Raw genomic sequence first — 115,343 nt, 5'->3', positions numbered from 1 at the left:
AGTACCCGCTAGCGAGCAAACTTCATGTGATAAACCTTCCATTAAACAACCATCGCCGACAAAGACATAAGTAAAATGGTTAACAATTTCTAGGTTTGGTAAATTAAATTGATGGGCTAAAGTCTTCTCAGCAATTGCCATACCTACTGCATTGGCTAAACCCTGGGCAAGAGGGCCGGTGGTTGTTTCAACACCAGGCGTATCTGCATGTTCAGGATGGCCAGGTGTTTTCGAGTGCAGTTGTCTGAAGTTTTTTAAATCATCAATAGATAAATTATATCCGGTTAAATGCAATAAAGAATAAAGCAGCATAGAGCCATGACCATTTGATAGAACAAATCGATCGCGGTCAAACCAATGAGGATTACTTGGGCTATGCTTTAAAAATTTTTGCCACAAAACGGTAGCAATATCTGCCATACCTAAAGGCATACCCGGATGACCTGATTGGGCTTGTTCAACAGCATCAATACTTAAAACGCGAATTGCGTTCGCTAATTCGTTTGTAGAACTCATTTACTCTCTTAGCTTAACATCGAGATGGCTATTGTCGCTCAGAAGTTGTGATTCAGCAAGATAATACAACAGTAAATATTATAGTCTAACTGATCGTAAAAAGCTCGGGATTGAATTTTATTTAACTATTAAGATCGCTGGTATTTATTAAAAATGATCAAGATTGTTTAAATAAGTGTCTATTGTTGATTTTGTTGACAAAGTTGGTAACAATTTAGCATTAAAATAAATAAGAGCAACTTTTAGGATAAAATATGACTGCTGTAATGCGCCGCCTACAAGAGACAATAAAAATTATACCTTTGAAAGATAAGCGATTATGGCAATTCAGTGAACAGCTAAACAATAAAAAAATTGAATTTTTTCTTCCTTTAATTAAACAGCATAACTTACTTAATCTTGAATATAATGTACTCTGTACGCAACTGGTGCATAATTATACGCGTAAAAATTATGATTCTGAACAGTTAAAAATAGAGCTCATAACAGCGCTTATGATGGCTGAGTTATTAGCTCATTTATATCAAAATTATCTCGTAGTACCGCGTGAAGTTATTCGCTTGCAGAAAGAACAAGAGATATATAGGCAATTACTAATCCACACAGACGTCAAATTTCCATCAGCTAATATTTTTAATATCGAACCTTCTAATAATTTTACGCAAAAAATTCGAACTAATATTGCCCAAATTAATTGGCTGCGTCTTTTCTTAATTCGTAGCAAGCGCGTGTTAAATACCTGCGTGCCCTTGGCTAAAGATTTAGAAAAGTTTTGCCTTTTTGTTGCCGCATTGGATAAATATGCTAATCCTGTTGTTTCTTATTTGGGATGGTTATTTTTTATCCCGCGCTTATCTACTAACCTGTTTTTATTGTTCAAGCACTTAATTCCTGGCTTTTGGATGGGAAAAGATGAGAGAAATATAGGTTTGACTACCCGTTTAAATGCTCAGTTACAGCGCCGATGGCCTGAGATTGGTAATGATGTTGCTTGGATGACCGGCGGCATTTTAAATTGTTTTATTTTGCTTGGGCCGTTAGCGCCCTTTAGTGTTTACGTTAATGTTGCTCTTTTTGGTTACGATGTTCTTTTAGCAAGCATAAGAGCAATGATTGAAATTAAGCGTCTACACGCTTTAAAAGAAGAATATAATCAGTTAGCAGATAGTATGAAAGGCCAAGGCGATACGCAGGAGCTAATTGAAATTTATGAGTATCAACAACATCTAAATACGCAATTAAATTATGAATATAAAAGACTACTATTCGGTGTATGTAATACAACAGCGTTATTGCTTGCTGCTTCAATAACAATACCTATTTTTGTTGCCTCGCCCCTGGTTCCCTTCATTAGTGCTTTGCTTATCGTATCGATAACAGTTGCTGGTTATCTAGCTTGGCAAAATATTGAGAAGAAAAGGCCAGTCGAGAAAGTTGAGAAGTTATTAAATTTACCGTCGCCTTTAACCTCGAATAGCTTTTTTGCAACTAAGCAAGGCTTACAAAAATCTAGCGGAGATTTAGAGCCATTAAATTCATCAGTAGAATTGAATCAATGGTAAGCATAGAGTGATTCTTAACTTAATGCTACAATTTTTCTTTTTGCCGAGAAAATTATGTCACAGACTGCGTTGCCTAAATTTAGTCAAGTTAAGCCAGATACTTTTGTTGAGCAACTTGATACTTTATTGCAAGAAAATTTACAAAAGATTGCTGAATTGCTTAAACAAAGACAGCCTTTCACCTGGCATAGTTTAATGCAGCCGCTTGAAGAGATGGAAGATTTTCTAGAACGTTTTTGGTCACCTATGTCGCACTTGCATGCAGTAGTTAATTCTAAAGCGCTGCGCGATTGTTACCAAGCATGTTTACCAAAATTATCAGCCTATGAAGCTGCCATCGGTCATAATGACGCTTTATATAAAGCTATCGAATCTATTGATGCAGAAGATTTAAATGTCATTGAGCAAAAAATAGTAGCAGATACACTGAAAGATTTTGAACTTTCCGGGGTAGCATTATCGAAAGAAAATAAAGTTCGTTTTGAAGCTATCCAAACAAGGCTTTCCGAATTATCAAATCAGTTCGAAAATCATGTTCTTGATGCAACTCAAGCATTTAGCCTTCATCTTACTGATGAGAGTAGGCTAAAAGGTTTGCCTCAGCATGCTTTGCAGACGGCTAAAGAGCTAGCGGCTGAAAAAGGCTTAGAAGGTTGGATTCTAAATTTGGAATTTCCAAGCTATTTAGCAGTAATCACTTATGCTGATGATCGAGCTTTGCGGGAAATGTTTTATCAAGCGTATGTTACACGAGCTTCCGAGCAAGGCCCTTATGCTGGCCAATTTGATAATGGTCCCATTATTGATGAAATACTTGCCCTACGCCATGAGAAAGCTAAATTATTAGGTTTTGCTAATTATGCTGAATTATCTTTAGCAACTAAAATGGCTTCATCAACCAGTGAAGTTAGCCATTTTCTCCTTGATTTAGCAGAGCGAGCTCACTCCCAGGCTAAAAAAGATATAGAAAGTCTAAAGCAATTTGCCCAATCAGAATATCAATTAGAAAAAGTAGAGCCATGGGATATTGCGTATTTATCTGAGAAAATGCGTCATAAGTATTATGATTTATCCCAGGAGGATTTACGGCCCTATTTTCCATTAAATAAGGTCATGGCAGGGCTATTTACAATTATTGAACGTTTATATGGCATTCGATTAGAAATAGTACCTAACGTTGATACATGGCATCAAGATGTTACCTGTTATCGTTTAATTGATGAACATAATATCGAACGCGGTTTTATTTATATGGATTTATTCGCTAGGCAAAATAAGCGGGGCGGCGCTTGGATGGATTCATTACAAAGCAGACGACGTGTTAATGGTAGACACATCCAGCCACCCATAGCAACTTTAACTTGTAATTTTGCTAAGCCAGGTGCTAATAAAATGGCAACTTTATCCCATGATGAGCTTTCTACCTTGTTTCATGAGCTTGGTCATTGTCTACATCATGTTTTAACGCAAGTTGACTACTTGGATGTTTCAGGAATTCATGGTGTAGAATGGGACGCTGTTGAACTTCCCAGTCAGTTTTTTGAGAATTGGTGCTGGGAAAAAAGCGCCCTTGAATTATTGGCTGAGCATGTTGAAACAGGCGAACCCTTACCTGATAGCTTATATCAAAAATTGATTGCTGCTAAAAATTTTCAGTCTGCTATGGCTATGATGCGTCAATTAGAATTTTCTTTATTCGATTTTCGTATTCATCAAGAATTTAATGCAGAGCAGAAGCAATTTGTACAAACAATTTTAAATCAAGTTCGCAGCCAAACAACAGTCGTTCCAATCGCTAAATATAATCGTTTTCAGCATAGTTTTTCTCATATTTTTGCTGGCGGTTATGCAGCGGGTTATTACAGTTATAAATGGGCTGAAGTCCTCTCAAGTGATGCATTTGCACGCTTTGAGGAAGAAGGAATTTTCAATCCTAAGACTGGCCGAGATTTTCTCCATTCAATTTTAGAAGTAGGTGGTTCAAAAAAAGCGAAAGATGCCTTTATAAGTTTTAGGGGCCGACCTGCCGCAATTGATGCTCTATTGCGTCATAATGGAATAAATTAGTCTAAGTTGTAAAAAATTTAGTGAGTAGGTTAAAAATAAGTGACTGTAGTCAGGCTAAATGATCATTTAAAGCCTGCAATATTTAAAAAATATGATATACTTAAAGTGTTCCTAAAAGGGGGGCGACTTGGCTTCGACGCGGGTTGCGAAACCTAAGGTGCATGCCGAGAACTTGAGAGAACTCTCGTAAATCAATCTCACTTAAATATAAATGCAAACGATGAAAACTTTGCAGGTGAAGCTATCGCTGCGTAAGCATTGATAGTGTAACCGCACCGTGCGCTGCCATAAAACCAGCGCCCCGTTGACCGAGCTCGCTTATCGGTATCGAATCAACGGTCATAGAAGATAAGCTAGCTTCTATAGTTGTCTCGGCTATAAAGGTGAAATTAAGAGACTAGCTGTGTTAAATCCTGCCTGTCGGAGAGGACACAGCGAATACTAAAAGACAAGGCTAAGCATGTAGATCTAAGGGCAGAGGATTTGCGGACGCGGGTTCAATTCCCGCCGCCTCCACCAATTAAAGATTCAGTAACATCCAGTGAAGTCCTAAAATTCCTTGTAAATAAAGGATTTTCCACTAAATCATATCTCATATCATCCTAACAAATCTATTGACAGCCTTGGGCAACTGTGGGCAAGATCACGGACAACGGATGTCTTGTAGTAGTAATGAATTGCCCACATGCCCTTAACTGATGTATCCATTCATAGTGCCAAGATTGCAGAAAAAATCTATAAAATGGTGGATGAGCGAGGCTTATATTTAGAAGTTGCCCCTTCTGGCGGTAAGTGGCGGCGTTTCAGGTATCGCTTCGAAGGTAAAGATAAACGAATTTTTAGGTACTTATCCTGATATTAGTTTAAAAGAGGCGCGCGATAGAAGGGATGAATGCCGTAAGATGGTTGCAAATGATATTGATCCTAGTGAGCATCGCAAAGCCAAGAAGGCAGCAAGAATTGAAAATGCTGCAAACAGTTTTGAAGTGGTAACTAGAGAATGGTTTTTAAAATATTCCTCCCAATGGACAGAAAGTCACGGAAGTAAAATTATTAGGAGGTTGGAGCGAGACGTTTTTCCATGGATCGGTAATAATCCAGTTGCAGACATTAATGCACCTACGCTTTTAACGGTGGTTCGCCGAATAGAAAGTCGAGGAGCAATAGAAACGGCTCACCGTGCATTAAGCAATTGTGGGCAAGTATTCCATTATGCTATTGCAACAGGTCAGGCTGTGCGTGATCCTTCCCAAGATTTGCGAGGCGCATTAACACCAGTGAAAGAAACACATTTTGCAGCTGTTTACTGAACCCAAAGATGTGGCTAGGCTACTAAGAGCTTTGGATGATTACGAGGGGACATTAATAGTAAAATGTGCCTTACGCTTAGCACCATTAGTATTTGCTCGCCCAGGAGAACTTCGTAAGGCAGAGTGGGATCATATCGATCTTGACACTGCAGAATGGCGTTATATTGTTACAAAAACTGATACTGCTCATATTGTCCCCTCTCTCAGCAAGCCTTATACATACTAAAAGAGCTTTACAGACTGGCCGTGATAAATATGTTTTCCCAAGTGCTCGGGATAAAATCGTCCCATGAGTGATAATGCGATTCTAGCAGCTATGCGTCGTATGGGCATTCATAAAGAAGAAATGACAACCCATGGTTTTCGAGCAATGGCTAGGACTATTCTTGATGAAGTGCTTGGGTTTCGACCAAATATTATTGAACATCAATTAGCCCATGCAGTACGTGATCCTAATGGGCGAGCTTATAATCGTACAGCACATTTAAGTGACCGTAAGAAAATGATGCAGGCTTGGCCGAACTATTTGGATGAAATAAAAACAGACAAAATATCCTCCTGAAAATTTAAATTACTAGTGTATTACTTGTAGGTTTTGGCAAATGCTGTTAAATATCGAAGTCTAAACAAATTATTTAAAGCTATATTGCATAATAAATGAAACAGCATGAATAATTAACGAATACAGGTCTTGCCAGCTTTGATGTATTAATTTTCGAATTCTTGTTTTAATAAGGGATAAAAATTAGAATCAATATTGTCTGTTAGTATGTCTTTTTTGTTTAATCCATGCATAAAGCACACTTTGTTCATAAAAATTATGAATGACTATATCTTGTAGTATGGGAAGTAAATTAATCCAAAAATCTAAGTATAGAATATTTATGAATAGAACATTAGAAGATCTCGAAAGCAAAGCATTAAAATTTTGGCCTATTAAACTTTCCGAAAAAGAGAAAAGCTCGAGTATTATACCTGCCCTTATTGAAACTCAGGACAAATTTATTAGCTTATTAAATCTTGCTGATAAAGATCCCTTTGCATGGAAGCAAGCGATAACTTTGTCAAAAATTATGCATGCTAATTTATTTCTGAAACATTTAATGGTCTTGGCTGATCTTGGTGGAGAAAAGCTAATGCGGTTAAAAAAAGAGCTGCTCTTCTACCTCCCTGGGCAAATAATGAAATTTACTTGGAATGGTACGAATTATGAATACCTATTTAAATCCCTAAATAGCTCAAAGACTTGGAGTAATACAGCATTAAAGGTAGATGGTGTAGGTTTATTACTTGAACATGCTGTTACACCTGCAGTTGAAGATGTAATCAATCTTATACTTTTTGGAGGCTTAACAATAAATGCTAATTTACCTCAAGAAGTATTAGATAAGTGTATTATTGGAACTCTAATAGGAGAAAATGAAAAATTAGAGGACTTTGTTAAGCAACGATATATATGGGTAAGTAGAATTACGGGAGGGGCCACAGCAAATGCTTTAGGTAATCTTGCTCAGGCCTATGTAATTGAATACCTTCAAAATAAACTTCCTAATTGGAATTTTGGGAAAAAAACAATTCCTGGAATTTCTCAAAATGCTCGTACTTTAATGGCTTGTGATATTGTTGCAGAATCTCCGAAAAAAAATTATTGTGCAATTGAAGTTAGTTTTCAGGTAACTACCAATAGTGTGATTGAAAGAAAAGCAGGGCAAGCAAGGGCTCGGCAGATAAATCTTCATAATGCAGGTCATAAAATAGCATATATAATAGATGGCGCTGGAAACTTTGAAAGAGCATCTGCCCTAAAATCGATTATCGAATTTAGCGATTTTACAGGGACGCTTAGAGATGATGAGTTAGATGGTCTTTGTGATTTTCTTTTATCAATTGACGAGGTAATCTAAAATGGCACATTTAAGTGAGCATAGCTCACCTTTGCAAATCATAAAGAAGGGAGATGGCTTAGAGTATCCTTCCCATGAAGGGCCTAATGTCGAATTTATATATCTACCTTATTATAATAACCTTAACGAAATTTCCAATAAAGAATCTCTTTATATGGCTTTAAATGATTTGCTTGCCCATACGAATGAGCAATCAATTATTGCTGTATTAACTTCTTCGTTTTTTGCCGTTGATTTTTTATCACAATTACCAGAAAAAATTCATTTGAAACTTTGGATTTCAATAAAACTTTCTAATGCTGAAAGAGTATTAACGAGCTTTGATCAATCTAATGCTGCCTTAATTATACTATCAAAACATGACAAAGCTTTAATTCATACCAAAACAAGAATTAGTTATACTTATTGCCCTGCCTGCGATAAAACCACAAAAGACTATGGCGGAAAGAAACATCTATACCACCAGTATGGAACACTTATGTCAGATGTTTGGCGTGATATCTCTATAGATTTTGAGAAGGAGCCTGAACAGATTATTAATCGTTTGTCTGATTTATTTGGCTTAGAAGAATTTAATGCTATAAATTATTTTGATTGGAGATTAAATTATCCCAAAAATAATGCGAAGCCCAAATATAAACAATATAAGAATTTGAAGGTAGAAACATTAGAATTTGATTCTCTTTTGTTAAATATGGATTGTCTTGAGTCGCTACAAAGTTTACCTTCAAATAGTATAGATTTTTGCTTTGCAGACCCTCCCTATAACATTCAGAAAAAATATGAAAATTGGAATGATGGAATAGATATAATAGATTATTTTGAATGGTGCGATAAATGGTTATGTGAGCTTGCAAGAGTTTTAAAGCCTGGTTGTACATTAGCAATTCTTAATATTCCACAATGGTGTGTCCGTCATTATAAATATTTATCAAGCATTCTAGATTTTCAAGATTGGATTGTTTGGGAAGGCTTAAGTTTACCAGTAAGAATGATAATGCCTGCTCACTATTCTATTTTATGTTTCTCGAAGGGAGCACCAAGAAATCAGCCGGGTTTTCTTCGTAAAAATCACTCTCCAATAGAATTAGATGCTCTTACTACAGTTAAAGAAAATTACTGTAATCGTCCCAGTTGTATTAAAAGAAGAAGACAAGAAATAGACGATACTCAAACTGCTACAAATATTTGGTGGGATATTCATAGATTAAAACATAATAGTAGACGAGTGGATCATCCTTGCCAATTACCTCCAGCTTTAATGCGCCGACTTATATCTTTCTTCACAAATGAAAATGAAATTGTTTTAGATCCATTTAATGGAGCAGGAACAACTACTTTAACATCAGCCCAATTGCATAGGCGTTTTATTGGTATAGAGCTTTCTGAGTATTATCACCAAATTGCTCTAAACCGTCATCAAGAGTTAGTACAAGGCATAGATCCTTTCAGGAAAAACGATGGAACACCTAAAGCGAAAAACAGTAGAGTAGAAAGATTAGAAAAACAAGCTTATAAGGTGAGTAAAAAAGTACTACAATTAGAAATTAAGCAAATTTGTGAGAAAATTGGACATATTCCATCTCGAGAAGAGGTGCTAGAGTATAGTAGTTACCCAATAGAATATTTTGATAATTATTTTATTAATTGGGGTGAGGTGACTGCTGCAGCAAGAACAACGGGCATGAAAGAAGATAAGTTTGAAAATAAATACTTGAATATCGAATTGTCTGAAACTTAATTACTACTTTTCTTTCAATATTTGTAATACTAGTGCAAGAGTTAATCAGGAATATGATCATATTCTTGATTAGCATCCATCATAAGAATTAAATAAATTTTGATTATTATTAAAAAGACCTTAGAACTTCCAAAGTATCAGTAATTTAATTTAAAGGTTTCATTTGTTTAATATAAAAATTTTATCGGATAAGTCTTTATATTTCGCGTAAAATTTTATTAATTTAGAAAAATATAAGTTTTCCAAGCGATTTCGGTAAAATCAGGATCATAGCTTGGCTGGAAAGCAGTCGTTGGCGCACCAACTTAAAAGATATAATTTAAGGAAAGCGAAAAATTGATATTAAAACTTGGCGCAGAAAAAGGGCTCTCGACATTGCCTCTTTTATTGGTAATTTTCTTGAAATAATTAAAGCTCATCTTCTTTGGAAATTTTTAGGAATTTTATTTGCTACCATTGTCAAAGGTACCACTATATCCTTATCGTCATTGAGCCTTATAAAACTTTTTTTTGCATTGTGTATATCAGTTTGCCCTTTGCGAATTGCAAACTACAAACTATTTATTTCAAAATAAAAATGTCTATGAGAGGATAAAATGCGTTTCTGTGTTAAATCATAATTTAGATACTAGATATAAGGGCAACTTTGAGGATAACTTAAAAAAGCTAAATAAAAAGTATAATAATAAACAATAAGTTATAATCTAAATTAAGTAGTCGCCGCCCCACCATATTGACTTCCATAGAATTTAAACGACTCATTCCGCTGATTGTTTCTTCCTTGATATAGACATTTATGCATAATTTTTTTTTTATATTCAATAACATTGCGAAATTTAGTTTTGTAAAATTATCTGTCTTCTTCTTGATAATTAATTTTAAAATTGACCAATTTACACTTAAATGATCTTTTGTTTAGTTTATTTTCCAATATTAGTGTTGAAAATGGGAAGTTGAGGTCTCAATTGTCCTCTCTATAATACTTTTTCATTTTACTTGTTCGGTAATTTAGTTTTATTATTTTATTTTGTATCTATGATATTGCTCTATTTAACTTAATCCATTTCTCACGGTGATAAGGTCATTTTCTCAACATATTATAAAAAATTAGTTCATTATACGTTGTATAATATTAAGAAATCTATATAATGCGCAAATTGTTTATATTTTGTTAAAATTTGTCATGCCCACTTCTATCCTCGCTGGACGATATATTTATTATTATGATTTTCCAAACCAAGTTAATTCAGATTTCATTTCACTTCCACCTGAAGAGAAATATCTTACAGTTACCTCAGAGGATGATAATTATACCCTTGAAGGCAATCGTTTCTCAAAGTATGTAAAAGAAATAAAATTTCAATGTGACGATAAGATGGCATGGATGATGAGTGCAGTTCCCTCTTCATTAGAATCATTAGAGGAAGTGATTTCTCTGAAACAATTATGTGATTATTTTAATACCAGTGACTATTGGAAAAAGAATGGCGATTGGCCTCAAAAAGTAAATGAAGAGCAATTAAGAGCATTTAACATCGAAGTTCTAAGAAATTGGCTTTTTCAGAAAACAGCACGCTATTTTTATGCTCAGAATCAAGATACCCTTCCAAGTTTGAGTGAATATAAAATGCAGCTGGCCATTAATCTGGAGCAATTTAAGCAAGAATTATTGGCTTTAGATGCTCTCTATTTAATGAAGTCAAACTTAGATACTTTTCTTGTTAGCCTTTTGGACAGCTTCAACTTAAGTAATAACCCCAATAACTGCAATGTTATTAACATTTCTGCTGTTAAAAAGATGATAAGGGAAAACGGGCTATTTCCAGATGATATGCAACTTGTTATTAACCCTAATAGTTTTGAATATTGGCAACAAATACACCAAAGAGCAATTAATGAGTTAACAATAATAATAAATAGTTCCATCCTTGATGAGCTGAAAAAAGAATGTGCAGAACGTTGCTCTGGCATACCGTTTGAACATTTGTATACAATTCACTGGCCTACCTCCAAATGCCTTGAGGACAACGCCCCACCATTACGCTTAATGTCTGAGATAAATGAATTTATGGAAAAAATATCTCTTTTTTGGCAACAGCGAAGCAGAATGATTGAAGAAAAAAAGAAAGATTGGAAAGGTTCATCAACAGGTTTTGAAGTTGCAATGCAGCGAACCCATTCGATATTAACCCCCAAACTAGCTAATAATGAAGAATTTATTCAAATTCTATCGGAGGAATTGAAAAAAGTTGCAGCCGAAGACAACGTTATCGAGTCTCTCTCATTGGTTAATACAAACCCCTTACAGATAGTAACCCAAATGCTTAATGACGAACGAGTTAACAATGTAGCCACGTTAGCTCCTGTAATAGTTCGTGATATTCAACATGTTATTGAGCATATGCCAGATAAGTCCACATTAGTGGATCACTCTAAGAATATTCAGGCACTGGCTCAATTTATGGTGAGTGTTCGTTCAGCCTGTAATCGTGCAGCGCTTATAGACCTTTATGATCGTTTGGAACGTAGTACCAGTAAAGAAATAGCTGAAAAAATGATTAGCGATTGGAGTGTGATCGGAACTGACATTCGCGATAGTGCTCGGATGATGACCGAATCTGATAAGCTTCGAATCATCGCCTATGCTCAGGGGAAAATGACAACACAAGAATACTATATGGAAATGGCTAAATTAAGTGTGAAGCTTGAACGAGGGGAGATTACAGTTCAAGAGGACGTGGTAACTAAAATGTTCCCTAAACTTAAGCAGGCGTTAACTCGGTTACCTAAAGAATATTTTGAAGATTTTTCTCTCGTGTTAAAGCGAGCATTTGTACATCAGCAAATTACACATCCTGAAAAATTCCTCCAAAATCCTCACGAAGGGGCTGTTTTTTCCTCATTTGCCTTAGACTCTAGCAAAATTAAGGCGAATAAAGAGCTTGTGCAGCAAAAAATCAAGCATGTGATACAAAATGCAGTTCTGAATGGTCAGGCAGAAAATGAGATTCCTACATTGAAAGAGCTGCAACATCAGATTGAACTCATGGCATTGAGAGAAAAGATTATTGTGGCCGGTGGTGAGTCTTCTTTAACCCCTGTGATTCATATAATAACTAAAGCAAGACAAGAAATCATCGCAACAGCAACTAATTTGTTAGAACAAGTATATGAGAAATGTAAAAAGGAACTGAATGAGTCGTATGAAAGTATTCCTCAGCACATTGATATCTCTTTGAAAAGATCAAAAAGTAAAGCGCTGCGTTCTCTCCATCGCTCTATAGATCAAAAAATTAAAGACAATAAAGATAGTCTGAGCGGGTTAATCAACCAGTATGACAAAATAAAAGAGATTATCTCCCCTCTCAATGATCGGTCTTCCAATAAAATTGAAGCAATGCTGTTAAATGATGTGAAAAAAGATATAGAGTTTTTTAATAAGTGGGGAGATCCAATTCAGTATGAAAGTATTCAAGGATTTGGCGGGGATAGTGAGATATTAGGAGACGGGGTTTGCCAAGCAAATACCTATCGATTAATTACTCGAGAAATGGTTAGCTTACGTAGGAATCAAGCACTCTCCAATTCTCAATGGAAAGCGGAGGTGAAGATATCACAACAAGATCGCTTCAATCAAGCTTTATATCAATTAGGTGTAAGGGAGAAAACTAACGATGATTTATCACAAGCAGTCTCGAAACGTCTTCATCTTAAGAAAATTCAAGTACTATATAAAGAATTGCATTTTGCAGATGAACCCGCATTTAGCTCTGACTCCCTCTATCAGGTACTTTCTCAAGCTGTTAATCTGCAACAAAAGTCCAAATTAAAAAATTATGGCATTGTAAAAATATCTATTGAGCATCACCCACTTAAAAAAGATGGAACTCAATACTCAGATCAAGAATCGTGGGGACATGCTATCTATTTACGTTATGATCCAAAGAGAAAAACCGCTTATTTTTATGATCCAAATCATGGACGTAGTATTAATTTTTATACTTGGAAAAAGTTAGAAAATGATCTTGATTTTAAAAAGATGAATCAAAGGGAACAGGATGAGACTGTTTTAAATTACATGCTTTTTTGTTTTTCTCAAATGATTGTTAAAGACTTTAATGATATTAACATTCTAAAATGTTTTGAAATGGAAATGGATTTTAGTTTTATCGATAAGTTATTTTCTGCCAGTAATACAATCATTGGTGGGTTAAACAATTTCTTTAAAAAGCAAAAAGAAGAGGAACCTGATAGTAAAATAGGGAGTCTTAGTGAAAAAAACTTACAGTCTTTCTTAAAAGAAATAGCATCTTCATCTTAATGAGGGTAAATATGGCAGCTCGTAATCAAAAAACACTCGGCCAGCAATTAGTATAAATTGGGCCAATAATTGCTAATGAAAATGAGGTATTGTCCAGATGAATTGGTAACTTATATGCCCAGCTCAACATTGCCAGAGATGCGTTGCAATTTATTCTGAAAGTATCTATGCTTGTCGCCACTGTCATCATTTAGCATACACCAGTCAGCGAGAGGCTGATTATGATAGAGGTATTAAGCAGGCAAAGAAAATCAAGAAAAAAATTAGGTTGGAATCCTTGTGTATTTGAAATGGAGGGAGATAAACCCAAGGGAATGCACTGGCAGACTTTCCAACAATTACCCATCGACAGCATATTCAAATAGTTAAGTCATTAATAAAGGCAGACATGAAATTTGGAAATAACTTTTATCAGGAATATATTTGTGAGTGATTTTTTTAAGTTAAATCCACAATAGATTGTTAAGATCTGATATTGCTTTTATATGAATTGTTAATTCTTTAATAATGCAAATGTTAAATGTTAAGTAAAAAAAATTTCATTTATTTATTTAATTTATAAGGTTTTTTCTATTATATTTGTTAATTCTTAGTGTGCTATAATGTTAATTATTAAAAAAAGGTTTTTGAAATTCTGCGGCAAAATTCAAGCACTATGACTTAGAACTTGTACTTCCTACTTTTGAATCACCTTTAACTGATTTAATTATAGAATTAGATCATTTGAGAAGGTTGCGATTGAGTGGAACTACTCACAATCCAGTAATGACACTTCTAGATAATACGCTTTATTATTCGTTACTGTTAAACATACGCTGTTAATCGTTCAAGTACGTGACTTGATAACATCATGAAAGGAGTATAATTGAGCATATTTAAACAACCATAACCCTATGGTAGAATCAAATCTTAATCAATGAAGGACTTGCTGTATGAGTATCGTAAAGATTTTTGAGCAATTGGCTAGGACAGTTCACCATAGAGTAAATTTTAATGAGCTATTAAAAGAAGAATCTATTGAGCTACAGCAAATATTTGAAAATAATGATGCTTCATCTCTAAAAGCTCTTTTCAATGAAAAGGGGAAGCCCGCTGATCGAACCACAATTTTTGAGCTCTAGATTTTCATAATGTTGTTGTGATCGACATGAAAATAAACTCAGATAAATTTTCACTAATTGTTGTTGGATGTGGAATTAAGTTTTTTGCTCATTTAACTACAGAGGCAATTGCTTATATACAACAGTCTGATATTGTTCTTTATTTGGTAAATGATCCAGTTCTGAAGTCGTGGATACAAAAACAAAATTAAAATATAAAATCATTGGATTTTCTATATAGTTCCTGTTCTCTTCGCATAGAAGCCTATAAGCATATTACTAATTATATTTTAGAGCATCTCTATCAAAAAAAGCATGTATGTTTTGCCTTATATGGTCATCCAAGTGTTTTTTCTAAGCCCGGTCTGGAGGCCGTTAAACAAGAACAAAAAAAGGGTTATTTCGCAAAAATTTTACCTGCCATATCTGCTGAAGCTTGTCTTTTTGCTGACCTATTAATAGATCCTGGTTCTTTGGGGTGTCAATCATTTGAGGCAACAGACTTTTTAGTTCATCGGCGGCAGTTTGATGCTTCATCTCATTCAATTTTGTGGCAAATTAATGCAGTAGTTATTATTGATCACGAATCAACAAATAATAAAAAAACAGGTATTTTGCTTTTATTAGATTATTTAAAGCATTTTTATCAACTTGAAGATAAAATTATTATCTATGAAGCAGCACAGCATCCTGGCTTTGAGTTTAAAATAATTCGGTCACAGTTACAGTATTTACCTGATATTCAACTATCAGCTCTTTCAACTTTATATGTTCCGCCTGTAAAAAAAGCTTCTTGCAATCAGACAATATTAAGCACATTAGGATTAAAATAAAAATGACGGATTATTTAATAATCTTTGCTAGAAAATATACAGCAAACTATAAAGGATTACCTAAGCTTTGCTGGCAAGGTATTATGTTACTTTTTATCAATATGTTTACGATAGGTATTTGTTTTTTTCTATCGCTTTACTTTGTTACTATTCGGCATTTTACACCATCTATAGCAGGATTATTGCTTTCTTGTTACGGTTTAGGTACCGTGTTTGGTGGACTTATTGCTGGTAAATTATCAGATAAGTTTCTCCCTAAGTCTATTTCAATCCTTAGTCTTTTAATCCAATCTGCTGCATTTTTTCTCTTAACTTATCTGGAATCGGTCCCTGTGTTAATGGCTAATTTATTTTTACTTGGATTTGCAGCCTATGGATTTAAAACATCTAATAATGTTTGGATGCTTAGCATGTGTAAGCATGATACAAATTTACGTTATAAAACAATTAGCATTTCCCATGTTGCAGCTAATTTTGGATTAGGGTTATCCGGTGTCCTCATAGCTAGCATGACGACTTATGGATTTTAGTCAATTTTTTATTTATCAGGTTTACTGCTTTTGTGCTCTGCGCTTTATCTTTTATTCCAAAACAATACAGGCATTCATATACCATTACCAATCAAAGAAAAGCACTATGATATATATACCAATGCATCTCAACTAATCTTATTGTTGGTTATTTCATGTGTTTTCTTTGTTGGACTAATTATTGCGCAGCTAAGCGTTACTTACCCTCTATAAATTCAGGAGTCATTTCCAGATTTAGGAGTAAATGCTGTAAGCATTTTATTTATTTTAGATACACTCTTGATTGTCTTTTTTCAAGCTCCATTAACCACGATAGCAGGTAAGCAGAATAAATTATTAGTAATAGGATTTGGAGCTTTATTGATGGGCTTGGGAATGCTGGTTTTAAGTTATTCTTTACTATTTTTTATGGCTATTTTTTCTTGCATTATTTGGACAACTGGCGAAATGCTCTTTATTCCTACAGCTCAACTTCTCTGTTATGAGCAAAGTAGCAATCAAAAAAAGGGACAAAGCTTGGGTGTATTTCAAACTATATTTGCAGCGAGCAATGTGATAGGGCTGACATTAGGTGGCATTATTTATCAGAATTGGGGTGGCAATTTACTCTGGTATTGCAGCATGCTCATTGGAGCAATGTGTTTTTCTCTGTGCTGGCATTTCAGTAGAGCTTATACTAACACAGCCTCTTAAGAAAGAAGCATCTGCTGCAAATAAGGCTTCTGGCGCATGCATGAATAAAGTGTCATTAAACCTACTGTCACGATTTAATAACTCAAGAGAGTTTCTAAGTATATTATGGGTATCAGTAGCGTTATGAAAATAGCTGAATTTAACAAATTTTGCTATCTGGCCTATAACCGTATCAGAAGATAGCGCCCCATCTTTTGATAATTCTTCAATAAAAATATTCATGATGTGTTCCAATTCACGCATTTCATTTATGGTACTGGAAGCTAGCCGGGATCTTGGTGAGAATACACGTGTAGCAGGATGCTGTAATGAATAGTAGATTGGGAAATAATCTGTTTCAAAGTTAAAATGTTTAGGCTGCATGATGGTTGGTTTATATTTTTTTAAGCCATAAGACTCCACAAAAGCTTGCTGCAAAACATCAACAGGTAACGTATTATTATCGGTTGCAGGGGCATAACCGGGAACTGCTCCTAAAGCCGTAGCAAATAAATGTTTCGCTGTATCAACAAGGTAAGGATTAGGTTTTAAATTGCGTTTTTTTTGGATGATTGAAAAATTGCTATCATAATAAATTCTATTTCGTTCATACTCATATCGATACCACGCCAATTCATGCAAATATTGCTTTAAAGTTTTCCAGCCCACATCATTATGCAAACTGCTTAACCAATTTTCCGAGAAATAAACAATACAGCAACGCCAATCTACATCAACTACCTTACTATGGACTATTTCTCTAAAAACCTGCCAATGTTCATATAGTGATTTTGCCGGTCGACTTTTAATATTAAAATCTCGCTGTAAATTTGAATGATTTGTTGTTGCACCTATATTAGGTAGCATAAATGTCGAGCGTGCTCCAGCTGTTGAAGACAGCAATCCATTGGGTGTATAAACATGACTTTTTCTTTTATTTAGAATGGTTGAAAGAGAAAAAATATCTCCAGGTTTATAAACGAGCCAAGGAATCGTAATTTGTTCATTTTTCAAATCGATAAAACACTCAAGCTCTTTCTCAAGAATCATGCCTAATGGTGTTCCATTTGCACTATATCCGAGATGCTTAAGAATATCTTGTGGAATATTAGGATCTGTAATTCTGTAGTAGTTACCACTTATATTTGGAAATAAGGAGCTGCATGTGTCAGCATCCGTATCACCATAAGGATAATAAGCAATATAAAGAGGGTAAGATTGGCTTGGCGATAGTTGATCTACAATATTAGTAAACATTGGCTCTATTTCTGCAAAACGTTGCCGAATATCCGACCAAAAACATTTGACTAATCCATTTCCTTCATCAACCTCTAAACATCAATGCAACAGCCTGTACTTTAGGTAACATTTAATAAAAAGCATGTGATTCTAGTTCTTCAAAAATGACGCTGTCAATGAATAGGAATTACTTTTGATTAAATTGGTCATTATTAGGTTCTTAAATTTATATGAAAATAAAATAATTTTTTTCTTTTATATCCAATGTTCTAATATATTGAGTCCAATAAAGAAGAGGCTCGGACGTCTTTAATTGAGTATATCCTATTTCAAGGTAATGTTGATTTGAAACATTAGCTGAAATTTTGGAAGTAAATCCACTTTTTTTAATCAAGCTATTAGGGAAAAGTTGTATTAAAAAGTAGCCTATATCACTAAACAATGGTTAGGACGGATAAACGTCTAATCAAGTTAATTTTTACATTATTGGAGTAATATCATGGCTTTAGGAAAAGCTTCTCGTAATTTAGAATTAATAAATAAACCTTCTATAAACACTATAAATGATTTAAATCAGGACAATTTAGAGAGAAGGGGCTCTGATTTATATTGTGAGGAACAATTAGACTTACTAGAATATCTACCAGAATTTTTTATCTGGCTTAATGAACAAATTAAATTAGGTAATCATCAGTTTATTTTAGGGCAAATCCAGAATGATTCAGATGAGCCAAAAAACAATCCACACAAGAGACTTATTTTTCTATTAGTGGAATTATTAGAGCAGTATTCAGACTATTCTGGTGTTTCAGTTTTTACTATTCATGCAGCGCTTAAACAAACGCTTTCAATTAGTTATTGTTATACGATAGAAAGAGATAATCAAATTATTGAAGTCACGCCGTGCTTATATCCACTGTATTATAATCTTTGTTACGATGTGTATTAGAAGTTTGCCCATAAGTTAGATCTTTTAGTACTGCAGATAAACAGCGGCTGGAATGAATTATCAACACATATGTTCGTGATAGTGATACTGTGTTTATCCATAGCGTGGATAGGCCTGCTAGAAATCTTACTGATTTAAGAAATTTAGCAAGGCCGGGGTTACTAAGGCATAACTTGGTGTTGAACTTTCTCTTTAGATTCTACTGGAATCTCTAGTAAGTTTTTTTGGTGTTTAGGTTTAGGTATTTGCTCTTCAATAAAATTAATACATCTGGTTAATTTTTTATCACCTACTTTATCAGACATTTGCCGTAAAGCATTTAAATCACGTAATACTTCATCAAGTTTATCGTCATTTTTTGAATTCTTTTCGTTTTGTTTTATTGTATTAATTAATTCTCGTATTTTTTTAGTGATAGGAGGTGGAAAAAATTGGCTCCGAGCTTTTCCATAGGTGTTTGTATAATTTTCTAGTATTATGCTAATAATTTTAAGAGGATTAGTTACCTGATAGATAAGATTTTGGTTGGTTAAATATTGAACTAATTGTTCAATATTGTCTTTTACCTTCTCCTCTTCGGCTACCCGCATTAAATACTTGCCTTCCTGGATTATTTTATTTAATTGAAATTGAGTTGGCCGATTGGAAATATCAAGCTTAAAAAGTTGTTTAATAATGCCAAATTGGCCATTTCGAGCTGCTAAGGACAGCAATTGATTAGCAGTACGATAATTGGGTTGCTGTTGTGAATTAAGAAGGGTTGCAACTGTTTTCCACTCTTGGTTTTCAGCCGCTGTAGTTAATTTTTTATTTAATTCTATCTGCGTAGTCATTCGTGCTATTTCAGACGCTTTTGGTAAACGCTGAAAATAAATCTCAGAACGAGATGTATCTTTCCTTGGATCTCCTTTCTCTGCTGGTTGAGCTGCAATAAGTGGCCCTCTAACTTTTTCTACAATAAAGTTCCTATATCGACTAAAATCCGAGTTTTTCTCAAGCTCTTTTAAATTGCTAAGCTTCTCAATTAAAGCCTGAGGATCATTTTCTGTTGCAACAATATCTCTGAGGCTCTGAATTTCATTATTATAATCTTGCCCAAAATTTCTATTCTCATTGAAATTCAAATAAGTTTTCAGTACACGCTTTATTCCTCCTAATAAATCTGCTGGGCCATCAGCAAAAATCAGTTGTAAAGTCAGGAACTTAACCATTAACTCAGCCTTTAACTTATCCTCTGGAGAAATTCTAGTAGATATTGCTCTTTTAGTTACTACGTCTTTGGCTTCTAAAATTGTTGCTCTCGAAGGTTGAGCTGCAGGATTAAGGAACAACAGTTTCTTAATAAACTCAAAATCACCTTCCTGAACGCCCTGATAAAACAAGGCATTGGCTATATTTTTATTGGGAATGATTGATTTTGATTGACTATCAGCTAAAATTACAAGTTGCTTGATTACTGCAAATAACTTCTCTTTAGAATCTACTTTTTTAGATTGTATTTCTTGAAAAGCTAATTTAAACACAATTTTTATAGCTTCTGCGCCAGGCTTATGGCTCTTTAATAGTTGGCTAACACTGTCCCAATCTTGTAAACGTGCTAAGCAATTTAAGGCTCGATCGCATTCGTCGGAAGACGCAATCTGGAGATGAGGTTTAACCTTCTTTCTACTTCTAGACTCCTCTCCTTCTTGGACAGCTCTAACAAACTCTGTTTGTCTTTTTTCATCGGTTGCTACCTTCAATGCCTGCTCATAAGAAATGGAAGCAGGATCAACTTTTGAGAAAATCTTTTTAACTATTGCAAACTCGTTTCCTCTAATCGCGTCTTCCAGGATTCTCTCTATTAGGACTTTACTAAAGGTATCATGTTCAAGGTCCCCAATACTTAAAAGTAATTCAATGGTATCCCATTCATTTCGTGCATATACGATATGTAAAACGTCACTAAGGACTTTTGGTGAGGGACTAGGTGCTCGTGTAAAATAAAGGGTAATCGCTTTATACCATTCTCTCTCGGTAACAAGATTTTTAAATTCTTGGTCAACTTGATCTTGGCTTGGTGGATTATCCCAAGTGGACTCTTCCAGCAATTTTGCTAATTCGTCTCTAGCATCAGCCTTAATAGCTATATCTATAACTCTTTCTCTACCAAATAACTTAATAAATATGCTAAGTGCTTTGCTTTGTTGATTTATAGCTAGCCTTTCTATGACTTCATTAATAGCTTTAGTACTAGGGCTGTAGCTTTCTAACTTTAGAGAGCATAAAACTGCTAAAGCTTGCCAACATTGCTCTGCATTTCCCTCATTTCCTTTTTCTGCTTCATCTATTCCGAGCTTAGTAATTTCTACTAACAGTGTATCAATACTTTTTGCTGGAAGATTAAGGGTTCTTATTTCGGAAAAGGAGTCAGCAATAAATTTAATTTTACTTAGTCGGAGTGCAGTTAACACTTGTAAAATAGATGCGTAATCCTCAATAAATCCATAGTGCTTTTCTTTGCCATCAAGCTTTGGTGGTCTAGGCTTTGCTACCAACCCAGCGTTAATTGCTTCCTCTATTGCCTTATCAATTGTATCTATATTTAGAAGTTGCTGGTCTTTTCTTTTCCGGCAGATTTCGGCTACAGTTTTTGGTAATCCTTTTCCTGCTGCATAAAGTAATCTTTGTTCAGGGACATTAGATATAGGCATAAAAATCTACAACACAAGACAACATAGACACATTTTAGCATAAAATTACTCTAATTGAGTTAACTTTAATCATAAATAATGTAAATTCCATGTAATTACTAGACTAGAAATAGGATTTTTTCCTAATTAGTTGCTAAATAATATTACTAGATAATTTTAGTAAGCCTAAAGTTATTTAGGCTTTAATTAAAATAAAGCAAGATTTAAAGCTAACAGTTCTTAATTTGCTGTATAATCTCCTTCATAAAGGATAAATAATCAATAAGGTATTCTTATATCGAATCTTGCTAAGGTATGTAGCGCTTTGGGAAAATATTCCGGATACCAATGATAATAATCCTGCTCTTCCTCGCCTTTAGGTGTATCTATCAAATGCGAGTACCCAGACTGATATTCTCCCACATGTCCCGTTTCTTCAGAGTAAACAAAGGGCCAAGTTATAAGTTTACTTGCTGCAGGCTTACTATCTAGGTGCACACTATTAGAAGTAAACGCTTTGAGGTTTGACAGTGCTTGCTGACGCCTTTGCTGTGCATATAATTCAGGATGAATGACACTTTGCGGATAAATTTTAACAAAATCTTCTCCCAGAGTTACTCGGTAGTTATGAGTACGTTGGGCAATAACTTGTTCTTGGCATGCTGCTTCATAGCCTGCTTCAGGTCGATTGATAACAGCGATTTCACTATCTCCGCCTTTGCCTCGCATACTACGCTCATTTGCATTAGCACTACCACAAATCATTAAATGGTTATCAACCGTTAAAAATTTAGAATGAACATAAACTGGGCTACGTTGGGCTGCATCGATGAGTTCATTTCTAGATACATCTACTTTTGATGCCAGTTTGGTATATTCTTCTGTTGGGCTATACCATTGAGCCAGGAAATTGAAAGAGATAAAATGCCACCAAGGCTTATTTGTCCGTTTTTCAATTTCATTCATTATCCATTTTATAGTTAACCACTGAAGCGTCCTAATAGAATCCATTTCTAATTTACCCGGAGCGCTATTGACATTGGGTAACATGGGTAAAGTGACAAAAACATGAAAAGGGACCTTTGCCCTAAATCGTTCTACAATCTTATCTACTAAGGCTTGAGGAATAGGGTTAAAAGCTGCATGTTCTGGCTTAGCGTGAATTCCTGGACCGCCTATTAAATATTGTGTTTCTAGCTCAATAGAGTGTTTAGCCTCAGCAATCGCATTTTTATAACCTAAAGCAATACTTCTTTCATAAGGTTTTAGAGCCGCCCAGAAATTACCATGGGAAGCAGCCATGGTAGAGCGTAAAAGCTGTGATTGCCATAACGCTTTAGGTCGGCGAAGTTCTGTATAATTAAGAAGTTGAGTATGCCCTAAATTGCGGCAGAAACGCTCTAAACTATAATAATGATGTTTATCTTTTGTTCTTTTATTCCAGTATTTTAATCTTCCATTATTGGCGTTTTGCCATGCAGAAACGAAATCGTTAAATATATCTGCAACCACAGGGCCAATGACTTGTTGATGGACATCTCGCCAGCCATAAGCATTAGGTGCTCTCTGAGTTGAATGACTTGCATCATCCATACGCTCATGAGCGAGATCTAACCCACCATAAAATGCTGTTAGTTTTCTTTTTTTACTACCATCCTTCAGAGTAAATTCCGCATCTGTAATGACCGCTTTTGCATGATGAGTATTAAAATTATAAGTATGATTAACTGCGCGGAATTGTAAATTAGGAAGATCGGCTAGGCCATTTTTAAGTCCTTTTGCTCGTGCAATCGAATCTAAATAGGCAATAGAATCGTGATGATAAGTTAACTTATTGTCCCAAAATTGTGCCCATACTTTAATAGCAATCACTAAGTTGGGGTTATCTATTGCTTTCTGAACTAAAATTTTTCCTAAAGTAAAGGGTGAGGCTTCATGTTCTTTTATTGTTTTAAGTTTTGGTCGTAAATAATCAAGATGTAAATTAATTTCCCAGCCTTCTATACAAATGACATATTTTGCATTTTGAATACTTCTGATAATGGAAGGGAAAGCACCCTTAAGTTGCTCTTTAGGCACTGACATATCTTCATAGGCATTTAGAAAATGAATAACTTCATTTTCTGAGCGGGCTGGTGCATGAGCACGTCTAATTTCAGGCGCGGTAAAGCGATTATGTTTTATATCATTAAATTGTTTATAACTAATATAATAGTTATTATTTTTTTGTATTTTTTGAAATTTTTTAAGAAATTGTCTATATTGCTCCTCAACAAATTTTCGAGTTTCTAGTGTGGGTGCATTCTCCATATGCTCTTTTAAATCTTCCATAAAAGCTTTTATTAATAAATAAAATTGACAACCGTCTACTGGATTGCTAGAAGAAATAATGAATAATTGTTTATGGTTTTTCACCAAATCGACAAATAATTTATTATCCTGATGAATATTAATAGTATCTTTAATTTTAGTTAATAGCCGCATACAATCTGACTGTAATTTATCTTCTAGAATAAATATTAATTTGCCAAGTGCTGAATTAATGGTTTTCTCTTTCTCTGGTAGAGAGTGTGTTACTTTTTCTCGAGTAAAGGCAATAAAATGTTCTATAACTAGCTTTACTTTATTTAGATAGATTCGAAGGTGTACAAAACGTGGATTAAAAAGCTTCTGTATTTGACGTACCTGCTTGCGGAAATCCTTAACTTCTTCATCGGAAAAACGATCTTTATTGGCTAAAAATATAACTTCCAAATTGGCTAAGGTATGAAATAACTCTTTTTTCTTAAGACTCATTAAAGTATTTAAATCGCCTAAAATGGTAAGAAGAACGTTGCATTTATCGGCGTGCATCTTACTTTTTTTGTTACCTATTTTTTGTAAGTGCTTTCTTATTCTCTGTTGATAGGCTAATACTTCATAGATGGTTAATTTAGTCTCTTCTTTCTCAAGTTCAGTTAAAATAGTTCTTGTTTGACTAAACCACCCTTTATAAGCATTTTTAGCTAATAAGGTATCTTCATTAGCAGTAAGGCTTAAGTTTGCATTTAATCTGATTTTAGCAATCCTAGCTTGAATAGGACGTATTTTTACTGAAAAAAAATTATGTGTGTACATCAAATAATTTTGCTACCAATAAAGAAAGAAATAAAACTTAATTAAGATCTTGTTCTTTTTATAACTTTTCCTATCTAAATATGGCGTTAATTTCGCTATTATAACGGCTTATACTTTGGTTGCAAATTTCTTATTAAGCAATACATAACGTTGGTCTGCTCAAATTAGTTTGCAAGAAAAGTTAATTGTATCAACAAACCTTTAATAAATTAGATAAAAATATAAATAAACTAGTTAAAGAAAGACTAAAAACATCATCTTGTTAATAAAACCTTAAGTTTTCTTCGCTAATGTAACGTTCAGCAAAAATTAGCCTCTCTTAATCCAACCTCAAATGCAAGGGATTCAAGTAGTTCAATTAACAATAAAATTGGGAGCAGCTATGAGAAGAAAACCAAGCATTTTAGCTATGATGTCGTTAGTAAGCATATTACCCGTTACAGCAAGTGCTTTTGATGAAACTAGTACAGCCTATAAATTTGAAGGCTTATCATTAAATGCTGCGCTAGGCCATCTATCTGGGGAATCGCATGAGTATGTATATCAGGAAGATACGAATAAAAAACTAAGTCAATTAGACTGGAGGATAGATAACGCATTAATAGCTAAAGCTGAGTTAAACTATGATTTAAGGCCTTGGCTTAGTATCAATGGCAAGGGCTGGGCAACATTGGCCAAAGGTAATGGGTTTATGGACGATTATGATTGGTTAAATAATAACCAATTGCATTGGACACATTGGTCTTATCATGAGAATACCCATCTTAATAACGCTAACGGAATTGATGTAAATCTACAGACTTGGCTGCTTAACAAGTCAAACTACAAATTAGGCCTCCTCGGTGGTTATGAAAAAAACTCATTTAGTTTTAGAGCAAAAGGCGGATGCTTCATATATGAAAATGGCCGCCAGGTTGGCTGTTTTGAAGATAATGAGCCTGGAATAGGATACCGACAAATATTTAAAACACCTTACGTGGGCTTTGCTGGAAAATATGCAATAAACAATTTTGAACTGAACTTATTACTAAAGTTAAGTAATTGGGTAAAAGCAGCAGATAATGATGAGCATTACTCACGTAATTTAACTTTTAAAGAATGGGGAAATAAAGCAAAATATCACTCGCTTACAATTAATGCTGGATACTACTTTACTAAGAATACTAAGGTTTTTGCTGAAGCTTCTTATGCGAATTATGGCCATACTAGGGCAAATACTGAAGTTAGGGATAACGAGTCAGGAATACGCTCATATATTCCTAATTCAGCTGGCTTAGATAACAAAAATTATATATTGGCGCTTGGTGTGCAATACACTATGTAATTAGGTATAAAATTTTCTTCTACTACCGCGGCTTGACCGCGGTGCCTAGAAGCTTCTGGTATTTTCATAAAATTCATCATTCAGATCAATCAATAAATATTACTACAGCAGGTTTTGAACTCTAGATAACAGCGCAAATTAAGTTAAGACCACTAGCAAAGGCAAAGTTAGAAATCAAAAAATATCATTTAAAAGAAGGTTAGCATTGTCTAAGTGATTAATAGGCTATCAATCTAATGTGTTACCTTGCAAATGTGATGGTATCTAATTTATTAAATTTTAGGATTAATAGCTAATGTTATGTCATAAATATCTATCTTCTTCTTTTAGCAAAATCTTATTTTCTGTGCAAATTGTGATTTTAATGTTTATTAGATATAAGTTTTGTGATAAGTTCGGCTAAAAATTTTTTCTAAGAATAACTTATGCCAAAAATTATTTCCCATCCTAAAAAATACGATCCATCACAAGCTGAAAATGTCTTCTATCAGGATAACGAGCAGCCATTTGGTTATTTTGAAATTCAAAATGCAAGATATCGCAGGAAACAAGAGGATGCTCTGGCTTGGGAAACCGTAGATAACGCTTTAAATTCATTAACCCCCGAAGATATTGGTAAACGGTTATGGACAACCTATCGTGCTTTAGACGAACAAGTTTTACAGAGTGACTATGATGATGGTACAACTGCAGCTACAACTATTTATGACGGAAAAGGTAATTTAATTACAGCACTCTTAGCAGATGCGGCATCCTTTGCAGCGGTTTATGATAATGATAATCAGCTTCTAGGTGTAGTTAGGTTAAACTCAGTAACGCATAAACCAGATGATGCCAAGGAAAATATACGTATCGCTGATGCAGGTGGTTTTGTTGTCTTTGGCCGAGTCGATGGTAGCCTTAATATTTCAAGGGCGATTGGCGATAAAAATCTTAAGGGAAGTGGGGTATGTTCCGAAGCAACTATTGATATTACCAGCATTGATGATCTTGCTAAAACATTTCATGTTAGTCCAGAAGCAATAAAAAAAGTACAAATTATTAATACCTGTGATGGTTTTACTGATGGTGCTAGTGATCAAACAAAAAAAGGACATGAAGAGTTTCTACAAGAAGCTTTAAAAGAGATTCTAAAGGAAAATAATAATTTATCTGAAGCAGAGATAGCCAAAGCTTTAGTTAAGAAAGCAAAAGAAAGTTTATCCACTGATAATATCACTGTTGCTATCCAAACCCTTACATCTGAAACGCCTGCTTTTCTACTTGGTGTATATGATGGTCACGGCGGTCATCTAGCCTCAACTTATGTTGCAGAGAACATAGGCACTGAATTTAGAAAACAATGCGCCTTAACTCCAGAGGCCTACTGTGAGCAACCACTTAGTACAGATAGAAATGCCATTGCTTATAACCGAGATAATGCAAATAAGGTAAGTAAGCAAAGTCTAGAACCCAAAAAGAAAGATATTCTTACTACAGAGCTAAAACTAGAAGTACAGAATTATGATAACTTAACCTCTAAGGAAGGAAAACAAAAAGAAAAAAATATATCTTCTCCTCAAATAGAAATTGAGGCTCCTAATCTTAATGACGACATTAACATCAACGCAGAGCAAGACACAGGTGACGTTAATGTAGGCGTGATAGATTCTGATAATCAAGAAGAGTTTAAATTAATAATTCAACTTATAGAAGCTACAAAAAAATATCAAGAGAGTCTTTCGCCAAAAAACCGAGAAATACATGAAGTTATTGCAAAACTTCTTATTCTATTATATAGCCAAGAAAAAGATCAAAATAAGATAAGAGAGTATTTTGCGATTCTTAATAAGAAAGAGCCAGGAAAGCAATTTACTAATATAGAGATGATTCAAAACAATAAAGATATATCCACAAAACGCTTTATGGCCGGGGTGGCAATTATTGCGGCTACCTTAGCTACAGGGATTATCCCCGGACTGGCTTTAATAGGTATAGTTTACGCTTTAACTGGTAAATCACCGCTTAATTTGTTTAAAACCAATGGTGAGCTCTTTAAAGCAGATTTAACGAAGATTAAAGAAGAACATCATTTGCAAGATGAGGAAAGCCAGCAAAGTGCACTGCAACTTTAAAATTTCCGTATTGGGCCTAACTATAAACAAAAATGATAAACTTGAGTCTTCCTGTACTGGAAGGCTCTTAACCTATTAAATTAATGGTTGTCGATAGAGTAATAATTAGTAGGATTTAAATTACAGTTATTATCCAGCTCGATTTCAAGCAAAACCATTTTATGAAAAGTTAGGATACAGTACCATCGCAACGCTGCCGAGAAATTTTAAAGGCTATACAACTTATATAATGAGGAAGTATTTAAAAATTTCTTAACTTACAATGAATTGAATCAATAAGTATTGAAGAATCTAAAGAAAAGATAAGTAGGCCATGGAATCTAAATTTAGATGGCAATAAGCTAAACTTATAGAATAAGTTTGATAGAGGCTAACTTTATGGCGTCAGTAACTGATGTACTTATTGTAGGTGCCGGCCCGACTGGTTTGATGCTAGCCTTAGAATTAGCACGTCAAAAAATTAATTTTCGGATTATTGATAAAAAATCACAAACATCTCAAATCATTAAGGCAACGGCGCTTTCTTCAATAGCTCTGGAAGGATTTGATGATTTTGGTTATGCCTCTCCTTTTACCCATGTTGGTAATGCAACGCAAGCTCTTGTTATTTATGCTGAGGGTAAAATGATTGCTCATGCTCCTTGGACAGGCATTGAATCAAAGTATCCAAACTACTTTTTAATAGGCCAAAACTATATTGAAAGATTTCAAGAGCAGCTATTAAATCAATTAGGTAGTCAAGTTGAATGGCAAGTAGAATTAAAGAACTTTATAGATGCAGGTGAATATGTTCAAGCAAATCTAAGAGGTAAGCAAGAAGAAGTTATCAATTGCCGTTATCTTATTGGCTGTGATGGTGCGCATAGCTTAGTACAAAAACAAGCTAGGTTTACTGTCAATAAAAGTAAAAAATATCCTTCACATTATATTGTAGCTGATGTGATAGTACAGGGTGACTTTAATCCTAAGCATTGGTATATTTTTTTGGCAAACGAGGGTTTTGCGTCGCTAGGGTGTTTACCTGATAATCGGTGGGGAGTCCTTATTTCACTTCCTAAAGCAGGCAATTATGAGGAAGGTCAACAGCCCACACTTAATGAACTACAAAATTATTTTGATGCGCTATCTCCTATCCCTGGTAAGTTATCAGATCCGCGTTGGATATCACATTTCCATACCTATTTAAAATTAGTTAATAATCGAAGGAAAGGGCGGATTATTTTGTGTGGCGATGCTGCTCATCAAGTTAGCCCTTTAACGTCTTTAGGTATGAATTCAGGTTTATTGGATGCTCGGAACCTAGGTTGGAAGTTAGCCTTGCAATGTCAAGGTGTTGCAGCTGATGGGTTGCTTAATAGCTATGAGGAGGAGCAGAAACAAACCATAAAATCAGCCAGGTTGCTGTCTGACTTAAACGAAAAGTCATTTGCGATGACAGGACCTCTTTCGAGAGAGTATCGTGATCATGTCACAGGATTGATGATGCAAATGGGACCTGTAAGACGCTATTTTGGGAGTTTATTATCGCAATCTAATGTACGTATAACTAAAAGCTCAATCATTGATGAATATATAAGAACCCCTATTCATTGGCCATTCACTCGACACCGAGGTCAAGATAAATCCTGTTTACGAGAGTGGGTTAAGTTTGCTAAGGGCCTCCATGTAGGTGAAAGAGCGCCAGATGTCTATGCAGCCGTGCTTAATAAGGGAGGACCAGTACAATGGCTGTTTGCAGACCGACTAGCCGGAAGACATGGTTTATTTATATTTTTATCTAAAAGTACTCTTCCGGCTGATATAACGGAAGAAATTGATACCATTCTAGAAAATATACATCAGTATAATCTATGGATAAACCTGTATCTAGTTATCGATAAAGAGTGTGAGTTCAAGGTTCAATGGGATACGAGAGTCATTTTTGATGAGGAAAATAAAATTCATAAGCGTTATGGCGCAATTAGTGAGTGTCTCTATTTAATTCGCCCAGATCGTATTATTGGCTTTAGGAGTATGCCACCTCGTTGGGATAAGCTTGAGTTGTATTTAAAAAAGATTTTCAAGCTCAATAGTCATTAAACTTTCTTTATACTCTTAAGTAATCATTACTTTCTTGCTCTTTTTAACTTAATAAAAATAATTTTAACTAATCTAAATTAGGCGCTTTTCTTGTGTTTTTTAAAAAAAACGTTATTTTATAACTATGGAGATAAACACTTAGGAAGAGTATGCCCATTAATAAGTCTTCAAAGTCGAATCCAATTGTGATCATTGGAAGCCTTTTTTTAGCAATTATTATTGATCAAATGGGTATTACATTTGTATTTCCTATTCTAACTCCTTTATTTATGGAGCCTACCAGCAACCTTATCTCTACAGGAATGGACAAGGGTACACGCGATGTTCTTTTTGGCTTATGCCTTGCTTTATACCCTCTTTTTATGTTTTTTGGAGCTCCTTTATTAGGTGCGCTTTCAGATCAATTAGGTAGGAAAGCAACTCTTCTTCTTTGTTTACTAGGTTCAGCAGCAAGTTTTGTCTTATCAGCTATTGCCATTAACCTTGGAAGTCTTATTTTACTTTTATTTAGCAGAGCAAGTGCTGGTTTTTTTAGTGGTAGTCAATACATTGCGCAAGCAGCTATTGCTGATATTAGTCCTGAGGATAAAAAAGCTGTTAATTTAAGTTATATTATTGTTGCAATAAGTATTGGCATGATCTTTGGACCCTTAGTGGGCGGTTATCTTTCTGATCCGAATTTCTTTAAAGGTTTAACTTATGCTACTCCTTTTGAAGCAGCAGCCTTACTCGCATTTATTAATGCTTTAATTCTTTGGTTAATTTTTCCTGAGACCTTTATAAGAACAAATCCAGTCAAATTAAATTTATTTGAGGGATTTACACTGTTAAAGGAAGCTTTTACTAACCTTAAAATCCGCCTGCTTTCCTTCTTACTTTTCTTTTTTATGTTTGGATGGACATTATATTTTCAATCTATTTCTTGGTTCCTTTTTCAGCAGTTTAAATTCACTCCGAATAAAATTGGCCTATTTATAGCTTACTTAGGTATAGCTTTTGCCCTTGCCTTAATGATTGTTTTAAAGTTGTTATTAAAATACCTTAAAAAACCCTCATACATAATATTGCTCTGCCTCAGCATGAACACTATTGCTTTGTTACTTGCACTTTCAATTCCTTTTGAGGCGATTCAGTGGATTTCAGGCCCCTTTATAATTGGCTCTATGGCTATTACTTATACCTTAGTACTTACACTTTTTTCAGATGCCGTTGGTGAGGATAAACAAGGCTGGATTATGGGGGTTTCTGGTGCGTTTGTTGCTATTGCGTGGACTCTTGCAGGTTTACTAGCAGGTCCTTTTGGTTATTTTAATATTCATTTGCCTTTTTTAATTAGTACTCTATTGGTAATAGTTGCGCTGATTCTTACTTTCCGGCTGCAAATTCACAGCGCTAAGTAAGTTAATTAATCCTTTTATTTAGTTAGTGAATACTTATCGAGAGACTGATTTATATTATTTGCTTGGTATAAAGCTAAGTTCTAATAGTTAAACTGTTCCATAAGAGGAATGACGGATAAATTCATCCTATTAAACTATTTATATAAATCAATACGATTAATGTTTTAATCTCTATTGCAAAAATTATAATTAGATTTTAACAGGTTCAAAAAATTCAGTTTATTTCAGCTACTGAAAGCTCATTATTAAACTGTTTATATTATCTCTAAATTATTTTTACTGCTTTATCATTTTATTTTATCTCATTGATAATGAAATTATTTAAATAAGTTATTCAAGTAGAAATAATTGGATTAGATATAAAAACAAAAAAATATCTTGAACTTTTATTTGTCATGGTGTTATCTATATTGGCCTTATGGCTAAAATAGAATGCAATTACTTTAGCAATGGAAGAAAATTATGCTCAAAACATTAACTTCGATACTGATTGAACCTACTTATAGACGAGCTCCTAATTTCTTTAGTCGGGCTCTATCAACAAGCAAATTTGGAAAACCGCATAGCTCATCCTACTTAGCCCAGCAACTTGCAGAATTGAAAAAGAGGAATGTAAATGCTGAAATCACAACACTTAAAAAAGGTACTACACTCACCGGTTTAGATATGCATTTTGATGAACATCTCCTTCTTGATGCCTATCCACTTTATAAGAAAGAAACGCTTAACAAACTATCTTCAAAGGAAAAAGACTTTTTTCAGACCATGGCTAAAGATTTTTATTCTAGATTTGCTCACTTCACTTTAAAAGAAGATATTCAATGCTTGAAAACAGCGACTCCTGATACAAATTCGCCATTTTTCTATATCCATCGAGATGTTACTAAGCTTGGTAAGGTAGAAAAAATAGAAAAAGTTCTGCCTTCAGAAAATAATACTTCTACTTTTAAGCCAAATTTTTAAGCTTTTTCTTCAATAAAAATTTTTATATTAATAAATATGGGTAAAATTACCCATATTAATTTTGGCCAAGATTAATTAAAATCGCAACTTGATTGAAAACTAAACAACTGAGAGGCCTTAAAGGTATTAGTGATGAAGTTTTACAATAATCTTGAGTCATTCTTATTTGCTTATGAGCTTGGTTCATTCTCTAAAGCTGGTAAGAAATTAAATATTACACAAGCAGCTGTGTCAACTCAAATAAAGAATCTTGAAATTTATTTAGGTAAGACACTTTTTACGCGTGAAGGTAAATATATTAAGCCTACTTTTGCTGCTAAAAAATTAGCTGTTTTAGTTTCTGAGCCTTTTTATAAATTAAGAGGTGCTATTGATAGTTTTTCAAAATATACCAACACTCGAGAAGGTATAATAAAAATAGGTTGCATCAATGAGTTTGCACAAAAGATATTAACTCCTAAAATAGGTATTTGTCTTGAGCATGAAATTAAGCTTAGAGTCGGTTATATAAATAACAATCAAGAAGTAATTGACGCATTGCAAGATAATTTAATAGATTTTGGAATTACTTCCGTAAAATTTGATTATCCGAACCTGAAGTTTATTAGATTATTTGACGATGACTTAGTCTTTATTGGTACTGAGCGCTGGAAGAATTATTTAGATCAAACGAATGCCGCTACGTTTGTCTCCAGCCTGCATTCTTTGCGTTGGCTTGCTTACAATAATGATTTGCCATTTATCAAAAAATACATTGATTCAATACTAGATACAGTACAATTTATTGAGCCTTATCTTACTTTTACAGATTTTAATGTGTTAATTGATTTAGTTGCGCGCGGTTATGGGGTGGCATGTTTGCCCAAAACGTATGTCCAGCCTTATATCGAAAATCAATCAGTTATTCAAATGCATTTTCCTAAGAATCCGCCTAGATATACAGTTTATCTAGTATACAAAGCGGGTAGCTTGCTAAACAAGCGGATGAAGTTTTTTAAAGAGCTTTCGGATAAAATGTCTATTAATAATTTAATAGGTGTTTACTAAACAACTGTATCATTAAGTAAATGAATTTTTAAGTAACTGTTATTAATTTTAATAACTAGAAGCTAATTTAAAAATAAGCTGGCTTTTGGATTTGCAATTATATTTTTCACGTAGATTTTCAAAATGTCTCTCTACAGTGCGTCTTGAAATACCAAGGAGGTAAGCTGTTTCATCCGATGTTTTACCTCGTATATGCCACCATAGTACTTCTTTTTCTCTTAGCGTTAAATGTGTGTGCTGAAAGCTTTTTTGATTAAAAGGAATATCAAGGGAAATCGGTTCCTTAATAAATGCGGTACTCATTCGCTGCATGAATTCAAGACGATTGGAGATTGAAAGTTTAGTTAAAAGTGGTCGGATTGTAGCTAATTGGCTATCAAAATAGTTATTAAATTTAGATAAGGCTTCAAGATTATTTAAATAAATATGATTTATATCGGTGTTCTCTAAGGGTGCGTCGAAGCAATAAAGTTTTAATACTTTATCTTTACTATTGAGGATTTCTAACACTCGAAATGAGTGACCGAAATTAAAACCCTCCAAGAGCTTATAGATGGCCTCACAATTTTTTAGATACTTCTGAGGATAAGTATCTAAAAGATAGAAACCTTGTTTAGGATAAGTCTTTAAAATATTTATAGGTACATTTTTAAGGAGTCCTTGCGCAATACACTGCTGCAAGTATTCAGCATGACTGTCTAACCAAAAATAATTACCTTCTTCATCTGCTTCAATATAGCTAAAATGATTAATATCTATCGCTTTAAATAATATAGTACAGGTGTTTTTTACAAAGGTAGTAAAATTAAGCAAGCTCAAGTGCTTACTCTCTAAGTCGACATGCATTTTAAGTAAAATTTTTAAAATAAATTAATCATATTGGTCAAACATTTTACATTAAATTAGTAGAACATTCAATATCTTTATCCTACCTACTCTGTAGTTCTTGAATTACGTTATCTATTAACAATTCTTTTAAAGATATAAATAAATTTAGGGGTAAAGAAATTTTACGTTAATGTCAAATTGTTACTCTTCCTGTTAACAACAAAAACAATAGTTTTAAAAAGTCAATAAGAATTAAAGCAGGAAAGAACAATGAAAATAATTCAGACCCTAATAAGTAAAAGTAAAGAAAGGGCGACACCCACAGAAAGTAGATTGGAAAGAATTAGAGAGTATTTGGGCTTAAATTCAATCTATCTTAGAGGCCGAATTAGTACAGGTAGAAGTCAGATCAGTAATAGTAATAGTAGCAGTAATAGTAACACTAGCCTGTCTAAACGGCTGTTTACAGTAAAAGAGCCAATTGGTAGAGGCTCCAGGCTTACATCTGTAGCAGAACAACGGCAAACGTTAACTATTAAAAAAGATTATGTAAAAGGTTCATTTGAGATGATGCTGCAACAGTTTAAATCTAATTTATCTATATCAGCATCACTTAGTTTTTATACTCCACTGAAAAAGGTGGAAGTTGAAAGCAAAATTGAAAGCAAGGTAGAGCAACCGCAGCCACAAGTAAAAGCACTATGTCTTTTTGGTGGAGTAGCAACATTAGCAGCAATTTGGGAAAATTTAATGGTACAGCCATATAAATTAAAAGGTACACAAGTTGTCATAATCAGCTCACCGATGTGGATTGAAAATATTAATGAGCAACTTTGGGCGAATCGACCTTGGGGCCAATCAAAGCGTTACTTACCAAGGGCGATGCGTTGTGTTGCTGATGACCTTTTTCCTGATTACCCAGATGATGAACTGCTAAATTTTAGAATGATTAAGGATATCATTACTAAATTACGTGAACTACTTAAAGAAGCGGGTGTTCAAATTATTGAAGATGAAGTAGAAGCGGTTAAAGAAAGTAAAGATGGTTTAAGTATAGTAGTCAATGGTGAAGAAAAGTTAATTATTCCACATCATGATTATCATGTTATCCATTCTGGAAAAAAATTAATTGAAATTCCAGGAATTAAGTTAAATCATTTTGGCAATGCTTATAAAAAATCGGAAAAGGAGTTAGCTGAGAGCCCAATGGCTATAGTGGCTTCTGGCTTAAGTGCAATTTGGGCAATTCAAGATTTTAAAGGTAAGACAAACCTTATTCATATTATCCCTAAAGGTGATCGTGAGCTCCCAATGGAAAATTTTGATTGCGTTTTACGATTAGAAGATGCAGAGTTTTTTGCGGCAGATGATGAAGACAGATTAATAATCCGCGGCTTATGTATAAAAAATAATAAAATAATGACGTGGGATGTTCGTAAAGATGTCATTTACTCAGCTAGAGGGTTTGAGCTTTCTGATGTAATTCAAGTTAGTCAAACAAAAACTACAATAGTGAATACTGCAGCAAAATCAAAAGACCTGTGTAACTTATATGATTTAAGGGGCGAGAAACGTTTTTATGCAAATGATATGAGGGGTACTTTAATTCCACCTGGAAACCTTGCAAGTACTTGTCGAGGCATCTTATGTGCTGTAAGTAAGGTGATGAATGATAATAGCGATCTTATTCTTGGAGATGGCCAAGCCGTTACCTCCTTTGAAGCTTGGAAGGAGGCAACTTTAAATAAAGCAAAAAAACATGGGGTGATGATTCATGACGATTTTTATAAAGTAGTGTTTGACCAGATAAAATCAATTACGACATACTTTCTTCCTCATGATGATCAGCTATGGGAAGTGATAAAGCGACTCTTTAATAAAGGAATATTAATTGACGGATTATTAGGACCTATAAAACAACCTGTGGCAGTTAATTGTCATGGAAAACCAATTTCTTTGACTCAATTTGAAATAATATTTAGAAAGCCTGTACAGCTTGTGGTAGTAAATGAAGCACAGAAGCCAAAAGAAGAAGCTAAATGTGAAGGTATAAAATTTCAAATGTAATAATAAAAAAGGACGTAATGAACTTACTTAACTAGCTCATAAAAATAATTAAAAGCTTAGTAAAATTCAAAGGGAAATAGTTAATAAAAATAAAACAATAAAAATAAGTAATAAGAATAAACTAATTAAGAAGAAGAAAGATAGGGATGTTATTTACTTAAGTACGACTTTCAAGCTGTTAAGTATGCTTATTTAACCGATAATAAAAATAACTAAGAGTTAAGTAAAACTGGAAAAAAAAATAAAGCAAGGATGTTTTTAAATAGGTTAAATTTATATGCCTATTTATAGACTCTTTCACTTAGAAGAAAGAAAAAAAACTAATAAAAATAATAGAGTCTAAACAGTTAACGATAAGAATAAAACAAGGATGTTATCTCCTTTTTTAATTCAAATGGTTCAGAGCGATTATTTAGCCAAAACCTATAACTTGAATACATAATTTAAGCTTGGTACTATTCTTTTAATCTGTAATAAAATCCTTACTAATGTCCCTAAAAATCGATTTAAACCATCCAATCTTTCTACTAAAGAATAAAGTTTTTGAAGTAAGTAAAAAATTTTTAAATACATTTGGCTTTAACTACTTTCAGTATTTACGATGCTTTGCTGATGGTTCTATAAATTGCCTAAGCACTGATACAGGTTTATTTGAATATTTTCAACATATTGAAAATGAGCCCGTTGTCTTTTCTTCCTTTTCTAATGAACATGAAAAAGCCCATTCATATTGGTTTTTTTGGGATGAAGAGTTACCTAGTATGCCGGTGCAAATTGCTCGAGAAAAATATAATTTTCATAATGGGCTTACATTGGTTAGGCGTAACAAAAATTATTACGATATGATTGCTGTCGCACTCCCTTACGAGCACTCAAATCCTGGCGCATTCTATCTCAATAAATTTAAAGTCATAGAGCAATTTATTTTTGACTTTGAATTACAAAATAAAGAGTTAATAATGTTACTAAACAAAAATCCTTTAAGACTTCCTATAGCTTATCGTGATGTGAATTATAAAGATATCTGCTTGCCTCAGGGTCGAATTATTGTGGAGGGGAAAACTAAATCAACTTATATTACAACTCAAGAGTTAACTTGTTTAAGATTATTGCTACAAGGAGCGACACATAAACAAATTGCAAAATGTCTCGATCTTTCCCACCGAACAGTTGAGACTTATTTAATGCGTGCTAAACAAAGGACAGAATTTTCTTCCTGGTACGAGATAGAACGTATGCTGTATTCTTGTTCTGCTATCTAGAAGATTTACTAGTTGTAAGTATTTATAACGGACAGACAAAAAAAATTTACCTATTAAACTCAGCCAGGAATAAAATTAATCTTGGAGAGTTTGATGAAGATATTAGCTAATAAACCTGCACGACATTTATTTGAACAATTTTGCGATGGTTATGAAAAGCGTGATTTATCTTTGACACTTAGCCTTTTTACAAAGGGAGCTAATGTTTGGGGTTCAGGCCTTGATGAATATCGAGTAGGGTTAAAGGAAATCGAAGAACAATTAAGGAGAGATTGGAGCCAGTCAGAGTACTCTAAAATAGAAATTGTACGTTTTGTGCCAACGCCTGATAATGCTTTGTGGGCTGCTGCAGTTTGTAATGCGCGCATTAAAGTTGCCAATGAGAATTATTTATTTGAGCACTTGCGGGGTACTTTGATCGTTGAACAAGAAGATGGCGCTTGGAAAATAACGCATATGCATGCTTCTTTTCCTGATTATAGAAATGCAGAGAATAATTCTTTTCCAATTAATTAGGAGTAATGAGTTAATTGGCGGGCCATACCCATAGCCGTCAGGCTAAGGAATTTTGCCATTGTTTTTTCATAAAGCCCCTCAATCTTGGCTACGTTTCGCTTTAATAGGCGCCTACGTTCTGCGACTTGTTCGCGGAATCCAGAATCTCACTATATCGCTGGATCTCGCGGACGAGTCGCGGGAAGTAGACAAGGTGAGCGGACAAGCTGCGGAACGTAGATGATATAAAAGAAAAATGTTTAGTTTGACGGCTATAGGCTCATACCCGACACCGATCTTGAATCTAATTGAGAATTTAAATTAAAGTATCTTTTTATTCATTGTTTTGTCTAAACTAATAGTCGAAATTAAGTTTACGTATCAATTATTTTATGAAAAATTCAGGTTCTACTAGCGGCTGTTTCTTTATTTTTGGTTTCGGTTATACTGCCCAGTTTTTAGCAAATGCTTTAATTAATCGCAACTTTAAAGTCATTGGCACTACCCGGAATAAGCAAAAAATTTCAATTCATACACAGTCAGTTTATTCTCTTATTAATTATCATTTTGATGAAATTTCAGCCTATCTAAAAGAAGCAACTCATCTTCTAATAAGTATTCCGCCAGTAACACCGTTAGGTGATCCTGTATTGTCTGATTTTAGCGATTTAATTAAAGATAATAGTCACCATTTAAAATGGCTAGGCTATTTATCCTCTACAAGTGTTTATGGTGATCATCAAGGTAGTTGGGTAAATGAAGAGTCAGCTTGTTTAGCACAAGATGCCCAAAGCACTTTAAGATTAAATGCTGAGGAAGCCTGGATGGCATTTGCAAGGCAATATCAACTGCCATTGCATATTTTTAGATTGGCAGGCATTTATGGTCCAGGAAGAAATGCTATAAGTCGTATTAAAGCTGGAAAAAAATTAAGTATTTATAAAAGTGGGCAATTTTTTTCTAGAATCCATGTCTCTGACATTGTATCTATTTTACTTGCTTCATTAGAATATCCTAAATCCTATTCTATTTATAATGTTGCTGATGATAGGCCAATTGCTTCTCATGTTATTGATGAGTATGCGTGTACTTTACTAAATCAAGCTCCTTTGCCCCTTATCGATTATGGGGACGCAATTCTCTCACCTCAAGAAACACATTTTTACAACAATAATCGTCGAGTATCTAACACTAAAGTTAAAAGTGAATTAAAAGTTAAGCTTAAGTATCCAACCTATCAAGAGGGATTAAATCAATTATTTAAAGAAGAATGTTAAAAATAAAGAGAGGTAGTTTTTTATTTTAATTTTATGGCTCAGATTAGCGCTAAACCTAACAAGCACACTGTAAAAAAATGATTTTTAGGATTATTTTTATATTTTAAATCGATGTAAGGACAAGAATTATGGCAAGTCAAATCTCAGTCTAAATTTCATTGTGCTAATTTACTTGCCAATTGAACTCTAATCTAAGATAGCTGAGATTATTTTGATAACGGCGAACTATAGTAGACTATAGCTCATCGTTATGAATAATTAAGTATGACATTATTTCTTTTATTAAGAAGGCATACCTATAACCTCAGTCCTTAACTGAGCGCTTTTCTCTTCTTCTTTTTCAGGCCAAACACGCTTAAAGAAATTAAACGAATATTGCCGACTATCAGGTTGTACCGACTCACATGCATTAGGGCATGTTGGCACTAATAAATGCGAAAGAACGATATGACCATTCGCTGTACGCGCGTTTTTATATTTCTCTTCAGAGACATAAAATTTATGAGATTTAGGATTATCTTGCAGCCATTCCTCTTCAATAGCAGAAAGCGTCTGGCCTTGCTGCTTTTTAGCCGTTAATGCTTTCGTTTTTTCTTTTACTAACGCATAAATTGATGCTTTGTTATAGGGAACCAATTTATCATCTGCAAAACGTTTTCCCTGATTATCTTTTTTAGAGCGAACGACAACAAAGTCCCGATCGTGTGGAGGAATCGCTGAAAATTGTTTTTCTACATTTAAAGACCAGCCGCTTACAATGATAAGAGGATTTAAAATAAATTTTACAGAACCATGAATAAACCAATTTAACCAAGTTTTAGGATGCAGAGGATTTGCTCCTTGAGGAGCGCGACTACGTTGTTCAACAATTGCGGTTATTGAGCGAAATGAACGAGCATCATACAGTTTAACGGGTAAATTATCTTCTGTATGTAATATACCAGCTGTATGTGCAGCGACATTTCCACCTAAACATTCGCCCATGAAAGCAATATTCTGTGGATTTGCACCTAATTTAATTAAGCGCTGGGCCTGAGCAAGCGCATCATCATAAAGATCCTGTTCACTTTTTATAATTCCTTTACTTAACCCTATACCGCGATAATTAAAAGCAATGACGGTGACATTTAGCTCTCTAGCATATATTTGATGCAGTTTAAGCCAATCTACAAAATTATTACTTCTAGGCATCGCTGTTATAATAAACCGGCGTTTGGCTATGTCTTGACTCGCTGATTTTGGATTGCGAACTTCTACTGAATCAAGGACAGCATTATCTGGTGTTTGTAATTTATAGAAATAAAGGTGGTTTCTATTTTGGCGAAAGTCATATCCTAGACGCTGCTCTAATTTTTGATAAAATCGCTCTTGTTGTTCTTCATTGAGTTGCTCAAGGCCACGAAAATGAATCTGATCAGGTTTGAATTTCGGATTATCACCTTTAATCTTAGCTTCAACGTTGTTAACTACTTTATCTAAATAATTATCAATATACTTTTCAGCACGTGGTTTAGGAAATAAGTGAGTTACCCAGCTCAGTAGAACATCGAGAACTTTTACTGTAATCGTATGATTTACTAAAAAATTTCGCCAGTTTAATAATTCTCTAATTAAAATATTTTTTTTAGGTAAAATGTTAATAATATCCATTTCTTCTGAAGACATAAATAATGGATCAGGGTATTTAGGATTTTGTAAGATAAATGCATCATCTTTTTCTTCTTTACGAAAAAGTGGATTAATGACGAGATAGCTAAGTAGACGACCAACGAGTATTTGCCATAGGGTATAAGGTAATTTGATTAAATGTTTTAAAAATTGGCCAAATTGCTCTAAAGGTTTTTTTGGGGGCCTTTCTAAACGGTAGAACCCACCATATTTGCTTTCTGATTTTTTAAGAGCTACGTTTAAATTAGACATAAATCATACACTTACATATAAAAATGCACAGTTTATACTATTTTGTAACTCTTGTACAAGAATTATAAAAAAAGACAGCTATTATGAGGGTTACAGTCTTAAGACTAATGTGAGTTTTTATAATAAGGATCTTGCTGTTAAATGCTATCTTAGCTTATGAAAATTATTTTAAGGAAGAAACATTGCTCTTTAAGGTAAAGGGACCTTACCAGTGTCTAAAGTTTCTATTTTTATTAACCTAAGTGCATGTTCAATTCGATCTAGGGCATCTTGTAATAGCTTACCTGTTTTACCTGCTGATGCAGGTCCAACAGCCTGCTTAACCAGCTTTAAATTATCTTCTATTGCTTCTTGTAGCACCTCTCTACAATTAAGCAGTTTTTCAGGAATTAAGCTATCTTTTAATTTTTCCTGCAGGAGCGCAATTTCGCTATATTTTGATTCAATTTCCTTTTCAATGCTCTCGCTTTCAGCAGAAGTATTGTCCCTAATGCGAATTTGGTACTTAAGCTTTTCTATTTCTTGTTGTAATTGATTAATTTTTGGAAATATCTCGTCAATCTCTGCCATTGCCTTTTCAATGACTACTTCTGCTTTCTTAATACAACCTATTTTTTTACTGTTTTCTACGGTGTCAAATATACGACGGACTGATGAGTGAGTGTTTTTCTCTAAATAGATTTTAAGCATCCTATCAATAACTTTTATTTCATGTACTGCAATGAGATGATTAAAATAAGTATTATTTTGAATGCCATCAATAGAACGTATTGGTCTTACTGCAAAGAAATGTTTACCTTCTTCTTCATGGTAGTCAGTATATTGCAATTGTGTTCCAGGGGCATACAATATTTCTAATTCCTCTTGCTTAAGTGATAGTGACGTCACATTTCTACCCATTGTATTAGATGCACTATTTTCCCGAAAAACTACAAAAATATTAGAATTTGTCTGGAAAAAACTATTATTTCTGCTGGTACTTAGGAAACCTCGTTCAACTAAAGCATTATTTACTTTTAGTGCTTCTAATCTTTCTTTTAAATAACTTGCATTAACAGGGGAGCGTTCCTTCCTATATGTTTTCCTTACGTAATCGGTTTGCTCTTCAATAATCTCTGATTCTCTAGAAAGGCCGTGGGCTGCTATGGCCGTGCTTAATAGTATTTTAGGGATAATTGTATTTTGTTGCTTTGCAGAGAGATTTTTTAATAGGTCTACTTGACCTTGCTTACGTAAAAATTGTTGAATAATATAATGAAATTCAGAAGAATAGGCTGTAATGGCAAGCCTTTCTCCATAGTGCAAGTGTGTCCACTCTCTTTTTTTATCCCACCTTTCATAATCTTCGCTAGTGGGTACTTTATCTAAATCCTCTAAATCGGTTGCAGTTTTGTTCCAGGGGTGCTTGCAAATGAAGCCTTCATAGGCTTTTAAATGCTCCGCCGAAAATGAAATATGTTCAAAATCAGGATTATGTAGTAAGATTTGAGTCACATTAAATAGCTTGCCATCAATAGTAATTTCTAATTCTTCTAAGGCATTATAAGAGCAGTTCATTGTTTTATAATCACCCAGTAAAGCATGTAATAATTCTTCAAGCATTAAAGTTGCGTTAGTTTTAACTCGTGGCCCTTGTGTTGGTGGTTGTGTTAGCTCAGTGTTTAAAATAGCAAAAAGAAAGTCGCCACTTGTTCTATTTATAAGCAGCTTATAGCCTTGCGGATGATCTTTTTTAGCAGTTAAAAAACAATCTTTTAACGATTTTTGGCCACTTGATTCTTCATATAAGGTTATTATTTCTTTTAAAAAGTCTCTTTGTGCCTCATCATCTTTGGGATCTTTACAAGCCCAGAGGGCTCTATTACTAGTAATATTTGCTTCAATCTGAGAAAGTAATTGCTTAAGTTCATAATATTCCCAAGGAAAATCAGCGTCTCTTTGTTGAGCACTAGACTGAACATCCTCTTTCGTATAATAAGAAGGAAAATCTTTTTTAAGATGGGCATCACATAATTTTAATCTTACACTAAATTGTTCTCTAGCAGTTTGACTAACTAAAGGACTTCTTTCGCAGAAGTCTACCATCTCTTTGAGAATCTCTCTTAAGGAATAAGCCTTATTTTTAAAAATAATTCTTGTATCTTGTTCAATGCAAGCTTCCAAATGAACTCTATCATAGAAAAGGTGAATAACTCTTCCATTAAGTAGAGCTTCTTCTGAAGTGAGAAATTTTTTTATGACATCCTCTAATGTTATAGCATTAATAGTAATATCATTAGGTGGTTTAATAGTATAAGGAATATTAAGAACATGACAGATAGCCTGAAAGCCTAAAAGAGCCTGTTCCCTTATTGCCTCAGATGTATACTCTGGAACAAAGAGTAATTTTTCACTTTTATGCTCTTTTTTGAGAAGTGCTATAGCATCGGCAATTGAGTTAAATAATTGCGATAGGGGGATTGTTCTACTTCTGCTAGGGTTTTTTTATTATCAATATTTATATTAAGGCTTGCTGCAGCCTGCTCAATATTTTTAATGATTTTAGCTGTGTTTTTTGTAAATTTTTTCTTTTGTTCTTGATAGTGCTGAATTCCATAATTTGGCTCATTGTTGGGCATTAACTTAATGGTTTCTAATCCTTCACTGAATCCATAAAATAAAACTGCAGCTAAACTTAAATAACCGGTGCTATTTCTAAGAATCCCGATAGAACTGGTTTGATCGAGTTTAGTTGTTTTGGCATGAATCGCAAATAGGGCTATAATGGTTTCCGGTGTTAATAAATCAGCTATCCTCTTATCAAGTAAGATCATGCGATTTAGTGCCGCGCTGCCATAAAAGTGCTGATCAAAATACTCATTATTACAAATCTTTTGAATTTTCTTTATATTTATTCTCGCTTGTGGCGTAACTGTAAAATCTTTCTCGCCTGAGGAAAATTTAAGCAGTATTTCCGTTAATAGTGAAGGTATGGTAGCTGGCATGACATTTCCTAAATCTTTAAAAACAAAGACTGTAAATAGTCAATGATAAGTATATTAATTATACATCATGTATATTATTTAAGACTTAAGTTTGCAATAAATTAAGCCTACGCGAATATGAAGCAAAGTAAAACGCTAATCCTATTATTTTAGTTTAAAATCCATACACTCTTTTACATCTAAGCTTAGATTGGTTTCTAAATTCTTTGCTAAACTAAAATTAAATGAATAAGTTTGGAGATAGCAATGAGGTTGCGTTTAAGCCAGATCCAAACACTTTTAGCTATTATGTTAGAAGTTGCTACTGAGAAAGGTAGAAAAAAGTTAAGTGCCTTACAATCTAAGTCAATAAGGGCGGTATATACTGTTGTTTTTAATCACCAAGATAAGCCCTTATTAAGAGATCTGCCGCAAGTAACTGTTAATGATTTTCAACATGAATTTCCTGAAAAAAAACAGGCAGAATATGCTTTACGCTTTCTAGTTATTACCGCGTTAATGGATGGTGAAATTAATCCTGAAAAAATAAAAATTGTTTTTGAGTATGCGAAAGCAGTAAATCTAAACCCACATTATCTCTTACAGCTTAAAAAAACATTAGATAATGATTTGCCTTGGCTAATTAAAGATATTAACCAAAAGAATTTAGAAAGCTTTGACATTTTTCCTAATCTAAAGGATGAAAAAGATATTGATAACTGGCTTTTTCCTTATCGAGGTGATAAACAAGATCCTGCATTAGTCAAGCGATATGAAGCGCTTTCCCAACTACCACCAAATAGTTTTGGTTATCATATTTGGCAGCAATTTAAGAGAAATAACTATAAATTTCCTGGTGAAGAAGAAGGCGCTAACTATGCATTTATAATGCCACACGATTCAATTCATGTGTTGAGTGGATACAATACTAGTCCTTATGGTGAGCTATTAGTTTCTGTATTTACCTCAACGATGTTAGATAAAAATCCTATTTCAGGACATGTGATTCCGGTTATTTATTCTTTTTATTTAGGTATTAAACTAAATGATCTTGCTGGCGCTGCACGAGTAACAATTGATCCTTATGAATTTTGGGAAGCTTGGTATCGCGGCTCACAAATGCAAGTTAATTTATTTGCCCATGGCTGGAGTCTTTGGGATGTTGCTGAGGTTCCCTTAGTAAAATTAAGGCAATTATATTGTGTTTTACCGACACGATATCGTGGCTTAGCCAATGCTAAAATATAATACGCTTTTATAAATAAGAATATCTTTCATTAAAGTAATATTCCCCCATGTTTTCAGTAAAAAAATCAGGCGTTTCATAATCCTGCATTATTGCTTTAGCTTTTTCTAGTAAAGCGTAATCTTTAAATTCCTTTAGTAACTTTATGTCCTTGTTGATATATTTTGGCCTATCAGCACCAACGATGACGGCACTAATATGAGAATCCTGGTAAAGGAAGGCAAGTGCTAAACTGGTTAGTTGATCATAATCCTGCTGGGTTAAGTCCAATAGGGCACGTACTTTTGGGCCATAAGGTAGATTAGGATCATTGATGTGTTGTTTAACATAGGGTGTTAATAAACCTGTACCTAGCCCGCCCCTTATAATTACGCCCATCCCTTTAGCATAAGCAGCATCAATATAAGGTTTATTGCGCTGATTAATTAAACTGTATTCCATTTCTATGACATCAAAAATATTCATATCAATCGCATATTGAGCAGGTTCTCCATTAACAGAGACACCGATAAAGCTTAACTTTCCCATATTTCTTAGATCTTGTAATGCTTTAACAGCTTCGCCTTTTTCTAAGACATCAATTGCTGTTTTATTATCTAGATGGAGTAGTACCACATCCAGTTTATCTATCTTTAATTTTTGTAAGCTCTCATGCACGTCATTAAAAATAGCTTCTCGGCTGAAATCATAATCAGCAGCAGGCTTGGCACAATAAATTTCGTCATAAGCTTTCTGTTCACAACGAGGATCATTGGCTTTAATATTATGCTCACCTGGTTTAGTGATTAAGAGGTAATCAAAAGTCTTACGTGGAATATAACGTCCAATTCGTTCTTCACTTAACCCATAAGAAGAAGCCGTATCTATGACATTCATACCCTTTTTTAGTGCCTGTTGTAAGACAGCTTCTGCTACCGATTCTGATGGATGTAAGCTTTCCTTGCCTGCAATGCCCCAGGCACGTCCTAGCTCAACGGTTCCTAATCCTATAAAAGAAACCGATCTATTTAATTTTTTAATATAGCGCTTGGGTAGCTCAGAAGGTCTGTTAGGTTCAGTCTTTTTCGAAAAAGAATAATTGCCTATAACAAGAAGTAGCAGGCCTAAGAGAGCGATTAAAAACTTCATTGTAATTTCCTATCCTAAATTAGTGCTTAAGCTAGGTAGTCGCTTTAAATTAAAGAAAAAGCAAAAACCCTCAGCAAGTTTCTGTATACATTTTGATAATTAAATTAGAAAAGCTAAGCTGCAATCAGCTTAGCTTGCATACTGCATGAATTCCATAAGAATTTAAAGTCTTACGGTTGATTAATAGATATTGCTTCTTGTTCAGTTTGATTTACTGATTTTATTCTTGATAACGCATTATTGCGTAACATCCTTATTTCAATTTCCATAGGAGTAGTAAAAAAGCTAACGCGATTTCCTGTTATTAATTTTGTAAGTGGCCTTAGGATGTAGTGATCAATAAAAGAAATTAATAAGTTATGTACGCTTGTACTTAACTTTTCAAGTCGGCCGTCATTTAAAGTATCGGCAATTTGAGTAGATAATTCACCAATTAATCTCCTGTTCTCGTTTCTATTTGACTCAAGTATTTTTTGAGTAGTTTCAATAGCTCTTTCTATATTTAATAAATTTCTTGTTCCTTTTGTACGAATTGCGTTATCTATAATAAGTTGATTAACATTCAGCTTTTCCTTTAAATACTTAAGTTCATTATCGAATGGCATGCCAATCTCAGTTAGAGTAGTAAATCTCGGATCAGCCTCTCCTATATCAATTTTTTCTTTCTCAATAGTTGCATAGATTGAATTTAATGTTTCAAGGTAATAGTTTATTTTCTCCTGTTCTTTTTGCAGCGTACTAGTAATAGAATCTAAATGTTGAATTCTTAAATTGATTTGACGTTCTACTTCTCGTTTCTGCGTTTCCTGTTCCCTTTTAAGATGTTCATTTATTTTTTTACCTAAATTAAAAACAGTCTCTATAATTTCTTTGTTTGTCTTTAATTTTTGTAATGATGCCTGATAGTCATGGCCACTATCTTGCCCATCATTTATGACGCTAGTAAAGGTATCATGTGCAACACTATACTCTGTAAGCGCTGTATGTAAGATTTGTTGTGTAGCACTCTGGCCTTTTAAAATAGCTTTTTGTAGCGCATCAGGAATAGAGTTTTTAGTCTCTTTAGCAAAAATGTTTTGTACCAAATAGTCCCTATGGTTAATAATAATTGCTACTACTTGTTGACTTGTGTACTTTTGATTATTGTATTCGATAGAGCCATCTTCTTGATAATTTATTTTAGGGTATTTTTCATTGAAATCTTTTTTAAAATTAGCAATGTAACCTTTTATACGAGTAATATTGTTATTAACTGTGTTTTCTGCCCCATTTTTACCTGAAAGCCGAAATATTTGTTGTAATTGATTGCTCGTTTGTTGAGTCGTATTTGCTTGGAAGTCAATTTCCATTAAGGCTTTAAAATAGTGCACCCAATAGAAGTTACAGAGGCGACTATGAGGATTAGAGCCGGCCATTTCTTCTATCAGACGCTGTCTTTTAGCGCAAAATTCCACATCGCTTGAGTAGCGCCTTAACTTTAGTTTTTCTTGCATTAATAATGAATGAACAGCTTGTATCGTTTCATTTATTGTTTGCAATTGCTTATCTAGTTCGCTTATACAACGTTCTCGCTCATTATTTAAATCATTAATTAAATTATTCGAGCTATTCCAAACAATACCGTCAAGAGGGGATAATTGCTCTAGCTGCAAAAATTTAGTTTTGTCAAGGTTTGATTGTTGGCTTAAAATTGTTTTAATAGCCTCTGTTAGTTCAGAAGAAGTGCCGGGTAAAAAGAAAGCTAGTCTAGCATCCCCTAAAAACTGATATCTTAATTTTAAATCTTGTTGTTTTTGATAAATTAATTTATCTTTTTGGGCAAGTGTTATCTTAGTTAAAATAACTTTACTTTGTTGTATTGTTACAAAGCGTTTGTTTTCTAATTCCTCTAATAGTTGGCCAAGCTTTGCATAAGCAGCTCGATCGATAGGATCGTTATTATTCTGGGAAGCAATTTGCTTGAATTGACTTACTAAACTACGAATATCGGTTAAGTACCTTTGTAATTGTTTATTATCGTTTTTAACTAATTGATCACCATTAGCTTGTATAAAATTGTCTATCTCATTAAAGGTTACTGTTACCTCTTCCTTAATCATGTCATAAATTTCTTTAAATGTTTTAATATTAGTTTTCCATTGTTTACTATCAACTTCCGCAGGAAGATTCTGGCTTTCATACTGCTTAAGCTCATTTTGCAGGGGAGAGAGGTGGCTAAGTTCCTTTTCAATTAGTTCATTTTGTTTTGTTAACAAATGGTTTAAAAAAGTAAAAGTACCAATATCATTAATTGTTTTAAAGTCATTAAGCTGTTTAATTAACCCAGCACATTTTTCAAAGTTGTCTTCAAGACGCTTAAAAATGGCATCGATTGCAGCAAAGCAATTTTTAGTCGCACCATTGAATAATATTTTTCTTTTCTCTTGCAAGGCGTCTTTTAACCTAAGAATTTTCTGATTTAATAATTCATATTGCTGCAATATTATGAAAGAGGTACTAAGAGTCTCAGCTGCTTGCGCATAGTTGTCTTTTCTATAATTAAATTGGTCTAAATAGCTTAGATCGGGTTGCGGCTGTAGTAGCTCTTTTAAATAATAATCATTTTGTACCAATATTAAAAACGCGTCAGTTGCTGTGGTAGTTAAACTAGCTGAACTAAATAGGCGCTGGATTAGAGAAGTGCCTAATTTTTTGGTGTTAGTCTCTTTTTCATCTAAAGTGGATAAAGTGCTAAGTGATTTAAAATCCTCATGTAAAGTTTGCCAGCTTTGTCGCAATTGCTCATGAGTAATTTTATTTATGTTTACCACTGTAGGATCTTGAATTGAAGCGATACGATGTTTTTTACTTTTTTCAGTTTTCTTTTTCATTAGTCACTCTACTTAATTAGATTAAGAATTGCTGCCGAGTATAATCAGTAAACCTTAAGTCCAGATTAACTAAATTAAGATCAGGGTGATTTATTTATGGTTTTTTTGATTTATTTAAGACTTAAATTGTTTTTAAGGTTTCTTTTGAAAGTGATACTGGGGATTAATTTTGCCAAATAGAAATATTATCATTCTTGGCTCACTATGTTTAATTTGATCTTAAAATAGTGGATTTTAAAAATTAATACTATTTAAAACTGGAATTTTTTAGTGTATAATTTACTCAAATTGTATAATATTTATGAGTATAATCCTTGCTAACCTTCATTCTAGAACAAGATCAGGACACGGAACTGTCTATTCGTTACATAATTATTAAAGAGTCTAATGTTACTGTTTATTATAAAGGATTCGATGAATTATTAATTATGATGGATGTAGCTGATGAACTTGAAAAGAATAGTAGATCATCTTTAACGTATGTGATCGATCATACAACTGAAGAAAGAGCTATTTATCATGAAGGAATTGATAAAGATTATAGTGATGATGGCCATTATCATTTTAGGAGAAAAGACAAACTAGTTCTCACCCTAAATGATATTCAGTTATTATTAGACATCTTGCATGACTACCTGCTCCTTACAAAGGAACAGCATAGAAGCTTATTAAAGCAAATTCAGGAGCCTGTAAAAAGCAATGGTATTTCCACGCGAGCCTTCCTTTTAAATGTAAGTTTTTTTGCTAATCTGCAATCGGAAGAATTAGAAAATGGAGATTATTTAGCTGAAACTCAACAAAGGGACCATGAAAATAATTATTAGGTCAAAAGCTAATTATAAGATGAGCCTCATGAAAGGATCTATAATAGAGTAAGCATTGTAATCATTTAGAGAAACGAGAGTACAATAATGCTAGACTATGCGATTGAGGCTGCTGTATTTAGACTACCTATTCCTTTTTTTAATTTTACGCATAATTTTTGGATGTTAAGAAACATCAATGAAAATAAAATTATCGCACAATTACATGGGCTTGCGACGTCAAGAAACAGCGGTAGAATTGTTCCTATAGGCTATCGACATGATCATAGTTTACGTGCGCATTGCTTTGTTTACGATGAAAATTTTGCTAAGCAATTTGGGTTGACAGTTAGTTCTTATAGATTACCTATTCATGCTTGCAATACTGTCTATACTAAAAAAGATTGTATTGATCGCTGGCTAAAAGCTATAAGGGCATTAGAAGCAATCAATAACTTAGATCTTAATTATCCGCGTGGAGGATTTTGTATCCCAACGTCAAAAACAATCAATAGTAATTCTTTGTATCATACTTTTGCCCAAGTGATGAATGTAAGTCTGTATAGTTTTGCGGGATTTTTGCAAGTTGGACTACAAACTTCTGTTTATGAGCAGATTAAAAAGAAGCTTTGATTCTGATAGATTCAGTATTGAATAAAGGCTGTACTAAAAAGCCAGCCTTACAATTTAAAAGAAATAACACATATATCTTATTTTAATAATAACCAACACTCTGTCATTAACTCTGTTTCAGCAACTTCATGATCAAAATTGTAATAGCAAAAAATACAAGGTAAATCAGCAAGCTCTTCTTCAGAGTTAGGTAACCAGTCGCGATATAAATAATAAATTGTTTTATCAATGTTATCACGCGAGCCCTTATGAATTGCTACAGCATAACGGCCTTTAGGTAAATATTTTTCTGTCACATTTCCTTCAATTTTTAAGTGTTTAGGCACGGTAATGCCTAGATCAAAGCGAAATTCATCACTAGGTGTTGTCTTAGGATCATCATAAGCAAAACCAAAAGCCTCACCTGGCTTAGGTTTTAAATTAATAGGTTGCGACTTTGCCCAGGCAATTAACTGATTTACACTTTCACCGATTCTTGCAGAATCACCCCTATGTTCTAAAACTGCTAAGCGCCGCTCATGCATCTCTTTTATAACTATATTCATTGCTTTATCTCGTTTAGGCAAACAATAAGGCAACTTTTCCCACACATGCCAGCTCGATTGTGACCTAAATAGACTAGGCGATTTACCACACGTCTGTTTAAAGGCTCGAGTAAAGGCTTCATGGGATTCAAAGCCTGCATTGATTGCAATATCAATAATTGATCTATCTTTTTCAACAATTAATTGGTGAGCTGCTCGTTTAAGCCGCAACCAGCGTATATATTGTTGTAAAGATAACCCTGTATAAGCGGTAAATAAGCGATGAAAATGAAATTTGGAAAAACAAGCAATCTCACTTAATTGGGTTAAAGTCAGCTTATCATCCAGGTGCTTACCAATAAATTCCGTGACTTTTTTCAATTGCTGCTCGTAATTCATCATAATCTCTGCTTCATACGTCTTACCTACATAAATAATGATATTGATTTTTTAGTATTAATGTTTGACTAATCTTGCTAATTAGAGAGAAATAGGCTTTAGAAGATATAAATTATTACGTTGCTCACCCTTAAACAGTGTTGGTAAATTTAAATATTATGTAAGGTAAATTCACCCAGCCAGGAAGACACCCGTATTGCTCCTACCTTTTTCGCAACAAAACACAAGAGCAAAAAAATCTCGAAGATATATATCATGATGTTCAGAGTCTTAAGCCAGAGGTCTAAGCTAGTATATTAAGGGAATTTCATTCAATAAGTTTTCTTTAAACTAGATGAACTAATTTTATTTATGCCAATATATTTTCCAGGATGACACTTTTCAGAATATTGATCAATAAAAATAGTTAAATAAAAGGCTTATTTTTATCTAAAATTAAATTTCTAATAAAATTATTTATACTTAAATAAATTAACCATCATAGATAAAATAAATTAACTTAAAAAATTTAAATAAATCAAATAAATAGAAATTTAAATTAAAAATAATTGCTATTTTTTCGTTTAAAATAAATTTTTTTTCCTTCATGTTCTCTTAATTTTTCTTTGTTAAAGTTGGTAAAATTTTAAGAAAAATAGAGTTAACATGAAAATATTTATAAAGAGTAAGGAAATAGTTCGCTATAATAAACAGCAAAATTTATTTGATGTTTTTGAAAGCCTGCTAATTAGTAATCATTCATTCCCCTTAACTAATAAGGAAGCTTTTTGGAATGATGTTGCAGTTATTATTTTACAGGATTTAGAAAAAAAAGGGATTAAAATTGCTAATCAAATTATTGATAAAATAAATTCAAGTGGTTCCTATAATAACTTAATTCTCAATTATATAATTGAGCAATTATATAGGCATCCAAATTACCATTTATTCTTAGAAAAACTAGCTTTGAAACTAAGTGATTCTAAAGAAAGAATGATTTCTTTAACAACTTTGCAAAATGCTGGAATTAGTAATCTGGAGAAACTAGAGAAAGTAGTTAAAGAATTCTTGCTTGAGCAAAAAAAATTAGCTAAGAGTTCTCCAAATTTAAGGAAAATTAGAGATGATGATGATTTCGAGCAGCTAATAGATTGCCTAGCTGTCAATCCTTTATATGAAAACTTTTTGCATGCATTTACTCGACAATTGGCTTATGAATTTAACAAATCTAAAGAAGAAAACGAGGCAGAAATTGTAGCGCCAGAAGTTATAACGTATGAATCCTTATTACAGTTTTTCCAATCTATAAGCACTGATATTACACTCAAACTCCCTGATGCCCAGCATTACAAAAAGCGCACGCTTTATGTAACGCTTAACGCTAGATATTTAGATTACACGATATTAAAAAATGATGGTGAATTAGTTCGAGACGTAATCCGTTTCAGTGAAATCAATGATCAAATTAATGAAGAGGTTACAGAGGAAGATCTAAAGCAATATTTGCCTAATATTCTTAAAATAACCGCGACAAGAGGACATACGAATCGATTAGCTTTAAATAATACAGTTTCATTGCGTGATAGAGCGATAGACTTTATTAACAAAGAGCTTAATCCTGACCTTCATGCAACGAATTTACCGTCAAGTTATTTTATAAAAAGCGAAGAAGCAAAGTTTATCTTGCATCAGTGGTTAGAAGGAAATTTACCGCAATTGACCCAACACTTAATTGCTGATAGTCACTTACGCTATATACAGCAATTAGACACGCTAACAGAGCAAGCTAAAAATCATATTGAGATGAATGGTTGGGTTAAAGATGAAATTGATGCTGTTAGAGATGTAATGAAAAAAGTTGTTTACCTTGTTGCATCTAAAGATAAACAAGATAATGAAAGAAATGACGAACTAGATAGGCAAATTCGACAGTTAGTTGTTCACTTAAAAAGCTTAAAAACGTTTTACGATAAAACACCTTTATTACTGCCTAATGAAAACTTCCCCAAAACAGAAGGAAATTTTAGTGAATTTGTAAAAAATATCATTCTTAATAAATCTAATGATAGGCTAATTGAGTATAATAGCCAGGATGGAGTTTGGCATTTAGAGTGGGATTCCTTAATAAACGCACTAGTTAAAGGTAACAATCTAGTTCAAATCCACAATCAAAAAACGTCTAAAAAAGAGTACTTAAAAGATAATACAGGTCAACCTATTCCAGCACTAACTATTTTTGGAGAAGAACTTAAAGTAAGTTTAGTAACTCGTCTAAGACATGAGTGTCTGCGCTACCATGAGCAAGCATTACAAGATTATCAAAAAGAACAATTGTCAATACAGCTTAGACAATCAGAAGCGGGCGATTTTGCTGATAAGTTAAGTATTCCTACTAAGCCTTTTAATTTACCTACCATTTCGTTAGAGGAAGCAAGGAGAGAGGCTTATCGATATTATAATATGCGACATATACTAACGCTTAAAAGTTATAAAGCTTGGACGAGTAAAGAAAAAAATTTGCAGCAAATTCATAATCGAATTTTACAACCAAATTTTATGGAAGGGATTTTGGATGAACAACTTAAATATGCACAAATTGCTCAAGAAGAATGGTTAACAGATGTATTAGTGCCCAGATTAACGACAGCCCTTTATTTAAATATTGCGGTAAGGTTAATTACAGATTATCGCGTTGAGATTGAAGATGTTAATAAAATAGCTAAACAGCTATGGCACGAAATATTACTTTCTAATGTTGCAGACCACTTAATTGCTGATTGGCAAGAAATGTCAACTAAAATGGCACCGCTATCCGAATCGCATTTTCATGAAGATTGTCTAGAAAAAGCAAGGCAACGGATGAGTCGAATTTATCCTGATGTCGCTGAAGATACCTTTGATTATGATTTTAAATTTAAATCTTGCTTGGAAATGGAAAAGAATAAAGTTCGCAAGCGATTGGTTAATCAGGTTACGGCAACCTTTTTGGATAAGTATTTAGAGCAATTTGCAAGTCAGGCTAACTTACAAAAGAAGCCTCAATTCCCAATTGGTGAAAATAAGGATTATGTTTTCATTGGTCCTGCAGCAAGCGGTAAGAGCACTATTTCCAATCAATATATTCAACAACATAAGCGACTAGATTATGTTTCTATGGCAACAGATGATTATCGTGGTATTTATCTGCCAGCTACAGATAATTTTGAGTGCCGGCAAACTGATCAAATGTTTATTCGCACCCAAGATAGCGCTTATTTAGTAAGTGAACTTGTCGAAGAAAGGATGAGTTCTTTGAAAAATAAAAGGCCCAATATCATTGTGGACGGGGTAACTTATAAACAATCTCATCGTAATTTGGTAGAGACTAATAACAATTCTTTTATCGTTTGTGCTTGTTTAGACGATGCATCAGAAGTAGTTAAACGATCCTATAATCGAGCTATCCGCGAGGACAGTAGTTCAGCGGACAAAGGACGTTACGTTAATACCACAAGCTTACTTCATATGCATAAAACAGCAAGTATGGGCTTAATAGCTTATTGCGCTCCAAATACAACAATCGCTTTTTATAACACCAATATTCGATATGATGAAGTACCGTCACTCATAGCCACTATCGATACTCATGGAGAAAAAACATTAACCATTCATGATGAAAGAGGCGCTCTTTTCCATTTGACTTCTTTCTTTAATAAAAAACGTCTAAATGTGAGTGCAAAAAATGATGGTAGTTTATTTATTTCAAAGCTACAAAAACCTGCCTTTCAAGTTGAATCTTTATTTGCTGTGTTAAATTATCAGTTTAAAATAGTCCTTAAAGACAAGGATGGTAATGCTTATCTAACGTTTAAGAAAAATGATATAGGAAATATTGAAATGACGATTCTCAATTCTGAATGGATTAGAGATAAGCTATCTTCCTTAAGTAGTGAAAAGGAACTTTTAAAGATGATGTTGCTTTATGGACAGTATGGCAGCTTAAAAGAAGTTCAAAAGCAATGCATAATTCATGAAGGTGCTAATAATTTAGTAGAAAATATTCTTAGTAAAGTTATACCTAATCAGGCGTTAGCAGTAGTAAATCAAATGGTATAAATTAACTTTGTATTTTAAGGGCAAAGGAGTGGACTTAAAATTTTAACTTGCCATTGAATAATTCTACAATTAAATTGTTGCTCAACTTTACGCTGCTTCTTTTATTTCTGTAATAGTTTAAGGAGTTTAATCCTCTGCAAGATTATATAATTAATATAGCTTCAGGTTAAATCTAGAAAGTATATGAGTAAGATTTCTGTAGAAGTAGTAGAGTATCAAGCTAATTGGCCGACGCTTTTTTCAGTAGAAGCAAGTCTAATTCAACAAGCCCTAGGCGCTAACTGTATTACTATTCACCACATTGGCTCTACCTCGGTTCCTTGCTTAAGTGCTAAGCCAATTATCGATATATTACCAGTTGTAAAAAATATCTCCTTAGTAGAAAAGGCTGTTTGTCAAATGGAAGAGCTAGGTTATTGCTACCGAGGCGAGTACGGTATTCCTTTTAGGCGTTACTTTCAAAAGGCTCAGGGTGATAAGCGCACTCATCATGTTCATATATTTGAATCTGGCAATTCAGAGATTGATAGGCATTTAAAATTTCGTGATTGGATGCGCGCCCATACTGACGATAGAGAGGCTTACGCCAAACTTAAGAAAGAACTGGCGTTAAAATACCCTAATGACATTATGAACTATTGTGAGGGTAAAGATGCTTTTATTACCCATATTGATAGTAAGACCGGATATACCGGCTTACGAATGGTTCAAGCGCAAATAGCGCGTGAATGGGAAGCAGTACGAAGCCTGCGTCAAAAAAATTTTTTTGATAAGGTTGCAAGGAAGGATCCTTATCAGTGGACTTTTAAAGATTCTTCTCATAAACATCTTATCTTATATAAAGGAACGATAATCATTGGTTATGCTCACATTCAATTATGGCCTGACAGTAGGGCTGCGCTTAGAATAATTGTCATTGATGAACCTTATCGTCATTTAAGCTTTGGTAGTGATTTTCTCAAATATTGTGAGAGATGGCTGGCTGAGCAGAATATAGAAAAAATTTTAGTCCAATCGTCTCCTGAAGCGTATCCATTTTATTGTAAAAATAATTACGTTAAGATGCCTTTTAATGATCCTGAAAATTATCCGAGTGACCTACAAGATATTGAAGTTGGAAAAATTCTAAAGCAGAGCTTAATTAATAAATAAAGTTAATGAAATTTTATGCCTCGTATTAAAAAGTATAAGGAAGAAGAAAGAATTTGCTTTCTAAGCTAAAACAAACTCTTTCTTAAGCTTAGTCTTTATTTGCAATAATCTATTTTTGATTACCATGAAAATACCGAATACTTTGCTCTCTTAGTAAGCATGGCGTTTTTGTCTAATAGGTATTGCTGTCGAACATAATTAAAGATAAAGTCAGTATGGCAAATATTTTTTCAAATCTTGGTTTGCGAGTGGTTTGATCAGGAGTAATCAATGACTAAGCTTAACAGTATAAGTTCATATATAGAGCAAAAAGAGACATTTATTGACACGGCGCATCATATCTTAGATAAGACACCCGATAAACAAGAACGTATGGTTCGACTGACAGCATTTAACACGTTATTATTGTTTGCAACTTATGCTAAGCCGCATGAGTTAGAGAGCCAAATTAAAATATGTTTTCCTGAGAATGATAGTGAGAGTCAAAATACAATTAATTACATCAGTGAGCAATTACGTGATTTAAATTATCTGTGTGTTGCAGCTTTAAGTGATACTGATAATACAAGTCAACAAAATACGATGAGAGAAATTAATTTTTTCAAGCCAGAAATAAAATTTAGCAAAGAAGAGTTAAGCAAAGCATTAATTGAAATGGTCTTAAAAACTACTAAAAATATTTCTTTAGAAGAGTCAGTAAGACTTGGACCTTCATAATAAAAAAATTTAGTTAAGCCATTAATATAACTTAAAGTGCTTATTTAATATTTTTTATTATAATTTTATTTTTTCAAAAAAATTAAGAAAAGCCCTAATCTTAGGTAATTCATATGTGTAAGCACGATAAAATATAAAAATTTCATATTGCCTAAATTGATATTGAGGCAATACTTGAGTCAAATCGCCACGTTCAAGCCAATGCTTAACTAGAGTATCGCCAGTTAAAAACAAGCCGATGCCAGCTAAGCAAGCTTGATTAAGTGCATCAAAATTATTCATATATAAAATTGGTTTAGCACAAGTTAATTGATCCCCATTAGCAAGCGGTAAAAAGTTTGCAGGTTTCCGCAGAGTATGCGAAATAATTTTATATTGAGGTAATTCAGCGGCTGTTTCTGGCTTTCCATAGCGCGCAATAAATTCTTTTGAAGCGCAAAGAATATTGTGAGTCTGAAATAATTTTCTATATTTGAGTGTTTCAGTTGCTGGTGGAATAGCTGGAAAGCCAACCATAATATCAATGTCATCTCTTGCCAAATCAGCATCTTCTTCAGAAAAGATAATTTCTAAATGCAATTTAGGATAATTATTCATAAAACTGTGAAGATGTTTAAGTATCCAATTTTTAGAAGTAATAGTAGAAACAAGAATTTTCAATTCGCCTTGCGGTACTTCTTTACTGGATTCAACAAAGTGTTCAATAGATTCTATTTCATCAACTATAAGTTTACAGCGTTGATAAAACAAAATTCCAAATTCTGTTAATTTAACTTGCCGTGTAGAGCGGTGAAATAATTGTTCGCCAAGATTTTGTTCCAGATTTTTAATTTGCTTGCTAATGGCAGTAGTCGTTAAATGTAAGGCTTGAGCTGCTAAGGTAAAATTTCCTTGAGCAACCTTTAAAAAGCATCTAATCTGACTATGATTATAAAAGCTCATTCTCTCTAAATATTATCAACTATTAGTTCATAATAGATGGAAAAATAGTCAATTTACAACTTTTTAGCATAAATTTATAATAAATTTAATTGAGAAAAATGAGGTATTTTGATTATGAAAGTGCGAACAGTTACCTATGCGTTTCATCATATAGGCGTACCAACAACAAATATTCAACCTGATGAGCGATACAGCTCAACCTTTAAAATGTATACCAGTGGTGGTAAAACAAATGAATTTCGTATTCAATATCATCGTTTTGAAGAAGACTCACCCTTGCATTCTTTAATAAAATCTAAACCACATATTGCATTTAAAGTGGATGATCTTAAAAAAGCGATTAGTAACAAGGAAGTTATACTTGGTCCTTATGAGCCTTTTCCTGGATTTAAAGTTGCCGTCATTAATGAATGCGGTATACCCATTGAGTTAATTGAAACCACCCTAAGTGAAGAGGAAATATGGGAAGAGGATCATAAAGATTCAGTTATTTATCCTACAGAAAATTAATATTTTGCTTACTTTAAGGATGTATAGAAGTAAGCTCTTTTGGTTGCTTATCTAGTGGATAAAGATGCTTACTCTCAAGAAATTTTTTTGCAATATTTGCTATCTCTTTAGGACTTAAAGTAGATGCATTAATCTTTAGAGTGTTAGTTGTCTCTGACAATATTTTATTTGCCATAGGGCGAGTATTATTAAAATAATCTTCAATTCTATAGTTAATGACATCTACCTTATCATCTTTACGGCCTCGGCCTAATAAGCGGGTACGCATAACATCCTTAGAAACAGCTAGATCTATGACAGCAGCAGGTGAACCATAGTGTTTCTTAAAAAGATTCCATTGAGTCAAAGTTCTAGGAAAGCCATCAAGTAAAACGGGCTTTGTTTGTTTTAACACATCAGCTTGGTTCATCACCTCTATAATTTCTTGATCATTTAATAGCTTGCCTTGCTCTATACGCTGTTTAAATAACTGAGCTTGTGGATGCCTTGGGTTACTAATAATTGTTCGTAATGATTCGCCTATGGAAAAATGATGAGCTTTTGGTAGTTGCTTAGCTAATACACCTTTACCGCTACCAGGGCCGCCCATTAATAAAATAATCTTGGGCAAGGCTGCTTTCGTAGAACTTCCTACTAATTTATTAAAAAATAATGCGCTGTTTATCATTTTTATTTTTCTAGTTTATAAAATTAAAGAAGTAATTATTATAGGTTGGATTCAATTAACAATTTTTGAACCTATTTAAGGCACCTTGAGTCATAGTAATCCTAAAAATCACTTATAGTCAAATAAGTTTTAATCTAAAATTTATTTAATTAATTATTGAGCCTATGCTTTCTCTGCTGGTTGCATAACACTTTCTAACAAAGCATGCTTATTGGCAAAATCAATATAATGAATAGTGCGAGTCATAAATTCATTTTCACAAAATACGCGCCAATGAATACTACAAGCTTGGCGATTATTCTCAATTATGTAGTAACTATTTAATCCATCTTTACTTCGCTCGCACATTAATGAGCCTGCATGAAGCACAAGACACGAATAATTGTTATTTTTTTCGATTAAACCCAAATGAGCGTAATGTAAGTGGCCAGTGCATACAATATGAACAGTGCTCTGCTTTAAGTAACATAGAAACTCTTGATCATTTTCCAGCGGTTTATGCAAGCCTTCAAGATAATCAAAATTATGATGAAAAAACAAAATATTTAAGTTGTCATCTTGAGTATCAAAATAACGTGTGATGGTAGCTAAATTTTTATGGGAAAGTTTCCCATCTTTTACCTGATAAGGATTAACACTGTTAATACCTAAAATGCGTACATCATCATTGCTAAAAGTAATAGTTAAATCATTTGTGACATAGCGTTTATAATTTTTAAAAGGATAAAATAGGCGCGCTAATGGATTATGAAAAGGAATATCATGATTCCCAGGTACAGTAAGTACTTTACTCGATAATTGGTTAATAAACTCTTTTAATTGCTCATATTGGTAAACTTTAGCGCGTTGAGTTAAATCACCTGAAATAATGACAATATCTGGCTTATTTTCTGCCATATCATGCATAAATGCATTTAAAATTTGCTTATTATGCATACCAAAATGCAGATCAGAAATGTGAGCTATTTTCATGGTTTTTTGTTAGTAGAATAAGAGACTTAGGTAGACTTTTATAGATTAATGGAGTTGTAACAACTAGTGTATCACCATCAAGAGAAATTGTTACGGTTTTTTTATAATGAACAGTTACTTCAACAGGACATCTTGTGCACCTAACTTCAAAATTATGCTTTTTTGTAAATAGAACGCGTAAAATTTCTAGTAAACGCAGTTTGCCGTGTTTAAAATAATAGATTCCTAATTTAGCATCTTTAAAGCTCTCTCGAGCAAAATTTAAAGGAAATTCATACGAGTAAAGATTATTACTAATCATAAAAAAGGATGATCTAAGTAAAATATTAAAATCATCACATTTTATTAGAAGTGAGTAGGTTTTATGATAAAAGAGTGCTTGAATGAAGCTTGGAATATAGCTTATCCATTTGTTATAAAATTTTGTGTAATAATCTCGTTTTTCAGCAAGTTTCGGATAAAAACCTATTGAAGAATTATTGATAAAAATATTGCCATTAACCTCGGCGCAATCAATAAGTTTGGTTGATTTCTTTTTTATAGCGTCTAGTAATTCATCTACTGCAAAAGGTAAGTCTAATTCCTTTGCAAAATGATTCATGGTTCCTAAGGGTAAAACGCCAAGTATTATTTTGGTGTTAACACACCACTGGGCTGCACTGCGAATCGTGCCATCCCCGCCTCCTACTAACAAAATGGAATGTTTTGAGCGGCACTTTTTTATAGTTTCTTCTAAATTTAAAGGGCTTATTTCATAAAGCTGATAAGCCAGCTTTTGCTTTTCGAGGCCTTCTAAATAAGGAGTAAGTTGATTTGCGTTTTTAGCTTTACTATTAACAATAACAGCAATATCAACCATAAAATCTCCAAGAAAATATAGATAACTAGGCTAAAAGGATTAATTTTAATTAGTTAGTCTCACTATAGTTAATACTATTGTATTTACAAGTTACTCGACAAGATAATTTTCAAAGCTTCAATATCCTGATAATATAATGCAAAAACTTTCTTAGGAAAATTATGCCCTCCTTCGATATTGTTTCAGAGATTGATACGGTTGAATTACGTCATGCAGTTGAAAATACTGCTCGTGAAATGGGAACCCGATTCGATTTTCGTGGTGTGCAATCGAGTGTAGAGCTAAATGATTTAACAGTTACTTTAAAATCGGAGTCAGATTTTCAAGTTCGTCAATTAGAGGATATGTTTCGTAATCATTGTACCAAACGTAATGTTAGTGCAGCTGGGGTAGAAATAGAAGACGAACCTATTCATAGCGGAAAAACTTATTCTTTAAATATGAAGTTTAAGCAGGGTATCGATCAACCTACCGCAAAAGAAATTATAAAGTTAATTAAAGACAATAAGCTTAAAGTACAAACTTCTATTCAGGGTGATAAAATAAGAGTAACTGGAAAAAAGCGCGACGATCTTCAAGAAACAATTGCTTTGCTTAAAAAGTCAGATATTGAAATTCCTTTGCAGTTTGAAAATTTTAGAGATTAGGATCATTTTGTAAAAAGTGCTATTAAATAGATTAAAGCCATACTTCTAGCTTATGTGTTGGAACTTATTCGAGAGCTCCACGCTAACCTCTTGAGTCTAAGTTAATGGAAAGACGAATAAGTTATTATACTATTTGCTTCCATCGCCCTTACTGTTAGTTCAAAGGTTCACCGGCATAAAAGTTTTTTGCCATGTGTAGAGAGCTTGATTGATTAATAATTAATTTTGAATTTATAATGCAGCAAAATAATTATAAAATGATAATTAAGTATGCAGCAAATTAACGATCTTTCAAAAAGAATCACTAACTATTCAGAAAAAATTCAATCAACAATGAATCGCGTATTAGCTAGTGGCTGGTTAATATTGGGCCCTGAAGTTAAGCAATTTGAGCAGTCCTTTGCGGCCTATCTTGGATGTGAATATTGTATTAGTGTTGCTAATGGTACTGACGCCTTAGAGCTAGCTCTTAAAGCAATGGGTATAAATCGTATGGATCATGTTGCCACAGTAGCTAACGCTGGAATGTATGCTACTAATGCTATATTAGCAATTGGTGCAGAACCTATTTTTATGGATATTGATAGCACTACTTATGTAGTAAGCTTTGAGGAAGTGGTGCGAGCAATTGATGTAGGTGCAAAAGCAATCATTGTAACTCACTTATATGGTCTAGCAATTCCTGAAATTGAAAAAATTGTTGATTATTGTAAAAAAAAAGGCGTATTAGTCTTAGAAGATTGTGCTCAAGCCGCTGGCGCACTTCTTAATAATAAGCGAGCAGGTTCGTTTGGTGATGCTGCTAGCTTTAGTTTTTATCCAACTAAAAATTTAGCAGCTTTAGGGGATGGTGGCGCAGTAGTCACTAATCATTCTGTAATGGCCGACAAGTTAAAATCCTTACGACAATATGGTTGGTCATCAAAGTATCAAGTAGAGTTGTTTGGCGGCTGTAATAGTCGTCTTGATGAAATACAAGCAGCCATTTTATCTATGTTTTTACCTGATCTTGATCATACTAATGCGCGCAGGCGTGAAATCGCGGCACTTTATAACGATGGAATTTCTCACTCTGATATTCTTGTTCCTTTGCATAAGGGTGCAGAGTATGTAGCGCATCTTTATGTAATTCGGACCAAGAGGCGTGATGATTTACGTAAGCATCTTCATGAATTAAATATTGCCACAGATATTCACTATCCAATTCCAGATTATCGTCAACCCGTTTTTGGTAATAATTTCTCAGCTATTTTTCTTGAAAATACGGAGCTTGTAACCAGTGAAATTCTTACTTTGCCGTGCTACCCTGAGCTAAGCGATGATGAGGTTAAGTTTATTATCAATGCTATCAATAGTTGGTGAATATGAAGTATTCAGTAATAGTCCCTGTTTATAAAAATGAAGCATCTATACCACGGTTACTGCAAGCATTAGCAAAAATGAATACGGAATTAAGTGGTGATTTAGAAGTCGTGTTTGTTGTGGATGGCAGCCCTGATAAATCATATGTTTTATTACGAGAGGCTATAGATACCCTTCCTTATGCAAGTCAGCTTTTATTACATTCGCGTAATTTTGGCTCCTTTCCAGCTATACGTAGTGGCCTAAAGGCTGCAAGAGGAAAATACTACAGTGTTATGGCGGCAGATCTTCAAGAACCTATAGACTTATTAATTAATTTCTTTAAGGCATTAGATGCTAATGAGTGTGATGTGGCCATTGGAACCCGTCTTAGACGCAATGATCCACTAATGTCTCGGATAGCTTCTGGGCTTTTCTGGAAACTATACAAGCGCTTAGTTGTGCGTGATATGCCTGAAGGTGGTGTTGATGTATTTGGTTGTAATCAGCTGTTTCGAGATCATTTATTAGAGCTTGATGAATCACGCTCTTCTTTAATTGCGCTTATTTTTTGGCTCGGGTTTAGACGAAAACTAGTTAGCTATGAACGGCAGGTGCGTCAAGAAGGAAAATCAGCTTGGACATTTAATAAAAAAATAGAATACATGATGGATAGTATTTTCGCTTTTACTGATTATCCCATGAGGCTATTAATGAAAATTGGCGCTTTAGGCACTATCTTATCAGTTATTTTAGGTCTACTTGTATTATATGCTCGTCTTTTTCACGTAATTGCCGTACCAGGTTATGCTGCTACTGTACTGATTATTTTAACAATGGGCGCTTTTAATCTTTTAGGATTAGGCCTGGTTGGCACTTATGCTTGGCGAGCTTATGAAAATAGTAAACGTAGGCCATTAGCTATTGTGTCTGTACAATGTGAAAATAAATTAAGGGTTAATAATGGTTGAATCCATTTATATTCATCCTACTGCGGATGTGCAATCAAAAATAATTGGCGAAGCTACGCGTATCTGGCAATTTGTTGTTATTCTTTCTGGCGCTAAGATTGGAAGTAATGTAAATATCTGTGCTAATTGCTTTATCGAAAATGATGTTATGATTGGTAATAACGTTACTATTAAGTCAGGCGTTTATCTTTGGAATGGTATTCAATTAGAAGATGATGTTTTTATTGGCCCCAACGTTACTTTTACCAATGAGAAATTTCCGAGATCAAAAGTATATCCAGAGGAGTTTCTTACTACTAAAATAGAACGAGGTGCTTCTATTGGGGGTGGGTCCACTATATTACCTGGATTAACTATTGGCATGGGAGCAATGGTCGGGGCCGGCGCTGTAGTCACCAAGTCTGTTCCTCCTTATGCTATTGTAATAGGATCACCAGCAAAAATTGTAGGCTATGTAGAGAGTGATTCGTTAAGTGAGAACCTTGGGCAAAGCAGGTCTACTGATTTAGCTTTATCTACTTCTACAAAACAACTTAATGTTGGCAAGGTTAAATTATATCAGCTCAAACTGGTTCGAGATATGCGAGGCGATCTTTCAGTAGGTGAGTTCCTTAAAGATATACCCTTTATTCCTAAACGATATTTTTTAGTATTTAACGTTCCAAGTGAAAAAACGAGGGGTGAACATGCTCATTATAATTGTCATCAATTCTTAATTTGTGTAAAAGGAAGTTGTTCCGTGGTGGTAGATGATGGCAAAGCGCGTAATGAAGTTATGCTAGAGTCGCCTAACGTAGGATTACATTTACCACCTCTTATTTGGGGAATTCAATATAAATACTCTAGCGATGCTGTGTTATTAGTATTTACTTCAGACTATTATGACGCAAATGATTATATTCGCAATTATCAGGAGTTTATTAATATAGTTAGCAAAAAGGAAAGTCAGTGCAGCGAAGTGCATTAAAGCAAAAATTAGGATATGGGTTGCGTTTTTTATCCGGTGGCTTTTTGAATACAGTTCTTACTTACGCTATTTATTTACTCTTAAAATTAGTTATCAGTTATCAGTGGGCCTATTTATTCGCATATGTGGCAGGTATTATTTTTTCCTATAGTTTCAATGCCAAAATAGTTTTTAAAGTGCAATATTCTTGGAAAGTTTTTAGCTACTATCCACTTATCTATATTTTTCAATACATCGTGTCATCATTATTATTATACATTTTAGTCGAGTTAGAGAAGCTAAATGATACTATAGCACCATTAATTGTTATTCTGATCATGATTCCTTTATCATACTTTATGAATAAGTTGGTTTTGCTACATAAAATTTCATAGATGAATTATATAGTCGACTGTAGAAATATAGTTTTACCTTAATAAAATCAAGGATAGGTATCGTTTTATAATTTTGAAATATACCTCTCATCATTATAAGTTGTGGGCTTCCTACTTGATTCAGTCTCTAGACACCAAAAGCAACTAAAATTTTGTACTTTCTTTAGTGAAAAGTATGTAAGTCTAATGATTCAAAACATACGAAATACTAAAGTTATTGAATCGCACTATTGTATGTGGCCAAAAATATGCAGAGCTAAACACATCTGTTTAGTCTAATAATTTTATTTATCAATTCTCTTTAGCCGGTACTCCTCTAACTTGCTTGCTCCCAGGTACATTACGTGTAACTAGCGCTGCTGCACCAACTTGTGCCTCTGCGCCTATTTTAACCTGTGGTAAAATATTAGCGCCTAAGCCTATAATAGCACCCTGCTTAATATGTTGCCCTATTACATGTTCACCATAACCTACAGTAATTTTATTATCATTTGCTGTACCAACTAGGGCACTAATAAAGACATCATCTTCAATGACTGTATTACCTGTAATATGCGATAAATCCATAATCTTTACTCGGTTCCCGACAGTGACATTATAATTGAATGTCACATAGCGGCTAATAATACAATTATCTCCAATTCGGCATTGTTCCCGAATGGAAGCGCCATCGCCAATTAAAGTAGAAGAACCAATCTCAACCTCATAATAAATCACAGCATGTGGGCCTATTGAAGAATTATCTTTTATTAATATTTCTTTTTTAAATTGAATTTTCCTAGAAGTACTACCAGCGCCTTTAGGCTCTCTACCTATAACAGCACCATTAAAGATCTCTACTTCACTTTCAAGTTTAATGCCATCACCAATATAAGCATGCGGATGAATAATGCAGTTATCACCAATATAACAATTTCCAATAACTGCATATGGCCCTATATGAACATTTCTTCCTATTATTGCATTTTTATCTATAATTGCTGTTTCAGAAATACTCATATTTTTTCCTTAAATGGTATATGGCTTAGAAAGACTAAGTAATTTGAGAAGTAAAAATTAGCAAAACTTAATTAATAAATCAAGAAAGTTCAACTATTAATTTCCAGGGGAAATTAATTATTAATGCTCTGGGAAATATCTTATTTTTAATGATTAGCAAATTACTAAGTTGATTCTATAGAACAAAGGTTATTAAACAAACTACAATTTAAAAAAGAATTGAAGAATTATAAGATGATACTTTAGAAAATAGACTAGATTTTTCTGTAGGCTCGAAAAATTTTTATTTGTCTAGGCCAATATTATAATTGGCATAAAAACTTAAGCATATCTATCCCTTTGGAAAGTTTTCATACTTAAGTTGACACCATTACGCGAACTGTTAAAACTACCTTTAAGAATAATTTTAGAAGGCATAATTTATTGCCAAGCCTTCTCATCTATACATTTTTGGCTTATTTGCACTCACATCATTTTCTTTTTCGGCTGGTATTGAAAGAAATGTAAAAAGGCGCCAATAGGAAGCACCTGCATTTTTTCCATACATTAGTGCCTGTAACGATGGGACGAAAGTACATGACAGATCTTTTCCCGCTTGTACTTCTTGTACTAAACATTTCATAAGATTCATTCTAAAACTTATAATATGCCTAAAAAATTTTGGATGATTTAATGCACCTGCGCTGATAATAAAAGGAAGTGTTACAATAGGTATAATTAGAGCAAGTTTATATTTCAAATGAGACAAATTAAATGATTTTAAAATGGAAAAAAGTAAAGCTGCAGCCCAAGGCCACAATAGAGTCACCCAGAAATAGTGAAAACGGGCAAAACCTAAAGTAAATATTTCTAAATTTTTATGAAGTTCTGGCGGATGTAAATTTGTACGACCAGCGGCAACAATTAAAAGATATGTAAAGATTATACTAAATAGGGATGTATATATGAGAGCTGGTCTAGCTTCTGGCAAAGACGGCGGAATTTTTTTAAATAGAAAAGAAAAAGACCATATCAATAAACCAATAGTAAAAATTGCAGTAACAAGGGTTAAAATTAATGAGAAAAGGGGCTTACTAGAAGGCAGTAGTAATGAGCGAGCAATTTTGCCTAATAAATAAAGCCAAAAATCAATCTGAGTTGGGTATGCCATTGGTGCGTCGGGACGATGAGTACCATGTTGTACAAAGATGATTACCCATAGTTGAGCTAGCGTTGTAAAAATTCCAGTAATTAAAAATGATAGGCATCCTATAAAAAGAGGTTTTTTACACCTAAATTTTAAAATGTTATTGAATGATAAAAAGACAATACCTAATGTAAGGATGGCAACAGCACCACTTATATAAGAAAAACCTGAGATTATACCTAATGCACACAAAATTGGTATTATTTGCCAAGCATTATGCCATTTCTCATTTAAAACAATGTAAATTGAAGATAAAATACATAGTAAAGGGATAGCCTGATGATAAGCTACATTTTGTAAGCCCCAATAAGTATCGGGTTGTAGCATTAATAATGTAAGGGTGAAAGCACAAGCTGCTAGTAGGCGATTATTTAAAGCTAAATATAATAAGCGCCACTGTAATAATAATAATAAACCTAATATACCAAGCATAGAAATAAACTGATAGACAACAGTGTTTCCTTTAAAAGCTCGGTAGGTAAGAGCGTCTAATGCTTTGCCAACAGGTGATAAGGTATCATTGGCTGGAGAAAAAAGGTCCTTTAATTTAAAAGAGCCCATATCTTGCTGCATATACATGCGCCAATCATCTAAAAATGGAATATCAATGCTATAAAGAAGCCAGGAAATTTCTTGCAACATTAAACTTAAAATTGGCAAAAAAAGAAGTATTCCTATAATTTTGTTATATTGCTTACTTTGCATAACGTCCTCAATGTAGCATTTTTACTATTTATGTATATTTATTTCTGAAAATTAAAGTAAACATTTACCATGCGATGATTTCTTAAACAAGAATTTATTGGTAAGCTTTAACCAGAAGAATAATTTTTTCTGTCTAATAACAATCCTTTTTTTGTACTGTACTCAATTCTATGGAAAAATAGCTTACTTTTAATGATGAAACTTAGATGTGTATATCTCACAAGCCAAGCCCCCTTATTGTCTTTAGCACTAATACGTTCTATCTAGGTATGGGTTAATTTTGTTACTTTGACAAGATTAATTTTATTAGATTGTCTAGTAAGATACTGATAAATTACTCGACCTAATCTAATAGCTGGCTTTTCAATAAACTTAACGAAAAAAGCACAAATCAAAAATAATAGAATTAAAGTAAAAGGAGTTTTAGCAAATAAACCATCACCAGACCATTGTTTAATTCTATCGTATAGCCAATTATGAAACAAATAAACGGAGTAAGTTAATTCTGAAGTAAATACAATAATTGCATTAGTTGTTAATCGTTCTCTAAATTTCCATGCTATTAGAAAAAGTAAAAATGCGAGTGATGCAAAATGAGCATGGAGCCAGTTTGGCTGATAAACTCTAGTTAAGTGCCAGCACTGCATAAAAACTAAACAAGTAAAAGCCGCTAACGTGCTTAAATTTATACGCTGATTTTCATATAAATAGATAAAAACACCTAGAAAAAGAAAAGGGCCATATAAATTTAAAAACCCTATATTCCACGTGTTTTCTCCTGGAATAGGAGAAATAAAATTAAGCAAAAGGGTAAGAAAAACTAAAGTTAAGGGTAATACTATAGTATCCTTGCTAATAAGATTTAGTGAGCGCATTATGAACATACAAAAATAAAATATAATTTCTACACGTAAAGTCCACTCTACGCCACCAAGCACATTAGGTGCCTGAAAAAAATCACCAATTAATAAGAGTTGCGGAATTAAAACAGGATAATTTGGAGGAATATGATCAACAATCAAGTTAAGAAACACTTGCAATAATGTAGCTATTATAAAAAGAGGGTATATTCTGAAAATTCGTTTAACAAGAAATTCAAGTGGTAATTCGGTTTGTAATACATAGGTAATAACATAACCAGAAACCAAGAAAAAGACTATTACTCCAGCGCCACCGCCAACACAAAATGGTAAAACCAAATTTACTAAAAATTTAAGCGAATCATGAATTTTAGAACAATGAGCAATATGAAAGAAGAAGGGAGTAAATTTATGGCCAATTAGAACACTAATAAATGCAAAGATCCTTAAATAATCAAGAAATATCATGCGTTTTTTGATTTGTTGCATAGTATAATAATTAAATCTTTAAAAGAAAAGCACTATAGTTTTTTATAAACAGAATTGCAATATTCATCAGTAAGAAATCTAAGTTTAATAATCTGGTTAAACTTATTAAAAGTTGCCATTTAAATAATGTTATATCTTAAATTCATTAGCAATTTACAATTTACCTGTTCTTATGACTAATTATTCTAATAATTATGGCCCTTATCAATTTCCAGAATAAATAATTCCTTTCTACATTCATGCTTTAGTAACTAATAATTTAGTTAACGATTTAACTTTTTCATTTGATACACTATAAAGAAATTTCTTTCTTCAAAGCCTGCCGACACTTTTAGCATGAATAAGTGATTTTATTTATGCCTTAACTTTCACTTACTGGTTAAAAAATTTTATAAATCGCTTTCATGCCACACTACTTAATATTTTCTGTTATTTGAAATAATCTAAAATACAAAACTATAAATAAAATCAATTTTTTGATGTCTATAAAGATGTTCAACTAGTAAGTTTGATAATCAAAATTTTAGTTTAGCTTGAGCGACGAAAGGAGCCAAAAAATTAAATTACAGCCAGAAATTTAGCCATCTGTTCTTTTGGATGGCATCTGATTTAAGTAATTTGAAGCTATTTTAGAAGGTATGAAAGTATCAAGATTAAATTTAAACTTTAAGCTCGTGCTAAGCTTTCATATAAGAACTTAACCAGTTAAAGAATGCATTTTATCTGGCCATAATTCTTTGTGCTCAGGATAAAAATGCTTAATTTTAGCTAATAAATAATCAACATCTGTTTGGGTTAAATCACTAATTTTCTTATAAATCCTCACTCTAACATGGTTATCCAGTTCGTATTTATCATTAATTAATTTATAATGGGCACCAATATTTTTTCCACTTAGTAAATCTTTAGCTAAAATACCTATCATACGCTGATGTTTAGGGTTTAAGTGATATTGTACTGGATCACCTACCACAATAATACTAGCCTCAAAAAATTGATATGGGAAACCATTTATTTCATCAACATGATGGGTATATAACATTGCAGGAACTGGATTTCTTGACTCTGGCGCAAAAGCATTTCTAAAGATCTCGTCACTTATTATATATGAACTGGCTAAGACGTATATTTTTTCATTTTCTTTTACTAAGGTATTAAGTTCATTATCTATTTGCTTTATAACTTCAATATCATTACGAATCCGTGGTGTTTGGTAGTGTGTGGATATAATTTTATTATTAAGGTGGTAAAAATAGTTACTTATAAAATTAAATGTTAGTAAGCTAATTACTGCTAATAAATAAAGAAACTTATATAAATTCTTCTGTAATTTAATGTACGGAATAAAAATTCCTAAAGCTAAAAATACTAAAATTTGATTACAAAACAAATATTGATGATGCCATCCCATGGATTCCATTCGATTAAATAGGATCCAGATTAAGCTCATTTGAATTAATGTAAAAATCGTCCAATATCTACTTTTATGATAGACACAACCAAATATCATTCCTACAAGAGCCAATGAAAGGAGTCCTATGCCAAAGTAGTTAAATGAACCTAATAAATTGAACAATAAACTCCCTAACTTATAGGCTGAATGAGTAAAATTATAATCATTAAATAAAGATCTAGTTAAAAATGGAGTAAAAAAACATAGCAAAATTAAAAAACAAAATGAACCAATAAAGAATATATTTATTAAATAGTTCTTTAAATGTGCCCAAGTGTAATTCTTTTCCATTAAAAATTTGATAAAATTAGTTATGGTCAAAGCTATAAAAAATGTTTCAAACCAGAATCCATACCATCGCCTTGAAAAGATTAATAATAACAATAAACAACTTATAACAATATTTCTTATTAAATGAAATTTAATAAGCTCATCATGATAAACGATCAATAGTATTATAGAACTGAAGAGTAATCCTATAGAATCTAAATAACCATACAATAATGGATTAAACACAGGAGGGAACAATACCAATACAAGGAAAATATTATATAATTTTATGTCCTTCTCGGTAGTTTCTCTGATAATAGTTTGAATTAAAATAGCTAATACAAAAAAACAGGGAATAATAAAAACATTTAAGATTGCTAACACATAACTTAAATAACTTGTTCCTAGCAATTTGACGGGTAATGACAAAAATATTGAAGGCGTTATATTGTAAACATCATACAAGATGCTATGATACCACTGCTTAAGAGTTAAGATTAAATTATTAAAAATCAAATTTGAAGTATCTTCTGTAATATTCCAGTATGCCCGAAAGTCCCAATAATAAATGTATTTTTCTTTAATAATAATAGAATACACAAAAGCATTAATTAATGTAATTATTAAAAAAATTATGTTTATTTCATTTCGCTTTAGGATCTGATTTTTCAGAACATAATAATAAGAAACCGCATATAAAATTAAATAAATTGAGATACAGAAGAATAAACTAGCAAAACCTACTATATACCCAACCGATAAGATCAATGAAATTAAGAATAATCCAATAAACATTGAATCCGTTTCAAAAAATTGGGTTAATTTATTCATTTGAGCTTATCCATTTTATTGATCACGTTATGGTGATTGCCTTCTTCTGCGCTATTGAAAATGGATGCATTATAGATTAAAGCATATCTGAATAAAATAGTTTACCTCTTAAAATAAAGTATTTTAAACCCGCTAACATTTTAGACATCTTTCGCAACTTAATAGTTGGAACTATGGAAAGCACATAAAGCTACAAAGAACGACATATAGCGTCACCCCACTAAGCTTTATACTGCGTTGCAAGTTCACTTGCGCCTTGTCTAAATTTTAGGGGCAGCGCTATACTTTTTGTATCTAATTAGTTTTTTATCAGATTGAAATATTTACACAAAGTATTACTATTAACTTCATAAATTAACATGAGATTATAAGAATATCGATTATATCTAGTGCTCTGATATTAAATAAGAAGCCTAATAGATGAAATCTTTTATATAAACTAGTTAGCCTGAAGATGTTTGCTTTAAAGTTACTTCCTTTGTTGATAAACCTACTTTCTAGTAAAATGTCTAAAAAGCCCTTTCGTTAAACTAGTTAATCTTTTCTCAATCTAAGGTATAGGTAATCCAGGTATGTTTCTACTTAAAAAAATTATTAGGCCTCATCTAACTTTTTCTTTTCTAAGTATAGTGGTGAACTTTCTTCGATACGTTCATAAGCAGTTTCATAAGTTTTTTAGGCGGGTAATAAAGATTTTGTATTGGACTATAACATTCCAGCTAAAAAGTAAATTGCAGAGCTATAAGTTGCAACGCAGAATGCAGCAAAATGTTCACCATTTACCTTTAACAAAAGCTTACTCTTTAGTAGTTCCTTTTGGGTATAAGAGCTCGGTTGAGGATTGTACGCCAACTATTGCTGTCTTGTGTCATATGTATTATGTTGATATGTTAGATGAATTTAAATCTTATCTTAAAAATATTCCTTATCCTTTTGATTTATTTATAACTACTAATTCTCAAGAAAAGAAAATTATTATTGAAGCTAATTTATCTAATTGGGAAAAAGGGAAGGTTATAGTTAGAATTGCCCCTAACCGTGGCCGCGATATAGCCCCAAAGCTCATTACATTTAAAGAAGTTTATAGTAAATATGAATTTTGCCTTCATATTCATACTAAAAAATCACCGTATTATGAGATACATAAAAAATGGCGCTTTTATTTACTTGAAAATCTATTAGGTTCAGAAGAAATAGTAGAGAGTATTTTTGAAACATTTAAAGCTAAGCAAACTGTAGGCATGATTGCACCTCAGCATTTTTGGCCATTTCATTCCTCGGTTGGATGGGGCTACAATTTTAAAATTGCACAAAAATTTTCTTCCAAATTAAGATTAAATCTAGCTTTAGATGGCCGGCTTGATTTTCCTTCAGGCTCAATGTTTTGGGCACGGTGCGCCGCTCTTAAACCATTATTAGATTGCAACTTATCTTTTGATGACTTTCCTGAAGAAGCAGGCCAGGAAGATAGAACACTCGCACACGCCATTGAAAGGTTTTATTTTTTAAGTTGCGAACTTGCTGGCTATCAATGGATAAAAATTATCTCTAAATCATTTGCTAATACTGTTAAAAGAATAATTATTATTAATTCGCGAAATGAGCTTACAAAAGCCATTACAAAAAGCCAATATAAATTACTTATGAATAGACAAGATAAAAATTTATACATAGCACAAATAAAAAACGTAAGTGCTATTTCAGCTCTTTTTAAGAAAATTGGTTTTAGTAGAAAAAAGCAGAAATTAAACGTATAAAAGCAGCAGAACCTGTTTTTTTTAATTTTCACTCAGGCACTTGATAGACGTGATGAGCGAAGCTTTAAAACACGCATCATGATTTATTAGTAGTAAATCTCTATAAATCTAAGCTAAGTATAGCCATTAAGAATTTATGAAGAATAATGATAAAATTCAGCAAGTTTATTTTCATGAAGAAAAGCCTATTAAAATACCGAACTCACCTATTTGGCTTAAGAATCTTTTATTCCTTTAGTTAACATTTTTATTGGATTTATACTAGGCTCAATGACTGTTATTATGCAACAATTTATTACACAACTTCAATTAGCACGGTGAGAATGAATATGAAAATTTTAATAACTGGTGGCGCTGGATTTATTGGCTCTGCTTTAATACGTTATATTATTGCCAATACCAAAGATAAGGTCTTAAATATTGATAAATTAACTTATGCTGCTAATTTACAATCCCTTTCATCCGTTAAAAATAATGAAAATTATTCTTTCAAGCAGATTGATATTACCGATGCAGCTAAAATTAGTGAAGCTATATTTGCTTATCAACCTGATGCAATTATGCATTTAGCTGCAGAGAGCCATGTTGATCGTTCAATTGATGGTCCAGCAGAATTTATCACTACCAATATTATTGGAACCTATACTTTGTTAGAAGCAGCAAAACAATACTGGCTGTCACTAGCTAGTGACAAAAAAAGTAGATTTCGTTTTCATCATATTTCAACGGATGAAGTTTATGGCGACCTAGAAATTGAGGATGAAGCTTTTAAAGAAAGTACACCTTATGCGCCTAGTTCTCCCTATTCGGCAAGTAAAGCAAGCTCTGATCATCTTGTTAGAGCTTGGTACCGAACTTATAACTTACCTGTTTTAGTAACTAATTGTTCTAACAATTATGGCCCTTTCCAGTTTCCTGAAAAGCTTATTCCTAAAGTAATTTTAAATGCTTTATCCGGTCAATCAATACCAGTTTATGGGCAGGGAACGCAAATTCGCGACTGGTTATATGTAGAAGATCATGCCCAAGCACTCTATCAAACGCTAATTCAAGGTAGAATAGGTGAAACTTATAATATTGGCGGTTGTAATGAAAAGAAAAATATTGAAGTAATTTCAACTATATGTAGAATATTAGAAGAATTAGTTCCTTGTAAACCTCAAGGTGTGAAGCATTATAGTGATTTAATTAAACATGTAACTGATAGACCTGGTCATGATAAACGTTATGCTATTAATGCTAATAAAATTAGAAATGAGCTTGGTTGGCAGCCCAAAGAAACTTTTGAAAGTGGAATACGAAAAACCGTAATTTGGTATGTTAATAATTTAGCGCTAGTTAGATAATTTAAATCTCTAAGTGATTAAAGGTTAGTTATTCGTGTTTTATAAAGAACAATAGGATTGTAGCGTCTTTTTGTTATAACTTGTGAATTACAGCAAAATTCTTTTGCATTATGCAAAGCAACTGTGCTTATTTTATGAATATTGTGTTCCTTGTAATAGGTCGCCCTCTGCACTGAAAGGCTAATTTGGCCGCATTTTTGAACAAAAAAACGGCAAGCAAGTTAAGCCTTTCCCACGATGCAAAATATCTTTGTTTGCTCGCCTCATCGAAGTAATTTATGTAACTATTTCTTCTTCGAGGTGACGCAAGAGGTATTGGCCGTAAGCAGTTTTCCTAAAACGAAATGCCTGCTCTAGAAGTTGATCTGAAGTAATCCAGCCGGCAGTGTAAGCTATTTCTTCAAGGCAAGCAATTTTTAAACCTTGCCGCTGCTCAATAGTGTGCACAAAATGACCTGCTTCTAATAAAGAATCATGTGTACCAGTATCTAGCCAAGCAAATCCTCTTCCTAAAACCTCTACATAAAGTGTTTCATCATCAAGGTAGAAGCGATTAACATCAGTTATTTCAAGTTCCCCTCGGGCTGAGGGTTTTATACTTTTAGCAATGTCTACAACGCGATTATCGTAAAAATATAAACCTGTAACGGCATAATTAGATCTAGGCTTCTTAGGCTTTTCTTCAATACTGACCGCTTGGCCTCGCTCGTTAAACGAAACAACGCCAAAGCGTTCGGGATCGCTAACATGATAACCAAAAATAGTTGCACCAATCTCTCTGGTAGAGGCCTTCTGTAAATTAGTTGAAAAACTTTGGCCATAGAAAATATTATCACCCAAGATTAAGCAACTATTATCACCATTAATAAATTTTTCCCCAATTATAAAGGCTTGTGCTAAACCATCCGGTGATGGTTGCGCTTGATAACTTAATTCAATACCGAATTGATGGCCGTCGCCTAATAATTCTTGAAATTTGGGTAAGTCAATGGGTGTAGAAATAATTAAAATTTCCCTTATGTCTGCTAACATTAATACTGATAAGGGATAGTAAATCATCGGCTTATCATAAATAGGCAGCATCTGCTTAGAAATGCTTAGGGTAATAGGATGTAATCTTGTTCCTGTACCGCCAGCTAAAATGATTCCTTTACGGTTTGTCATAGTGATGATCCTAAAATTTCTCTAACTGCTCTTGCAACGCCGAGTTGCCAGTTTGGAAGATAAATAGAAAATGTTTGCTGCAATTTTTGCGTATTTAACCTGGAATTTAGTGGCCTTAAAGCAGGAGTAATGTACTCTTTACTTGGAATAGCTAATAAATTTCTAATTGTTAATGTTTTTCCTAATTTTTCTGCTTCATGCAAAATAAATTGTGCAAAACCATGCCAAGATGTTTCACCGCTAGCTGAGAGATGATATAAACCTTTCAGATTAGAATTCAACTTAACTGTTTTTAAAAGATGAGCTGTGACATCAGCTAAAAGTTCGGTACCAGTCGGTGCGCCTATTTGATCATCAATAATTTTAAGTGTTTCTTTTTCTTGGCCTAAACGAAGAATTGTCTTAATAAAATTTTTACCATAAGCGCCATAAACCCAGCTAGTTCGTAAAATAAGATATTGGCAGCCAGAGTTTATAATTTCCTGCTCGCCTTGTAACTTACTCATGCCATAAAAATTAAGTGGATTGGTCTTATCAGTTTCCTGCCAACTTATATTGCCAGAGCCGTCAAATACATAGTCAGTCGAATAATGAACTAATAAAGTCCCTAATTTTGCACTTTCTTGTGCTAAAACAGCTAGCGCTTTGGCATTAATTAAAGTTGCTAAGTGCTGCTCGCTCTCGGCTTTATCAACAGCCGTATAGGCTACAGCATTAACAATTATATCAGGCTTAATGAAGCGAATCGTCTTAGCAATGCCTGCTAGATCTTCAAAGTTAGCAGTCAATTCGCTATGTCTATCAAGTGCGATTAATTCACCCAGTGGCATTAAGGAGCGTCTTAGTTCCCAGCCTAGTTGTCCACTTTTTCCAAAAAGAAGAATTTTCATTATTTAACTTAGATTATAGGTTAAAGTATTAATTCCTTTATCAGGCAAGTAAATACCATTAATTTGGACTAAAAATAGCATTCTTTTTCCATTGAAGGAAGTTATTTAAAATGACATTTATATTCTAAATAAATTAAGTTCGCCCATAATTATCTTCAAATCGTATGATGTCATCCTCTTCCAAGTACTCTCCGCTTTGTACTTCAATAATAACTAAATTTAAAACGCCAGGATTTTCAAGTCTATGAATACTACCAGCTGGAATATAAGTTGATTCATTCATTCTAACTAGTAATTCTTTATCACCATTAATCACATGAGCCATGCCACTAACGACAATCCAATGCTCACTGCGATGATGATGCATCTGTAAACTTAATTTTGCACCTGGATTGACTTCAAGACGTTTAATCTTAAAGTTTTTTCCTTCATCTAAGATTGTGTAAGTTCCCCATGGCCGGTGGACAGTTTGATGTAATTTATATGCTTTATGATCTGTCTCTTTTAAGGCAGTATAAATATGTCTTACATCTTGTGTCTGATTTTTATCAGCAACTAAAATAGCATCAGGTGTATCAATAATAATCAGGTTTTTAAGACCAACAGTACTAATTAAGCGGTCATTACTCTGGATGTAACAATTTTCTGTATTGTATAAGAGTGCTTCGCCATTGATTCGATTTCCTTGCGTATCGGCTGTTGACAAGTCGCCTAAAGCACACCAAGAACCAATATCACTCCAACCAATATCGCAAGGAATAACGGCAATAGAATTGGAGTTTTTAGCAGCTGGCTCCATAACTGCATAATCAAAAGAATTACTAGGTACCTTCGCAAAATGCTCTTGTTGCAATTGAATTTGAGTCACCTTTGCGCTTTCTGTTGTGATTGATTCCTCTATACAAGTCTTGGCAGTTTCATAGATGTCACTGCAATAGGACTGCATATGCTTAAGTACTGTGCCAGCAGTAAAGCAAAACATGCCTGAATTCCAAAAATAGCAGCCAGCTTCTAAGTATGTTTTTGCTATTTCTACGGTTGGCTTCTCAACAAACTGTTTAACTAAGTAACCGAGCGTTTGTTCTTTTCGTTTAGAGGAATTTAAGGAGCAGTACTCATCAATTTGAATATACCCATAGCCACTTTCAGGACTAGTTGGTTTAATTCCAAAGGTTACTAATTTCTCATCTTGGGCAAGTTGAATTGCTTGGTCAACAGCATTTTGAAACGCATCATGATCATTAATTAAATGATCAGCAGGCAAAATTAATAAAATGGCTTCATTACCATATTTACTTGCTATTTGTAGCGCTGCTAGAGCAATAGCTGCTGCAGTGTTGCGACCAAAAGGTTCTAAAATATAAGATAAAAATAAACCTTGTTGATTAACAGTCTGATACTCATCTTCCGTTTTAAAAAATAATTCATGATTAGTAACGGTTAAAATTTCTCTAATTTGTGGGATAGAGGCGGCACGTAAGAAAGCTTTTTGTAAAAAGCTCTGCCCATCATTTAAACGAATAAAAGGTTTTGGATGTAGTTCGCGGGAAACTGGCCATAATCTAGAACCGGCTCCACCACAAAGAATTGTTGGAATAATATGCATGTAATTGTCTTAAGTTAGGTTCTTATATCATAAGGTTAAACAGCACCTTGCTTAAATAAAACTTTAAGCAAAGTTAAAAATAAAATTTTAGTATCCATCCACAAACTATAGTTTTTGACATACTCTAAATCGAATTTAATTTTTTCTCCATGATTAATATTACTTCGGCCATTAACCTGCGCCCAACCAGTAATTCCAGGTTTTACTTTTAGGCGATTGAATTGTTCTTGATTATAACAATCAGCAATTTCTGTTAATTCAGGCCGAGGCCCAACTAGACTCATATCGCCAATTAAGACATTAAAAAATTGAGGTAGCTCATCAAGGCTCCATTTTCTTAAAAATGATCCTACACTAGTAAGATTTATTGAATAAGTATTATCTGTCTCTTGCTTAAAAACAAAATCATCGGGTACACCATTTTGCCAAGAATAGCTAATAGGTTTTTTTGGCTGCTGTAATTTCATAGTGCGAAATTTATAAATGTAAAAAGGATTATTTAAGTAACCTGCTCTTTTCTGAAGAAATAAAATAGGACACCCATCATTAATTACAATCCAAATAGCTACAATTAAATAGATTGGTAAAAGTAGAATGATTGCTAGCAAGCTTATTAAAATATCTATTCCACGTTTAATATAATCATAAGGCTTTTTCGATAATTTTGATGTGGTGTTTATCCCAGTCTGTGTGCTTTTCATGCTTTTTTAATCCACCTGTACCATTAGCAATTCCGATAATATGTTTTGGCTGACAAACTGTGTCAAGCACTACGTCTCCTTCTTTGCCGATGATGCCTCCAGCAACACAGCTGATTCCTTTCAATACTAGGTGTCCTGCAATTTCCTTAAAGAAAGGAAAGCTAGCAATTTGCGCGTGCGCTTGTAGTATTGGCGTAGCTATTCTAACATCAAGTCGCATAATACTAACATTTTTGGCTGGCGCCTTTTCAATAAAAAAAGATGTTAAATTATTAATACCTACATCGATAACAAAAGCGTTATAGTTTAAATAATCAAGATATGAGCATTCAATGACGCTTTCTGCGGAGACTGCAGTGATTAAAGCATCATACTGTTCGGCTTCATTAAATACTTTTATTTCATGTGTATTATAAGCTGGTAAAACTAGATTTAAGGCATTAAGTAATTGTTTAGCTTTGAGCGCATTTCTACCTGTTAAAGTAAGCTGAGTATCATGCTCTGCTAAGCGCAATGCTAATTTTGCCGCAATATTGCCAGTACCATAAATTAAAATCTTCTTCTCACTTAATTGGTAATTAAAATATTGGTTAATTAAATGGTAGGTCGCTTCGACAGTAATGTCATTAGGCTTATGCGGTAGAATTTTTCCTTTTCTTACTGTATTTTGTGCTATTTTCCACAAATTTATTTCTTGCTTACGTTCAATATCAATGAGAAAGGTATCAATATATTGATCTAAATACAGAAGGGTTTGCCTAGCAATTTCTTCATTGGTTAATATTATGCTCAAAACTTGTTCATCGCCAAATTGGCGAAAAGGAAGTAATCGGCTTTCCCCATGCTTTTTCGAGGTAGTACTAATTATGGCTTTGTAAAAATTATTGTAATTTAGTGTCTTAAGTTCCTCTATTAAAGACATAGCGCTCCTTTAATATAGTGGTATCAAATTGCCAGGATTAAATTCAAATATTCTATCATGCTTTATTTCTCACATTACATAGCTTTTTATCTGACCTCCATTGAACAATAGACCTATTAAACAATATTTAAGTCATTTTGTAAAAATATAATTATTAACGTATAATTTGTATACATAACATGGATGGATGAACCTATGAAAAAAGTCATGATACCTTTAGCTGTGTCATTGCTTACCTTACAAGGATGTACAACTAACGAATCAATGTATAATCCGCGTTATAACAGAGATTATATTTATGCAGTAGGTTTTTATGGTTATCAACCGGAGTGGACTTCCCGTTATTATTCAGGCATTCCAGCCCAGAACTGTAGCTTAGGATATTGTAAGATCTATCCACGTGGCTGGTATATACGTAAGTGGTAATATACAGCATTTATTTTAATTAAAGCCATAAGGTTTTACGAAAGCTAAGTTGGCTCTCTTAAGCTAACTTAGCTTTGATTATTTCTATTCATAATCTTAAAGATTGTTCTGAATGAGTATTACCCTGAAGTTTCACTAACTGCTCTAGTTTGCTTTAGATGGTTTTTAGCAAACTTTGTCTGGATTCCCTAATTCTCCTTGCAGTCCTTGATGTTATACAAAATAATATTGCTTCCAAGTACTCATATTAAATGTAATGCATAAGATTAGCTAAAGTAATAATCATTGCTCTTATATTTCTAACGTGACAATAGTTTGCGAGGTAGGTCATGAAAGGCTGGATACTTTATAAAAGAAATAAACAAGAATTAACTACAAATGATCATGGTGTAAATCGCTTTCTAGCTGTTGCAAATAAACTCCAAATTGAACTTGAAGTGTTTAAGCCAGAGCAGTTTGAGCTTATTGTTGCTAGCCAAAAATATAAAATAATTTTACTTAATGGCAAGAAAATTTCTTTGCCTGATTTTATTATGCCACGCTTAGGTGCAGAAACATCTTACCACGCACTTAATATAATTCGCCAATTAGAATTATTAGGTGTTTGTAGTATTAATACAGCCGAAGCAATTGCAACCGTAAAAGATAGAATGCGAGTCGGACAATTATTAACTTATTATCAGTTACCAGTTCCTAAAACAATGGCCCTTAATTTTCCTATTGCGTTGGAAACCATTAAAAAAGAAATTGGTTTCCCTCTTGTAGTTAAGAATATGACCAGTGCACGTGGCATTGGAGTGAGTTTATGTGAGACTCTCGAGGCTTTTCAAGATTTAACAGGTCTTTTAGGTAGCCAATTTAATCAACAATTAGTGGTTCAGCAATTTATTGCTAGTAGTTATGGTCGAGATTTACGCATACTTGTGATAGGGCAAGAAATAGTAGGTTGTATGCAACGTATCTCGAAATCTGGCTTTAAAGCTAATTACTCGCTTGGAGGCGACGTAGAGCTTTTTGATCTAACGCCTGAGATTGCTAAGCTAGCATTGGAATGTACAAAAATTGTTAATTTAGATATTTCTGGCGTCGATTTACTATTTGGCCAAGACGGATATCTAATTTGCGAAGCTAATTCATCACCAGGCTTTAAAGGAATGGAACTTGCCACAGGAAAGGATATTGCAACAAAAATTATGCATTATGTGATGACTAAAGTGAAAAAGTTTAAAGCTCAAACCCATTAAGCGGGTAACAAGCCCCTCTGTATAGGAGAGGCAAACATTTGCTATTCCTTAGCACGTGAAACGTATTCACCTTTACGAGTATCTACTTTGATCAATTCACCTGTTTGTACGAATAAAGGCACTCTAACCACAGCACCTGTTTCCAGCGTAGCAGGTTTGCCGCCACCGCCTGAAGTATCACCTCTTACACCAGGGTCGGTTTCGGTAATAGTTAAAACAACAAAATTGGGCGGTGTAACTTGAATAGGTTCATTATTCCATAGGGTGACAACGCAAATATCTTGTTCTTTTAACCACTGTTCAGCATCAGCTAAAACTTCTTTATTTACAGCATACTGCTCAAAGGTATCCGGGACCATAAAATGCCATTGTTCTCCATCATTATACAAGTATTGCATTTCAATATCTGCCACATCTGCAGATGGTAAGGTTTCGTTTGATTTAAACGTACGTTCAACAACGCGGCCAGTTTTTAAGTTACGTATTTTAACACGGGTAAAGGCCTGCCCTTTACCGGGTTTAACAAATTCACAATCAATAATACTACAAGGGGCATTATCAATCATAACTTTTAGACCATTCTTTAAATCATTAGTACTATAGGTGGCCATTAGTGCTCCACAGTTGAGATTTGGTTTTAAATTAGATAGAGTGCACCAGTTTATCAAGTATATCTAATGAATGCGAGATTCCTTTGTGCGTTGGAAAAAAATATTGGCTGAGAGTTTTACTTCTTCCCATGAGTTACTTAAATTTCTAGGGTTGCCTACTGACACTGCTAGCGCTGCAGCAGATAAACAGTTTAAAACGAGAGTTCCTTATAGCTTTGCGGCGCGGATGCAAAAGCGAAATCCTCATGATCCTTTATTATTACAAGTACTCGCTACTGATTTTGAATTGGATAAGGTAGAAAACTATATACAAGATCCTTTAAACGAAGCTCAAAGTAACCCGATACCAGGTTTGATTCATAAGTATAAAGGCCGAGTTTTGCTGACCCTTACAGGCATTTGTGCTATAAATTGTCGTTATTGCTTTAGAAGACATTTTCCTTATCAAGATAATAACCCAGGCCAAGAAGGCTGGAAAAAGATAATTGATTATCTGCAAAAAGATAAAACTATTTATGAAGTTATTTTAAGTGGTGGCGATCCATTATTAGCTTCAGATAAAGTTTTAGAGACTTTTATTAAGCAGTTAGAAACTATTGAACACATTAAAATATTGCGCTTTCATACTCGAATTCCCATTGTTTTACCTGAACGAATTACTGAGAATTTCTTACAAATTTTAAAATCCACCTCCCTGCATAAAGTCATGGTTTTACATTGTAATCACGCGCAAGAGGTAGATAATCAAGTAAAATTTGTATGCCGGCTTTTAAGCCAAGTAGGTTGTACTTTACTAAATCAATCTGTGCTTCTGAAGGGCGTAAATAATCATATTAATGCCTTAGTTGATTTAAGTAAGACTTTATTTGATTGTGGCATACTACCTTATTATTTACATTTATTAGATAAGGTAGCAGGTGCTGCGCATTTTGACTTACCTCTAGCAGAAGCACGCAAGCTTTATTTACAATTACAAGCTAAACTCCCTGGTTATTTAGTACCAAGATTAGCCTGTGAGGAGCCTGGGAAAGCTAATAAAACATTAGTCGGCAATTAATCAAAATCTAGCTTAAAGAGACGGGTGCTCTTTGATATCACTAATGTTATCCTATAAAATTACTGGCTTTATTGCGTTTAAAAGTCGAGTAAGGATTGGAAGTTTTTTAGACTTTAAATTGATAGATCTAAAGTTTTTTAAATAAGGATCCAACAAATAAACCTAAATTGCCTAAAGCTGTCTGTCTATAGATACCAAGGCGATTTATTTTAAAAATATTCACAATGAGGGCAGAATTTCTCGCAGAAATAAATTGATGAAGTATCAATCTATTTTCTTTTGTTAAAATATCTTCAATAGGAAGTAACGCTTCAATATTTTGATCAATCCACTGTTTCAAGTGTCCCTGAAACATTCTTTTAATTCTATTAAGTCGCGCCCACAATCCTCTATTGCCACCAATTAAATTAGCTTGATGTTGCCGATAGTTAACTGTAGGGTAGGTGTCATAAAATATTTCTCCACCTGCTCCTGTAATTAATAAGTAAGTCCACCAATCATGTGCAATTAGAGAAGAGTCCTTCTTAGTTAGTTTTACAAGATTAGCAGCAGCGTAATTAAATACCATCGTATTGCCACCACCAATATTCTGGACTAGTGCATTGCGAAACCCTGAAGTTTTATGAAAAAGAGGAGAAAAGCCGATTTCTTGACCTTGTTCATTAATAAGCCTTGTTCTAGAACAATATAAGGTAGGAACAGATTGAGATTGGGTTTCTAACCAGTTAAGCGCCCGTGTCAATTTAGATAAATCCCAAATATCATCTTGATCAGCGTAAGCAAAGTAGTCACCACTTTTATTAATTCGAAAGATTAAGGATAGAAAGTTAGATGCAAATCCCTTTTTAGGGCCATTAAAAAGGTAAAGCTTACCAGGGTAGCGATTTTGATAGCTACTTATAATATGAAGAGTATTGTCAGTTGACCCGTCATCTGAAATCCAAAGCTCCCAATTATCATGCGTTTGATTCACAATTGAATTGAGTTGCTCAACCAAATAACGTTGTCCGTTATAGGTGCACATAAGAATGATGACTTTTAGGTTAGGATGATTTCTGATGGCAGTGTCTTAGAAAATAATTTACTAAGCATCTTAAAATAATTATTTTGTTTTTGTAAATATTTTATTGAGAGAGAATTAGTTTCTTAAAGAAAAATAATTACTGGATTTCGTAGAAGTTACTTTCTTATAAAACTAAAAAATGCTAATTTATGCTGCTTCTTGAGGAAGCTTTTAGTTTGAGCAAGAAAGGGATAATTGGCTGTTTTTAGCTCTTAATTGGTTTAATAATAAAAAGGCAGCATCGGATGGTTTTTTCCTCTTTAATATTCTTATTTCTTTTTCTGCCTAGTGTTAATTTAACGTATTTTCTTTTTCTTAAGCGTATAAGAATTCAGAATTTTATATTAGCCCTATCGAGTTTAGCTTTTTACTATTGGGGAGAGAAAGATCATATTTTTATTATGCTAGCTTGCATCTTTATTAATTATTTATGTGGAATATTAATTCACGATAGTCAGAATGAAAAATACCGCAAGCTTTATTTAATCACATCAGTTATTGCTTCGTTAAGCTTATTGATCTATTTTAAATACTTTAATTTTTTTATAGCAGCCGCCAATCATTTTTTAAACTTAAACCTTACAAATTTTAGTAAAATTGTACTACCACTGGGCATTAGTTTTTATACTTTCCACTCGCTTAGCTATGTCATTGACGTTTATTGGAAGAAAGTTCAAGCTGAAAGAAATTTAATCACTTTTGTAGGTTATGTGTCCTTGTTTCCACAGTTGGTCGCAGGACCTATCGTTCGTTATTGCGATATCAGGCATTCTTTTTATCGACGCTATATAACTCGAGCTGGATTTCGCAATGGAATATTACGATTTTGTTTTGGCTTAGGTAAGAAGGTCATTATTGCTAACGAAGTTGCGAGAATTGCAGATATAGTTTTTAGCTTACCAACAACCGATTTAACCTTTACCTTAGCTTGGTTGGGTGCTATTGCCTATGCTCTTCAGATTTATTTTGATTTTTCTGGTTATTCTGATATGGCAATAGGAATTGGCCTTATGTTTGGTTTTAGATATAAGGAAAATTTTAGGTTTCCCTATAATTCTTTATCTATTCAAGAGTTTTGGCGTAAATGGCATATTTCTTTATCAAGTTGGTTTAGAGATTATGTTTATATTCCCCTGGGCGGGAATCGTAAATCAAAAATGCGAACCTACTCTAACCTATTAATTGTTTTTGGCTTATGTGGCTTTTGGCATGGCGCCAGTTATACTTTTATTTTTTGGGGACTTTTTCATGGTTTATTTCTAATTTTAGAAAGAACTTCTTTTGGTACTCTTATTAATCATCTACCTAAGCTCTTACGTCATGCTTATGTAATGCTAGTGGTGATAGTAGGCTGGGTATTTTTTAGAGAGGAGCACATAACACAAGCATTTTCTTTTCTTAAAGCCATGTTTCTACCTAATGATCTTAGTCTTAAAGCTATAGAAGGTTCATTAAATCTTATATTAATAGCTATTTACTTTACGGGTATTATATTGGCATTTGGCACGACAGAAAGAATAAAAAATTCTATATGTACTAAGCAGTATAAGGCCTGGATTGTAGGTTACAGACAAGTAAGTATTTTTATGGCTTTAGTAATTTTGTTTCTAGCAACTTTATCTTTAAGTAATAATTCTTATAACCCCTTTCTTTATTTTAAATTTTGATGACATGAATTTTTTATATGAAAATTACTGATAAATTACTAATTTTAACTTTTATAATCTTTATTTTTATCCCAAGTATTGGCTTGTTTTTTAAAAAGGATCCTGAGCAAATTCGAGCCTCATTGAATCGTGAACCTAATTCTTTACCTGAGATTAACATTAAACGCTTAGGAAAAACCAATTTTAAACGGATAGAAGGTTGGTTTGCTGATCAAGCATTCTTAATAACGTCATTTAGTAAATTATGGAGTGATTTTAATTATTTTTTAGCAGTTAGTTCTAAACCTAAAGAAACAATTATTGGCAAAAATGGTTGGCTGTTTTTAGGTAATTTCTATAACTCAACCTTAGACCAGTATGGGGGTAAAAAATTACCTACTAGCGAAGAAATTACATCGACTATAAATGCAATTAAGCGAATGTATACAGTTGCCCAACGAAACAATATCCCTTTTTTAGTAACTATTGCGCCAGATAAACATAATATTTACCCTGAATACTTACCTAATTACATAAAGAAATCGCCTCTTCCAAGTCGATATGATCTCATTACTAAAGAATTAAAAGAAAACCATATTCATTTTATTGATTTAAGAGAAACTGAAATACAGGCTAAATCTACTTTAGGTAAAAAATATGGTGATATTTATTTAAAATGCGATAGTCACTGGAATTTTTTAGGAGCTTATGCTGCCTATCAAGCTATAGCTGACTATGTCAATAAATTGGGTATAAAAATAAAAAAAATTGATTATGATTTTTTACCTATGACAACTAAAATTGGTGATTTGGCTAATTTTTTACAAATTAATAAGTGTGAATCTAATTCTCCAATGCCTGATATTTCAAATTTAGCGTTAGATCTCTGGAGCAAAAGTGAACAAGGTTTGCAAAGATTAGATCCGTGGGCTTCATCTGGTAACAGCCTATTACTTCCTTCTGAAGTTATTAATAATGCAGCCGAAAACAATTTAACTTCTTTGGTCATTGGTGATAGCTTCTCAGAAGCGCTAATATTTTTCTTACGTAATAACTTTCATAATACTATACAAGTTCATATTTTTAATAGGAATGCAAAGCTTGTTGAATTAATTAAAAATCATCACCCTAATATAATTATATTCGAGCTAGTAGAGCGTTCTTTAAGGAATTTTTCAACCAGTCTTTAGTAAAAGTGAAAATTGTTACACAGACAATAATACCTGTGATTCTCGACACGCCTATTTTTGACTTATGTAAAAGTAAAATATTGTGGCTGTATCCATGATAATTTTTTAAAATCACTTATCACATTATAAATGTCAAGCCTGAATCCTTCTTAGGGTGAAATATTGTAATTGAAAAAGTATTATGGCAAGATTTCACCACCAACAATTAAGGTAAAGATAGTTGAGCTTTTTTCCTACTTGAGCAAGTGTTATCTGACACAGAACAACATAATGAAGGCTAATTTATGAAGTTAATTTAACTTAACCTTTAATACATTTTTGTTGTTAAACTCATTCATTTTGAAGGCTTGATATGGAGCGCATAGAGGTGGGCCTTAGACTGGTTTAAATACAATTAAACCTAATAAGGCTTATTTCAAGGACTCCTTCTCTTTATTTAATGATTGATAATTTATTATCCTTGTAATTAGTGAAATGAGTATAAGCCTTTAAAGGCACTTTAGTGAAGGGGTAGTTTAATGAACGCGACACAATTAAAAATTACAGATGTAATTTTATTGCAGCCTAAGGTATTTGAAGATGCTCGTGGATTTTTCTTTGAAAGTTTTAATCAAGCTCATTTTGAAGAAATCATTGGACGTCCAGCTCATTTTGTTCAGGATAATCATTCGCGTTCTGGAAAAAATGTTTTACGTGGCCTTCATTATCAAATTAAACAAGCGCAGGGTAAACTAGTTCGAGTATGTTCAGGCGCTATTTTTGATGTGGCTGTTGATATTAGAGCTTCTTCGCCAACGTTTGGTCAATGGGTAGGTGAAATACTTTCCGCAGAAAATAAAAAACAACTCTGGGTACCAGAAGGCTTTGCACACGGTTTCTTTGTTTTGTCAGAAACTGCAGAAGTACTTTATAAGACAACCGATTATTGGGCGCCTGAACATGAGCGTTGTATTAAATGGGATGATGTTGATCTTGCGATTGATTGGCCCGCTGATGAGCAACCACAAGTTTCACTAAAAGATGGACAAGGCTTGCCGTTGTCTACAGCAGAATTGTTTGCTTAATTGCAAACTAAATAATCAAAGGCACATAACATGAGTTGGGGAACAGTTATCCAAGTAAGTCAAATGATAACTTGTTTCCTCTATGTTGTTTGACTATTTTTTATTAAGGAAGATTATGGTATTTAGCTCTCCTGTTTTTCTCTTCTTGTTCCTACCTTTACTGCTTAGTGTATATTATTTACTGCATCCCCGTTACAGAAACATCATTCTCCTTTTAGGAAGTTTGTTTTTCTATGCCTGGGGCGAGCCATTGTATGTTCTACTTATGATAAGTTCTATTTTATTTAACTGGGCAATTGGACTAGGTATTGCAACTCTTTCGGACAAGAGATGGCGATTTTTAGTATTAGGATTTGGAGTTAGTGTTAATTTAATTACACTAGCCTATTATAAATATGCTGCTTTTTTAATATCAAGTTTTAATATAGTTTTATTTAAAATACTTCATTTCAATTTAGATGTTCATAATATTATTTTACCTGTAGGTATATCTTTTTTTACCTTTCACGCCATATCTTATATTGTTGATGTCTATAGAGGCCAAGGCTATGTATTACGAAACCCGCTGAATATGGGCCTTTATATTTCATTCTTTCCTCAACTTGTTGCAGGTCCTATCATACGTTATCACGATATTGCTCAACAATTATTAAAGCGAACGAATTCAATAGCGAGATTTTCATCAGGCATAGAGCGTTTTGTATTTGGATTAGGTAAAAAAATTCTTATTGCTAATACCTTAGGCCAGATTGCTGATCAAGCATTTAATACACCTAATTCTTCTTTATCTACTTCTATAGCTTGGTTTGGCCTCATTTGCTATACATTACAAATTTATTTTGATTTTTCAGGTTACTCTGATATGGCTGTTGGCCTTGCTCGCTTATTTGGCTTTGAGCTGACTGAAAATTTCAATTATCCCTATATTTCACGATCAGTCCGAGAGTTTTGGCGCAGATGGCATTTATCTTTGTCAACTTGGTTTAGGGACTATCTTTATATTCCACTAGGTGGAAACAGAGGTTCTTGGTGGCGGGTACGGTTGAATCTGTTTACTGTTTTTTTTCTTTGCGGATTATGGCATGGCGCAAGCTGGAATTTCGTAGTTTGGGGCATGTTTCATGGTATGCTTTTGGTAATTGAGCGAGGTAATTTTGGTAAAAAAATTGATCATGCGCCAGCCTTTATTGGCCATATCTATACCCTACTTATGGTTATGATTGGCTGGGTATTCTTTAGGGCTGATACATTAATTTATGCTTTAGTATACCTCAAAACTATGTTTTTGGGGGGGCACGGACATGGGTTTACTCCAGAAATGGCTATTTATTTAAATAGCTATACATTTTTTATCCTTATAGTTGGAATCATCACATCCTGCCCAATTTTAACTTTTCTGGCGCGTGATTGGCGTAACCGTTTGTTCCCTGCGCATGTACAAAAGGGTTATATAAAAGCTGTAGAAGGCCTACAGTTATCTGATGCTAGTCTGTCATTAATGACCACACGTTTCGCAGTAACATCATTTATTCTTATAGGTAGCCTCTCTAAGCTAGCTACTACAACATATAACCCGTTTATTTATTTTAGGTTTTGATATGGAAAATTTAAATAAGGAACAATTTTTTAATTATTTACTCGTTCTTTTTTTTGTTATGCTATTAACGCTGCCATTAATTGGAATTAAGTTAACAACTACTGATGCTGCAGAACAAAGAGTTCATAATAAGCGGCCTAAACTTATTCTGTCTAAAGAAGGCGTGAAGCTATTCCCTCATGATTTTGAAGCCTACTTTAACGACAACTTTGGCTTTCGTAGTTATTTTTTAGATCTATATAATCAAGCTGTTCATTATTTATTTAAGGAATCCGGCTCGCCTAGAGTGATAGTTGGGAAAAATGGTTGGTTATTTTATAGTGATGAGAAAAGTTTAGAAGATATACAAGGGAGAGAGCATTTCTCACCAGAGGAATTAGAGAAATGGGCTTTGACCATAAAAGAGAAAGGTTCATGGCTAGCTAGTAGGGGAATAAAATATCGTTTTGTAATTCCGCCAGATAAACACAGTATTTATACTGAATATCTACCTGCGAGTCATAAACGACATACTCCTTCTCGTTTTCAAGAATTAATGACTTATTTAGGTTCTAATCCTTACGTTATAGATTTATTTTCTCCTTTGAAAGAAAAGAAAAGCCCGCATAATCCTAAACTCTATTTTCAGACAGATACCCATTGGACATCATATGGCGCTTACGTGGGATACTTAAATATTATGAAGTCATTAGGGAAGGACTATGTACAAAATACGATCTTATATAAAGAAGAAAATTTTAAGGATACCCCAAAAGCTAAAAAAGATTTAGCGATAATGGCTAGGCTTAATTTGTTAGAAGGAGATATTGTTCCTGAGCCAGATACAAATTATGTTTACCCAGCTCAGCTACTTTACCCTTTAGGGTTTAAGCAAAATGCATTTAAAACAGGGGCTACCTATGCACCACCTAAAACCAAAAGATTGCTAATTTTTCATGACTCATTTACCACTCGTATGTCGAGATACTTTTCCTCTGGATTTGAGCGAGTAGTTTATTTTTGGGGTATGCCAGATAATGAACAATTCATTCAACTAGTCTTACAAGAAAACCCTGATGTTGTTATAGAAGAGCGCGTAGAGCGCTCAATGCGATTTGTGCCTAATCCAGATTTATATGAAAGTTTAAAAAAATTAAATGATCCAAAAAACCATCAATATACTGATGCAGAGTTAACTGCAAGAAGAGAAGCTTACGAGTTAATTAATAAGAATGCACAGGTATCCAAAGATGAGAAGGGAATTTATATTAACCTTAAGGGAGAAATTTGGGCTCGTTTCCCTGAAAAAGATGTTCTTGGCGGAAGTATTGATTCCCTTATCCAAGAAGGAGATTATACTGTAATATACGGCTGGGCAGCTTTTACCGATGCTAATAAACCCGCAGATTATGTAGGCGTTATTTCTAATAACCGAGTTGTCTTTATTGATGCCATTAGCTTGGATCGAGCTGATGTGGCTAATTATTTTAATAATCCCATGTTAATGAGATCAGGATTTAAATTAAAAATCCCTACTGAATTGGTTGGCTCAAAAGACAATATACAATTATTTGCTATAAAAGGTAAGCGGGTTGCTTTTTTATCTTAAGAAAAAACTATGAGTACAAATTCAAAAACAGCAAAAAGCTTTACTAACTCAATTGCAGTACTTTCTTGTTGGCTTAAACAGCCAACATCACCTTTTGCTCTCATTAAGAGTCTTGTGTCGAATAAGTATTTAATCTTACAAATGTCTAAAAGAGAGGTAGCAAGTCGCTATCGAGGATCACTTTTAGGCTTTACCTGGACTTTCTTTAACCCTTTAAGTATGTTAATCGTATATACATTCGTCTTTTCGCAAATTTTTCATGCGCGCTGGGAAGGTGTAGGTAATACGGATCCTTTTCAATTTGGATTAATTTTTTTTGTGGGGCTAATTATACAGAGCTTTTTTGCTGAGGTCATAAATCGCTCCCCAAATTTAATTATTTCTAATAATAATTATGTTAAAAAAGTAGTATTTCCGTTAGAAATATTGCCAGTTATCACATTATGTTCAGCTTTATTTAACGCTATTATTAGTATATTAGTATTATTACTGTCTTTTTTCTTATTAAAGGGTTATATCCATTTAACTTTATTTTTTACGCCAATAATTTTATTCCCTCTCTCCTTATTTATATTAGGCTTAGCATGGATTTTCTCAGCATTAGGTGTATTTTTGCGTGATATTGGGCAGTTTATTATTGTATTAACTACCATGTTGGTTTTTCTTTCTCCTGTATTTTATCCAATTACCGCTGTACCTGAAAAATATAGACCCATTATTATGGTTAACCCTTTGACCTTTATTATTGAGCAAATGCGAGACATCTTATTGTGGGGAAATTTACCTAATTGGATTGGCTTAGGTTTTTATACATTAGCTGCCAGTACCTTTGCTTGGTTAGGGTATATTCTCTTTCAAAAAACGAGAAGGGGGTTTGCGGATGTCCTCTAATGATGTATGTATTAGTGTAAACAGTCTCAGTAAATGCTATCAAGTTTATGAAACACCCAAAGATAGGCTCAAGCAATTCCTTCTTCCGCCTTTTCAGAAAAGGTTTACAAATCAAGCAAAAAACTATTTTAAAGAATTTTGGGCATTAAAAAATATATCTTTTACCGTTAAAAGAGGCGAAACAGTTGGTATTATTGGCCGTAATGGTTCAGGCAAATCAACTCTTTTACAAATTATCTGCGGAACATTGCTACCTACTGAAGGTACAATAAGAAAAACTGGCCGAATTGCTGCACTATTAGAGCTTGGTTCAGGATTTAATCCGGAGTTTACAGGTCGTGAAAATGTGTACATGAATGCTTCAATCCTTGGGCTTACTCCAGATGAAATAGATGAGCTTTATGAAGATATTGTCGCTTTTGCTGATATGAAAAACTTTATGGATCAACCTGTAAAGACTTATTCCAGTGGGATGATGGTAAGGTTAGCTTTTGCTGTTCAAGCTCAAATTAATCCTGACATCTTAATTGTTGATGAAGCTCTTGCAGTAGGAGATGTTAAATTTCAGGCTAAATGTTTTGAACGTTTGCGGATATTAAAAGAGAATGGGACAAGTATACTTTTAGTTACGCATTCAAGCGATCAAATTATTAAGCATTGCTCGCACTCAATTTTGTTAGATAATGGTGTAATCTTAGAAACTGGTAGACCTTTAGATGTTACCAATAGGTATATGGATTTATTATTTGGTAAGCAACCAGTAAAGAGTCTTCCCCCTACTGAAATAGAATCAAAAAAAACCATTTTATTGTCTAACCTCTCACTAAAGCACTGCTTAAATATTACAGAAGATGTATTTTCTAGTCACTCAGGTTATAACCCTAATGAATATCGTTGGGGCGATAAAAAAGCCAAAATACTTGATTTTTATATGCAGGCAGATGACGAACCTTATCCGGCTTCAGTCTATTCGGGCCAGAATATTTTATTAAGTGTTTCAGTAAAATTAATGCATGAACTAGTACGCCCAATCCTTGGTATCACCATTAAGACTACTGAAGGAATTACCGTCTATGGCACTAATTCAGAAATGCTGGACTTATCAGAGTTAAAAAGAGTGTGGGCTCCAGGCCAAGTCTATCAATTTCATGCTTCATTTCAATGCTTACTAGCTTCGGGAGATTATTTTATTTCTCTAGGTATTGCCACCCGCGAAGGCGAAGAGGTTATTCCTCATGATAGAAGGTATGACTCAATTCACTTTCATGTAAAATCTGGAACAAACTTTTCTGGACTTGCTAACTTGGGTCTTACGTTAACAGTAGAGGAAATTTCTTAATGAACTCTTTATTTACTCCTAATTCTGATTATATTCTAGACAGTAAAACCCAAGTATGGTCTCGCCCTGATTATCAAAGCATTGCCTACAGTGACGGCGATGAGATTGAAGAACGTCTTGCTTGTATTTTAGCAGAGGCAAACGATGTAAGTGTATTATCTAACGAATTAAAAAAGTACTGGGCAGATTGGCCTTTACTTTACCATTTAAGTGGTGCCAGAGCTAATCTTATGAGACCTTTTGAAGATGAACTTAATGGTGCAGATGTACTAGAAATAGGCGCTGGGTGTGGAGCAATAACACGCTTCTTAGGAGAAAGTAATGCAAATGTCATTGCTCTAGAAGGTACTCACCGACGTGCTGCAATCACGCGAACGCGTACACGCAATTTAAAAAATATAGAGGTGGTCTGTGAACGTTTTGATCAATTTCAAGGAGATAAGAAATTTGATTTCATTACGCTAATCGGCGTATTAGAGTATGCTAATATGTATATGCCTTCCGAAGAAGAGCCATCTGTATTAGCCTTATTAAGACGGGCTCGCCAATTTTTAAAACCTGATGGCAAATTAATTATAGCTATTGAAAATCAGCTCGGTTTAAAATATTTTGCTGGTGCTCCTGAAGATCACTTAGGCTTACCTATGTATGGTATTGAAGAGCGTTATCGTAATAATGAGCCTCAGACTTATGGCCGTCAAGTTTTGACAAATTATATTAAACAAGCAGGTTTTGCTTCTTCAAATTTTTTTGGCTCGTTTCCCGATTATAAATTTCCAGTAACGATTATCAGTGAGCAAGGGTTTACTCATGAGGAGTTTGATCCAATAGCTTTAATCAAAGCTTCAGTTAAAAAAGATCCACAATTACCGAGTATTTTATCTTTTTCACCTGAATTAGTGTGGCCTAGTCTCTGTAATAATAAGGTGGCTTTAGATTTCGCTAATTCATTTTTAATTGAAGCTAATCAATCGGCGGCAAATGAGTTATTAAAAACTAATATACTTGCTTATCATTACAGTACTGAAAGGCGAAGCTACTTTAGCAAAGCAACTATCTTTAAACAAACAGAGGCCGGAGCTATTGACGTTTGTTATCATCTACTAGCCTCTAGACCAATTGACCCTGTAAAGACAGAATGGGTAACTCATTCACTAGAAGATAAAGCTCCTTATATATCTGGTAAACTACTTATAGATGATTTAATTAGGATTGTAACTCAAGACGGATGGCATATTCGAGAAGTAGGCAATTTTTTACATCGTTATATTAATGTTATTTTGTCATTATGTAACCTAACCATACCCGTAGATTCAATTACTGTTGATACGCCTTTACCAGGTAAGTGTTTTGATATGGGCGGAAATATTATTATTAGTCCAGACGGTAAACCTCATTTAATTGATAAAGAATGGATTATTAAACAGACTTTGTCAGTAGGTTTTATTTTATTTAGATGCTTACTGGCTCTAATTAATAATCTTTCTAGGTTTGGAAAACCGATTTGCCCTAACATAAAAACTCGCCTAGATTTCTTTCTAGAAGCCTATAGAGAAGCAGGATTTGAAATTAATCAAGACAAGATAAGACAATATAGCCAGCTTGAAGAAAAAATATATAGTGAAGTTATAGGGTTGGCCATCAATAGTGAAGTACACTGGCCTCTAGATATTCTGCTCTCCTCTAGTAATTTAGGTCAAGCTATACAAGATAAAGATCAGCAAAGTCGAGCTTTAACTTATGAGCTTGAGCAGATAACTAACCAATATAAGGAATTGTCTAATCAGTATAATGAACTTTTCAATCAACTTAATGCATTAAGTAATCAGCATAGAGAGCTCTCTCAATATGCTAATAGTCAGAATACCTCTAGTTTGGAATACAAAAACCAATTGGAAGCTATTAAAAATTCTTTAAGCTGGAAGATTTCTAAACCAGTTCGAATTATAGGAAGTACAATGTTAAAGTTTAAAAGAGTTACTTACTTGGCAAAAAAGGGTTATCAGGTTTACAAAGAAGAAGGTTACCAGAGGTTTAAGGAAAAAATACAAGCTAGAATAAAAGATCGTCCTTACTACTGGCGTTTTTTATTAATTTCTAGAGGTTCCATCAAATTTTTACAATATTCTATTTCTGGACAATTATTGCAAAAATGTCGTGCATATGGAGGCATTAGAGAAACAATTTCTAGTTTTTTAACGGTACAATCCCTCGTGGGTACTGGTGCTCCTGCGAGTTATTGTTTGCAAGTCCCGTTAAGTTATTCATTTGAAAAATGGACAACGGCTCCAGAAATTGCAGTCATGTGCCATATGTTTTATGTCGATCTTTTAGAGGAAATTTCAGGTTATTTGAAAAATATTCCCTTCCCATTTGACCTATTTATTACCACTGATACTCAAGCAAAAAAGGCGGAAATTGAAAACTATTTTTTAGAGTGGACAAGAGGATCTGTAAGTGTAAAAGTCGTTGAGAATCGTGGTAGAGATATTGCGCCGAAGGTAATTGAATTTGCTCACATTTATTCTCAATATGAGTTTTTCCTGCATATCCATACAAAAAAATCACCACATTACAGAAGTAGAGGTTGGCGGAATTATTTATTTGAGACCTTACTAGGCTCTGAAAGAATTATTCGAAGTATTTTTGAGGCATTTAGACAAGATAAAGATTTAGGTATAATTGCGCCTGAGCATTTCCCTTTACTACGCCCCTATATAGGATGGGGAAATAATTTTAAAATTTCGCAAGATTTTGCAAAAAAGATAGGAATAGAATTATATAAAAATAATCGAATAGATTTTCCTTCCGGGTCTATGTTTTGGGGTAGATCAGCGAGTTTAAAATCGTTAATAGATACTCAGCTGAGCTATAATGATTTTCCTGAAGGTAATCATGAAACGGATGGCACATTAGCACATGCTATAGAAAGACTATATTTCTTTCTATGTGAGCATGAAGGATATAAATGGATTAAAATTAGCCTAAATACTCAAACAATAACTAATCAAACTAGCTCAATAACAAATCCAATAGATTTGGTTAACTTTATTGATACCCACCAATACAAATTAATCAATATAAGAGACGAAGAGCCATCGCCTTTTTTACATATAGAGGAGCTAGCTTACAAAAAGTCAGATTATAAACACTTAAGCCTGTTAGAATTTCAACACGAGCTTCATAAACTAATTAAAGGTGAGCAGAGTTTAATTGATTTTAATGAAGAATTTTACTTAGCTGCACATCAAGATGTAGCAGAGGCCGTTGCAAAGGCAAGAATTCCTTGTGGATATATCCATTACTGTCTAAATGGCAAAGATGAACGCAGAATATGGAGCAATAATCAGATCCAAAAAAAATTTTCTATGGCGCCTAACTATCCTAAAGGCTTATTTTCTCCGAAAAATATTCATCCTTCCTTCCCGAAGTATGAAGCTTTACCGATTTTAGTAGAGAGTAAAGAGTCTTTTCTCCTTATTTTATTTTCTCATCTACAAGAAGATATTTTTTATGGTGGATATACGGCTTTTTTTAATGACTTTGCTCTTGTATTTAGCCAGTTTAAAAAAATAGTCTTATCTGTAGAATCTGCAGAGTTCATGCCAAGCCTTGCAACTCGCTATGCTGATCATATTGAAGTTATTCATGAGAGTGACCTGGGCAACCTTGATTGTACGCCTACTCTTATTGTTTGCTTTAATCATCATCTTTTTCATAAAGCCTTGCGTTTATTTAATGACGTTAATAAAACAATTTATTATTGTCAGGAATTTGAAGCGTGCGATTATCCTTTAAGTGAGAGGTATATAGAGGTAGAAAAAGCAATTTATAATGCACGTAACCTTATTCTTTCTACTGAGCTCTTAAAGCGTTTCTTAGTAAATAAAAATCTTATTACAGAGGATAATAAAGTCTATATTACCAGTCCTAAAATTGAGCCTATAAATGCCTTAGAAAAGAAAACTAAAAAGCTCTTTTTCTATTTTCGCCCAGAGGGTTTTAACTTACGAAATCTATCAAATCTTTTACGTGAGACTGCTGAAGCATTTTGTATGAAGCATCAAGGGTATACTATTTACATGGTTGGTACAGTTGATACTCGCTACTCTTATGAGGTAAATGGTACGCAAATTTATGTGCTAAGTAAACTTTCAAAGCAAGCATATATTGATCTGCTTTCTTCAAGTGATGTGGTTGTGTCAATGATTTATTCTGCTCATCCTGGTATTATCGCTTATCAAGCAGCTGCCTCAGGAATACCATCCATAACCAATACCTATGATAATCGCGACAAGGCATTTCTTAAGAAAATATCAAAAAATATTGTTCCCTATGATCCAGTTCGTGATGACCTTATAGAGTTAATTGAGTATGCATTGACTTTACCAAAAGGTAATAAAGATTTTAATGAACAACTATACTCTGGCAAGCAGGAAGGCTCATTATCTGATTATATTAATAATATATGCAAGGTGGATAAACTAAATAAGACCTATTTAAGAAAGGTACTTGACCAAGTTGTCGAAGCTTAAATTGAGTAAAAATAATTGGTGAAATGCTATAATTTAAATTTTAATAAGGCTATGAGTTATAGTAATAAAATGAACTAATGCATGGTTTTCTTATTTTAAATAGCATGCGGACCTATAGAAGCCAGTGCTTTATACCTATTGTAATTGGCAATATAAGGCAGTTCTATTTTAGAATGATAAAGTCTAAAAAATAGGTAATAGGAAGACCTTGAAGTATTTATTAAAGAGCTAAAGGCAATTGTGTTTATCCATTTTAGGGAGCCAGATTAACAATGGGTCAGCTGTGGACCTAAATACCTTTAAACTATCTTAATCGATTGTTGTACAATCCAAGCTCTTCATAACAGGTTTTTCGAATAAGCATGGTTGGATTGGGAAATACAATTTACTAAATCAAGAAATTGTTTTAACCATTTGAGTGCAGTATAGGTTATTCATCCACCTGACTATATAAGTGTAATAACTTCTCTTGTGCACTATGTTGACCACTTCTTAATACTTTATAAGTTCCATCTGATTGCATTTCCCAGGCCGATTTATTATCTTTTAAATAATTTTTAAATATTTCGTTTTTAATTCTCTTGCGATTTTCTTCATCTAAGATAGGAAATAAAATTTCAATGCGATTATAAAGGTTACGCTCCATTAAATCAGCGCTTGAGCAATAGACATATTCTTTATCATCAGCCAGAAAATAATACACACGATGATGTTCTAAAAAACGTCCCAAAATAGAAATTACTCGTATGTTATCCGAGATGCCCGTTATATTGGGTTTTAAGCAGCATAAGCTTCGGACTATTAAATTAATTTTTACCCCTGCTTGTGAAGCTTTATAGAGGGTTTTAATCATAATTTTGTCAGTCAATCCGTTGACCTTTATATTAATTTCACTTTCTTTACCCGCTTTGGCCGCATCAATACATTCTTCAATGTGATTTAATAAATCTTTTTGCAGGGTAAATGGTGAATGGCAAAGAGCCTTAAGCTTAACTGCTCTACCTAAGCCTGTTAATTGCTGAAAGATAATTTGCGTGTCTGAAGTGATATTAGGATCGCTTGTTAGTAAACCAAAGTCAGTATAGAGCTTTGACGTTTGTTCATGATAATTACCTGTTCCTAAATGTACATATTGCTTTAACTTTCCATGGGTACGTCGAACGACTAACGTCATTTTTGCATGTGTTTTATAACCTACTACACCATAAAGGACCAATACACCTGCCTCATGCAGACGGTTTGCTAATTTTAAATTTGATTCTTCGTCAAATCGAGCTCGTAATTCAATAACTGTAGTCACTTCTTTGCCTGAACGTGCTGCTTCAACAAGTGCTTTAACCATTTGAGATTCAGAATGGGTACGATACAGTGTTTGTTTAATCGCTAAAACATTAGGATCAGCGGCAGCTTGCCTTACAAAATCGACTACCACCTCATAACTTTGATATGGATGGTGTAATAAAATATCTCGTTCATCTAAAACATTAAATAGATGACGTTTGCTTGTAATGCTGGGAGGGTATTGAGCTCTAAATGGTGGATAAAGTAAGTCGGGGCGATCTAGGCGATTAATTGCATTATAATAACGCTGTAAATTCACAGGGCCATCACAATAATAAGCATCTTCATGATGAAGGTGATGTTTTTGCAAAAGAAAATCGACAATTTTTTGCGGACAACTTTTATCAATTTCAAGGCGAACAACATGACCATAATGACGAGAAAAGAGTTCGCGTTGCACAGCAGCAGCTAAATCTTCGATTTCTTCCTCACGTAAAAAAAGATCACTATTTCTAGTTAGGCGAAAAGGATAGCAGCCCTTTATTTCCATACCTGGAAACAAACGATGCACATAAGTCTGAATAATTGATGAAAGATAGACCAAATAATTGCCACCGTCCACGCATAATTCAGAAGGTAAAGATATTATTCGGGGCAAAGAGCGTGGGACATGGATAACAGCATAATCAATGTTTCTGTCAAAGGCATCTTTTCCTTGTAGGGAAATAATAAAATTTAAGCTTTTATTAAATAAACGGGGAAAAGGGTGGGCTAAATCTAGTGCAATTGGACTGACGACAGGTAAGATCTCGTTTTTAAAATAGTGTCTTGCCCATAGGTAAATATCTTCCGTCCATTCTTCAACATCAAGCATATAAATGCGCTCTGCTCTTAGGGCAGGTAATAAGTGTTTATTAAAAGTTGCATAAATATCATCGGTAATAGTATGTGCTTGTTTACTAAGCTGACTAAATAAATCACTTATTCGTATACCATCGACAAATTTAGGTAAGGCGAGAACTAACTTTTCTTTTAGACCAGCCATACGAATTTCAAAGAATTCGTCCAGGTTCCCACTACAAATACATAAAAATCGTACTCTTTCTAATAAAGGAATACGCTCATCTTTCGCTAGTTGTAAAACGCGCTCATTAAATGCTAGCGCTGTAAATTCTCGATTGATGAAATAGTCTGGATTGTCCAACGTATTAGTCAATTTGTGCTCCCTGTCCATATCTTTAAACAGTCCGTTGTGAGAGACGACTATCGCAATCTAAATTCGTGACCATGTACCAGGTTATGCAGCGCTCCCAATTAGACGTTTCCCACACTGCAAATTATTAAGATTCCCTAACTCTTAACTTTTGAAAACTCATTTCAGAGTAAGTCTAAATAATTTTAATGTTAGGAAATTTAAGTTAAATGCTATAAAGCTTTAAATCGACTATTGCTCATACCTATATTATCACTATAGAGTAATGCAATTACTTAATGAGGCGCAAGAGCTCTAATGAACTAGGAAAAAACAAATACCGATAAAGGCAATAAATCCCCAAAACGGAGATAGCTGCAAGTAGGTTAAGGCTAAAAAAAATACAATGCTCATAATGACCATTGGTATTGAATAATAGGCATTTACAATACCTTGAGCGACAGAAAAAGCAGTAGCAGCAAGCAAGACTAAAGCCCCATATTGCACAGGCACCATTATTTTTTGAATAGTTGGCCCGCTATGCTGATTTAAAAACTGATAACCTATTGCTGCTAATATTAAGCCAGGTAAATTAATACTAATAACAGCAAATATTAGACCTAATATTCCTGCTGCTTTATAGCCAATCAGAGCTGATAATTTTACAGCCGTTAAGCCTGGAAATAAGAAACTTGAACCAAGCATATTTATAAATTCTTCATTACTTATCCAGTGGCGATAATCAACAGCCTCTACTTCAATTAATTTAAGCATTGAATTACCACCGCCAAGTGAGATAAGGCCAATCTTCCCAAAGCTCAATATTAAAGTTAATAATTTACTAATCATAATTAAGTTGATTTAAGAAAGTTACATAGTCGCAGGAAAACTCTTCTTTAAGCAAGAGGTGGCTTAGCTTTGATACTAGCGCATAGGAGCGGCCTTCTATTGATGCACTAAAATAAATTTGCTTGTTAATCGTTAAGCGTGATAGTTCTAATTTTATTGTGGGCGTACATGAAAATTTATAGATTAAGGCTGTTTTATCAACGTCAATTATTGTTCCATGTAACTTAAGTAAATTAAGTAAAGCGCCTATATCCAAAGATGAACAACCCGGTAGTGTTTGTTCAGCAGGAAGCGTCTTTAAACTAATTTTTTTTCCGAAACCATAGCAATGATCTTTTTGAGCTAATAAGGGTTTATAAAATAATTCTTCTCTGCGTTTTTTAATATTTAAATGCTTTTGCGGCAATAAATAGTAACTATCATAACGTTCTTTAATTTGAACATGAGCAAGGTTTAGAATAGTAGAATCTAAACTGTATAAAGTAATTATCTTATCTTCGGGCCAAAAGTACCGCATTTCCCAACGAATGAGATCATGCGCTCTTGCTGATAATTGGTCCACAGCAAATGGTTTATCTAAGTTAACTTCAAAATTCCAGACGAGTCGTTTATTCATATTTAATACAACTTAGAGAAACTATTTACGCTATTGTATTTACCTAAATAAGGCAAGTTTTATAAAGAAAAACGTAAAAAATAATTTTAATTAGTAATTTGTTCACTCTGTTATAAATATGTTAATTATGCCTAGCTTAGAGAAAAATTAATTAATTCATAATCATTTAGATCGTATATAAGGGAGTATATAGTGCTTAGTTTTCCTGGTAGGATCTGTCTATTGCATTGAGACAAGGAAGGAGTAGAAATGGCCATACTTTTATTTTTCATTTATTTGGTTTTTACCTTATTAGTTCTTTATCATGGTCTAAAATCGCCCACCTGGGAGATAGGTAGTATTGTCTATCTTGCAATTGCTACATTTATTGTTGGCATGCCTTGGATTATTGCTCTCATTTTATGGGTCATTATATTAGCTATCATTGCAATAATGTATTTACCTGCAATTCGAGCTCAAATCACAAATCAGTTATATCAAAGAGCAGCTAAATCTATTCCTAAACTTTCTAAGACAGAAGAAGAAGCCTTAAATGCAGGCGATACATGGCTTGAGCAAGATATATTTATAGGGGAGCCTAATTGGTCAAAACTTTCCGAGCCTTTACCAGAACTTACGGCAGAGGAACAAGCCTTTTTAGATAATGAAACCCAAACCTTATGTAATATGATTGATGATTGGGTTATAGCGCAGGAACGAGATTTGCCTAAAGCAGTATGGTCTTATATTAAAGAAAATGGTTTTTTAGGTTTGGTTATTTCTAAAGAATATGGTGGGAAAGGGTTTTCTGCACGTGCCCATTCAGAAATTGTACTGAAAATTGCGAGCCGTTCAGCTGCAGTTGCTGTAACGGTGATGGTTCCTAACTCCTTAGGCCCTGGTGAATTGTTACATTATTATGGCACTGAAGAGCAAAAAACACGTTATTTACCAAATTTGGCTAAAGGCGTGGATATTCCTTGTTTCGCCCTAACTGAGCCAGATGCAGGTAGCGATGCAACGTCAATTCAATCAGAAGCAATTGTTACTAAAAAAATGATTAATAAAGAAGAAATTTTAGGTTTAACAATTAATTTAAATAAACGTTGGATTACCTTAGCACCCATTGCCACTTTAATAGGGCTAGCTGTTAATTTAAAAGATCCTGAAGGTCTACTAAATGGTATTGGCCAAGAAGGTATTACCTGTTTGTTAATTCCACGCGACACTGAGAATTTAGAAATAGGTAATCGACATCTACCAGCTGATCAACCCTTTATGAATGGTACTATTCGGGGAGAAAATATTTTTGTCCCTATTAACTCAATAATTGGTGGTCAAGAAAAAGCAGGGCAGGGCTGGCAAATGCTAGTTGAGTGCTTATCGATAGGCCGCTCGATCTCCTTACCAGCGCTTGCAGCTGCTTCTTCTTCGGTATCTTATATTACAACAAGTGCTTTTGCCCGTATCCGGCGTCAATTTAAAGTAGAAATTGGGCAATTTGAAGGTATTGAGGAAAAGTTAGCTGAGATTGGGGGAATTAATTATTTAATTAATGCAACCAGATTACTGACAGTTGAGGCAGTAAATCAGCATAAAAAACCTTCTGTTGCTTCTGCCATTACTAAATATTTTAATACGGAATTTGGCCGTATTGCTGTTAATAATGCCATGGATATCCACGCAGGACGCGCAGTTGTTACAGGCCCGCGTAATTATCTTATTAATCATTATGCAAGTATCCCTATTTCTATTACAGTCGAAGGGGCCAATATTATGTCCAGAAATTTACTTATTTTTGGCCAAGGCTCTATGGCTTGTCATCCTTTTATAAGAGAGGAATTTTATGCTATCTCACACAACAACAGAGAAGCTTTTGATAAACTACTCTGGCAACATATTTACTATTTTATGCGTAATTTTGCCAAAACAATTTGCTCAGCTTGGACAGGCGGGATTTTTATTAGTGCACCTGCAAATCCTTTAAAAAGAAATTACCAATATATAGCTCGCTTAAGTCATGCTTTTGCTTGGCTAGCTGATTTGTCGTTAATTTATTTGGGAGGTGATTTAAAAAGAAAGGAACGATTATCAGCGCGGTTAGCTGATGCTATGTCCTATCTTTATATGGCAATGGCTGCACTGCGTTTTTATCATCATAATAATCAACATGCTGATTTAGAAGTACATGCCAGGTGGGCTGTTACTTACTGTTTGTTTAATGCTCAGAAAGCCATGATACTCTTCTGTGATAATTTTCCTTCACGAATTTTAGGTGGCTTAATGCGCTTTTTTGCTTTTCCTTTTGGCCAATCTATTGCCTGCCCGCGTGATGATCTTGATCATCGTTTAGCCCGCTTAATGAGTAAAAATAATGCTTATCGCGATATATTAAAAAAATGGATTTATTTGAGTGACGATCCTACGCAGGCCGTTGATAAAATGGAACATACATTACAGTTAATAATAGCCAATGCAGATCTCTATGCTAAAGTTCCTGACTTAAAGCGCTATTCATTTGGCGATCTAAAATTGAAATTAACTGAAAAAGTTAATAAAGGCGAACTTAGCCAGCAAGAAATGGATGCTATAGTTGCCGTAGAGCGGGCCAGATGGGATGCTATTCAGGTTGATGAGTTTAAAGCTGACTCAATGAAGTCTAAGACGTTCAAATCCGTTGCCGATTCTCTACCTAATCCTTTAGATTAGCTTAACGTGAATTCTACATAAAAGATATCAAGTATTTTCTATGTAGAATTTGTCTATTTTTGATCTAGAGCCCGTATAAATGCTTCACATTTTACGGAATAACGTTCGTTTAGCGACCCAAAAGAGACTGCATCTCTTTTATGTCGAACTCACGTTAATTTACATCTTTTTAACAGCTGTATTTTTAAATGGGGCCCACTAGAAGACACCATTTTGTTATAATATTGAAATAAATTTTTAAATATTAATTTTTTTGTTTAAGATTATAGCTAAACTGATTAATTAAATCTTAATACTTTAACAGGTGATTTATATGAGCGATTATCTTCGTGCACCTAATAAAGAAGCCATACTAAAGGCTCTTGAAGTAGCTAGCTTAACGCCAGAGGCAGCTAACTATTTATGTAAGCGTTTATCCGAAACCCTTAGTCAGGTAAATATCGCAGCAAGTGATGAAGTGATAAAAAGGGTGGATAGGTTTGGAAAAAATATAGAACTTAGATATGGCCAACGCTCAGATCCTTGGCAAGGTAGACCTGATGTTATTAAAACTGACTTTCAAAATGCTCAACATAATATGGGTATTTCTCTTTTAGAAGAGCTTAGTCCAGAATCATTAGCGAGTGGTAATCTGCATATGGATTTTGCTATAAGCGATGACGCTCAACTATTGCGAGCATTTTCTTTAAATGGTGAGCCGCTAGACCCTGAAGCCGCTACAGCGATTGATACTTTATTTAATGGCTGGCTTGCTGAAAATGAAATGGTTAGTAAAGACAGTGTGATTTATGAGTCAGACAGCGATGGTCGAATAAAAGAGAATAAAAATGGCCAGTCTACTAAAGCAAATGCAGAGAGGGTTAAACAGTTAATCGTCGATAGAGATAATGGGTTTGCTCCTTATCTAGATGATAAATTTAAAAATCATACGACACATGAGGTAACTGCCTCAGTTCAGCAGCATGCATATCCAGAACAACCTCGGGTTGTCGAGCAACCAGTTGAGCCTGTTAGTACTACGCAAACTCCCGAGACAAGAACTCCGGAGCCTACGCCTACAGCTGCTGAAGCCCCGGCTACTGTTGAGCCAGAAACACCAGAGATAACGAATCCAACCACGCCTACCTAATTGCCTAGAATTATCTAGGTTGGCGTGCTTTATGGATATTTAAGCAATGAGGCATGTTTTTGTTTGCAATCTAAGATCGCCTAATTGTTTTGGTGAGCCAATGTCAGTCCAAGTCCCTTCGTAAATTAAGCCGCTTATTTTCTGTTGAGCCGTAAGTTCGCGTAGCAAAGGGACTAGTGAATAACGGCCAATAGGGCATTGATGAAATACCTCAGGCCGGTAGTAAGTAATGCCGGCAAATGTATACTTGCTTTCATTTGTCAATCGCAAGCCATCTAAGCCAAAATCTCCTTTAAGATTATGCGCCGGATTGGAAACCAAGACGACATTCGCTAGAAAATTTGGTAGGCAATTTAAAGAGGTAAAGTCGAAATCGGTGTAAATGTCTCCGTTAAGTACTAGAAATGGTTCTTGGCCAAGGAGTGGTAAAGCATTAACAATTCCGCCCCCTGTTTCCAAGCCTCCAGGCGGCTCTGGTGAATAACAAATCTCAATATTCCATCGTCTACCGTCACCGAGATGTTGTCGTATTTGCCCACCTAAATACGCGTGATTAATAACAATACGCTTAAAGCCAGAGCGAGCTAAATTAGTTACCTGATGTTCTATAAGAGGCTTCCCATAAATTTGACACATCGCTTTAGGAATAAAATTTGTTAGAGGTTTAAGCCGCTCGCCTCGACCTGCAGCCAAAATCATTGCAGTTTTCATGGTAACTGGATCCTTTTTTGTATAAAACAGTAAAACGCCTCTAGTTCTTTATAGCTCTCTAGACAGGCAGTTACATAATGCAGAGTAAGTGGTAAATCTTGTATATAATTAGGTTTTTTGTCACGCAAATATAAACGACAAAAAATACCTAGGATTTTCAAGTGACGCTGTAGCCCACATAAATCAAAAGCACGTACAAAAGAAGGAAAATCCCATTGTTTTACATGAGATGATTGCTTGTAAAAGACAGTTAGCCATCGCTTTATTTGTTCTCGCGGTAACTGAATATAGCAGTCCTTAAGCAGCGATACTAAATCATAAGTAACAGGTCCTTGCATTGCATCTTGAAAATCAATAAGAGCTAGTTGATAGTTAAATGCGGCACCCGGAAGCATAATATTTCTTGAATGGTAATCACGGTGAATAATTACGCTAGGTTGTTTTTCAATTTCATCTATCAACCAATTAAAGGTGATATCGATTAAATTTTTTTCCTCTGGAGTAAGCGTTAATTTTAAATAGGCATCTAGAAACCACTGAGTAAATACATTTAATTCACCTAGCATAAAGTTACGATCAAAATGGGGAAATTGATGCCCGCTTTCTAAAGGACATTGCTGCAATAACAGTAATGTTGCGATTGCAGATCTATATAAAGAATCTGCCGTATTAGTAGATACCTGATTCAAGAGTGAGGTATCGCCAAAATCATCTAAAAGAGCAAATCCTGCTAATTTATTGACAGCATAAACTTTCGGTGTTAGTAATCCATGAGCACGAAAAAAATCGGCAATTTCAATAAAGGATTTTAAATTTTCTTTTTCTGGCGGGGCATCCATGACAATGTGAGAGTTACCTGCAAAATTTAAACGATAATATTGCCTAAAACTAGCATCGCCAGTTAAAAGAGATAAAGAAAATTCAGTTGAACCAAAGACTTGTATTAACCAATCGCTCAGTGCCTTTTGGCGGCTATGCATGCTATACTCCCTAACCTTTTTTGTTTAAAAGGGTAATTGCGGATATGACAAATTATCAAGCGCGCTGTGCTTACAGGTATTTAATAATATGACTATTGCTCTTAAGTTTACCCTTTTAAAAACAAACAGAAAGAGACTAAATTGTATTCTTTTTACTATTACATTTGTAGGTATTTTAAGTTTAGCCGGTTTCTATTTTAAAAATGCAAGCGCATCCGCAATATTAATAGAGCCTATAGAAGCTTGTGTATTACCACGAGACACTTATTTAAGTAGTGCTATCAGAGCTAATTTTGCCCAATGTTTAGGATGGCAGGAAGGTCCTTCCTATTCTAGATGTCAGGGTAGCTATTTACCGCTTGATGTAGAACCCTTAGCAAGAGACGATGAAATCCAAATATTTGCTAATAAAATGTCACTTTATAACGCAGGTCGTTCTGAGCTAAGGGGTAATATTGAAGTACGGCAAACTAATAGAATACTTAATGCCCAAACAGCCTATATTTATCGAGATGCTAAAACTAATCAAGTAACTGATATTGAATTACTTGGCGTTGTTAGATATCAAGAGCCGGGCCGATTAATGATCGCTAGGAAAGTAACAATAAATCCACAAACAAAATCAGGAAAAGCGGAAGATGTCTTATACCGTTTTAATTCAGTTCGCCGTGGCGCAGCATTACCTGCTTGGGGTCGGGCTGGCTTAATTGAGCGCTTTCCAAATAAAGATTATTTTCTAGCAAAAGCAACCTATAGTACATGCGCGCCACAAGACAATGCTTGGCATCTAGAAGCAAAAAAGATTAATTTAGATGATGCTAATTCTGTTGGAGTTGCACGTGATGCTCGTTTATTAATTGGCGATATTCCTATTTTTTATACGCCATATATAAGTTTTCCAACCTCTAAAGAAAGGAAATCAGGCTTTTTATGGCCAACTATCGGAAGTACAAATATAGGTGGCCTTGATTTTTCTATCCCTTATTATTGGAATATCGCTCCTAATTATGATGCAACATTTTATCCGCATTTATATACACGGCGCGGTGTTATGCTAGGGGAGCAATTTCGTTACTTAACAGCAAGTTCAACTGGAACTATTTATGCAAGTTTTTTACCGCATGATCGAGCTTATATCGACTTTATTCGGAATAATGAAGATAGATTTCCACAACTGCGAGGCTCATCAACAGATAGATGGTCGTTACAATTTCAGGATATGACATATTTTACTCCAAACTTGCGGTTACGTATTAATGCACAACAAGTTTCTGATGACTATTATTTACAAGATTTTAGTAGTAACTTAGCTTTGCTTACTGAAAGGCAATTAATGCGAGAAGGAGAATTAACTTATACCTTTAATAATTGGGTTTTTCGCGGCTTAATACAATCTTATCAAACGCTGCAGCCAATTAATTTAACACCCGTAAATGATATTTATCAGCGATTACCTCAACTTTCGGCGCGTGGCTCTTATGACAATTTACCTTTAAACGGGAATTTTTTCCTAATGGCTCAATATGATAATTTTCGTTGGCCAAATAGCTTAATAAGTATGCCTGAAGGTCCGCGTTATTATTTAAACCCCGTTTTATCCTTACCTCAGTCACGACCATGGGGATATATCACGCCTGGTTTTGAGCTGGTGCAAAATGCCTATGATGTTAGGCATAATGACCCACTTCCTAATTCGCATTATAGTAATACTATTCCGCGTTACAGTCTTGATAGTGGTTTATTTTTTGATAGGCCTACTCAAATTATGGGAGAAAGCTTTAATCAAACTCTAGAGCCTCGTCTTTTTTATTTATATGTCCCTTATCATAATCAAAGAAGAATTCCTGTCTATGATTCAGCTTATCCTATTTTTAATTTTGATCAGTTATTTCGTGTAAACCGATTCTCCGGCTTTGATAGAATTGGCGATGCAAATCAGCTCTCTTATGCAATAACAACGCGTTGGATATCTGATGTTACAGGGACAGAAAAAGCACGATTTTCAATAGGGCAAAGTTATTATTTTTCCCCAAGACGAGTTCAATTATGCCATAACTTACTTGAGGATTGTTATGATAGTCCTTTGTCATTAGGATATGTGTCGCCTTTTCCCCATAAATCGCCGATTGCTTCACGCTTTTCATATAATTTTAATCCGGCCATCACAATGGTAGGCGATTATGTATGGGATGTTAATACTCATGCTACTAATAATGGACATTTAGATCTAAGTTACCAACCTGGGCCTAATGAAATAGTAAGCTTAGGTTATACCTACTTGACTAATGGGGATATTACCTACATTAATAATGATCTTGATGTAAACCCTCTGCATCAAGTTACCTTTTCCTATGCTTGGCCTTTTAATGAACGATGGAGCACACTTGGCGCTTATAACTTTAATATTAGTAAAGGCTATGAAATGATGTCTTTTTTGGGCGTTCAGTACGATAGTTGTTGTTGGGCAGTAAGATTAGTTGGTGGAAGAACATTTAAAAATTTAAGCCAACAGTCGTCACCACGTTATAATAATAATATTTATTTACAAGTATTACTAAAAGGACTTGGCTCACTGGGTAATAGCGCGCCAACGAGTATTATCCGTACATTTTTGCCAAGTTATGTAGATAGTTTTCATCGCTAGCTATTTAAGGTATAAAGTTGCTAGGAATTTATACCCTTAAAGTCAATTTGCTTGTATTTTGGGTATAAATCGCCTAAATTGCCGCTCTAAAACAAAATGAGGAATATCGCATGCTAAAGCGTATTGCATTTTTGCTACTGTTGTTACCTGCATTTACGTTTGCTGAACCTTTAGATCGTGTTGTTGCGATAGTAAACGATAGTGTTATTACTGCTAGTGAGTTAAATACTCAAGTAGAAACACTGCGTCAACAAATGCTCGCTAAGAAGGTAGAGCTTCCTTCAGAGAATGTTTTAAAAAAACAAGTTCTCCAGCATTTAATTAATATTGACTTGCAGTTACAGTTGGCGAAACAACACAACATTACAGTTGATAATGCTGAATTAAATGATGCAATTTCTAAAATTGCCGAGCAAAACAGCTTGTCATTATCTCAATTAAGAGAAGCAGTGCAGCAACAAGGTCTGACTTGGCAACGTTATCGTGAAAATCTGCGTAAAGAGATTATTATAGCGCGCTTACAGCAAAAAGCTGTTGGTAAAGACATTAGAGTAACGCCTGAGCAAGTTGAGAATTACCTAAAATCAGGTGCTTATCAAGATAAAACAAAATTTACTTATCACCTACAAAATATTGTAATTCCTCTACCGGAAGAACCTACCTCTGCTGAGCTTAAAAAAGCGCAAGAGAAGGCTAATGAAGTATTGGCCAAATTACAAAAAGGTGCTGATTTTAATCATATTGCTACAGAAGAATCAAATAACGGATTTATTTTAGAAAGTGACGATTTGGGCGATAGATATTTAGCACAATTACCTGAGCTCTTCGCTAAAGAAGTTATAAAAATGAAAACCGGGCAAGTTGCAGGCCCACTACGAGCAGGTAATGGATATCAAATTATTAAATTAGTAGCTATCGGAGGTAAAAATGAAAAACATGAGGTTGTAAAAACGCATGTTCGTCATATTTTAATAAAGCCAGACAATAGCATGACTGCAGAAGAAGCAAAACGTCAAGCCAATAATCTCTACCAACAATTAAAATCAGGAAAAGATTTTACAGAAATGGCTAAGCAATATTCACTTGATATAGTAAGTGCAGCAAAAGGTGGCGATTTAGGATGGGTTACTGCAGGAGAATTAGTTCCACAATTTGAAAAAGCCATGAACTCTTTACCACTGCATAAAATTAGTAAACCTGTTAAATCGACGTTTGGTTGGCACATTATTGAAGTACTCGAGCGTAAACGCGTTGATGATTCAGCTACTTTCCAACGTCAGCAAGTGATGCAATTTTTACAGCAGCGTAAATTTAGTGAAGCTGTCCAAAATTGGCAGCAACATTTAAGGACAAATGCTTATGTTAAAATTCTTGATAAGGAATTAGTATGATAAAGCCACTGTTGATAAGCAGTGGTGAACCAGCCGGTATCGGTCCAGATATTTGCCTTGCTCTTGCTAAGCTTAATCTGCCCATTGTTGTCTTAGCTGATAAAAAAGTGCTACAAGATCGGGCTGAAAAACTTCAATTAACCATCAATTTTATTGATTATGTAGAGGCAAATAATTTTAGTACTAAACCTGATAGTTTAGTTGTCCTTTCGATTCCATGTACCCAAGCAGTTGAAGCAGGAAAATTAAATCCGGCGAATGCAGACTATGTTATTCGTATGTTAACGGTAGGCGCAAGCTATTGTTTGGAAAAGAAATTTTCTGCTCTGGTTACAGCGCCTGTACATAAAGCAGTTATTAATGATGCTGGTATTCCTTTTACCGGACATACTGAATTTTTGGCTCATTATTGTGATGTAGATACGGTCGTTATGATGTTGGCTTGCCCAACAATGAAAGTTGCGCTAGTAACAACACATTTACCACTTAAAGAAGTTCCCAATGCAATAACTGAAAATCTACTTTGTAATGTATTGCAACAACTACAAGAGTCTTTAAAAAAGGATTTTGGTATCAAAAATCCGCGTATCTGGGTTGCAGGTTTAAATCCACATGCAGGTGAGGGAGGATATTTAGGTCACGAGGAATTAGATATTATTATTCCAACCTTAAATATATTAAAAGAGCAAGGCATGGATGTGCAAGGCCCTTTTCCAGCTGATACTATGTTTGTTCCACACAACACAAGCAAAGTAGATGCCTTTGTTGCTATGTATCATGATCAAGGTTTACCTGTACTAAAGTATGCAGGCTTTGGACAAGCAGTCAATATTACTTTGGGCTTACCTATTATTCGTACTTCTGTTGATCATGGAACAGCGCTTGAGCTAGCTGGAACTGGACGGGCTAACGCAGCAAGCCTAATTGCTGCTGTTAAAACCGCACTATTTATGTCAGAACAAAGGGCTAAGAAATATGCCTAAATTTAGTTTAGTCGCGGCAATTGATGAAAATTATGGTTTAGGAAAAGATAATCAATTACTTTGTCATTTGCCAGCCGATTTAAAGCATTTCAAACAGTTGACGATGGGTAAACCTATTATAATGGGTAAAAAAACTTATCAATCCATTGGAAAACCTCTACCTGGGCGCCAAAACATTGTATTGACTACGCAACCTTTGCAAATTGACGGGGTAGATATTGCCTGTTCATTAAAGCATGCAATTGCATTAGCAGGTGATGCGCCAGAAGTAATGATTATTGGTGGTGCAACTATTTTTGAACAATTTTTACCTCTCGCTAGTCAAATTTATTTAACAATGATTCATCATCAGTTTGACGCTGATGTTTTTTTCCCTAAATTCGATCTAGCGGTCTGGCATTGTATTCAAACACAATACCAACCGCATGATGATAAAAATCCTTATGATATGACGTTTTACCAATATAAGCGCTCTAATAATATTCAGTAACAATCACTTGACTTGGTGTATGGCCATGAGTATGACTATTAGGATTATGGCCGTGGATACGTTGATTTACCCTTCCATTTCCTAATGTTTGGAAAATATTTAGAATAATTTCTTGACCAGCATATGAAATATTACAGTGATTATAGCCTGGCCAAGTTTTACCTGGCTGCTTACTGCCTCGATAAAGGGCCTGACATAAAAACAACGGTTTTCCATTTGTATCCCGTCCTATTTTAACAGGACTTCTTGTGTTTCTCTGCCAAGAGGTATTGGTAAAGAGATTACGTGGCGGAACTTTAAAATCATTAACAATATATTCTTTACCACCGTAAGCAATATTGCAGCGACCATAACCAACCCAAGTTTTACCTGGCTGAATACTATTAAAAAGATTTGCAATACATAAATACAATGCTTTCCCATCTATATCAGTACCAATCCTAACCGCCTGTTCTAAAGTAGGAGAATCTGTATGACCATGAACGTGCGGTGGCATAGACCAACCTACTTGTATTCCTAAAGCAAGAAATAAAATAGAAAGAGTTCGCATAATAAAGCTCCATTGTTGCTAATAAAATAACCACTGAGCTTATCGTAAGCACAAGAAAAGTGCAAATATGAAAAAAAGCAACCATCAATTTATAAATAGAATGAGCAAGTTATATTTATTGTTTTTAACGACATAGAATATTTTATTTATTTTTGTACAAAATTAATGCAAAAATTTAAAACTATGTTATAATAAAAATCGTCCAAAAAGCCTAAGAAAAATTCATGTTGTTAAATAGTTTTCTGTTTAGGAAAATAAATCGGAAATAATTGAGAAAAAAAGGAAAAAAGTATTTGACAAGGAGGTGCAGATGAGTAGAATACGCATCACGCCTTCGGGGC

Annotated in this window: 86 protein-coding genes and 1 other RNA gene (1 of these 87 running past the window's edge); 55 read left to right on the top strand and 32 right to left on the bottom strand. The window is 33.9% G+C overall.

Features of this window, described 5'->3' with window-relative positions; genetic code table 11:
- Positions 1 to 516: the 5' portion of a transketolase gene (gene tkt / locus ACQUW5_RS09770; protein ID WP_444991058.1), read on the bottom strand. The gene continues 1,476 nt to the left of window position 1, outside the view; 516 of the gene's 1,992 nt are visible here — the first part of the coding sequence; it begins with the start codon at positions 514 to 516; its stop codon lies off the left edge, out of view.
- A gap of 254 nt (positions 517 to 770) precedes the next feature.
- Between tkt and ACQUW5_RS09765 the strand changes: the two genes are divergently transcribed.
- The 13 genes from ACQUW5_RS09765 (at position 771) to ACQUW5_RS09705 (ending at position 15,884) form a co-directional block, all read left to right on the top strand.
- Positions 771 to 2,078: a hypothetical protein gene (locus ACQUW5_RS09765; RefSeq protein ID WP_444991057.1), complete on the top strand. Its 1,308-nt coding sequence runs from the start codon at positions 771 to 773 to the stop codon at positions 2,076 to 2,078.
- 54 nt (positions 2,079 to 2,132) lie between these two features.
- The gene (locus ACQUW5_RS09760; RefSeq protein WP_444991056.1) at positions 2,133 to 4,145 is read left to right on the top strand and encodes a M3 family metallopeptidase; all 2,013 of its coding nucleotides are present in this window, start codon (positions 2,133 to 2,135) and stop codon (positions 4,143 to 4,145) included.
- 118 nt (positions 4,146 to 4,263) lie between these two features.
- Positions 4,264 to 4,664, top strand: a transfer-messenger RNA (tmRNA) gene (gene ssrA / locus ACQUW5_RS09755).
- A 166-nt stretch (positions 4,665 to 4,830) separates the two neighbouring features.
- Complete coding sequence (locus ACQUW5_RS09750; RefSeq protein WP_444991055.1) at positions 4,831 to 5,001, top strand: Arm DNA-binding domain-containing protein; 171 nt, start codon at positions 4,831 to 4,833, stop codon at positions 4,999 to 5,001.
- Complete coding sequence (locus ACQUW5_RS09745; RefSeq protein WP_444991054.1) at positions 4,919 to 5,455, top strand: tyrosine-type recombinase/integrase; 537 nt, start codon at positions 4,919 to 4,921, stop codon at positions 5,453 to 5,455. Before ACQUW5_RS09750 ends, ACQUW5_RS09745 begins: the two co-directional genes overlap by 83 nt.
- 31 nt (positions 5,456 to 5,486) lie before the next feature.
- Entirely contained in the window at positions 5,487 to 5,681 is a 195-nt protein-coding gene (locus ACQUW5_RS09740) for a hypothetical protein (protein WP_444991053.1), read from the top strand.
- Positions 5,682 to 5,744: 63 nt separating this feature from the next.
- Entirely contained in the window at positions 5,745 to 6,017 is a 273-nt protein-coding gene (locus ACQUW5_RS09735; protein WP_444991052.1) for a tyrosine-type recombinase/integrase, read from the top strand.
- 322 nt (positions 6,018 to 6,339) lie between these two features.
- Positions 6,340 to 7,359, top strand: a complete 1,020-nt coding sequence (locus ACQUW5_RS09730; protein WP_444991051.1) for a hypothetical protein — start codon at positions 6,340 to 6,342, stop codon at positions 7,357 to 7,359.
- 1 nt (position 7,360) lies between these two features.
- Positions 7,361 to 9,100, top strand: a complete 1,740-nt coding sequence (locus tag ACQUW5_RS09725) for a DNA-methyltransferase (protein WP_444991050.1) — start codon at positions 7,361 to 7,363, stop codon at positions 9,098 to 9,100.
- 1,183 nt (positions 9,101 to 10,283) lie between these two features.
- Positions 10,284 to 13,421 (top strand): hypothetical protein, encoded by a 3,138-nt coding sequence (locus tag ACQUW5_RS09720; RefSeq protein ID WP_444991049.1) that lies wholly within the window; start codon positions 10,284 to 10,286, stop codon positions 13,419 to 13,421.
- 932 nt (positions 13,422 to 14,353) lie between these two features.
- Entirely contained in the window at positions 14,354 to 14,542 is a 189-nt protein-coding gene (locus tag ACQUW5_RS09715; RefSeq protein WP_444991048.1) for a hypothetical protein, read from the top strand.
- Positions 14,543 to 14,745: 203 nt separating this feature from the next.
- The gene (locus tag ACQUW5_RS09710) at positions 14,746 to 15,354 is read left to right on the top strand and encodes an SAM-dependent methyltransferase (protein ID WP_444991047.1); all 609 of its coding nucleotides are present in this window, start codon (positions 14,746 to 14,748) and stop codon (positions 15,352 to 15,354) included.
- A gap of 2 nt (positions 15,355 to 15,356) precedes the next feature.
- Positions 15,357 to 15,884 carry an MFS transporter gene (locus tag ACQUW5_RS09705; protein WP_444991046.1) on the top strand — a complete coding sequence of 176 codons (528 nt, stop codon included), beginning with the start codon at positions 15,357 to 15,359 and terminating at the stop codon, positions 15,882 to 15,884.
- 603 nt (positions 15,885 to 16,487) lie between these two features.
- Here ACQUW5_RS09705 and ACQUW5_RS09700 read toward each other — a convergent pair.
- A complete protein-coding gene (locus ACQUW5_RS09700) occupies positions 16,488 to 17,813 on the bottom strand; it encodes a hypothetical protein (RefSeq protein ID WP_444991045.1) in 1,326 nt (441 codons plus the stop codon).
- Between the two features lie 481 nt (positions 17,814 to 18,294).
- On the opposite strand from ACQUW5_RS09700, the gene ACQUW5_RS09695 reads away from it, so the two are divergent.
- Positions 18,295 to 18,744 (top strand): hypothetical protein, encoded by a 450-nt coding sequence (locus ACQUW5_RS09695; protein ID WP_444991044.1) that lies wholly within the window; start codon positions 18,295 to 18,297, stop codon positions 18,742 to 18,744.
- A gap of 161 nt (positions 18,745 to 18,905) precedes the next feature.
- On the opposite strand, the gene ACQUW5_RS09690 is transcribed toward ACQUW5_RS09695, so the two are convergent.
- Both ACQUW5_RS09690 and ACQUW5_RS09685 read right to left on the bottom strand, forming a co-directional pair.
- Positions 18,906 to 21,437 carry a hypothetical protein gene (locus ACQUW5_RS09690; RefSeq protein WP_444991043.1) on the bottom strand — a complete coding sequence of 844 codons (2,532 nt, stop codon included), beginning with the start codon at positions 21,435 to 21,437 and terminating at the stop codon, positions 18,906 to 18,908.
- A gap of 258 nt (positions 21,438 to 21,695) precedes the next feature.
- Positions 21,696 to 24,533 (bottom strand): hypothetical protein, encoded by a 2,838-nt coding sequence (locus ACQUW5_RS09685; protein ID WP_444991042.1) that lies wholly within the window; start codon positions 24,531 to 24,533, stop codon positions 21,696 to 21,698.
- A gap of 382 nt (positions 24,534 to 24,915) precedes the next feature.
- On the opposite strand from ACQUW5_RS09685, the gene ACQUW5_RS09680 reads away from it, so the two are divergent.
- The 6 genes from ACQUW5_RS09680 (at position 24,916) to ACQUW5_RS09655 (ending at position 33,460) form a co-directional block, all read left to right on the top strand.
- Complete coding sequence (locus ACQUW5_RS09680) at positions 24,916 to 25,857, top strand: omptin family outer membrane protease (RefSeq protein ID WP_444991041.1); 942 nt, start codon at positions 24,916 to 24,918, stop codon at positions 25,855 to 25,857.
- Between the two features lie 425 nt (positions 25,858 to 26,282).
- Complete coding sequence (locus ACQUW5_RS09675) at positions 26,283 to 27,971, top strand: PP2C family serine/threonine-protein phosphatase (protein WP_444991040.1); 1,689 nt, start codon at positions 26,283 to 26,285, stop codon at positions 27,969 to 27,971.
- Between the two features lie 378 nt (positions 27,972 to 28,349).
- Entirely contained in the window at positions 28,350 to 30,050 is a 1,701-nt protein-coding gene (locus ACQUW5_RS09670) for an FAD-dependent monooxygenase (protein WP_444991039.1), read from the top strand.
- Positions 30,051 to 30,199: 149 nt separating this feature from the next.
- Positions 30,200 to 31,450 carry an MFS transporter gene (locus tag ACQUW5_RS09665; RefSeq protein WP_444991038.1) on the top strand — a complete coding sequence of 417 codons (1,251 nt, stop codon included), beginning with the start codon at positions 30,200 to 30,202 and terminating at the stop codon, positions 31,448 to 31,450.
- A gap of 462 nt (positions 31,451 to 31,912) precedes the next feature.
- Positions 31,913 to 32,413 carry a hypothetical protein gene (locus ACQUW5_RS09660; protein ID WP_444991037.1) on the top strand — a complete coding sequence of 167 codons (501 nt, stop codon included), beginning with the start codon at positions 31,913 to 31,915 and terminating at the stop codon, positions 32,411 to 32,413.
- Positions 32,414 to 32,545: 132 nt separating this feature from the next.
- Positions 32,546 to 33,460 carry a LysR family transcriptional regulator gene (locus ACQUW5_RS09655; RefSeq protein ID WP_444991036.1) on the top strand — a complete coding sequence of 305 codons (915 nt, stop codon included), beginning with the start codon at positions 32,546 to 32,548 and terminating at the stop codon, positions 33,458 to 33,460.
- Between the two features lie 48 nt (positions 33,461 to 33,508).
- Here ACQUW5_RS09655 and ACQUW5_RS09650 read toward each other — a convergent pair whose 3' ends face one another.
- Positions 33,509 to 34,279, bottom strand: coding sequence for a helix-turn-helix transcriptional regulator (locus tag ACQUW5_RS09650; protein WP_444991035.1), 771 nt, complete (start codon positions 34,277 to 34,279; stop codon positions 33,509 to 33,511).
- A 279-nt stretch (positions 34,280 to 34,558) separates the two neighbouring features.
- Here ACQUW5_RS09650 and ACQUW5_RS09645 point away from each other — a divergent pair, with 279 nt between their 5' ends.
- The 4 genes from ACQUW5_RS09645 to ACQUW5_RS09630 all read left to right on the top strand — a co-directional run bounded on the left by ACQUW5_RS09645 (position 34,559) and on the right by ACQUW5_RS09630 (position 39,389).
- Positions 34,559 to 36,355 carry a hypothetical protein gene (locus ACQUW5_RS09645; protein WP_444991033.1) on the top strand — a complete coding sequence of 599 codons (1,797 nt, stop codon included), beginning with the start codon at positions 34,559 to 34,561 and terminating at the stop codon, positions 36,353 to 36,355.
- A 488-nt stretch (positions 36,356 to 36,843) separates the two neighbouring features.
- Entirely contained in the window at positions 36,844 to 37,617 is a 774-nt protein-coding gene (locus ACQUW5_RS09640) for a helix-turn-helix transcriptional regulator (RefSeq protein WP_444991032.1), read from the top strand.
- Positions 37,618 to 37,710: 93 nt separating this feature from the next.
- A complete protein-coding gene (locus tag ACQUW5_RS09635) occupies positions 37,711 to 38,133 on the top strand; it encodes a nuclear transport factor 2 family protein (RefSeq protein WP_444991031.1) in 423 nt (140 codons plus the stop codon).
- A gap of 371 nt (positions 38,134 to 38,504) precedes the next feature.
- Positions 38,505 to 39,389 carry an SDR family oxidoreductase gene (locus ACQUW5_RS09630; protein WP_444991030.1) on the top strand — a complete coding sequence of 295 codons (885 nt, stop codon included), beginning with the start codon at positions 38,505 to 38,507 and terminating at the stop codon, positions 39,387 to 39,389.
- 282 nt (positions 39,390 to 39,671) lie between these two features.
- On the opposite strand, the gene ACQUW5_RS09625 is transcribed toward ACQUW5_RS09630, so the two are convergent.
- The 3 genes from ACQUW5_RS09625 to ACQUW5_RS09615 all read right to left on the bottom strand — a co-directional run bounded on the left by ACQUW5_RS09625 (position 39,672) and on the right by ACQUW5_RS09615 (position 44,293).
- Positions 39,672 to 41,309, bottom strand: coding sequence for an alpha/beta hydrolase family protein (locus tag ACQUW5_RS09625; RefSeq protein WP_444991029.1), 1,638 nt, complete (start codon positions 41,307 to 41,309; stop codon positions 39,672 to 39,674).
- Positions 41,310 to 41,498: 189 nt separating this feature from the next.
- Complete coding sequence (locus ACQUW5_RS09620; RefSeq protein ID WP_444991028.1) at positions 41,499 to 43,472, bottom strand: hypothetical protein; 1,974 nt, start codon at positions 43,470 to 43,472, stop codon at positions 41,499 to 41,501.
- A 254-nt stretch (positions 43,473 to 43,726) separates the two neighbouring features.
- A complete protein-coding gene (locus tag ACQUW5_RS09615; protein WP_444991027.1) occupies positions 43,727 to 44,293 on the bottom strand; it encodes a hypothetical protein in 567 nt (188 codons plus the stop codon).
- A 246-nt stretch (positions 44,294 to 44,539) separates the two neighbouring features.
- Between ACQUW5_RS09615 and ACQUW5_RS09610 the strand changes: the two genes are divergently transcribed.
- Positions 44,540 to 45,520, top strand: coding sequence for a hypothetical protein (locus ACQUW5_RS09610; protein ID WP_444991026.1), 981 nt, complete (start codon positions 44,540 to 44,542; stop codon positions 45,518 to 45,520).
- Positions 45,521 to 45,527: 7 nt separating this feature from the next.
- Here the strand turns inward: ACQUW5_RS09610 and ACQUW5_RS09605 are convergent, their stop codons facing one another.
- Positions 45,528 to 46,646 (bottom strand): aldo/keto reductase, encoded by a 1,119-nt coding sequence (locus tag ACQUW5_RS09605; RefSeq protein ID WP_444991025.1) that lies wholly within the window; start codon positions 46,644 to 46,646, stop codon positions 45,528 to 45,530.
- 170 nt (positions 46,647 to 46,816) lie between these two features.
- Positions 46,817 to 49,516, bottom strand: a complete 2,700-nt coding sequence (locus tag ACQUW5_RS09600; protein WP_444991024.1) for a hypothetical protein — start codon at positions 49,514 to 49,516, stop codon at positions 46,817 to 46,819.
- A gap of 314 nt (positions 49,517 to 49,830) precedes the next feature.
- Here ACQUW5_RS09600 and ACQUW5_RS09595 point away from each other — a divergent pair, with 314 nt between their 5' ends.
- Both ACQUW5_RS09595 and ACQUW5_RS09590 read left to right on the top strand, forming a co-directional pair.
- On the top strand, positions 49,831 to 50,340 hold the full coding sequence (locus ACQUW5_RS09595; protein ID WP_444991023.1) for a hypothetical protein: 510 nt from the start codon (positions 49,831 to 49,833) through the stop codon (positions 50,338 to 50,340).
- 87 nt (positions 50,341 to 50,427) lie between these two features.
- Positions 50,428 to 50,952 (top strand): hypothetical protein, encoded by a 525-nt coding sequence (locus ACQUW5_RS09590; RefSeq protein ID WP_444991022.1) that lies wholly within the window; start codon positions 50,428 to 50,430, stop codon positions 50,950 to 50,952.
- Between the two features lie 77 nt (positions 50,953 to 51,029).
- On the opposite strand, the gene ACQUW5_RS09585 is transcribed toward ACQUW5_RS09590, so the two are convergent.
- Positions 51,030 to 51,878, bottom strand: coding sequence for an AraC family transcriptional regulator (locus ACQUW5_RS09585; protein ID WP_444991021.1), 849 nt, complete (start codon positions 51,876 to 51,878; stop codon positions 51,030 to 51,032).
- A gap of 642 nt (positions 51,879 to 52,520) precedes the next feature.
- Here ACQUW5_RS09585 and ACQUW5_RS09580 point away from each other — a divergent pair.
- From ACQUW5_RS09580 to ACQUW5_RS09570, 3 genes are all read left to right on the top strand, one after another.
- Positions 52,521 to 55,949, top strand: coding sequence for a hypothetical protein (locus ACQUW5_RS09580; RefSeq protein ID WP_444991020.1), 3,429 nt, complete (start codon positions 52,521 to 52,523; stop codon positions 55,947 to 55,949).
- A gap of 183 nt (positions 55,950 to 56,132) precedes the next feature.
- Positions 56,133 to 57,101, top strand: a complete 969-nt coding sequence (locus tag ACQUW5_RS09575) for a GNAT family N-acetyltransferase (RefSeq protein WP_444991019.1) — start codon at positions 56,133 to 56,135, stop codon at positions 57,099 to 57,101.
- A gap of 270 nt (positions 57,102 to 57,371) precedes the next feature.
- Positions 57,372 to 57,818, top strand: a complete 447-nt coding sequence (locus ACQUW5_RS09570; protein ID WP_444991018.1) for a hypothetical protein — start codon at positions 57,372 to 57,374, stop codon at positions 57,816 to 57,818.
- Between the two features lie 57 nt (positions 57,819 to 57,875).
- Here ACQUW5_RS09570 and ACQUW5_RS09565 read toward each other — a convergent pair whose 3' ends face one another.
- Entirely contained in the window at positions 57,876 to 58,760 is an 885-nt protein-coding gene (locus tag ACQUW5_RS09565; protein ID WP_444991017.1) for a LysR family transcriptional regulator, read from the bottom strand.
- Positions 58,761 to 58,874: 114 nt separating this feature from the next.
- Here ACQUW5_RS09565 and ACQUW5_RS09560 point away from each other — a divergent pair, with 114 nt between their 5' ends.
- Positions 58,875 to 59,270: a VOC family protein gene (locus tag ACQUW5_RS09560; RefSeq protein WP_444991016.1), complete on the top strand. Its 396-nt coding sequence runs from the start codon at positions 58,875 to 58,877 to the stop codon at positions 59,268 to 59,270.
- Positions 59,271 to 59,283: 13 nt separating this feature from the next.
- Here the strand turns inward: ACQUW5_RS09560 and ACQUW5_RS09555 are convergent, their stop codons facing one another.
- The 3 genes from ACQUW5_RS09555 to ACQUW5_RS09545 form a co-directional block, all read right to left on the bottom strand.
- The gene (locus ACQUW5_RS09555) at positions 59,284 to 59,937 is read right to left on the bottom strand and encodes a nucleoside monophosphate kinase (protein WP_444991015.1); all 654 of its coding nucleotides are present in this window, start codon (positions 59,935 to 59,937) and stop codon (positions 59,284 to 59,286) included.
- Between the two features lie 162 nt (positions 59,938 to 60,099).
- Entirely contained in the window at positions 60,100 to 60,909 is an 810-nt protein-coding gene (locus ACQUW5_RS09550) for a metallophosphoesterase family protein (RefSeq protein WP_444991014.1), read from the bottom strand.
- Positions 60,887 to 61,768, bottom strand: coding sequence for a diacylglycerol/lipid kinase family protein (locus tag ACQUW5_RS09545; protein WP_444991013.1), 882 nt, complete (start codon positions 61,766 to 61,768; stop codon positions 60,887 to 60,889). The genes ACQUW5_RS09550 and ACQUW5_RS09545 overlap by 23 nt, the downstream gene beginning before the upstream one ends.
- Before the next feature lie 161 nt (positions 61,769 to 61,929).
- Here ACQUW5_RS09545 and ACQUW5_RS09540 point away from each other — a divergent pair, with 161 nt between their 5' ends.
- From ACQUW5_RS09540 to ACQUW5_RS09520, 5 genes are all read left to right on the top strand, one after another.
- Entirely contained in the window at positions 61,930 to 62,415 is a 486-nt protein-coding gene (locus tag ACQUW5_RS09540) for a YajQ family cyclic di-GMP-binding protein (protein ID WP_444991012.1), read from the top strand.
- A gap of 270 nt (positions 62,416 to 62,685) precedes the next feature.
- Entirely contained in the window at positions 62,686 to 63,777 is a 1,092-nt protein-coding gene (locus ACQUW5_RS09535; protein ID WP_444991011.1) for a DegT/DnrJ/EryC1/StrS family aminotransferase, read from the top strand.
- Positions 63,778 to 63,779: 2 nt separating this feature from the next.
- On the top strand, positions 63,780 to 64,727 hold the full coding sequence (locus tag ACQUW5_RS09530; RefSeq protein ID WP_444991010.1) for a glycosyltransferase family 2 protein: 948 nt from the start codon (positions 63,780 to 63,782) through the stop codon (positions 64,725 to 64,727).
- Positions 64,720 to 65,694, top strand: a complete 975-nt coding sequence (locus ACQUW5_RS09525; RefSeq protein WP_444991009.1) for a WxcM-like domain-containing protein — start codon at positions 64,720 to 64,722, stop codon at positions 65,692 to 65,694. Before ACQUW5_RS09530 ends, ACQUW5_RS09525 begins: the two co-directional genes overlap by 8 nt.
- Positions 65,676 to 66,068: a GtrA family protein gene (locus ACQUW5_RS09520; RefSeq protein WP_444991008.1), complete on the top strand. Its 393-nt coding sequence runs from the start codon at positions 65,676 to 65,678 to the stop codon at positions 66,066 to 66,068. Before ACQUW5_RS09525 ends, ACQUW5_RS09520 begins: the two co-directional genes overlap by 19 nt.
- Positions 66,069 to 66,359: 291 nt before the next feature.
- Here ACQUW5_RS09520 and ACQUW5_RS09515 read toward each other — a convergent pair whose 3' ends face one another.
- From ACQUW5_RS09515 to ACQUW5_RS09500, 4 genes are all read right to left on the bottom strand, one after another.
- Entirely contained in the window at positions 66,360 to 67,067 is a 708-nt protein-coding gene (locus ACQUW5_RS09515) for a hypothetical protein (RefSeq protein WP_444991007.1), read from the bottom strand.
- A 436-nt stretch (positions 67,068 to 67,503) separates the two neighbouring features.
- Positions 67,504 to 68,958, bottom strand: coding sequence for a hypothetical protein (locus tag ACQUW5_RS09510; protein ID WP_444991006.1), 1,455 nt, complete (start codon positions 68,956 to 68,958; stop codon positions 67,504 to 67,506).
- Positions 68,959 to 69,221: 263 nt separating this feature from the next.
- A complete protein-coding gene (locus tag ACQUW5_RS09505; protein WP_444991005.1) occupies positions 69,222 to 70,307 on the bottom strand; it encodes an acyltransferase family protein in 1,086 nt (361 codons plus the stop codon).
- A gap of 697 nt (positions 70,308 to 71,004) precedes the next feature.
- Complete coding sequence (locus tag ACQUW5_RS09500; RefSeq protein WP_444991004.1) at positions 71,005 to 72,861, bottom strand: hypothetical protein; 1,857 nt, start codon at positions 72,859 to 72,861, stop codon at positions 71,005 to 71,007.
- Between the two features lie 758 nt (positions 72,862 to 73,619).
- Here ACQUW5_RS09500 and ACQUW5_RS09495 point away from each other — a divergent pair.
- Positions 73,620 to 74,618: a rhamnan synthesis F family protein gene (locus ACQUW5_RS09495; RefSeq protein WP_444991003.1), complete on the top strand. Its 999-nt coding sequence runs from the start codon at positions 73,620 to 73,622 to the stop codon at positions 74,616 to 74,618.
- A 329-nt stretch (positions 74,619 to 74,947) separates the two neighbouring features.
- Positions 74,948 to 75,964, top strand: a complete 1,017-nt coding sequence (gene rfbB, locus ACQUW5_RS09490; protein WP_444991002.1) for a dTDP-glucose 4,6-dehydratase — start codon at positions 74,948 to 74,950, stop codon at positions 75,962 to 75,964.
- 276 nt (positions 75,965 to 76,240) lie between these two features.
- Here the strand turns inward: rfbB and rfbA are convergent, their stop codons facing one another.
- The 5 genes from rfbA to ACQUW5_RS09465 all read right to left on the bottom strand — a co-directional run bounded on the left by rfbA (position 76,241) and on the right by ACQUW5_RS09465 (position 81,247).
- Positions 76,241 to 77,128 carry a glucose-1-phosphate thymidylyltransferase RfbA gene (gene rfbA / locus ACQUW5_RS09485; RefSeq protein WP_444991001.1) on the bottom strand — a complete coding sequence of 296 codons (888 nt, stop codon included), beginning with the start codon at positions 77,126 to 77,128 and terminating at the stop codon, positions 76,241 to 76,243.
- Positions 77,125 to 78,018 (bottom strand): dTDP-4-dehydrorhamnose reductase, encoded by an 894-nt coding sequence (gene rfbD / locus ACQUW5_RS09480; RefSeq protein ID WP_444991000.1) that lies wholly within the window; start codon positions 78,016 to 78,018, stop codon positions 77,125 to 77,127. Before rfbD ends, rfbA begins: the two co-directional genes overlap by 4 nt.
- A gap of 133 nt (positions 78,019 to 78,151) precedes the next feature.
- Positions 78,152 to 79,624, bottom strand: a complete 1,473-nt coding sequence (locus ACQUW5_RS09475) for a mannose-1-phosphate guanylyltransferase/mannose-6-phosphate isomerase (RefSeq protein ID WP_444990999.1) — start codon at positions 79,622 to 79,624, stop codon at positions 78,152 to 78,154.
- A gap of 35 nt (positions 79,625 to 79,659) precedes the next feature.
- Positions 79,660 to 80,325, bottom strand: a complete 666-nt coding sequence (locus ACQUW5_RS09470) for a sugar transferase (RefSeq protein ID WP_444990998.1) — start codon at positions 80,323 to 80,325, stop codon at positions 79,660 to 79,662.
- Positions 80,267 to 81,247 carry a hypothetical protein gene (locus ACQUW5_RS09465; protein WP_444990997.1) on the bottom strand — a complete coding sequence of 327 codons (981 nt, stop codon included), beginning with the start codon at positions 81,245 to 81,247 and terminating at the stop codon, positions 80,267 to 80,269. Before ACQUW5_RS09465 ends, ACQUW5_RS09470 begins: the two co-directional genes overlap by 59 nt.
- A gap of 195 nt (positions 81,248 to 81,442) precedes the next feature.
- Between ACQUW5_RS09465 and ACQUW5_RS09460 the strand changes: the two genes are divergently transcribed.
- Together ACQUW5_RS09460 and ACQUW5_RS09455 are read left to right on the top strand one after the other, a co-directional pair.
- On the top strand, positions 81,443 to 81,673 hold the full coding sequence (locus ACQUW5_RS09460) for a hypothetical protein (protein ID WP_444990996.1): 231 nt from the start codon (positions 81,443 to 81,445) through the stop codon (positions 81,671 to 81,673).
- Between the two features lie 329 nt (positions 81,674 to 82,002).
- Complete coding sequence (locus ACQUW5_RS09455) at positions 82,003 to 82,917, top strand: ATP-grasp domain-containing protein (protein ID WP_444990995.1); 915 nt, start codon at positions 82,003 to 82,005, stop codon at positions 82,915 to 82,917.
- Positions 82,918 to 82,958: 41 nt separating this feature from the next.
- Here ACQUW5_RS09455 and efp read toward each other — a convergent pair whose 3' ends face one another.
- Positions 82,959 to 83,528, bottom strand: a complete 570-nt coding sequence (gene efp / locus ACQUW5_RS09450) for an elongation factor P (protein WP_444990994.1) — start codon at positions 83,526 to 83,528, stop codon at positions 82,959 to 82,961.
- Between the two features lie 70 nt (positions 83,529 to 83,598).
- Here efp and epmB point away from each other — a divergent pair, with 70 nt between their 5' ends.
- Positions 83,599 to 84,585: an EF-P beta-lysylation protein EpmB gene (gene epmB / locus ACQUW5_RS09445; RefSeq protein ID WP_444990993.1), complete on the top strand. Its 987-nt coding sequence runs from the start codon at positions 83,599 to 83,601 to the stop codon at positions 84,583 to 84,585.
- A gap of 127 nt (positions 84,586 to 84,712) precedes the next feature.
- Here the strand turns inward: epmB and ACQUW5_RS09440 are convergent, their stop codons facing one another.
- On the bottom strand, positions 84,713 to 85,609 hold the full coding sequence (locus ACQUW5_RS09440; RefSeq protein ID WP_444990992.1) for a glycosyltransferase family 2 protein: 897 nt from the start codon (positions 85,607 to 85,609) through the stop codon (positions 84,713 to 84,715).
- 284 nt (positions 85,610 to 85,893) lie between these two features.
- On the opposite strand from ACQUW5_RS09440, the gene ACQUW5_RS09435 reads away from it, so the two are divergent.
- From ACQUW5_RS09435 to ACQUW5_RS09400, 8 genes are all read left to right on the top strand, one after another.
- On the top strand, positions 85,894 to 87,315 hold the full coding sequence (locus tag ACQUW5_RS09435) for an MBOAT family O-acyltransferase (protein ID WP_444990991.1): 1,422 nt from the start codon (positions 85,894 to 85,896) through the stop codon (positions 87,313 to 87,315).
- Positions 87,316 to 87,332: 17 nt separating this feature from the next.
- Positions 87,333 to 88,484, top strand: coding sequence for an alginate O-acetyltransferase AlgX-related protein (locus tag ACQUW5_RS09430; RefSeq protein ID WP_444990990.1), 1,152 nt, complete (start codon positions 87,333 to 87,335; stop codon positions 88,482 to 88,484).
- 518 nt (positions 88,485 to 89,002) lie between these two features.
- Complete coding sequence (rfbC, locus tag ACQUW5_RS09425; RefSeq protein ID WP_444990989.1) at positions 89,003 to 89,548, top strand: dTDP-4-dehydrorhamnose 3,5-epimerase; 546 nt, start codon at positions 89,003 to 89,005, stop codon at positions 89,546 to 89,548.
- Between the two features lie 115 nt (positions 89,549 to 89,663).
- Positions 89,664 to 91,145, top strand: coding sequence for an MBOAT family O-acyltransferase (locus ACQUW5_RS09420; RefSeq protein WP_444990988.1), 1,482 nt, complete (start codon positions 89,664 to 89,666; stop codon positions 91,143 to 91,145).
- Position 91,146: 1 nt separating this feature from the next.
- On the top strand, positions 91,147 to 92,733 hold the full coding sequence (locus ACQUW5_RS09415; protein WP_444990987.1) for an alginate O-acetyltransferase AlgX-related protein: 1,587 nt from the start codon (positions 91,147 to 91,149) through the stop codon (positions 92,731 to 92,733).
- Positions 92,734 to 92,742: 9 nt separating this feature from the next.
- Positions 92,743 to 93,624 carry an ABC transporter permease gene (locus tag ACQUW5_RS09410; RefSeq protein ID WP_444990986.1) on the top strand — a complete coding sequence of 294 codons (882 nt, stop codon included), beginning with the start codon at positions 92,743 to 92,745 and terminating at the stop codon, positions 93,622 to 93,624.
- Positions 93,614 to 94,963, top strand: a complete 1,350-nt coding sequence (locus ACQUW5_RS09405) for an ABC transporter ATP-binding protein (protein ID WP_444990985.1) — start codon at positions 93,614 to 93,616, stop codon at positions 94,961 to 94,963. Before ACQUW5_RS09410 ends, ACQUW5_RS09405 begins: the two co-directional genes overlap by 11 nt.
- Positions 94,963 to 99,498 (top strand): rhamnosyltransferase WsaF family glycosyltransferase, encoded by a 4,536-nt coding sequence (locus ACQUW5_RS09400; RefSeq protein WP_444990984.1) that lies wholly within the window; start codon positions 94,963 to 94,965, stop codon positions 99,496 to 99,498. Before ACQUW5_RS09405 ends, ACQUW5_RS09400 begins: the two co-directional genes overlap by 1 nt.
- A gap of 430 nt (positions 99,499 to 99,928) precedes the next feature.
- Here ACQUW5_RS09400 and ppk1 read toward each other — a convergent pair whose 3' ends face one another.
- The 3 genes from ppk1 to ACQUW5_RS09385 all read right to left on the bottom strand — a co-directional run bounded on the left by ppk1 (position 99,929) and on the right by ACQUW5_RS09385 (position 103,436).
- A complete protein-coding gene (ppk1, locus tag ACQUW5_RS09395) occupies positions 99,929 to 102,013 on the bottom strand; it encodes a polyphosphate kinase 1 (RefSeq protein ID WP_444990983.1) in 2,085 nt (694 codons plus the stop codon).
- 273 nt (positions 102,014 to 102,286) lie between these two features.
- Positions 102,287 to 102,820, bottom strand: coding sequence for a chromate transporter (locus tag ACQUW5_RS09390; protein WP_444990982.1), 534 nt, complete (start codon positions 102,818 to 102,820; stop codon positions 102,287 to 102,289).
- Positions 102,813 to 103,436 carry a hypothetical protein gene (locus tag ACQUW5_RS09385; RefSeq protein ID WP_444990981.1) on the bottom strand — a complete coding sequence of 208 codons (624 nt, stop codon included), beginning with the start codon at positions 103,434 to 103,436 and terminating at the stop codon, positions 102,813 to 102,815. Before ACQUW5_RS09385 ends, ACQUW5_RS09390 begins: the two co-directional genes overlap by 8 nt.
- Before the next feature lie 249 nt (positions 103,437 to 103,685).
- On the opposite strand from ACQUW5_RS09385, the gene ACQUW5_RS09380 reads away from it, so the two are divergent.
- Positions 103,686 to 106,124, top strand: a complete 2,439-nt coding sequence (locus ACQUW5_RS09380) for an acyl-CoA dehydrogenase (protein WP_444990980.1) — start codon at positions 103,686 to 103,688, stop codon at positions 106,122 to 106,124.
- A 313-nt stretch (positions 106,125 to 106,437) separates the two neighbouring features.
- The gene (locus ACQUW5_RS09375) at positions 106,438 to 107,253 is read left to right on the top strand and encodes a hypothetical protein (protein WP_444990979.1); all 816 of its coding nucleotides are present in this window, start codon (positions 106,438 to 106,440) and stop codon (positions 107,251 to 107,253) included.
- Between the two features lie 39 nt (positions 107,254 to 107,292).
- Here the strand turns inward: ACQUW5_RS09375 and murU are convergent, their stop codons facing one another.
- Positions 107,293 to 107,964, bottom strand: a complete 672-nt coding sequence (murU, locus tag ACQUW5_RS09370; protein WP_444990978.1) for an N-acetylmuramate alpha-1-phosphate uridylyltransferase MurU — start codon at positions 107,962 to 107,964, stop codon at positions 107,293 to 107,295.
- Entirely contained in the window at positions 107,961 to 108,944 is a 984-nt protein-coding gene (locus ACQUW5_RS09365) for an aminoglycoside phosphotransferase family protein (protein ID WP_444990977.1), read from the bottom strand. Before ACQUW5_RS09365 ends, murU begins: the two co-directional genes overlap by 4 nt.
- An 88-nt stretch (positions 108,945 to 109,032) precedes the next feature.
- Between ACQUW5_RS09365 and ACQUW5_RS09360 the strand changes: the two genes are divergently transcribed.
- From ACQUW5_RS09360 to ACQUW5_RS09345, 4 genes are all read left to right on the top strand, one after another.
- Positions 109,033 to 111,588, top strand: coding sequence for an LPS-assembly protein LptD (locus ACQUW5_RS09360; protein WP_444990976.1), 2,556 nt, complete (start codon positions 109,033 to 109,035; stop codon positions 111,586 to 111,588).
- A gap of 110 nt (positions 111,589 to 111,698) precedes the next feature.
- Positions 111,699 to 112,979 carry a peptidylprolyl isomerase gene (locus ACQUW5_RS09355; protein WP_444990975.1) on the top strand — a complete coding sequence of 427 codons (1,281 nt, stop codon included), beginning with the start codon at positions 111,699 to 111,701 and terminating at the stop codon, positions 112,977 to 112,979.
- On the top strand, positions 112,979 to 113,962 hold the full coding sequence (pdxA, locus tag ACQUW5_RS09350) for a 4-hydroxythreonine-4-phosphate dehydrogenase PdxA (protein ID WP_444991092.1): 984 nt from the start codon (positions 112,979 to 112,981) through the stop codon (positions 113,960 to 113,962). The genes ACQUW5_RS09355 and pdxA overlap by 1 nt, the downstream gene beginning before the upstream one ends.
- A complete protein-coding gene (locus ACQUW5_RS09345; RefSeq protein WP_444990974.1) occupies positions 113,955 to 114,452 on the top strand; it encodes a dihydrofolate reductase in 498 nt (165 codons plus the stop codon). Before pdxA ends, ACQUW5_RS09345 begins: the two co-directional genes overlap by 8 nt.
- On the opposite strand, the gene ACQUW5_RS09340 is transcribed toward ACQUW5_RS09345, so the two are convergent.
- A complete protein-coding gene (locus ACQUW5_RS09340; RefSeq protein WP_444990973.1) occupies positions 114,436 to 115,002 on the bottom strand; it encodes a DUF3421 domain-containing protein in 567 nt (188 codons plus the stop codon). The two genes, ACQUW5_RS09345 and ACQUW5_RS09340, sit on opposite strands and share 17 nt — an antisense overlap.
- Between the last annotated feature and the right edge of the window lie 341 nt (positions 115,003 to 115,343).

Source organism: Legionella pelazae, assembly GCF_052527395.1.
The sequence above is the reverse complement of the archived record's forward strand: the minus strand, read 5'-3'. Positions and strand labels throughout refer to the sequence as shown.

What these genes read in the sequence shown, in the direction of transcription:
- ACQUW5_RS09390 (WP_444990982.1), bottom strand. Translation starts at nt 102,820, where the DNA reads ATGATTAGTAAATTATTAACTTTAATATTGAGCTTTGGGAAGATTGGC.
- ACQUW5_RS09495 (WP_444991003.1), top strand. Translation starts at nt 73,620, where the DNA reads ATGCAGCAAAATGTTCACCATTTACCTTTAACAAAAGCTTACTCTTTA.
- ACQUW5_RS09645 (WP_444991033.1), top strand. Translation starts at nt 34,559, where the DNA reads ATGAAAATAATTCAGACCCTAATAAGTAAAAGTAAAGAAAGGGCGACA.
- ACQUW5_RS09615 (WP_444991027.1), bottom strand. Translation starts at nt 44,293, where the DNA reads ATGCCAGCTACCATACCTTCACTATTAACGGAAATACTGCTTAAATTT.
- ACQUW5_RS09545 (WP_444991013.1), bottom strand. Translation starts at nt 61,768, where the DNA reads ATGGTTGATATTGCTGTTATTGTTAATAGTAAAGCTAAAAACGCAAAT.
- ACQUW5_RS09670 (WP_444991039.1), top strand. Translation starts at nt 28,350, where the DNA reads ATGGCGTCAGTAACTGATGTACTTATTGTAGGTGCCGGCCCGACTGGT.
- ACQUW5_RS09380 (WP_444990980.1), top strand. Translation starts at nt 103,686, where the DNA reads ATGGCCATACTTTTATTTTTCATTTATTTGGTTTTTACCTTATTAGTT.
- ACQUW5_RS09760 (WP_444991056.1), top strand. Translation starts at nt 2,133, where the DNA reads ATGTCACAGACTGCGTTGCCTAAATTTAGTCAAGTTAAGCCAGATACT.
- ACQUW5_RS09750 (WP_444991055.1), top strand. Translation starts at nt 4,831, where the DNA reads ATGCCCTTAACTGATGTATCCATTCATAGTGCCAAGATTGCAGAAAAA.
- ACQUW5_RS09360 (WP_444990976.1), top strand. Translation starts at nt 109,033, where the DNA reads ATGACTATTGCTCTTAAGTTTACCCTTTTAAAAACAAACAGAAAGAGA.
- ACQUW5_RS09720 (WP_444991049.1), top strand. Translation starts at nt 10,284, where the DNA reads ATGCCCACTTCTATCCTCGCTGGACGATATATTTATTATTATGATTTT.
- rfbA (WP_444991001.1), bottom strand. Translation starts at nt 77,128, where the DNA reads ATGACAAACCGTAAAGGAATCATTTTAGCTGGCGGTACAGGAACAAGA.
- ACQUW5_RS09385 (WP_444990981.1), bottom strand. Translation starts at nt 103,436, where the DNA reads ATGAATAAACGACTCGTCTGGAATTTTGAAGTTAACTTAGATAAACCA.
- ACQUW5_RS09635 (WP_444991031.1), top strand. Translation starts at nt 37,711, where the DNA reads ATGAAGATATTAGCTAATAAACCTGCACGACATTTATTTGAACAATTT.
- ACQUW5_RS09565 (WP_444991017.1), bottom strand. Translation starts at nt 58,760, where the DNA reads ATGAGCTTTTATAATCATAGTCAGATTAGATGCTTTTTAAAGGTTGCT.
- ACQUW5_RS09625 (WP_444991029.1), bottom strand. Translation starts at nt 41,309, where the DNA reads ATGTCTAATTTAAACGTAGCTCTTAAAAAATCAGAAAGCAAATATGGT.
- ACQUW5_RS09415 (WP_444990987.1), top strand. Translation starts at nt 91,147, where the DNA reads ATGGAAAATTTAAATAAGGAACAATTTTTTAATTATTTACTCGTTCTT.
- ACQUW5_RS09375 (WP_444990979.1), top strand. Translation starts at nt 106,438, where the DNA reads ATGAGCGATTATCTTCGTGCACCTAATAAAGAAGCCATACTAAAGGCT.
- ACQUW5_RS09345 (WP_444990974.1), top strand. Translation starts at nt 113,955, where the DNA reads ATGCCTAAATTTAGTTTAGTCGCGGCAATTGATGAAAATTATGGTTTA.
- ACQUW5_RS09420 (WP_444990988.1), top strand. Translation starts at nt 89,664, where the DNA reads ATGGTATTTAGCTCTCCTGTTTTTCTCTTCTTGTTCCTACCTTTACTG.
- ACQUW5_RS09715 (WP_444991048.1), top strand. Translation starts at nt 14,354, where the DNA reads ATGAGTATCGTAAAGATTTTTGAGCAATTGGCTAGGACAGTTCACCAT.
- ACQUW5_RS09515 (WP_444991007.1), bottom strand. Translation starts at nt 67,067, where the DNA reads ATGAGTATTTCTGAAACAGCAATTATAGATAAAAATGCAATAATAGGA.
- ACQUW5_RS09695 (WP_444991044.1), top strand. Translation starts at nt 18,295, where the DNA reads ATGGCTTTAGGAAAAGCTTCTCGTAATTTAGAATTAATAAATAAACCT.
- ACQUW5_RS09660 (WP_444991037.1), top strand. Translation starts at nt 31,913, where the DNA reads ATGCTCAAAACATTAACTTCGATACTGATTGAACCTACTTATAGACGA.
- ACQUW5_RS09535 (WP_444991011.1), top strand. Translation starts at nt 62,686, where the DNA reads ATGCAGCAAATTAACGATCTTTCAAAAAGAATCACTAACTATTCAGAA.
- ACQUW5_RS09435 (WP_444990991.1), top strand. Translation starts at nt 85,894, where the DNA reads ATGGTTTTTTCCTCTTTAATATTCTTATTTCTTTTTCTGCCTAGTGTT.
- murU (WP_444990978.1), bottom strand. Translation starts at nt 107,964, where the DNA reads ATGAAAACTGCAATGATTTTGGCTGCAGGTCGAGGCGAGCGGCTTAAA.
- ACQUW5_RS09355 (WP_444990975.1), top strand. Translation starts at nt 111,699, where the DNA reads ATGCTAAAGCGTATTGCATTTTTGCTACTGTTGTTACCTGCATTTACG.
- ACQUW5_RS09475 (WP_444990999.1), bottom strand. Translation starts at nt 79,624, where the DNA reads ATGCATATTATTCCAACAATTCTTTGTGGTGGAGCCGGTTCTAGATTA.
- ACQUW5_RS09725 (WP_444991050.1), top strand. Translation starts at nt 7,361, where the DNA reads ATGGCACATTTAAGTGAGCATAGCTCACCTTTGCAAATCATAAAGAAG.
- ACQUW5_RS09530 (WP_444991010.1), top strand. Translation starts at nt 63,780, where the DNA reads ATGAAGTATTCAGTAATAGTCCCTGTTTATAAAAATGAAGCATCTATA.
- ACQUW5_RS09690 (WP_444991043.1), bottom strand. Translation starts at nt 21,437, where the DNA reads ATGCCTATATCTAATGTCCCTGAACAAAGATTACTTTATGCAGCAGGA.
- ACQUW5_RS09560 (WP_444991016.1), top strand. Translation starts at nt 58,875, where the DNA reads ATGAAAGTGCGAACAGTTACCTATGCGTTTCATCATATAGGCGTACCA.
- ACQUW5_RS09465 (WP_444990997.1), bottom strand. Translation starts at nt 81,247, where the DNA reads ATGTCTTTAATAGAGGAACTTAAGACACTAAATTACAATAATTTTTAC.
- ACQUW5_RS09630 (WP_444991030.1), top strand. Translation starts at nt 38,505, where the DNA reads ATGAAAAATTCAGGTTCTACTAGCGGCTGTTTCTTTATTTTTGGTTTC.
- ACQUW5_RS09600 (WP_444991024.1), bottom strand. Translation starts at nt 49,516, where the DNA reads ATGAAAAAGAAAACTGAAAAAAGTAAAAAACATCGTATCGCTTCAATT.
- ACQUW5_RS09610 (WP_444991026.1), top strand. Translation starts at nt 44,540, where the DNA reads ATGAGGTTGCGTTTAAGCCAGATCCAAACACTTTTAGCTATTATGTTA.
- efp (WP_444990994.1), bottom strand. Translation starts at nt 83,528, where the DNA reads ATGGCCACCTATAGTACTAATGATTTAAAGAATGGTCTAAAAGTTATG.
- ACQUW5_RS09440 (WP_444990992.1), bottom strand. Translation starts at nt 85,609, where the DNA reads ATGTGCACCTATAACGGACAACGTTATTTGGTTGAGCAACTCAATTCA.
- ACQUW5_RS09340 (WP_444990973.1), bottom strand. Translation starts at nt 115,002, where the DNA reads ATGCGAACTCTTTCTATTTTATTTCTTGCTTTAGGAATACAAGTAGGT.
- ACQUW5_RS09580 (WP_444991020.1), top strand. Translation starts at nt 52,521, where the DNA reads ATGAAAATATTTATAAAGAGTAAGGAAATAGTTCGCTATAATAAACAG.
- ACQUW5_RS09470 (WP_444990998.1), bottom strand. Translation starts at nt 80,325, where the DNA reads ATGAAAAGCACACAGACTGGGATAAACACCACATCAAAATTATCGAAA.
- ACQUW5_RS09365 (WP_444990977.1), bottom strand. Translation starts at nt 108,944, where the DNA reads ATGCATAGCCGCCAAAAGGCACTGAGCGATTGGTTAATACAAGTCTTT.
- ACQUW5_RS09550 (WP_444991014.1), bottom strand. Translation starts at nt 60,909, where the DNA reads ATGAAAATAGCTCACATTTCTGATCTGCATTTTGGTATGCATAATAAG.
- ACQUW5_RS09735 (WP_444991052.1), top strand. Translation starts at nt 5,745, where the DNA reads ATGAGTGATAATGCGATTCTAGCAGCTATGCGTCGTATGGGCATTCAT.
- ACQUW5_RS09680 (WP_444991041.1), top strand. Translation starts at nt 24,916, where the DNA reads ATGAGAAGAAAACCAAGCATTTTAGCTATGATGTCGTTAGTAAGCATA.
- ACQUW5_RS09460 (WP_444990996.1), top strand. Translation starts at nt 81,443, where the DNA reads ATGAAAAAAGTCATGATACCTTTAGCTGTGTCATTGCTTACCTTACAA.
- ACQUW5_RS09685 (WP_444991042.1), bottom strand. Translation starts at nt 24,533, where the DNA reads ATGTACACACATAATTTTTTTTCAGTAAAAATACGTCCTATTCAAGCT.
- ACQUW5_RS09705 (WP_444991046.1), top strand. Translation starts at nt 15,357, where the DNA reads ATGACGGATTATTTAATAATCTTTGCTAGAAAATATACAGCAAACTAT.
- ACQUW5_RS09410 (WP_444990986.1), top strand. Translation starts at nt 92,743, where the DNA reads ATGAGTACAAATTCAAAAACAGCAAAAAGCTTTACTAACTCAATTGCA.
- ACQUW5_RS09665 (WP_444991038.1), top strand. Translation starts at nt 30,200, where the DNA reads ATGCCCATTAATAAGTCTTCAAAGTCGAATCCAATTGTGATCATTGGA.
- ACQUW5_RS09430 (WP_444990990.1), top strand. Translation starts at nt 87,333, where the DNA reads ATGAAAATTACTGATAAATTACTAATTTTAACTTTTATAATCTTTATT.
- ACQUW5_RS09525 (WP_444991009.1), top strand. Translation starts at nt 64,720, where the DNA reads ATGGTTGAATCCATTTATATTCATCCTACTGCGGATGTGCAATCAAAA.
- ACQUW5_RS09730 (WP_444991051.1), top strand. Translation starts at nt 6,340, where the DNA reads ATGAATAGAACATTAGAAGATCTCGAAAGCAAAGCATTAAAATTTTGG.
- ppk1 (WP_444990983.1), bottom strand. Translation starts at nt 102,013, where the DNA reads ATGGACAGGGAGCACAAATTGACTAATACGTTGGACAATCCAGACTAT.
- ACQUW5_RS09555 (WP_444991015.1), bottom strand. Translation starts at nt 59,937, where the DNA reads ATGATAAACAGCGCATTATTTTTTAATAAATTAGTAGGAAGTTCTACG.
- ACQUW5_RS09405 (WP_444990985.1), top strand. Translation starts at nt 93,614, where the DNA reads ATGTCCTCTAATGATGTATGTATTAGTGTAAACAGTCTCAGTAAATGC.
- ACQUW5_RS09540 (WP_444991012.1), top strand. Translation starts at nt 61,930, where the DNA reads ATGCCCTCCTTCGATATTGTTTCAGAGATTGATACGGTTGAATTACGT.
- ACQUW5_RS09500 (WP_444991004.1), bottom strand. Translation starts at nt 72,861, where the DNA reads ATGAATAAATTAACCCAATTTTTTGAAACGGATTCAATGTTTATTGGA.
- ACQUW5_RS09505 (WP_444991005.1), bottom strand. Translation starts at nt 70,307, where the DNA reads ATGCAACAAATCAAAAAACGCATGATATTTCTTGATTATTTAAGGATC.
- ACQUW5_RS09700 (WP_444991045.1), bottom strand. Translation starts at nt 17,813, where the DNA reads ATGTTTACTAATATTGTAGATCAACTATCGCCAAGCCAATCTTACCCT.
- rfbB (WP_444991002.1), top strand. Translation starts at nt 74,948, where the DNA reads ATGAAAATTTTAATAACTGGTGGCGCTGGATTTATTGGCTCTGCTTTA.
- epmB (WP_444990993.1), top strand. Translation starts at nt 83,599, where the DNA reads ATGCGAGATTCCTTTGTGCGTTGGAAAAAAATATTGGCTGAGAGTTTT.
- rfbD (WP_444991000.1), bottom strand. Translation starts at nt 78,018, where the DNA reads ATGAAAATTCTTCTTTTTGGAAAAAGTGGACAACTAGGCTGGGAACTA.
- ACQUW5_RS09570 (WP_444991018.1), top strand. Translation starts at nt 57,372, where the DNA reads ATGACTAAGCTTAACAGTATAAGTTCATATATAGAGCAAAAAGAGACA.
- ACQUW5_RS09675 (WP_444991040.1), top strand. Translation starts at nt 26,283, where the DNA reads ATGCCAAAAATTATTTCCCATCCTAAAAAATACGATCCATCACAAGCT.
- ACQUW5_RS09575 (WP_444991019.1), top strand. Translation starts at nt 56,133, where the DNA reads ATGAGTAAGATTTCTGTAGAAGTAGTAGAGTATCAAGCTAATTGGCCG.
- ACQUW5_RS09640 (WP_444991032.1), top strand. Translation starts at nt 36,844, where the DNA reads ATGTCCCTAAAAATCGATTTAAACCATCCAATCTTTCTACTAAAGAAT.
- ACQUW5_RS09585 (WP_444991021.1), bottom strand. Translation starts at nt 51,878, where the DNA reads ATGATGAATTACGAGCAGCAATTGAAAAAAGTCACGGAATTTATTGGT.
- ACQUW5_RS09510 (WP_444991006.1), bottom strand. Translation starts at nt 68,958, where the DNA reads ATGCAAAGTAAGCAATATAACAAAATTATAGGAATACTTCTTTTTTTG.
- ACQUW5_RS09765 (WP_444991057.1), top strand. Translation starts at nt 771, where the DNA reads ATGACTGCTGTAATGCGCCGCCTACAAGAGACAATAAAAATTATACCT.
- ACQUW5_RS09455 (WP_444990995.1), top strand. Translation starts at nt 82,003, where the DNA reads ATGAAAGGCTGGATACTTTATAAAAGAAATAAACAAGAATTAACTACA.
- ACQUW5_RS09605 (WP_444991025.1), bottom strand. Translation starts at nt 46,646, where the DNA reads ATGAAGTTTTTAATCGCTCTCTTAGGCCTGCTACTTCTTGTTATAGGC.
- ACQUW5_RS09590 (WP_444991022.1), top strand. Translation starts at nt 50,428, where the DNA reads ATGCTAGACTATGCGATTGAGGCTGCTGTATTTAGACTACCTATTCCT.
- ACQUW5_RS09655 (WP_444991036.1), top strand. Translation starts at nt 32,546, where the DNA reads ATGAAGTTTTACAATAATCTTGAGTCATTCTTATTTGCTTATGAGCTT.
- rfbC (WP_444990989.1), top strand. Translation starts at nt 89,003, where the DNA reads ATGAACGCGACACAATTAAAAATTACAGATGTAATTTTATTGCAGCCT.
- ACQUW5_RS09400 (WP_444990984.1), top strand. Translation starts at nt 94,963, where the DNA reads ATGAACTCTTTATTTACTCCTAATTCTGATTATATTCTAGACAGTAAA.